This window comes from Pseudomonas sp. 05N433 (assembly GCF_056396925.1).
On the sequence record NZ_JBFTML010000017.1, the window covers coordinates 1 to 115,343 of the forward strand.

The following is a 115,343-nucleotide window of genomic DNA, read 5'->3' on the forward strand; positions in this document are numbered from 1 at the left end:
ACCATGGACGTGCCACGTCAGTGTGTGTTCGTCGGTACTACCAACCAGGACGAGTACCTCAAGGACGCCACCGGCAACCGCCGCTATTGGCCGGTGGCCTGTACCAAGGTCGACGTGGCGTTGCTGCGCGAGATCCGCGACCAGCTCTGGGCCGAAGCGGTGTTCTGCTATGAGGCCGGTGATCTCTGGTGGGTGACCCCGGACGAAGCGCCGATGTTCGCCGAAGCCCAGGACCAGCGTTTTGTCGTGGATGAATGGGAAGGACCGATCCTGACCTGGCTGGAGGAATCGCAGATTGGCGAGACCGCCACCGGCAGTGAGGTGATGAGTCAGGCGCTGAAGCTCGATCCGGGGCACTGGGGTAAACCGGAGCAGATGCGTGTCGGCGCGATCATGCACCGGCTGGGCTGGCGACGGTTCCGTTTGGGCGCTTTGAGCAAGAGCGGTCAACGGCCTTGGGCGTACAAGAAACCCGAGCATTGGGGCAGGGCACCTGCGCTGCAAAGGGACGAGTTCGAGGAGCCTTGCTTCGATGATTAAGGCAATCGATATGGCCCTCAAACAATGGGCGCAGGAGCTGCACAGCGACGAGGTAGCCGCCGGTTACTCGGGCGGCAACATGGTCGCGATGATGATGGAAAGCGGTGGTCAGCTCGTGCGCGGCAGGCGCGGGAGCAGGGTGCCGTTGGAGGCGTCCCTGGACATCGAGCGCATCGTGAAGAAACGCCTCGATCCCGAGCTGATGGCGGTGGTGCAGGTGCATTACTGCCAGCCCGATGCGCCCTTGGCGGCGCGTCTGGCGCGAAGTGGCTGCACCCGCAACGTCTACTACCAGCGCCTGCATGACGCCCACATCGTAGTCGAGCACTTCCTCCTGGGGGAAGCGGCTTGATCGTGGGCCTCCCTCTGGCTTACGCCGTCCCACCGGCCTGCCTCCGTCCCACCGCTTTTTGCGGTGGTGGGACGGGCGCAGGCCGCGTCGTTGTTGGGCTGTCCCACCGTCCCACCTTTTTCATGCCTCCCGCCCGTGTGTGCGTAGCGGGTACAGGTACGCGCGTTTACGCGCACGCGTGCTTTTTAAATTTCTCTCTTTACACGAGAAAGGAGAGATAAAAGTAGGACGGTGGGGCAAAGCCCCATTCTGCGGGGCGTTCAGACGTCCCACCTTGTTTTAAAGAGGTGGGACGCATGGGACGCCACAACAGCAAAAGACAGCCGGGATAGATATTCACCGACATTCGCCAGCCGTTCACCGAGCGTAACCCACACATTCACCGGATGGCATTAAAACGGTCTTGCTGCCACCAGAATCGACCTGTAAAAAGGGGCCATCTTCGATGGGTGCGACCGCAAAGCGCGGCAGGCAACCCACCACCTGACCCGGCCAATGCGCCGGGTCTTTTTGTTTAAGGGGCAGGGCAATGGCGAATGAGCAACAGGCACTGACAGAGATGCCGATCTGGTTGGTGATTGCCCTGTCCCTGGTCGGTGGCGTGTCCGGCGAGATGTGGCGCGCTGACAAGGATGGGGCGCGAGGCTGGGCGTTACTGCGCCGCCTCGCACTTCGCTCCGGCGCCTGCATCGTCTGCGGCGTGTCAGCGATGATGTTGCTGTTCGGCGCAGGCTTGTCGATCTGGACAGCGGGCGCTCTGGGTTGCCTGACTGCGATGGCCGGCGCGGATGTCGCCATCGGCCTGTACGAGCGCTGGGTGGCCAAACGGCTGGACCTGAGCGAGGCCGAGCCGAAGGCATGACCCGGGCAGGTCGGGCGGGGCGCAGATTTTTACGGGTCCTCCCTGAGGGCCGCCCCCTACACGGGTTATCGAACTCGCGGATTCTCTCTAGCTGAAAATTGCACAAGGATGTCCGTCTTTTTTAGGGCGATTCAGACTCGGATCGAGGCCTATCCCCAGTTTTCAATGGGTCCTTCCAGCGATCTGGGGGAATGGGGTAATTCGAACCCCGATCTTTTTGCAGATTCAACCCGCCATAGGGGGTTCCGCTTCCTATTCAGTACCAGGACATGACCATGCCAACGCAATGTGAAATCGCCAACCATCTGGACATGCGCGAGCGCAATGCCCGCGGGGGCGGAGGCGGCCAACTGGAAGAGCCGCGTGCAGGGGAGAGCTGAAAACCGACGGGGACCCTGGAGCTTTTCAACCAACACGGGGTCGGAAACCCGCGGGATCATGTTAGTGGGAGGCCCGCCAGCTTACTGAAATTTCAATCCACTGAAATCTTGAAAGGATTCATTGAAAAGCCGCTGAAAAGGAGGGCTTATGAGCACAGCTACGTACCTGTCAAAGAGCGCCTTCGCTGCGCACATCGGCCGATCACCGAGCTACATCACCTGGCTGAAAGAGAATGGCCGGTTGGTGCTGTCGCCCAATGGCAAGCAGGTCGATGTGCTGGCCACCGAAGCATTGATCCGCGATACCGCTGACCCGAGCAAGACTGCTGTCGCTGCTCGCCACCAACAGGAGCGGCTTCAGCGTGATGTGTACAGCCACGTCGCAGCACAATCTGAGCCGACTATCATGGCTGCGCCGCCGCCCGTTGATCCTGCTCATGGGCAGACTCCAGACTTTCAGAAAGCACGAGCGCATCGCGAGCATTATCTGGCGCGGATGGCTGAGATGGAGTTTCGCAAGGCGCAGGGTGAACTGGTGGAAATCAGCTTTGTGCAAAAGGCCGCTTATGAAACGGCACGCTCACTCAATCACTCGCTGATGAGCCTGTCGCCGCAATTGGCGCCACAACTCGCCGCGCTGTCTGACCCATGGGAGGTGGAGCGGCAACTAACCGCTGCACTACGTCAGCGACTCAACGAAGCGGCTCAAGTGTCCAGCGACGATTTTGGCGTCGTATTGAGCGAGTGCTGAGGATATACCTGGCTTAGGATTTGTTATGGTTTGTGGAAAGTTGTACTTCTGATGTTTGGCCATCTTGAAATGCAGTCATGACCTGGCACCATCAAAATTTCAGCCGTTGAGGTGTTGGGGTGGCCTTTTTTGAAAGTGCGCAACTTCTTGCGCACTTGTTCCGGATATTTCGCTGGATAAATCGCTACAGCCCAAGTAATTCGTGGTCTGTAGCCCAGTGCGCAACTTCTTGCACACCACTGCGCAACTTCTTGCGCACCTCTCAGTGAATTCATACTGAATTCTCACTGTTTCTGCGAAGGAACTCCTCTCAGCCCCCCGATTTACAAGGCTCGAAAAAAGTTGGCATGTTGTTTGATGGCAAATGGCCGCTTCTTAGGTGGTTTCACCTATAACGCACCCACTGATCCAGCAAGGAGAGCATCCCATGGCAACACCAGCGTACATGTCGGTTACCGGCGAAAAACAAGGCCTGATCACTGCCGGCGCCTTCACCGCCGACTCCGTTGGCAACACCTACCAGGAAGGCCACGAAGACCAGGTGATGGTTCAGGCTTTCAGCCACGACGTGATCATCCCGCGTGACCCACAATCCGGCCAGCCAACCGGTCAGCGCGTTCACAAGCCAGTTGTGATCACCAAGGTCTACGACAAGGCTTCGCCTCTGCTGCAAGCCGCTCTGACTTCCGGCGAGCGCATGAGCGAAATCGTTATCCAGTGGTACCGTACTTCGGCTCAAGGTACTCAAGAGCACTACTACACCACCAAACTGGAAGACGCGATCATCGTCGCCATCAACAACAAAATGCACAACTGCCAGGATCCAGGCAACTCGCACTTCACCCACCTGGAAGAAGTGCAGTTCACCTACCGCAAAATCACCTGGACTCACGAAGTATCCGGTACTTCGGGTTCCGATGACTGGCGTGCTCCAGTCGTTTAAACACGGCTGATGGTTGTACCGCCCCGGCCGGGAAGACCGGTCGGGGCGCACTCACCTCTAAAGAATTTTTTGCCAATAGCCCCTTGAGGGCTGTTGCGCGTCGCAGCACTGCGCGAGGAACAAGGGATGTTCTCACCGGCCAACCAGCCTCATTTCAATCTGACCATCGATGGCGCGGACAGCGATTTCCAGGTGCTGTCGTTCACCGGGAAAGAGGCGCTCAATACCCCCTTCGAGTTCGAACTGGAACTGGTCAGTGAGAAGGCCTCGATCAACCTCGAAAGCCTGCTGCACAAACTCGCGTTCCTGCAGCTGTCGCCCAGCGGCACGGGGATTCACGGGCTGATCTACAGCATCGCCCAGGGCGAGGCCGGCAAGCGCCTGACCCGCTACAAAATCTCCCTGCGCCCGCAGCTGTCGTATCTCGCGCATCGAGTCAACCAGCGCATCTTCCAGCAGATGACCGTGCAACAGATCATTAGCAAGGTGTTGGAAGAACACGGCATCCTCGCCAGCGATTACCACTTCCAGCTCAGCGCGATTTATCCCGAGCGCATTTACTGCGTGCAGTACGACGAGTCGGACCTGGATTTCATCCAGCGCCTGTGTGAAGAGGAGGGCATTCATTACCACTTCCAGCACACGTCCAGCGGCCACAAACTGACCTTCGGCGATGACCAAACGCTGTTCCCGAAACTGGCGCCAGTGGCCTATCAGCAGGACTCCGGACTGGTCGCCGACAAACCGGTGGTCAAGCGTTTTGGTTTGCGTCTGGCGACCCGCACCAGTCGCACCACGCGGCGCGACTACGACTTCGTCAAACCGAAAATCGAGCTGGAAAGCGACGCCAAAAGCAGCGCGCAACCGGACCTCGAAGACTACGATTACCCGGGCCGTTTCGTCGATCGCGAGCGTGGTAAACACCTGGCTAATCGCGCATTGGAACGCCATCGCAGCGACTACCGTCTGGCCGAGGGCAACAGCGATCAGCCGATCCTGGTCAGCGGGCATTTCCTCGCCCTGACCGAACACGCCAACCCGACCTGGAACGACCTGTGGCTGCTCACCGAGATCTTCCACGAAGGCAAGCAGCCGCAGGTGCTGGAAGAGTCGGTGACCAGCGACACCACCGACAACAAAAGCGATTTCCACCAGGGCTACCGCAACCGCTTCAGCGCGATCCCGTGGGACGTGCCGTATCGTCCGCCGCTCGACCACCCGAAACCGAAAGTCCTCGGCACACAAAGCGCGGTGGTTTGTGGCCCTGAAGGCGAAGAGATCTACTGCGACCAATACGGCCGGGTGAAGGTGCAGTTCTTCTGGGACCGCGAAGGCAAGCACGACGACATGACCAGTTGCTGGATGCGCGTGGCGTCGAGCTGGGCGGCGGAAACCTTTGGCTCGATCAACATTCCGCGGGTCGGCATGGAGGTGTTGATCACCTTTCTGGAAGGCGATCCCGATCAGCCGCTGATCACCGGTTGCCTGTACCACGGCGCGAACCTGCCGCCGTACAAGCTGCCGGATTTCAAAACCCTGGCCACGGTCAAGAGCAAGGAATACAAGGGCAGCCGCGCCAACGAATTGCGCATCGACGACACCACCAGCGAGATCAGCATTGCGCTGCGCAGTGATCATGGTGCGAGTGCGATCAACCTCGGCTATTTGACGCATCCACGCCCAAGCGGTGGTCAGCCGCGTGGCGAAGGGTTCGAATTGCGCACCGACCGCCACGGCGCAGTGCGTGCCGGTGCCGGTCTGCTGATCACCACCGAGCCGCGTCCGAACGAGTCGAAACATCACAAGGATCTGCCGGAAACCGCCGAACGCCTCGCCACTGCCAGCGACCAGCAGGACGGCTTCGCGGTGCAGGCCAAAGAGCTGCAAGCGCAGGAGGCCGGCGATCAGGACGACGTGGCCAAGGCCTTGCACGCACAGCATCAAGGCGTGCTCGGCAGTGGCCCGGCGAACATGACCGCCAATGAGTTCCCGGAATTCACTGAACCGCATCTGGTACTGGCCAGCCCGGCCGGCATCGCCCTGACCACGCCGCGCTCCAGTCACATCGCCACCGGCGAACACTTGGCGCTGAGCAGCACCGGTCACACCAGTCTCTCCATCGGTAAACGTCTGCTGGCCAGCGCTAGTCGCGGCATGCGCCTGTTCGTGCAGAGCATGGGATGGCGCCTGGTCGCGGCCTCCGGCGACATCGATGTACGTGCGCTCAAGGACAGCATCAACCTGCTGGCCAAACTCAACATCACCGCCAACGCCGACCGCATCACCATCACCGCGAAAACCGAACTGGTGATTCAGGGCGGCGGCAGCGCCACCACCTACAACGCCGGCGGCATCACCCACGCCACCAGCGGCCCGTACACCGCGCACGCGGCGAACTTCGCCTACACCGGGGCGAAAAGTCTCGCTGGGGTGTTCCCGGAACCGCCGAAACCGGGCAAGGGCAATCTGGAATTGTTCAACCAGTACGCTGGGCGTCAGGGCATTAAAGAGGGCGATTACGAAGTCATCGATGCGCTGGGCAAAAGCATCAAGGGCAAGCTCGACGGCAAGGGGTTTGCCAGCGTCGCCGGCGCTGCGCCGGGGCCTGCGCGCGTGCTGTTCGGCAAAGATCCGGCGGACACCTGGAGCGATGGCAGTTACATCGGCAAACCGGAGTGGCCGTTGAATCCGCCGGGGCCTGAAGAGGTGCCGAGTCAGGTGCAGGCTATGGTCGCCAAGGTCTTGCCGAGCAAGAGTTGGGACCTGTTGGAGAAGGGCAAGGACATGGCGCAAACAGGGATGAGTGCGATGCAGAGCGCGCAAGGCGCGATGCAAACAGCACAGCAAGTGAAAGGCGTGGTGCAGGGCGGGGTGGCCGGATTGCCGAAGTTGGCGAGTGCGGCGTTGCCGAGTGCGTCGGGGATTCTGGGGGCGGCGAGCAAGGCGGGCAATTTGCCGAGCCTGCCTGCACCGAGTCTGCCAAAACCTTCCTTGAAAACCCCGGGCCTGTTGGCGGGTGAGATGCTGTCATGACAACGGAAACGATTTCAGTCAAAGGAGTGACGCAATGAAAGACGCTATTCGTTTGGGGGACTCCACCACCCACGGTGGCAAGGTGCTCGAAGCCTTCTCTCAAACCGACCTCAATGGCAAGCCGATTGCCGGGGTCGGTCACAATGTCAGTTGCCCGTTGTGCAAGGGGATTTTCCCGATTGCCGAGGGCAGCAGCACTTACTCCGTCGATGGCACACCTATCGCGCTCGACGGCATGAAAACCGCCTGCGGGGCCGCGCTGATTGCAAGTGGTCCCAAAGGGGCCGTAGTCAGCTGAAGTTCGAATTCACGTTTTGATTCTGTACCTCCAAGAGGCAGGCCTCATACCTGTTTTTGAGAGGTGTTCAACAATTGTGCATAAAGGCTGGGGCTGCTGGCCGGTGAGTTGCTGTCATGACAAATGAAACTGCTGTTGCAAAGAAACGAGAACCGCAGGTTGCGGTCGCTCCTCTCAATACCATCGACATCAAGGATGTCGGTCGCGGGGCGGCGAAGTTTGATGCTTGGCTGCAGTCTCTCAGCGGAGGTGTGGTTACGCTTGAACGGGTCAAAAACGTCGCTGGTGCGTTGCCGGTGGTAGGCAACATCATGGCGTTGGTCGATGCGCTCGGCGACATCGTTACCCTTGCCAAAAGCAAGCAGAGGGAGGTACTGGACTGGGTGAGTCTGGGCATCAACCTGATAGGTGTATTGCCCGCACCGCCTACCATGGCATCGGCGCGGATGACGTTGCGCCCGACGTTATCGCTGGTGCGCCAGGAACTGCGCAATAGCGCAAAGGCGCTATTGGGTGACTCACTGATCGAAGTGCTGATCGGGCATTTGAACGCGACCATCGTTGGCACCATCGACGACTTTGTAAAACAGGCTCAACCCAAGCTTGCGTCAATTCTTGATGATGCCGGAAAGCTTGGACATGACGCTGTCAACGAGATTGCCAAAGGCCTGGAGGCTGTGGTCAATGGCAAGCTCGACGCCAAAGGCGACATGAAGGCTGCAAGTGCAAAAATGAGCGCTGCTGGCAGTCAGTTTCTACATGATCCCAAGGCGTCCATCAGTAATTTTCTTGGCGCTACCTACAGCGCCTACAAGGCTGCGGGAAAGGGTGTGGCCAACAGAGCAGCGAAGAATCTGCTGCCGGAAAATGCCAAGGCATTGGTATTAACCAACACCTCGATGCTGCGCACTTTGGGTGTCGAATTACAAACCCAAATGAAGAAGCTCGGCGATCCTGGCGTCCAGCATTCTATTGGTTGGCTGTTGCAAATGCTTGCCGGCTCCGTGCTTACCTGGCGCAAGCGTCAAGCTCATGGACAAGGTGCAAGTGTCAAACCGGGCACCACCTCCAAAGCTCAGCGCAAGGCGGGTGAAGGGCGTTTGGAAGCAACCAGTCAACAAGCGCCGGCAACCAGTAACTGTAACAGCTGTAAAAACGCGGTTATGCCCGCAACCCAGCACAGCATCAGTTTTGCATTGGGCTCAGAATCACTCAGCCATACCGACTTCAGCTTGCCCGGTTCATTCCCGATAGAGTGGACGCGAACCTACAGTTCACGTCTGGCTGAGTATGACCAAAGTGAACTCGGTGCTCGCTGGATCACAGCGCTGACCACGCGTTTTGATTGCCGTAGTGATGGCGTGACTTTTCACGACGCTGACGGCCGCAGCCATGATTTCCCGCTCCCCAAAATCGGGCTCTCTCACTACGACGCGATTGAAAACATCACGCTGGTAAGGGCCAGCGAGGATCAGTTGGTGCTGTGCCGTGGATTCGAGCGCAAGGAAACTTATCTGTGCCGGGGCCAGCGTTACGTTCTGACGAGCGTTGAGCTGCGCAATGGCGCTGGGATGATGCTGCATTACGAGCATCGTCACGGAAAGGATTCAGTGCTGTCCGACCTGATCACTTACCAGGATGATATTGCAGAGGTTCAGGCCCACCTGGGGACGATGATTGATGGGCAGGGCCGCTTGACCGGACTCTGGGAAATTCGAGACGGTGCGCCTCAACGTCAACTGTGCGCTTATCAATATGGCGACACTGGTGATCTTCTGCTGGCTCAGGATGAGAATGGGGCAAGCCGAGTTTATGAGTATCAGCATCACTTGATTACTCGTTACACGGATCGCACTGGCCGTGGCATGAATCTGCAGTGGCAAGGACAGGATGCAAAGGCTCGCGCTGTGCGCGAGTGGGCGGATGACGGTAGCTTCGACACCCGCCTGGAATGGGACGAAAACATTCGACTGACCTATGTCACCGATGCCCACGGAAACGAAACCTGGCACTACTACGACATCCTTGGCTACACCTATCGCATTCGACATCCGGATGAGCGTTCGGAATGGTTCTTCCGCGATGAGGCCAAGAATCTGATCCGTCATGTTCACGCCAGTGGCAGCGAAGAGCGGTATAGCTACGATGAGCGTGGCAACGTGCTTGAACATATCCGGGCTGATGGCAGCGTAATGCATTACGCCTATGACGATCTGGATCAACTGATCAAAGTCAGTGATGCCGAGGGTGGCCAATGGCAGCGCGCATACGATGATCGTGGCAACCTGATCGAAGCCATCGATCCGCTGGAAAACAAAACCGAATATGCCTACAACTCAGCGGGTTTGGTGACGGGGGTCAAGGACGCCCTTGGCAACGAACAAAAGCTCGATTACAACGATGCCGGCCAATTGGTGGAGTATGTCGACTGCTCAGGGAAAACCAGCTGTTGGGAATACAACGAACGTGGGCAGATGATTTGTTACACGGACGCGGCAGGTAACAGTACCGAGCATGAGTACAAGGCAGGGCACTTGGTGCTCACCAAGCATCCCGACAAAACCGAAGAGCGTTTTCAACACGATGCAGAAGGCCGGCTACTGGCTTATACGGATGGATTGGGTCAGTGCACGAGCTGGAGTTATACCGCGGCCGGTTTAATTGGCGAGCGGGTCGATGCGGGCGAACAGACGTTGCGTTATCACTGGGATCGTTGTGGACGGTTACTGGTGCTGGAAAATGAAAACGAAAAGCGTGCTCAGTTCCAGTATGACTCTCTAGGGCGTTTGTTGCAGGAGACCTGTTTCGATGGGCAAATCACCCGTTATGGCTATGACGCTGTTACCGGGCGACTAGCCAATACCGTCACCGGCAGCAGGCGCATTGCCTGGAGCTTCGATGCCATGGGCCGATTGGCCGAGCGTTCAGCGTCTTTAGGCGATCAAACGCAGCGCGAAAGTTTCGCTTATGACGGCAATGGCAACCTTACCGAAGCCTCCAATGCAGATAGCCGCTTGCAGTGGTTCCATGATGCTGCGGGTAATCTGCTGCGCGAGCACCAACACTATCTGGGGCTGGAGAAGTCGACAATCGCGGTATGGCGACACGAGTACGACGCGTTGAATCAGCGTATCGCCACTATTCGTCCGGACGGGCATAGGGTCAGCTGGTTAACCTATGGGACAGGGCACTTGCTTGGGCTTCGCCTGGACGAGCACGAATTGCTCGGATTTGAGCGTGATGATCTGCACCGGGAAATCGCACGTCATCAAGGCAACCATTTACTTCAAACGCAACAGTGGGATCCGGTTGGGCGACTGCAGCAGCAGATGTTGGGTCGCAGCGATGATAAGACCACTCTGCTAAAACGCGATTATCAATACGACGCGGCCGGCCAGTTGACTGACATCAATGATAGCCGTCGCGGTCCGCTCGCTTATCGTTACGACCCCGTGGGCCGACTGTTGAGTGCTGCCAGCCGACTCGGCACAGAAACGTTCGCATTCGATCCGGCCGGTAATTTGCTGGACAAGGCCAATGAGGAGGATCGGCGTCCGCTGTCTGTAGACGCTCCTCGCAGTAAGCGGCTCGACAATCTTTTGAGAGAGTATGCAGGGACACACTACGAGTACGACGATCGCGGCAATCGGACGCTTCGCTGGCACGAGGGTCGTTACAGTCGAATGCGGTGGGATCTGTTTGACCGTCTAGCGCACTTCGAAGACGGACGTTTGTCCGTTGACTACGCCTATGACGCACTGGGACGGCGTCTGTATAAAAATTCTGTCGCCTATTGTAAACAACGGCCTGAGGCGGGCTCCGAATGGAACCGAAACGAGTATGCACGCAAGCAGCGTGAGCTCGGCTGTGGCTTTACGCTGTATGGTTGGGACGGTGACAACCTTGCGTGGGAAAGCAGTCGTGGTCAGGTCGACGGAGGCCTCGGTCGTACGGTTCACTACATCTATGAACCTGACACTTTTGTTCCCGTTGCTCAGGCGCTTCGACATCAGTTCATTAATCTTTTGACTCAGGTCGAGCACGCTGGCGATTTCAATCTCGAAGAAGATCCGTTGTGGAATTACAGCCCGTCTGCGCAACCTCTGGATGTGTTGGCCTGGTATCAGTGTGACCATCTGGGAACACCTCAGGAGCTGACGGATCAGCAAGGAGATATCGCCTGGAGTGCCCAGTACAAGGCATGGGGTGAAGTTCAAGAAACTCGTTCTCGATTTGCGCAGCAGGTCGGTCTGACCAATCCAATCCGCTTCCAGGGCCAGTATCATGATCCCGAGACCGGGCTGCATTACAATCGTTATCGGTACTACGACCCGCTGATCGGGCGATTTATCGGCAAAGACCCGATCAGTTATGCGGGTGGACTGAATCTTTATGAATATGCGCCAAATCCTGTTAGCTGGGTTGATCCGCTGGGGTTGGCGCGGGACACTGCCAAAAAGGCTGCAGATGCTGCACTGAAAAAGGGTAAGACCACAGGCGCCGCTTCGGAACTACGTACCGGTGGCAAAGTGTTTGTAGGGGTGAGTGGATCGAGATATCCAGTTCATCCCAAGGTCAGGAAAGCCCTAAAAGCTGTGCCGAAGGATCAACGTGAGCCATGGCATGGTAAGTGTGCAGAAATCGAGTGCTTGAGCCGATCCTATGACGCGGGAATGGATCCCGCGGGCGGTACAAGCGAAGCCGTCAATATTGGTACCTCGGGCAAGGGGCATGGAACCGCTAAAAAGGCGTGTCGCTCCTGTAGCTCCGTACTCACAACACTTGGAGTCCACCATGATTAGTCATGAGCAAATCGTTCATTTTTCAGAGCAGTTGAGTAAAGGTAAGGCTGAAGCCGAAGCGGCTCGGAACATAATGAAGTTTATGTGCGCGGGCGTAGGTTTGGTTCTTCAGGACGAAGAAGTGTCCCCAATTGTCAAAAGCGCGTTTGCAGCTGCGCACAAATACTGGTTTGAAGGGGGAAAAAATGAAAAGGAGTTGAATGCTGCCAGAGTTAAATGCTGGGATTTTCTGGAAGCGAAAGGGCGCGATGTCGACATTGAAGATAACGAGGACGCTGCTGTAAGATCTTTATTTTGCGTCATGTATCCTGACAGAGTTTCCGATGAAGATTTCGTGCAAGAGTCTTTTGAGTGGTTTTTTGAGATGATCAACAGGATTGGCGATTTCAGTCAGGCGTTTGAAAAGCTAGCTACGAAAGTAGCCCTCGAGGGAGGAGCCTGACCATAAAAGGCCTAAGCGCTGGCTACCACAACCGAGGTAGCTCAGTAAAAGTGATAGCCATTTACTGGTCTAAAGTCGACATTATCAATCGCATTGGTTTCGCAGGCATAACTGGCTCGTTATTTTTGTCGGTTCTCTACCGTTCACAACGGGCGGGAATCGGCCAAGAGCGGTTAATTGCCAGTGTCTGCTTTGGCCGATAGCGGTCGGTCAAAAGCGGCAACTATCGGCCAAAAGCAGACAAGTCACTCAACACACAGTGCCGCCGTGATCCTTGCTCACAATCATCCTTCTGGAGACACCACCCCAAGTGAACATGACAAAGCGATGACTAATAAATCGAGCGTTCTTTTGGGATATACCGATATGAGGTTTCTGGATCACTTCATCATTGGAAAAGGTGAGCCCTACTCCGTCGTGGAAGCGGGTTTATCCTTTGAAGAGTCAGCTGAAACTGACGAGCAACAAACCTCAAAAGCGCCCATTGGGCGCTTTTCTATTCGTAACCATAGCCATACGGCGGGGAACATTGTCGGTTGCTATAGAAACACAATCATCCAATAGCGAAATGTCTAGAGAGCTATAAATATGCCTCTATAGATTCTGTTAAATCACTTCGCGATTACCTTTATTCCTAAACACCGGATGAGAATGACCGTAGTCTGAGAGTCTATCACTTGTGCAGCGTCAGCAACGGCCGTTCGGTGGTTTGACTATCATTGTTTGCTCCGAGTCAGGTCGCTGCGCCATAACGATCTGACTGGATTTTTCACTGACGGTCGATCCCTTGCACTTCTCAAAAAATGACCTAACGTTAACCAATCAGTAACTGATTGGTGATCAGAAAAAGTAGGAGAGCCTCATGTCTCTAGCATTGACAGACTTTTTAATAGCAGTGTCGGACCCTGCCGAACTGTTAGCTTTTAGAGAAGCGCCTGACAAATACATGTCTAAGGCCGACTTAACTGACGCAGACAAAGAAGCAGTACTAAGCGAGGACAGCAATCGGATCAGATCTCAAGCCAAAACAGCGGATGACTTACTTAACAAAGGTTTAACTAACCGGTTCCCTCACAACCCCGCACTCATTGAGATTGATCCAATGATTGAGGTAACGGTCCATACTCCCCCACAAATAGATCAAACAGCTATTGGGCGCGGAATGTTATTTATCAATGAAAGAGGACAATGGTTTAAAGCTACAAAAATCCTTTAACGAGCAAGGAAAACACAATGTCTAAGGGCTCACTAATTGTTGTTGGAACTGGAATTTCAGTCAGCCATTTGACAATGGAGGCGCGAGGGTGGATATGCTCTTCAGAATGTGTTCTTTATTGTGTTGCAGACGCAGCCACAGAACGTTTGATTTTAAAAATAAATCCCGATGCTGAGTCACTTTATCCTTTCTATGGTGAAGGAAAACCCAGAAAAGAAACCTACAAGCAGATGATCGAACGCACAATGGAATGTGTTCGAAGTGGGAAACAAGTGTGTGTTGCATACTATGGTCATCCTGGAATATTTGTGCATCCCTCACACAAGTCTATCGAAATTGCTCGCAAAGAAGGTTACGCCGCCCGAATGCTACCGGCAGTATCATCTCTTGATTGTCTATTCTGCGATCTCGGATTCGATCCTTCAACAGGATGTCAAGTTTACGAAGCAACAGATCTTTTATTAAGGAAGCGAAAACTGGACATCTTTTCTCATGTAATTGTATGGCAAGTCGCCGCTGTTGGAGATTTAGGCTTTAGTTTTAAAGGGTTTGACTGTAGACATGTCCCTAGCCTGACGGAGTACTTACTTACCCACTACCCAAAAAACCATGAGGTCACGATTTACGAAGCAGCGCAGTTCTCTATATGCAATCCAGTAATCAATACGTTCCGCATTTCCGACCTACCAAATCAAAAGCTTTCAGGTATATCCACCCTCTACATCCCCCCAATAGAAGTAGCACCGATGCATCTCTCGGCACTTGATCAACTTGGACTAAACAACATGCTAGACGGTATACATCTAGTGCCCATAGAGGGCATAACCTCAGCACCCTATCTTATGCCAACGCCAGATATAAATGAAAACCGCTAAATCAAGGTGCCTCACAACAAGACATTCGTATTAAAAACACCTCACTCATCAGCGTTTTAAACCTATTGCGGAGAGGAATGTAAGTTGGATGATATAATTTTTCGACAAGGGCAGCGCGTTCAACTCTGCGCTTTACAATATTTCCTGGCCACATAGAACCGCTATGACAGGTACAATTATAGGTGAAAAAAAATATTGGGGAAATGGCCTGGCGACGGAGGCCAGAATGCTGTTATTGGATTTTGCGTTTAACTCGGTAGATCTATTCTCGGTGATGGCACAGATAATTGCACTCAATAAAGCTAGTATTTCGTCAGTTATGAAATGCGGCTATGAGGAGGTAGGTCGCATACCTGACTGGATTCGCACTAGAAGTGGCACTAGATGCGACGAAGTATTGTTTGTTGTAACACAGAAAAAATGGCGCCCACTTTGGAAGCAGTACATACGAGCCACCGAGCGCGTTTAACCCCACTGACCTCCACGGTGTGGTGTAATCGCAGCACAGCCACCAATGATCATTCAAATTTTATGGACTCTGCAATGCCCAGGGGTTTTTATCACAACGTTGGAATGACTACGTAAAATTTACAAAAGTGTTTACAATACTAACTTGTTAACTAACAAAGGAGCCCGGCAAAGAGACGGCCCTTGCTTGGACGCAAGGTTGTGCCCATCGCAAATACGCTGGAGCGTGAGTCGTTATTTTAGCCCCACCTCCAAATGCGTCACTTAAACCATCAATTGTACCGACTGCTACAAAAAAAGATGCAAAGGCGATAGGCATCAGACTCAAGGCTACTTCCCGGTTGACCGGTTTTTAATTGATAGTGGATCCGTCCGCAAGGCGCACAAACCAAGAAAACGCGAACGCATCAGCTGCAAACTCCAGGCTTTTGGCTTTTAGCTTTCTGAAGGGCCCTGTAGTTTTCGATCGACCCCCAATAGGGCCTGAATTTCCTCTGATTTTGTAGACATAAATGAAAGGCAGCTTGGGGTCGAAAGTAGCCGGTGACAGCTTCATCAATTGACCATACTCCAATCAACCTATTGCAGGTTCCAATTGGGGGCACTGTCGCTGCTATGCTTGAGCTTTCTCGAAAGGAATCGACACCATGCCAAGCGATTATTCACTGTCGGATGTACTGGAAAGGCTGTTCGAAAATCAGCAGGCCTTAGAGGCGGCCATTATGGAGTTGACCCTGCTGATTGAGGAGCAAGGGGTACAGGAAGTGGGCGGAAATGTCCATGGTGCACTGTGGACCATGGGTGAAAACGCCGGTCATATCAAACAAGGCCTGGCTCGATTGAAGAAATTGGACATCGGCTAGGTGCAACACCTTTGCCAAGGCTGCCTGAATCCGACTCCAAAGTGCCTATGGGCACATCGTTCGAGGGTTCTGACGACGATCAGACGCTTGATGCCAAAAAGAGGCGGAGAGTTGATTCTGGCAAGCGATGAGCAGACATTTTTTTGCGATTTACTCTGATACGCTGCTGAAGCACTCGTTTACAGGAGTTGTTCGCATGATTGGCAAGTTAATTTCGACGGGTTTCAGTTTGGCCACCTTGCCCGCCCGCCTGACTTTTCGCAGCGTCCGCGCCTTGGCCATGACGCCTGCCGAAGCCAGCCGCCTGCTGGCGGACATGCGTCAGGCATCGGATCAGGCGGTGCAGGAACTCCAGGGGCTATTGGCCAACGTTGATGCGGACATGACCCACAAAACGGCGCACCTCAGTGCTGCCGACAAGCGCCTGGCAGCCGAACTGGCCCTGCACGCCGCCGAACAACACCTGAACATGGCCGCGATCAACATTCTGCGGGCCGTCTGGCTGACGCTTCACTCGACGCCGAACTTGCCGCCAAGCGAGCTTGATAAGCGGCTTGAACAGACACGTAACGACTAACAGACCGTCCGGCGGATCGGTCGATCCGAGCGAGAAATGGGAGCTCAGCATCCTTGAATCGGCGCTTCATGTGCAGGTGGGGTTTATGGAGCGCTTACAATTCGGTTAGTCAGTCCGGTTCACCTCACTGGCAGCTATTGGCGACAGTTTAGTTGCGACCATCGCAGAGGAATTACACCTCCGTCTGTTCAGCCATTTCTAGGGCATCATCGACCTCGATACCCAGGTATCTGACAGTGCTTTCAAGCTTCGTATGACCAAGCAGGAGTTGCACAGCTCTCAGGTTCTTCGTCCTGCGATAGATCAGTGATGCCTTGGTTCGCCGGAGCGTGTGAGTACCGTACATGGTTGGGTCAAGTCCAATGGTTGTCACCCACGCTTTGACTATTCGAGCGTATTGCCTGGTGGATAGATGGTCTGAGCCGTGCAACCGGGTCGGAAACAAGAAGTCCTCGCTGCGGAGACGGGCCTGATGCATCCAAGCCTCCAGAACTGTTCGGGTTTGCTCTGTGATTTCAAATTGCACTGGGTGCTGGGTTTTCTGCTGCATCACGATGGCCCGTGACGACACATGTTCCCCATGGGCTATGTCTCGGACTCGCAGCTTGGTTAAGTCACAGGCACGCAGCTTGCTGTCGATGGCCAAGTTGAAGAGAGCCAGATCCCGTGTTTTCTCCGCGAGCTGGAGTCTTACCCGAATAGCCCAGATATCTCTGACTCGGAGCGGGGCTTTCTGTCCGACTAGCTTTCCCTTGTTCCAAGGCTGATGACTATATGTAGCGATGATCTTCATGGTTTGTCCTCCACGTTGAGGGAGGACAAGAGTGGATCAGTCACGGTGCGTGGTGGTCGCTAACCGACCCATAGCTGCCGGTCAGCACCGACAGTAAACGGCCAGAAGCAGACAAAACCGTGGCAAATGGATGGCATGGGCCGCTATGCTGAGTCTTTGCAAAGTACTGAGCTTGCCGTCACCAATAAGAATGTCAGTAATCAGGATAGTCACATGCATCACATCATCGGTTTATACACCTCGAAAAAAACAGAGCAATTGTGGCGGCTAGAGTCTCAAGACCAAATTGTTTTCAGATCTGATTGCTTTCATTCCCTTGGTTATTTTTACCTGATAGCTCCTGCTTTTGAACAATATGCTCAAAGAGATGCAAGGGTAAGCATTACGTCAATGAACGTAAGATTTTGCCTCAGAGGTGACGATCTAAATAACGCGGTGGAAATTTTGAATAATTTCGAAATGGCGCTATATCAGCGACCCACAAGCTGGCGGGAATATTTAGGTGAAATTCAGTACCCCAGGCAACCACGGCGGCCAATTCAACCGTTGTTATTCAGGGAGCGACTATCTCGACTCGTCCACAAGCTGCGAGCGTTAGTGCTTAAAGCTCAAGCCCAGGATGCGGGCCTTGTGTATGGGAACGGGGTCTGTTACCGCTCTCTGCGCGGTATAAAATTGCCGTCCGGTACTGTTGTGTATTCTTAGATCCTGGTTAACGGTACAAGCCTTTCTTTTTGCTTGGGACGTGATAGAGCTCGCCCTTCAATCAAACCAGAATATTTACTACGAAAAATTATATGAAAAAGCTAAGTAACGATTTCAGTGGGGCACTCCGAACATTTGCATACTTCATGGCAAGTGGAACCCACTACATGCTAAAAAACGTGGAGTACCTAGACGTTTATGGCTCAGAACCAAGTGCAATTGAGATGGTGTTCGCAATATTTGCGAACGTGATAGAAATGGACAGTGAAGGGAATGTGCTCAATTTCACCCACGCCCAAAAGAGAGCGACTGACTACCTAAGGTCCTACTGCGACTCATCTTTCAAAGTGACGCCACCTCTTGAAGACTGGGAAACCGAACTTTATGGGCCGCCCCCACTCGGACGCTAAGAGCGGGCTTTAATCTGTTGCGAAAAAAACACATATTGGAAATTTCTCCCTCTTTACTGAACGACCGCTTTTGGCCGGAAGCGGTCGGTCATGAGCGCCTGCTTACGGGTGACACCGCTAGCTTTGGGTAGTGAGCAGTCATTCGCTAACGTCTGCTAACCGCCGACCTCCGATCCAGGCAGCGGGAGCGGCGTGCTCACAATTATGTTGAGGGCAAATCTAGGGCCGCAGCAGACCACAAGACGCCAAAGGATTGAATGGAGAGACCGATTAATGTTGGCCTTACGCCTGTAGCGACGAGAGAAGGGGGGCGAAGCAAAATTCTGCCTCGCGATCAATGCGAGACATCTATCGTGTGAAAACAGAAAAGCAACCGTAAGAAAAAGAAATTCATCAAGTCGTTGATGGCCATATAGAGTCACGCGGGAAGCACGCCAATTGCTGAAGCGTCTCGCTGCTTCAATGACGCTGTGCTTGGCTTAAGTGCCGAACAGCATATCGCGAGACAACGCCTCTAAGCGAACGCTCAACCGAAAATCTGCCTCGTTTCATCGAGAGAGTTGGCGCAATTAAATCGGCGGATGCGACTATGCTCGTTGTTCCTGAGGGCGTTGCGTCCGCGCGCGGCGAGCGACGTGATCGAATAACTCTTGGCGCACAGCGGATAGGGGGGGCGACGTGGCGATCAAAGCTATTTTCGTGGGCATCAACAAACACCTCGACGCGGCAATCCCCGAGCTGGGCGGGGCCCGCCGCGATGCGACGGCGTTGTGGGCGCTGTTCACCGACACCGTCGAAGGCCTGGCTGGCCGACTGCTTGTCGATGAGGTCGCCACGCATGCAGAGGTGTCGCAGGCCATCCTCGGAACGCTGTCGGCCGCGGGCCAGGACGACGTGATAGTCATCACATTCGCTGGCCACGGTTCTCCCGATGGAAACCTGGTCCTGTTCGATACCAACGCAGCCGATCTTTCCAGCACAGGCCTGTCGATGGCGGGCTTGGCCGATGCCTTTAAGGCGACGAAGGCGCGTGCGGTGCTGTGCGTGCTTGACTGCTGCTTCAGCGGGCAGGCACCTGCGCGTGTACTGGAGGCTGCAGCGCGACCGCGCAGCGCATTTGCGTTGACTGGGATTTACGGGGAGGGGCGCATTCTGCTTGCCGCCTGTGCAACCAACGAATCTGCCTGGGAGCAGCCGGGCACCGGACACGGATTGCTCACACATGCCGTGATCGAGGCGTTGACGGGGGCGGTCGGCGACTCGGTCAGCTTTCCGGAAATCGCCGGAGAGATCATCCGGTTGGCGCGTGTCGAGGCCGAGCGCATCAGCGTGACACAGACGCCTGTATTCCTGGGCAACGTCCAGGGTGGCCTCGTGTTTCCGGCTCTCAGGCGCGGTGACAACTACGCCGCTGCGTTCCCGGCCAGAGCGGTCCAGCAAATGTCGGGGTCGTTTGCGGAATTTTCTGCGCACGGCTTTCCGCCGGAAATCGTCGAACAGTGGACAACGGACTTCCCGCGAGGCCTCAACGCACTGCAACTTAAGGCAGTCAACGAACACGGCGTACTGGCCGGCAGATCGCTGCTGGTGGTCGCGCCGACTAGTTCGGGTAAGACCATGATCGGCGAACTGGCTGCGATTCAGGCAGTCACTGCCGGCAAGAAAGCCGCGTTTCTGCTGCCGTATCGGGCGCTGGTCAGCGAGAAGTTCGAGGAGTTCAGCGAGCGATACGGAACTGCGGGGCTGCGCGTCGTTCGGTGCAGCGGTGATGCAACGGATGGCATCGGTCCCGTGTTGGGCGGCCGCTATGACCTGGGTTTCTTCACCTATGAAACCTTTCTCAATCTGGCGCTCGGTTCGCCGCGCCTGTTCAACCAGCTCGGCCTCGTCGTACTTGACGAGGGGCAGTTCATCACGGACCCTAATCGAGGTATTACGGTTGAGCTGATCTTCGCGCTCCTGCTACGAGCACGGCAGCGTGGCATTGAACCGCAACTTGTGATCTTGTCGGCGGTGATTGGCAACCTCAACAGCTTCGATCGCTGGCTCGACCTGCCTTTGCTGATGTCCCGCGAGCGGCCTGTGCCCCTGGTCGAGGGCGTGCTTGATCGACACGGGACGTTCCAGTTCGTCGATGCGGACGGCACCACCAAGACCGAATCCCTGTTGCCAGCGCATCGCATCGTGCAGCGTCGCGAAAAGCCCAGCTCGCAGGACGTGATCGTGCCGCTGGTCCAGCAACTGGTCGCACAGGGCGAAAAGTTGCTGGTCTTCCGCAACATGCGTGGTCCGGCGCAGGGCTGCGCCAAATACTTGTCCAAGGAATTGGTACTCGGTCCCGCGACTACCGTTCTGGCCGTGCTTCCGACTCAGGATCTGACTGGCGCCTCGCAGGATCTGCGGGAGTGCCTCGCTGGCGGTACTGCATTCCACAACACCAATCTCTTGCGTGCGGAGCGCGAAGCCGTCGAGAAGGGGTATCGCGATGCTGGCGGCGGCATCCATGCGCTGGTGGCCACGACGACGCTGGCTGCCGGCATCAACACTCCGGCATCTACGGTGATCCTCGCGGAGAACGAATTCGTCGGAGAGGACGGCCGGCCATTCACCGTCGCCGAGTACAAGAACATGGCGGGGCGGGCGGGACGGCTCGGATACAACGAGACCGGCAAGGCCATCATCCTCGCCGACACGCCGATGGAGCGCGCGCAGCTATTCCAGAAATACGTGCTCGGTGTGCCGGAAGATGTGAAGTCATCCTTCCAGCAACGCGACCTGCCAACCTGGACGCTGCGCTTGCTTAGCCAAGTCCGGGGCGTGCGTGCCACCGAAATTCCTGGCCTCTTGGTCAACACGTTCGGTGGCTACTCTGCATCACGTGCGAATCCTCAATGGATCGCGATGGTGGAGCACGAAGTCACCGCTTTGGTTGAGCGCCTGTTGCAGGCTGGGCTGGCCGAGCGCGAGGGCGAGTTGATCCACCTTACCTTGCTCGGACGCGCCTGCGGCGCTTCGTCCTTGTCGTTTGAGTCGAGCCTGCGGCTGGTCGAGTTGATGAAACAACTCAACGCCGCACAGACGTCGCCCACCCAGGTGCTGGCGATGGTGCAGGTCCTCGACGAGATGGATTCGATCTATACACCGGTTATGAAGCGGGGCAGGTCGGAGAGCGTGCGCTCCAATGATGTGGCGCAGCGTTATGGGCATGCGATGACGCAGGCACTGCAGCGATATTGCCGGGACGAGATTGAGTTCTGGTGCCGATGCAAGCGCGCGGCGCTCTTGTACGACTGGATCGAGGGCACCCCCGTCGATGTGTTGGAGAAGCGGTTCTCTACCACGCCCTTCGGAGGCGCTGTCGGATACGGGAACATCATCGGTATCGCCGACGCAACCCGCTTTCACCTGCGCTCGACGCACCAAATCCTGTCGGCACTCTTCCCGGGCCAGCCTACGTTCTTGGCGGGACTCGACGAAATCCTGCAGCGGCTCGAATTCGGCCTTCCAGCCGGTGCGTTGCCGCTCACAAACTTGCCGATTACTCTGACTAGGGGGCAGTACCTCGGGCTCTTCAATGCCGGATGCTTGACGCCGGAAGCCGTGAACGACTTGAGCGTAGAGCGGCTAGAAGCATGCATTGGTCCAACTAGCGCGCCCTTATTGAGGCCACAAGCATGAACACCATCGTACTGCGCAGGGAAATGAATATTTTGGACAGACACGTCGCCACCATCGCGTCGTGGCCGCGAACGGAGTCAACGTGATGAGCGACTACTTCAGCGATCGTCAGAATGGTCCGCGCGCACGCACCGAGCAGGTGATTTCGCCCACGGTCTGGGCGGGCCTGGTGGCAACGGTGCAGGCGTTGATCAATAGCGGCGCATTCGGCCTGCGTTTCCCCGAACGCTGCCCGGACGGACAAGCAACTTGCGGCGGCGATGCGGACGCCTTGGCGGCTTCGGTAAGCGCAGAAATGCCGGGTCTGGCTTGGCCGTTGGAGACCGTCTCCATTGATGGGGAGGGCTACTTTGCCAAGCGCCAGCCGTTCGCGCCGGACACCTTGCTCGTCTTGGACTTCATCGAGTTCGTTCACGCGTCATTGGCAAAACCGATCTCAGGAAAGTATCACGACTACTTCAGTCATCACCACCTGACCTTTGACCAAGAGGCGGGGCAGGAAGACTTCCGCGTGACCGTCAATCGTATATTCGCGCGCAACGGGGTTGCGTTCGAGATGCTGCCCAATGGCCGAATTGAACGAGTGCTCCCGCCGGTGCTTGGCGAAGAACTGAAGCGAACGCTCTTCAATACCGGTGATCGCACGCTCGACAATATGCTCGACGAGTGCCGGGCTAAGTTTTCGGACCGCAATCCATTGGTGCGTCGTGAAGCGCTGGAGCGGCTGTGGGACGCATGGGAACGACTCAAATCACTGGCTGACCCGAGCGACAAGAAGCGCTCAGTCAAGATCATCCTCGACGCGATTACTTCCGTGCCTTCGCTGCGGGAGAGATTGGAGGCAGAAGCGAGAGAACTGAGCTCCATTGGAAACAGTCACCTCATTCGGCATTCGGAGATCAGCCAGGTGCCGGTGATCGATGTGGACCAGGTCGACTACCTGTTCCACCGCCTGTTCGCCATGATTCAACTGATGCTGAGAAAAAAGTAGAAGTTGGGTCGCTCAAGCGTTATGCGGAGTTAGTGACGCCTTAATAAATGGAAAAGATAAATCGGGGAGGGACGCAATGCTTGAATGGTACTTGGAGGTAAATGCTCTATTTCGGGCAATGCGTCAGAAAGCGATCGACGCACAAGGCCTCCTTGCGAGCGACGATAAAACAGGGGCCAAGTTGATCAATGGCTATTTGAAATCCGACTATCAACTGCTACGCAAGCTGTGGACCGGCGCAGGGTTCCCCGAGCAGGACATGGGAAATCTTGGCAGGCATATCGGATTTGGCGACGCGAATGACTACGACGACATCCTTGCGCGCGATCTACCCCAGGTTGAGGTGAGGGCAGAAGCGCACGTGCGCGACGCGACGGGCGCCAAACCGAGCATTGGTTTTGAGGAATTGCTGCATCCGGTAATCTTCGCGCATGCCTTCCAGCACTATATGGACGGACATTACCGCGATGCCGTGTTGAACTCCGTCGTTGCAATCTTTGATCTGATGCGAGAACGCACCGGCCTGGATCTCGACGGCGCAGCATTGGCGACGCAAGTGTTGAGCTTGGAAAGACCGCACCTGATCCTTAGCGAACTCGACACGGAGTCGGGTAGGAATGATCAGAAAGGGTTCATGCAAATTTTGGTCGGCGCTTACCTTGGCATTCGCAATCCCAAGGCTCATTCGCTAAATCATGATCTCGACTCGGAGAAGGCCGCGCAGTATCTGATCTTCACCAGCCTTCTAGCTCGACGGATCTACGAAGCAAAAGACGCTCCGAAGACCTGATTAAGGCAAAACCAGATGGCCTTGAGCTGGCTAAATGCCGTTACCGCCTTTGGAAACTCGCTAATGTTGATCGCCCCCCCAAAAAAAACGACTTCCGAGAGCAAAGACTGGAGTTAGACAGAACATCCGCTTTCGGCCGAAAGCAGCCTACTGCTCAAGTATAAACTCGTCTGTCGCATTAAATCTGGCAATTGAAATTTTCGGTAGGATGGCGTCTGAAAAGCAGGGTTGCGGAAATGCCCGAAAAGATGCGGAAACGATCCATAGAGATAGGAGCAAAATTCCTGAATGCCAGAAACGACAAAGCCCTGAATAATCAGGGCTTTGTCGTATCAGATATGGCGGAGGCGATGGGATTCGAACTCATGGACCTGTTACAGTCGACGGTTTTCAAGACCGTTGCCTTAAACCACTCGGCCACACCTCCGTTTGCGTTGCGGGCGCCATAATACCTGAATGAAACACACTGTCAAACTCTCTGCATGGCTTGTTACAGAGCGTCTGTTATGATCTTTGCGACTGAACGTTTCAAACCAACAGGAGTGTCGCCATGCGCGAACAGGATTACGCAGTTAATAACAGCGTGCAGGCTGAGCAGCTAGAGGTTAGCCGCGTCCTGCGCAACACTTACGGCCTACTCGCTCTCACCCTCGCATTCAGCGGCGTGATGGCGTTTGTCGCACAGCAGATGCGTGTCGGTTACCCGAACGTCTTTGTGGTGCTGATCGGCTTCTACGGCCTTTTCTTCCTCACCAACAAACTCCGTGACTCGGCGTGGGGCCTGGTTTCTGCGTTCGCGCTGACCGGTTTCATGGGTTTCCTGCTCGGCCCGATCCTCAACCGTTACCTGGGCATGCAGGGCGGCGCGGAAGTGGTCAGCTCGGCCTTCGCGATGACCGCGCTGGTGTTCGGCGGCCTGTCGGCTTATGTGCTGATCACCCGTAAGGACATGAGCTTCCTGGGTGGTTTCATCACGGCCGGTTTCTTCGTGTTGCTGGGTGCGACGCTGGCGAGCTTCTTCTTCAAGATCAGCGGTCTGCAACTGGCGATCAGCGCAGGTTTCGTGCTGTTCTCCTCGGTCTGCATTTTGTTCCAGACCAGCGCCATCATTCACGGCGGCGAGCGCAACTACATCATGGCGACCATCAGCCTGTATGTATCGATCTACAACCTGTTCATCAGCTTGCTGCAGCTGTTCGGCATCATGGGCCGCGATGATTGATCGCCAGCCTTGAGTAAAAAACCCGCTTCGGCGGGTTTTTTATCGTCTGGGAATCGGGGTATCCACGTCTTTGCGAACCAAACAGCACTCACGCCACCGGTGGCAGCCGGCGTTTGATCGGGGTTTTCTTGACGATGGCGGTGTTGGTTTCGGCGTGGGTGTTGAGGCGGTCGAGGAGGGTGTCCAGTTGTTCCATCGAGCGCACATGCAGGCGGGCGATGAAGCAGTCGTCACCGGTGACTTTGTCGCACTCGGTGAATTCGGGAATCGCCTGAATCTGCCGCTCCACTTCCTGCAACTGGCCCGGCAACGGGCGGATGCGGACGATGGCCTGGAGTTGATAGCCGAAGCATTTAGGGTCGATTTCGACGGTATAGCCCTTGAGTACGCCGCGTTCTTCGAGGCGGCGCAGGCGCTCGGCAACGCTGGGCGAGGACAGGCCGCTGATCTGTGCCAGGGCTTTGAGCGAGCGGCGGGAGTCTTCCATCAACGCGCTGATCAGCACTTGGTCGATGTCGTCGGTCATGGCGAATCCCCTGTTAGGCAATCGGCTGGATAAGCCTTGATAAAAAAGGCAGATACCGAGTTTAGCCTGCTTTTTGCGCTGGAGAAGCCCCTCGGCGGATTGGCATACTTTGGCCTCAAACACAGGAGGTTGATGATGGACAGAACACTACGTCGCGGCTCATTCGAGATGACCGCCGCCATGCTGATTTCCGGGACCATTGGCTGGTTCGTGCTGGTGTCCGGGCAACCGGTGCTGGACGTGGTGTTCTGGCGCTGCGTGTTCGGTGCCGCCACCTTGTTGCTGATCTGCGCGGCGTTCGGCTTTCTGCGCCCTGGCATTTTGACGTCCACCACTTTCTTGTTGGCCGTACTGAGTGGTGTGGCGATTGTCGGTAACTGGGTGCTGTTGTTCGCGTCCTATTCGCGCGCCTCGATTGCCATCGGCACGGCGGTTTATAACGTCCAGCCGTTCATGTTGGTGGGGCTGGCCGCGCTGTTTCTCGGGGAGAAAATCACCCTGCAAAAACTGTTCTGGCTGGGCATTTCGTTTCTCGGGATGCTGGCGATTGTCAGCGCACATGGCGAGCAAGGCGAGGGTGGCAACGATTACCTGATGGGGATCGCTCTGGCGCTGGGTGCTGCCTTCCTGTACGCGATTGCCGCATTGATCATCAAACGCCTGACCGGCACGCCACCGCATCTGATCGCGTTGATCCAGGTCTGCACCGGCGTGCTGTTGCTCGCGCCCTTTGCGCACTTCTCGGCGATGCCGCAAGCGCCCAGTGCCTGGGCCAGCCTGGTGACCCTGGGTATCGTGCATACCGGCTTGATGTATGTGCTGCTCTACGGAGCAATTCAAAAGCTACCGACCGCCCTGACCGGCGCGTTGTCGTTCATCTATCCGATTGCGGCGATTTTCGTGGATTGGTTTGCCTTCGGTCATCGCCTGGAGCCGCTGCAATGGATCGGTGTCGCCGCGATTCTGCTGGCCGCCGCCGGGATGCAACAGGGTTGGGGCCTGAAGCTTCGGCGGGTGGCTACACAATAAACGGCCTCTCAGATGTTCCAGCGCGGTGCGGTTTTCGCCAGACGCTGGCGCATCTCGCCGATGTTCGCGGCCAATTGTCGGGTCAGCAATCGGTAGCCATCCAGTGGACTGTAGACCGGCATATCAAGCGTAGAGTCCAATAGCGGTTCGGCTGGCCGGCTGAGCCGTTGTGACGCGCCCGATTTCAATGCCCGGGCCATACCGATCAGTTGCACTCGGATCTGTCGGTGCTCGGTTTTCAATGCCGATTGCAGGTGGGCCATTGCCTCAGAGTCATCGGCATTCGGCCGGCTATTGCCGAGGATTTCCAGGATGCTGACGCACATCCGCAGGTTGCGCTGAATCGCATCGAGTTCGGTCATGGAAACCCGCACCTCCTTGGACACCGAGGGCATCAGTGAGCGCAGTTGCACCATGACTGCGTTCAAGCGATTCATGAGCTTCAAGTGCTCGTCAGCGGCGACGGACTCGCCGTTGATGATACGGCCGTAGATTGCCGCGCAGTCGCGCAACGCATCGGCCAGGTTGTAGCGCCAGGAATACACCGCGTACAGCGGCAGGGCAAAGGAGAAAGCCAGTGCCAGGGCGATGCCGATCAGAATATCCACCCCGCGCCACAGGCCATCGGTGACCGGGTTGTCACCGTGCCCGGCAACGATAAACACGGTGATCGCCGACAGCAGCGCCGTATAACCACCCTTGCCGATGGCGTGGTACGAGAAAAACCCGCACACCACCGACATTGCGAAATAGGTCAGCCACGGCATCCCGAGCCAGGCCTGTTGCGCCACCAGCAACAAGCCGACACCGGCCCCGATCAAGGTGCCGATGGCTCGCTCGGCGGCTTTTTTGCCGATGTTACCGTGGTGCTGCAAACCGCCGATCACCACCAGCATGGTCACCGACGCCCATTCGCCATGGGGCAGATGGATGCCGGTGGTCAGCAGAATCGTCGCCAGCAACCCCAAGGAAACCCGCACCGCATGGATCAGTTTGGCGTGGCGGTAGCGCCGGTACGGGTCCAGCAATGGACGCAGTATTCGGCGCAACAGCGGCGGCAGTCGAAGGCCTTTGATGATGCTCAGTCTGGTGTCCTCAGAAAATTTTGGTGTCCTCAGAAAATATAGTCGGTGGTCAGGAAGCTCGAGTTCCGGCCGCTGATGATCTCGCTGAGAAGCTCTTTGCTGCTTTCCTGGAACTTGGTCGCCACCAGGGTCCGGATCGAAAATACCCGCAGCGCATCATGCACCGACAACGTGCCCTCGGCGGAGTTCTTGCGGCCGTTGAACGGGTAGGTGTCCGGGCCGCGTTGGCACTGGGCGTTGAGGTTGATCCGGCCGACCTGGTTGGCGAAGGTGTCCACCAGCCTGCCGACCGCCACCGGGTTGGTGCCGAAGATGCTCAGTTGCTGGCCGAAGTCGGATTCCAGGACGTAATCGATCACGGTGTCCAGATGACGGTAAGGCACGATCGGCACGACCGGGCCAAACTGTTCTTCCTGATAGACGCGCATCTGCGGTGTCACCGGGTACAACACGGCCGGGTAGAAGAACGATGCCCGGGACTCACCACCATTGGGGTTGACCACGGCGGCGCCTTTGCTGACCGAGTCCGCCACCAGCGAATGCAGATAATCGACTTTGCTCGCCTCCGGCAGCGGTGTCAGGGCCACGCCGCTGTCCCACGGCATGCCGGGTTTCAGTGAGGCGAGCCTGGCGTTGAATTTCTCGATGAACGCTTCGACCACGTCTTCATGGACGAAGAGGATTTTCAGCGCGGTGCAGCGCTGACCGTTGAACGACAGGGAGCCGGTGACGGCTTCGCTGACCGCGTTGTCCAGATCCACCTCTGGCAACACGATGCCGGGGTTCTTCGCATCCAGGCCCAGTGCCGCACGCAAGCGGTGAGGCCGCGGGTGAAGCTTTTTCAGGTCGCTGGCAGCCTTGTTGGTGCCGATAAACGCAAAGATATCGATCTTGCCGCTGGCCATCAGTGCGCTGACGGTCTCGCGGCCACTGCCGTAAATGACGTTGATCACCCCGGCCGGGAAGCTGTCGCGAAAGGCTTCCAGCAGCGGACGAATCAACAGCACCCCCAGCTTGGCCGGCTTGAACACCACGGTGTTGCCCATGATCAGCGCCGGAATCAGCGTGGTGAAAGTCTCGTTCAGCGGATAGTTGTAAGGCCCCATGCACAACGCCACGCCCATCGGAACGCGGCGGATCTGGCCGAGGGTGTCCTGTTCCAGTTCGAATCGGCTGGAGCGGCGGTCGAGTTCCTTGAGGGCGTTGATGGTGTCGACGATGTAGTCGCAGGTGCGGTCGAACTCTTTCTCCGAGTCCTTGAGGTTCTTGCCGATCTCCCACATCAGCAACTTGACCACCGCCTCGCGCTGTTCGCGCATACGACCGAGGAAGGTCTCGACATGCTGGATACGCTCGGCCACGCGCATGGTCGGCCACAAACCCTGGCCCCGGTCATAGGCACGGACAGCCGCGTCGAGCGCGGTCAGGGCGGTGTCGGCATCGAGCAGCGGCGTGCTGCCGAGGATCACTTGTTCATCGCCATTCGCGCCGCTCAGGTACACCGGGCTGCGCACCTGGGCGAGGGGGCCGGACCAGGTTTTCAGTTCACCGTCGACCAGGTATTCGCGCTGCTCGGTCTGGCCGTTGAGGCGATACTTTTCCGGGATGCCGTCGGCGGTGGGAAACAGGTTGCCAAGGATCGATGCTGTGGTCATATCGCTACCCCGTCTGGATTGGGTGATGCACTGATGAATCGTTTTAGCAGACCTCGGCCTGGCTTGTCATGGCTCATCTTATGGTTTTTTTGACTCGACGTTGTGGATCGAGAATCTGTCGACCCATCTGCTCATGAAAGCGCCTGTAGCCGTTGCGATCTTTTGCCCTTGAAAACACACAAGTAACGATCCCCCGGTTAAACTTCGCGCTCTTTCTCAAAGGAGTTCATATGAGTTACTACCAGCCGGGCATCCTCGCCACCCCAGTTCCGCCTCAAGCTCGTCATATGTTCTTCGCCCTCGAATCCGCCGAGGCACTGCCGGCAGCGCTGGATAACCTGACGCGCCTGGTGGACGGAAAATCGGCGGTGGTGGGTTTCGGCGAGTCCCTGGTCAAGGCGCTGCACGCGCAGATCGACGGCTTGCGCGCCTTTCCTGCGCTGGTCGGTGTCGGCGTCGACAACCCGTCGACCCAACACGCGCTCTGGTGCTGGTTGCACGGTGTTGACCGTGGCGAATTGCTCAATCGCAGCCACGCGATCGAAGCCGCGCTGGCACCGGCCCTGCGTCTGGTGCAGATGAACGAAACCTTCCGCCACATGACTGGCCATGACCTGACCGGTTACGAAGACGGCACCGAAAACCCTCACGACGAAGCCGCTGTGGCCGCTGCATTGTTGAACGAAGGCGCTGATGGTCTGGTCGGCGGCAGCTTCGCCGCGATCCAGCAATGGCAGCATGACTTGAAAGGCTTCCACGCGATGCCGTCCCACGAGAAGGACAACATCATGGGCCGACGCCTGAGCGACAACGAAGAACTCGACGACGCGCCGATCTCTGCCCACGTCAAACGCACCGCCCAGGAAAGCTTCGCACCGGAAGCCTTCGTGGTCCGTCGCTCGATGCCGTGGATCGAAGGCGATCGCGCCGGGCTGATGTTCCTGGCATTCGGTTTTTCCCTCGATGCGTTCGAAGCCCAACTGCGACGCATGAGCGGTCTGGAGGACGGCATCACCGACGGTTTGTACCGCATCAGCCGACCGATCACTGGTGGCTACTACTGGTGCCCGCCGCTCAAGGACGGTCGCCTCGACCTGCGCGCATTGCGTGTCGGCTAAATAGCGGATCGCGTACACCTGTAGGAGCGAGGCTTGCCCGCGAAGGCGGTGTGTCAGGGAAAACGCTTTAGCGGGCAAGCCTCGCTCCTTACAAAAAACCATCAAAAGGATTTGCTGACACTCGCCACCAGGGTCGCGCTGCACACATCGTCGAACCCCCAGTTACTGATGCATTGGCTTTTCGACAAATCGGTGTCGATGTAACTCAACCCCAGCAGCACCCCGGCCACTTCGCGGGTCAGCTTCGCCTCCCACTCGTGATAAGCCTCCTCGCCATGCCCCGAGGCCGAATACAGGCGCGGGTCTTTGAAGTCCATTTCGCCGTAGCGCAGTTTCAGCCCCAGCCCATAGGGCAACTCGGTTTCGTAGCCAACGTAGCGGTACAACGTGCTCTGTTTGCTGTCGATGCCCGGTGCATCGGCAGAGTAATAGGCCGCGAGTTTCACGCCATAGACGTCGAGAATCCCGTAGACCTCGCTCTGATTGAACTGGCTCTCTTTTGGATACGCGTATTTGAGATAGCCGACATCCAGGCTGATGGCGTCGGTCGCCTGCCACAGCCAACCACCGTAGTAGTCGACTTCCTGGCGGGTTTTCAGGCCACCGCCGAAATCGACGTTCGAACTCCAGGCGCCCAGGTACAGGCCGCTGCTGTGGGCCAGGGTCACACCGGCTTGCACGGCGGGGTCGTTCTGGGTTTGCGAAATCCCGCGAGTGCGATAGTCGCTGGCCAGGGTCAGGTCGACCAGCACGGCGAAGTCGTCATTCAAGGGCAGGGCCTGGCTGCCCAGGGGCAACAGGCTGAAGGATGCGAGGGCGAACAGGGTGAACGCTTTCATGGTGCAGTGCCTTTGTTGTGATTGTTATGGGCAGATTTGAGACAACGCTGCTCCAGACCCCAGCGATGAATGCGGAGTTGGGCAGCGTGTACAGGCGATTTTTCTCAGAGTGTCGGGGCGTAGACTTCGCGACCGGCGAACCAGGTTTGCAGCACTTGGGTGTCGTGCAGGGCTTTCTCATCGACGCTGAACACGTCGCGGTCCAGAACGATGAAATCGGCTTGCTTGCCGGGGCTCAACGAGCCGATTTGCTTCTCTAGACCGATAGTGCGGGCGGCGTTGAGGGTGTAGGCGTAGAACATCGTTTCCCGGTCGATGCGTTCGTCGGCGTTCAACACGCCCAACGGGCCGTTTCGGGTGATCGCCTGGGCCATGGCGTTCCACGGATTGGGCGAAGACACCGGCCAGTCGCTGGCTCCGGCGATCGTCGCGCCCTGTTTGAGCAGCGAGTGCGCTGGGTACTGATAGCGGAAGGCGAGGGCGCTGACGTAAGGCTTGATCATGTCCAGGGTGTAATCGTCGGCGGAGGCCCAGAGCAACTGCATGGAGGCGATGACGTTGAGCGGTTTGAACCGCGCAAACTCTTTCGGGTTGACCATTTGCAAGTGGGTGATCGAGTGAGTCACGCCGCTCTGGCGATCCTTGCGCGCCTGGGCGATGCCGTTCAGGGATTCGCGTACCGCGCGGTCGCCGATGGCGTGGATGTGCACCCGCCAGCCGCGTTGATCGATGGCACTGACCAGTTCGCCGAAGTGCTTCGGATCGATCAGCAACTCGCCCTGTTTTTGCGAGTTGGTGTAAGGATCGATCATCGCCGCGCTCTGGGCCGGGTATTCGATCACGCCGTCGGCAAAGATCTTGATACCGGGCAGGGTCAGGTTGGGGATGCCCTGGAATTGCTGGCGGACCTTGTCCAGCGTGTCGAGATCGGCCGGTACGCTTTTCGGATTGGCCACCAGCAGGGCCGCGACGTGGGCGGTCATGCCACCGCTTTGCGACAGCGCTTTGTACACCGGCAGTACGCCGACGGTTTTCTCCGTGGGTTTAAGGGCAAACACCGGCTCGCCAGGGGCGGCGTTGGCAGCGGGGTCCATCCAGGCCGTAATGCCCAGGCTGTTGTTGTAGCGCACGGCGGTTTGCGCGGCGCGCAGCATGTCGGCGGCACTGGGCGCGGGCATTTTTAACGCAACCCGATCCCAACCGGCGTCCACCAGAAAACCGTTGGGGCTACCGTCGGCAAGCTTGCCTATGGTGTCGAGTTCGGCGGCCGGCAGGTTTTGCAGCAGGATGGCGTCGATGCCCGCGCGTTCGAGCATGACGTTGTTGGCCCAGGCGGTGTGGTGGTCGCTGCCGGTGAACACCACAGGCACCTTGGCCCATTCGCCGCTGTTGAATTTTTTGCCGAGGGCCTCGGCCTGGGCCCAATACGCCGAACTCATGCCGGCCACGCTCAGCACATCGCCGTGTTTCGCCTTGCCGTCATCACGCCATCCGCGCAGGCGTTTTTCCAGCTCATCGAGGTCGACCACCTCATCTTCCATATTGGCCGAGGCCATTTCCAGACCGCCGAAAATCGCGTGGGAATGGCTGTCGATCAGGCCGGGCATCAACGTCTTGCCGCCGAGGTCGATCACTTTCGTTTGCGATTCAATCAAGGCTTTTATCTGTGCATCGCTGCCAACTTGCAGCACTTTGCCGTCCTGCACCGCCAGGGCCTGCACCTTGGGCTGGTTGCGGTCGGCGGTGAATATCTTGCCGTTGAGCAGCACCAGATCGGTCGCTGCCATGGCTTCCATCGAGGCAAAAGCCACAGCGGCCACCAATAGATTCGGGAGGAATCTTTTCATTGAATGTTTCCTTGTTATTGCGTCTGATGGCCAGATTAGTGGCTGCTTATGCTCAACAGAACGCCTCACTCACGAAAAACGTTTTTGCCGGAATGGAAAAAAAATGGACAAGTTGGGTGCGTTGAAAATGTTCGTGGTCACGGCGCAACTGGGCAGTTTCAGCCGCGCCGCCGAGCAACTGGGCAAGACCCCGTCGGCCCTGACCAAAGCGGTCAATCACCTGGAGGCCGAGCTCGGTGCCCGGCTATTCGAGCGCAGCACCCGGCGGATTCTGCTGACGGAAGTGGGGCGGCTCTACCTGGAAACCGCGCGTCAGGTGTTGCAGCGGCTGGACGAGGCCGGTGAGGAAATCGAGCAGTTGCAGCATGGCCTGCGCGGCAATCTGAAAATCACCGCGCCACTGGCCTATGGGCATGCCTTTCTCGATCAGGTGTGTGGCGGTTTTCTGGAGCAGTATCCGCAGATCAATCTGCAAGTGGACCTGTGCGATGAGTTCGTCAATCTGCTGGAAAGCGGCTACGACCTGGCCCTGCGCGAAGGCCATGACGACCTGCCGGGGCTGATCGCCCGCGTCGTTGGCAGCAATCGTCTGGCGTTGTGTGGCAGCCCGGCCTATCTGGCGCGCAAGGCGTTGCCGGTCACTCCGCAAACCCTCGATGAGCACGAATGGTTGCTGTATCGCCATCCCTTGCTCAGCCGCGAATTCTGGTGGGCCGAGCGCGATGGGCAGCGCTTGAGCCTGCCGCAACCCCAGGCGCCACGGCTGCGCAGCGACAATTACGACTTGCTGCTGGCCAATGCGCTGGCCGGACGCGGGTTGTTGCACACGCCGCTATGGAGCGCTGCGCCGTATCTGGCCGACGGTCGACTGGTGCGGGTGATGGCGGACTACGACATCGATCCCGACAGCTTTGGCCCGCACATTCTGGCGGTGTACCCGAGCCATCGGCGAGCGACCGCCAAAGTCGTGGCTTTTATCGATTACATCGCCGGGTTTCTGGCCTCTCGCGGGCTGAGCTGACTGGCGGTCCTTGCCAGGAAAAAGCCGAAAGAGTACAAATGTACTCCATGACGACTTTAACTCCCCGCCGTACCGCCATCCTGACCTTCATCCGCGATCGCATCGCCGAACACGGTCAGCCCCCGAGCCTCGCTGAAATCAGCGAGGCCTTCGGTTTCGCCTCCCGTAGCGTGGCGCGCAAGCACGTGCTGGCGCTGACCGAGGCGGGTTTCATCGAGGTCAATCCGCATCAGGCGCGCGGCATCCGCTTGTTGAACCAGCCGCCGCGGCCCGAGCTGCTGGACGTTCCGGTACTGGGCCGCGTGGCGGCCGGTGCGCCGATCGGTGCCGATGCCGAGGTCCACAGCCGCTTGCTGCTCGATCCGTCGATCTTCTCGCGGGTGCCGGATTACATGCTGCGGGTCCAGGGTGATTCGATGATCGAGGACGGCATTCTCGACGGCGATCTGGTGGGCGTGCGGCGCAATCCTGAAGCGCTCAACGGCCAGATCGTGGTGGCGCGGCTCGACGGCGAAGTCACCATCAAGCGTTTCGAGCGGGTCGGCGATGCCGTTCGCCTGTTGCCGCGCAATCCGGCTTACCAGCCGATCATTGTTCGAGCCGATCAGGAGCTGGCCATCGAAGGCGTGTTCTGTGGTCTGGTGAGGCAAGGGTGATGGGCGCCGTCGTTGCGCTGGATACGCTGTTCAATGGCGGCCAGGTCTGGAAGGGCCGACCTGCGCCACCGGCCGTCAGCCCGCAACCCACAGGGCATGCGGCGCTGGATGCGGCGTTGCCGAGCGGTGGCTGGCCGGAAGCGGCGCTGAGCGAAATCCTCCTGGCCGGGCAGGGCGTGGGTGAGTTGCAACTGGTGTGGCCGACGCTGGCACGGCTGTCGGCGGCGGGCGAGCGCATCGTGCTGGTGGCGCCGCCTTACGTGCCGTATCCCCAGGCCTGGCAGAACGCCGGGGTCGATCTGCGCCAGTTGTCGATCATCCAGGCCAGCGAGCGCGATGCGCTGTGGGCGGCGGAACAATGCCTGCGTTCGGGCAGTTGCGGGGCGGTGTTGTGCTGGCCGCACAAGGCCGATGACCGGGCGTTGCGACGTTTGCAGGTGGCGGCCGAAACCGGGCAGACCCTGGCGTTCGCCTATCGCTCGCTCAGTGAAGCCATCAACCCGTCGCCAGCGGCCCTGCGCATCGCCATCGACGCCAAGCCTGCTCAGTTGCGGGTGCTCAAGTGCCGGGGCGGGCTGGCCCGTTCGGCGCCGATTGCCTTTGCCGTGGGGCATTGAGGTTGCCATGCGCTGGGTGTGCATTGTCTTCCCGCAATTGGCGCTGGACGCGGTACTGCGTCAGCGCCCCGACCCCGATGAGCCGTTGGCGCTGCTGACCGGCCCGGCCCAGCGGCGGGTGCTGCAGGCGGTCAACGGTGCGGCGCGGGCGCTGGGTTTGCGACCCGGTCAGTCGATGACCGCCGCCCAGGCGCTGAGCAAAGGGTTCGTCACCGTCGAATACGATGCCGCCGAAATCGAACATTGGCAGCAGTTCCTGGCCGCCTGGGCCTATCGGTTCAGCTCCCAGGTCAGCGTGCATTACCCGCGTGCCGTGGTGTTTGAAATCGAATCCAGCCTGGGCTTGTTCGGGCCCTGGCCGCAGTTCGAGGCGCGGCTGCGCGCCGAGCTCGCTGAGCTGGGGTTTCGCCATCGGATTGTCGCCGCGCCAAATCCGGTGGCGGCGCGGGTGCTGGCCAACGTTTATGACGGTCTGGTGGTGCCGGACAATCAAGCCTTGCAGCATCACCTCGGGCAACTGCCCGTCGATCGCATTGCCCTGGAGCCCAGCGTTGCTACGGCGTTATCGCGCATGGGGCTGCGCACCTTGAGTCAGGTGCAGGCGCTGCCCCGGCATAGCCTGGCCCGGCGTTTCGAGGCCCAGGTGCTCAAGCATCTGGACAGCCTGTTCGGTGAGCGGCGGCTGGCACTGGCGTTTTACCTGCCGCCGGACCGTTTCGATGTGCGCATCGAACTCAATTTCGATGTGCAATCCCATCAGGCATTGTTGTTTCCTTTAAGACGATTGACCGGCGATCTGTCGGCGTTCCTCTGCGGCCGGGACAGCGGCGTGCAACGTTTCGACTTGCACCTGGAACACGCCGGCTTGCCGGACACCGTGATCAAGGTCGGCCTGCTCAGCGCCGAGCGCGATCCGGCGATGCTGTTCGAACTGGCCCGAGGGCGCCTGGAACAGGTTCATGTCGAGGCCCCGGTGCGCGGTTTTCGTCTGCGCGCCGAAGATCTGCCGGCCTTCGTGCCCCAGCGTCAGGAGCTGTTCGACGACCGTCCGCAGCAGTCCTTGCCCTGGGAGCAACTGCGTGAACGCTTGCGCGCACGGCTGGGGGATGACGCGGTGCAGGGCTTGCGCTTCCAGGCCGATCACCGGCCGGAATGCGCGTGGCAGACCACTGTCGACAGCCAGGCCTGCGAGGGGCTGCCTGCCGTGCAACGTCCAGGCTGGTTGCTGACTGAACCGCAGGCGGTACACGAAAGCTCGACGCGCATCCTCATGGGGCCGGAGCGCATCGAGTCCGGCTGGTGGGACGGCGACGACGTGCGCCGCGATTACTACCTGATCGAAACCCGTTCTGGTCAGCAGGGCTGGGCCTATCGGGCGGTGGGCGAAGACGGTCCGTTGTGGCTGCAAGGCTGGTTCGCATGAGCGTCGACTATGCCGAGCTGCACTGCCTGTCCAACTTCAGTTTCCAGCGCGGTGCCTCCAGTGCGCTTGAGCTTTTTCAACGGGCGAAAAAGCAGGGCTATCAGGCGCTGGCGATCACCGACGAATGCACCCTGGCGGGTATCGTCCGTGCCTGGCAGGCGGCCAAGACCGTGGAGCTGCCGCTGATCATCGGCAGCGAAATACGTATCGAAAATGGCCCGAAACTGGTGCTGCTGGTGGAAAACCTCGAAGGTTATCAAGCCCTGTGCCGACTGATTACCCGCGCCAGACGTCGCACGCAGAAAGGCCAGTATCAGGTGCGGCGGGAGGATTTCAGCGAGCCGTTGCCGGGGCTGTTGGCGTTGTGGGCGCCGGACGCCGTCGATGATTTTGCGCAGGGCCATTGGCTGAAGCAGAGCTTCGCCGAGCGCCTGTGGCTGAGCGTTCAGTTACATCGCGGGCAGGACGACACCCGGCGACTGGCAGCACTGCTGACCCTGGCGCGGGAACTGCGGATCCCGGCGGTGGCCAGCGGCGATGTGCATATGCACGCCCGCGGCCGGCGCGCCTTGCAGGACACCATGACCGCCATCCGCCATCACGTTCCCGTGGCCGAGGCCGGGTTGCGTCTGCACCCCAATGGCGAACGGCATTTGCGCAGCCTCGACGACTTGCGCGATCTCTACCCGCAGGCGTTGCTCGACGAGACGCTGAACATCGCCCGGCGCTGTACTTTCGACCTCGGTCAGTTGCGTTATCAATATCCCCGGGAACTGGTGCCCGAGGGGCACACGGCCACGTCCTGGCTGCGGGTGCTGGCAGAAAAGGGGATTCGCTGGCGCTGGGAAAAAAGCCCCAAGGCCGAGGTGTTGGCGCAGATCGACAAGGAACTGGAGCTGATTGCCGAGCTGGGGTACGAGAGTTATTTCCTCACGGTTCACGACATTGTGAATTTCGCCCGCCAGCAACACATCCTTTGTCAGGGCCGCGGTTCTGCCGCCAACTCGGCGGTGTGCTTCGTGCTGGGGATCACGGAGATCGACCCGGAACGCAGCACGCTGCTGTTCGAGCGTTTTCTCTCCAGGGAACGCAACGAACCGCCGGACATCGACGTGGATTTCGAGCACGAGCGGCGCGAAGAAGTCCTGCAGTATGTGTTTCAGCGTTATGGCCGGGCCCGTGCGGCGCTGACGGCGGTGGTCAGCACTTACCACGGTGCCGGCGCAATCCGCGACGTGGCCAAGGCGTTGGGTTTGCCGCCGGATCAGGTCAACGCCCTGGCCGACTGTTGCGGCCACTGGAGTAATCAGGCGCCGCCCGTCGAGCGTCTGCGTGAAGGTGGTTTCGACCCCGATAGCCCGGTGTTGCGTCGAGTGCTGAGCCTGACCCAGCAACTGATCGGTTTTCCCCGGCACCTGTCCCAGCACCCCGGCGGTTTCGTGATTTCCGAGCAGCCTCTGGACAGCCTGGTGCCGGTGGAAAACGCCGCCATGGCCGAGCGCACCATCATCCAGTGGGATAAGGACGATCTGGATGCGGTCGGGCTGCTCAAGGTCGATATTCTGGCGCTGGGCATGCTCAGCGCGATTCGCCGTTGTTTCGATCTGCTGCGTCGGCACCGGGGCCGCGACCTGAGCCTGGCGACGGTGCCGGCCGAAGACCCGCAAACCTACGAGATGATTGGCCATGCGGACACCATCGGGGTGTTCCAGATCGAGTCCCGGGCACAGATGTCGATGCTGCCCAGGCTCAAGCCCAAGAACTTCTACGATCTGGTGATCGAGGTGGCGATCGTTCGTCCGGGGCCAATTCAGGGCGGGATGGTGCATCCCTACCTGCGGCGACGTAAGGGCGAAGAAGAAGTGAAATACCCGTCGAAAGAACTTGAAGCGGTGCTCAAGCGTACGCTGGGCGTGCCGCTGTTCCAGGAACAGGTGATGCAGATCGCGATTGTCGCCGCCGACTACAGCCCCGGCGAGGCCGATCAATTGCGCCGCTCCATGGCGGCCTGGAAACGCCATGGCGGACTGGAACCGCACAAGGAACGCCTGGCGGACGGAATGAAGAAAAACGGCTACACGGCGGAGTTCGCCGCGCAGATCTTCGAGCAGATCAAAGGCTTCGGCGATTACGGTTTTCCCGAATCCCACGCCGCCAGTTTCGCCTTGCTGACCTACGCCAGTTGCTGGTTGAAATGCCACGAGCCGGCGGCTTTCGCCTGTGCGCTGATCAACAGCTGGCCGATGGGGTTCTACAGCCCGGACCAGATTCTCCAGGACGCCCGCCGCCATCATTTGCAGATTCGCCCGGTGGACGTGCGGGCCAGTGACTGGGATTGCAGCCTGGAACCGATCACCGGTGCGCAGCCGGCCATTCGCATGGGGCTGCGGATGATCAAGGGCTTTCGCGAAGACGATGCCCGGCGTATCGAGACGGCAAGGTCGAAAGGGGCGTTTGCCGACATCGCCGACCTCGGCGAACGGGCACGACTCGATGCCCGCGCCCAGGAACAACTGGCCGATGCCGGTGCACTGCGCGGGCTGGCCGGTGACCGGCATCGGGCGCGCTGGGAGGTGGCGGGGGTGCAGAAGCAGCTCGGTTTGTTTGCCGGTCTGCCGAGTCAGGAAGAGCCGGCGGTGGATCTGCCTAAACCCACCGTGGGCGAGGACCTGCAAGCCGATTACGCCAGTGTTGGCACCACCCTCGGCCCGCATCCGCTGGCGTTGCTGCGGGGGGAACTCAAGGCCCGGCGCTGTCGCAGCTCCAGGGAATTGCTGATGGTCGAGCATGGGCGTCCGGTCAGCGTCGCCGGGCTGGTCACCGGTCGGCAGCGTCCGGGAACCGCCAGCGGTGTGACCTTCGTGACGCTTGAAGACGAATTCGGCAACGTCAACGTGGTGGTCTGGCGCGACCTGGCCGAACGGCAACGGCAGGTATTGGTCGGCTCGCAATTGCTCAAGGTCGACGGGCGCTGGGAACAGGTGGGCGAGGTGCGGCACCTGATTGCCGGACGCTTGAGCGACCTGAGTTCATTGCTCGACGGTATCCATGTGCGCAGTCGGGATTTCCACTGAGCCTTGGCGGTGGATATGTCACCTGCGCAGGAGCAGCTTGTCGCAGGGGCCGGTCGAGAATCAGCTATACCTCAATGAAACCATTGGCGTCGGCAGTGCTCGAAACAAACGGGCAGGCACCGTCTCCTCATGCTGTTGCACTGCCTGAAAACATGTCATTCACAAGACATAGGCCAGTCGATGCAGTTTCTAGACAATAGCCACGGTTGTACCGGTTGGAGCGGCGAAATGGCCGAACGCATTCGTGCGTTCGACTGGAGCCTGACCGAACTCGGACGCATCGACACCTGGCCCGGGAGTCTGTGCAGCGCGGTGCAGTTACTGCTCGCTTCACCGCTGCCGATGGTGATGCTGTGGGGCCGCCCCGGTTACATGATCTATAACGACGCCTACTCAAGATTTGCCGGTGGCCGCCATCCTTACCTGCTGGGCTCCCCGGTGGAGTTGGGCTGGCCGGAGGTCGCCGAATTCAATCGGCATGTGGTGGACACCTGTCTTGCGGGCGGCACCTTGTCTTATCACAACAAAGCCCTGGTATTGCTGCGCGACGGCGTTCCCGAAGACGTCTGGATGGACCTTTACTACAGTCCTGTCTCCAATGATGACGGGTGTCCCGCCGGGGTCATGGCAATGGTGGTTGAAACCACTGACCATGTGATTTCCGAACGCCGACGCCAAGAAGCCGAAAACGCCTATCGTGCCGATAATGAAAGGGTTCGCCTGGCCCTCAATGCCGGGGCTTTGCTCGGCTCGTTTGTCTGGGACATCAAGGCTGATGTGCTATCGGGCGACGAGCGATTCGCCCGCACGTTTTCCTATCCGCCAGGCCAGGACCTGGCCAACTTGCCACCAGCCATCGCCCAAATGCAGATTCATCCCGATGATCGCAGCTGGGCCCGGGAGCGGATGAATCAGTCGGTGGAAACCGGCGTGCCCTATAACGCCGAATATCGGGTCCTGCGTCCCGATGGCAGTTACCTGTGGGTGCTCGCCAGCGGGTGTTGCGAGTTCAATGAGCAAGGTGAAGCGTTGCGCTTTCCAGGGGTGTTGATCGACATCCACGAACGCAAGATTGCCGAAGAGTCCTTGCTCAAGTTCACCCGCAACCTGGAGCAACGAGTCGCTGAAGAAGTCGAGGCGCGGCTGGCGGCCGAAGAGCAACTGCGTCAATCACAGAAGCTCGAAGCCATTGGTGGTCTCACCGGTGGGGTGGCCCATGACTTCAACAACCTGTTGCAGGTGATCGCCGGCAACCTGCACTTGCTGGCGCGTCATGAGCCGGATAACGCCAACGTGCAGCGCCGGGTCGGCGCCTCAATTGCCGCAGTCGAGCGCGGGGCCAAATTGTCTTCGCAATTACTCGCCTTTGCCCGACGTCAGCCGTTGTCACCGGCCGTATGCGACCCACGGCAGATCTTCGAAGACCTCGGGGAATTATTGCAGCGCGCGCTGGGAGAGACGATCCAGATCAAGGTGTCCGCACCTGACGATCCATGGCACTTCTACGTGGACTGCAATCAACTGGAAAACGCCATTCTCAACCTTGCGATCAACGCCCGAGATGCCATGAACGGCGAGGGGACCATTGCCCTCAGCGCAGAGAACATCGTCCTCGACCGCAAGTTTTGCGCCGGCAAGGGCATCGTCGCTGGCGATTATGTCTGCGTGACGGTGGCGGACTCGGGCGTCGGCATGCCGCCGCAAGTGCTTGCACAGGCCTTCGAGCCGTTTTTCACCACCAAGGCTGATGGTCAAGGCACCGGCCTGGGTTTGAGTATGGTGTTCGGGTTCGTCAAACAGAGCGGCGGGCATATCGAGATTTCCAGCGTCGTCGGGCGGGGCACTCGGGTGCAGCTGTATTTCCCTCGCAGCTTGCGCCCGTTGCCTGACGAAACAATGCGCCATGCTCCGCAGCACCGGGGCGGGCATGAAACCATTCTGGTGGTCGAGGACAACGAAGCGGTGCGCAGTTCGGCCGTGGACTTGTTGTGCGAAGAGGGCTATCAGGTCCTGACCGCGGCCAACGGTGACCTGGCGATGCAGATGTTGCTCGACGGCGCGACAGTGGACCTGATCTTCACCGACGTGGTCATGCCCGGCTTGATCAAAAGCTCGGACCTGGCCGCCTGGGCCAAGGTGCAAAACCCTCCGGTGGCGGTGTTGTTTACCTCCGGACACACCCGCGACATCATTTCGCGCGATCACCAACTCAGCTCTGACACTTATTTGCTGAGCAAACCTTATGGTCCCGAGGCGCTGACACGAATGGTTCGTACGGTACTCGGTGGTTGATTCAAGGGGGGCTTTCCAGGCGCTCGGGCAAGGGGGTATCGCGTTTGCGACAGGACGACGAACGGACGCCGCTGGTCTGATAGACGGTCGACAGAACCGGGTAAGCGAGGCCATTCTGATAATTGGCGAACGCCATCGATCACGTTTGCCACCGATTAACAAACGGAGGTGTTCCATGCCGGTGACCCATGACCTTTATCAGGACTTGCGCTGCACGAAGGAAGAGATCCAGCAAAAACGCACCAAGGATCCGTTACTGGATTCACTGCTCAACAAGTACACCCAGGCGGACGCAGAGGTGGTGAAGGCCGAGTCCGCACAATCGGATGCGCCCAGCGATGAGGTACTGAAGAAGCTCAAGGAGAAGCGTGTGCAGGTCAAGGACAAGATCGCTGAGCGACTTAAGACGCCGTCCTGAGGACGCTGTGCAGAATCACCGACGACCGGTGACTGAACAATTGGAACGGGGATCAATACGAGATCTGCGTTGATTCAAAATCAAAAGATCGTCTGAACGCGGTCCGAACCTTCGGGCGATCTTTTGGCTACACCCTCTATTTCAGTGCTGCACTCAATGGCAACCGCGCCATGTGCCGGGCTTTCAGCGACCCCAGATACAACCAGTCCCCATATTCGCGCACGGTGGTGATGGGTGAGTAGTTGCCGCTGCTGGCGTCCTGCAGATTGGCAATCACTTTGCCGTCGAGGTCCAGCCCCAGGACGAAGGCGCGCTTCTCCAGGGGCTTGGGCAGAATAGTCATCGCCCGCACGATCATTTTGCGTACCAGAGGGTAGGGCGCCGTGGTGTCGAGCAGTGCATTGCGCGGTGCATACAGCGCCACCCAGAAACGGTCGCGGCCATTGAATGCCAGGTTGTCCGGCAGCCCCGGCAAATTGTCGATGAACAGATCGTGGGTGCCAGCTTTCGGCCCGGTCAGCCAATAGCGGCTGATGCGATAGGCGCCAGTTTCATTGACCAGCACAAACGCGTCGTCAGGCCCCAGTGTCACGCCGTTGGCGAACTCCAGTTTGTCCAGCAGGACCGCCGTATTGCCTGTCTGGAAGTTATAACGCAGCAAACGGCCGTCGCCACCGTGCTCGATGATCGCCTCGCCGTCCTTGCCGTAGCCCCAACGGCTGGAGGAGTCGCTGAAATAAGCGTAATGCCCGGGCTTGTCGATGGCCACGTCATTGGTAAAACCGAAGGGCAGGTTGTTGGCCGTGGTGGTCAATGGAATCAACCGGCCCTGAGCGTCGAGCGACAGCAAGCCTTTGACCCCGTCGGCGATCACCAACAAACCATTGGGGTGCCGCGCCAGGCCCAGCGGCCGGCCACCGGTATCAGCCAGCACCTGGGTGGTTTTGCCGTCGAGGCTGGTGCGAATCAATCGGCCGTCATGCAGGCCGGTGATAAGGGCGTCTTTCTCCAGCAGCAACGCCTCAGGGCCGTCGATGTCAGCAGCACCGACCCGTTTCACGCCTTTGAGTCGCTGATTGTCGGCGTAGATGCCCTCGACGAGGGAGGGCGCCGTTGGCGGTGTCCAGGCTACCGGTTGAACCTTGGTCGGCAATAGAAACAGCAAGGCACTGATCACGATGATCAGCAGCAGCAACCAATGCCGAAACTTGAGGGGTCTTTTCATGCGCTGACTCCTGCCAGGGCCAGATGTTTTTGCGCCATCTCGCGTAACGCCAGCATCGACTCCGCCGATTCGCGCTCGATGCGCCGCTTGAGCACCAGACGATTGGCAATGCGCATTGCCAGGCCGCTGAAGCTGTATTCCAGAGTGCGGACAAACCGCGTGTCATCGCCCTCAACCTCACACTCGTAAGTCACCATCAACGACAGACCATGACTGCCTCGGGCCCGAGCCCTCCAGCGGCGTCCGGGCAGGTATTCGTCGACTTCCCAGCTCAAATGCCCCTCACGCCCGCCGGCCCGAATGTCTTCCTCGAATCGCTCCCCGGCATACAGCGGGCCGCTCTGGCCGTCGACCTTGAGGGAGGACGGATGCCACTGCGGCCAATGGGTCGCGGTGCTGGCGTAGGCGAGCACAGCCACTGGGTTTCCAGCGATGTCGATCACATGCTGCATACGGGTCATGGACGTTCTCGTCAGGTGCGGGGGCGCTTGCTCCGGTTCCCAGTAGAGGGTGCCGAACAGGTAGTCCATCAGGGGCAACACGATATTGAAATTGCGTTCCTGCATCAGCTCACGACGGTGATGCAGCTCATGCAGACGGCGCATCTGGCGGATCCACGGCAAACGCGTCACCGGGTTGCCGGGCGGTAGATGTTCGCAGGCATGGAACACCTCGTAGGTCAGGTAACCGAGCACCATGCAGCCGCCAAACAGCCCCGCGACGTTGCTATTGAACTGAGCCAGCAACCACCAGGCAGGCCCCGTGATGACAACGGTGTGCAACACGATCAGCCAGGCTGGAAACAGAATCACCCGCCAGTCGCGGGCGCTGTCACAGGTCATGTGGCCGGGGGTGAAAAAGCTGTGATGGTCACCGGCGTGACGGGCGTAGAACATCCGCGCCAGGCTCTTTTTGTGGTGCCCCAGATGCCGATGCACGACGTACACGCCGAAGTTGAAAAACAACAGGGTCAGTGGCACCGCCAGCCATTCCAGCGGTTGCACCTGATGCACCGTGCTCCAGAACCCACCGATGGCCAGCAACCCGAACAGCAACACAAAGGCGCCGTGCAACCAAGGGTTGTAGAGCGGATGAATGTCGGCACGGTAGCGCGCGCGGAACGCTTCGGTGGTCTGCCTCACTGGGTTCACCTGTGGTTATTGTTATAACCAGCAGATTAGCCGATCCCGCCGCACAGGCAGGCCGAACCTTGAGGACACAAGCGCCATGCTCCGGTGCGAGACGCCCGTATGGTGTCAGGTCAGCGGGTTCCAGCGCTGGGACCAGTCGTCGTCCGTCTTGATCACTTCCCGCAGCAGGTCGAACGCCCGTTGCAGGGTCGCCGAATCGCGGTCCCGGGAGTAAACCAGATAGGTCGGGTAGCTGAACTCCGGAGCTTTGGGCACTTGTTCCAGCAAGCCGTTTTCCAGGTAACTCTGGACCACCCGAGTGCGGAAATAGCCGCTGCCGCCGTTTTCCAGGATGTATTGCAAGGCCAGCGGGCCGAGGTTGAAGCTCAGGGCTGCCTTGGCTTTTTCCGGCAGCGCGGCATCGTGCTGACGACGGAAGTCAGGGCCCCAGTCGATATACACGTAAGGATCGGGCCGTCCGGCCAGGCGCACCAGGATCAGTTTTTCTTCCAGCACCTGCTCGACTTGCAGGCGTGGCCAGTACTCGGGCTGATAGACCAGCGCCGCATCCAACACCCCCAATTCCAGTTGGCGCAGCAGGTTTTCGCCATCGCGGATTTCCATGCGCAGGGCGTGGCTGGGAATCTTCTCGCGCAGTTCCCCGGCCCAACTGAGCATCAACGGGTTGCACAGGCTGACCTCGCCACCGATGTGCAGCACGTCGCGGTAGCCCTCGGGCAGCGGCAAGTCCCGGCGTGCGGCTTCCCAGGTCTGCACCAGTTGATTGGCGTAAACCACAAAGGCCTCGCCGTTCGGCGTCAGGCGCGCGCCGGCGCGATTGCGCACAAACAGCGTGCTGCCCAGCTGACTTTCGAGCTTCTGCACCCGGGCAGTGATCGCGGTCTGGGTGACGTGCAGCTTTTCAGCCGCCGCGGCCAGGCTGCCGTGGCGGACAATTTCCAGAAAGGTGCGGGCGAGGTCGATGTCCATGGGCAGGCCGATGTGGGAGGTGCGGGCATTGTAAGAGCAGCCATGGTCTTCCGATACCGTCTGTGGCGAGGGAGCTTGCTCCCGCTGGGGCGCGAAGCGGCCCCAAGCTCCCTCGCCACAGAGTTCACTGTCCGGCCTGATCACCCGTGCCAAACAATCAGTCCGCCAACTCAACCTCCCTCACCACCGCCCAATCGGCCACCAACCGCTGCGGCGTGCCACACGCCTTGCGCTTAAGCACAAAATTTTTGCTCTTCTCGGCGAACTGTTTACGGTTTTGCACCATGTCCTGATGCATTTCTTCCAGCTCGGCATTACGGCAGTGCTGCATCAGTTGAGGATCGAGCTGACTTTTGCGCTCACGTATCGCCTGGTACGCCGGATCACTCAACGCACCATTGGCACGCTGCAATAACCAAAGACCAAACTCATCCGGACAGCGCGGACCGATTTCCTGGACCATGCCTAACTGCAAGGCCTGGAGGGCGCTGATCGGCAGGCAGTCTTCGGTGAGTTTTTCCGCCATCGCCGGGCCGACGGCGCGGGGCAGGCTGTAGGTCCAGTATTCGGAGCCGTACAGGCCCATGGTTTTGTAATGGGGGTTGAGCACGATGTCGGAGCGGGCGAAAACAATATCGGCAGCCAGCGCCAGCATCACGCCACCGGCCCCGGCATTGCCGGTCAGGCCGCTGACCACCAGTTGCCGGGCGCTGAGCAGTTCCTGGCAGACGTCGTCGATCGCCTGAATATTGGCCCAGGCTTCCAGCCCCGGAACTGCTGCGGCCTGGATCACGTTGAGGTGCACGCCGTTGGAGAAACTGCCGCGTCCACCCTTGATCAGCAGCACTTGGGTGTCCCGGGACTTGGCCCAGCGCAGGGCCTCCACCAGTCGTTGGCACTGTTCGGTGCTCATGGCGCCGTTGTAAAACTCGAAGGTCAGCTCGCCGACATGCCCCGACTCGCGATAGCGGATCGGTTGATAGCTTTCGTTGTTAAATGGCTGAGAGGCGATCGACCAATCAAGGGTCGGGACGTGCGCAAGCTGTTCAGCGAGTACATGCCGGGCCGGACGCTTGAAGGTTTCTTCGCCGGGCCGGGGTTTGCGTCGCAGCGAACCGATCCACAGGCTGTGATCACCGGTCGCGACCAGCACCGCATCGTCGTGCACCGCGAGAATCTCTCCCGGCGTGCCGCTGCGCGAATCCAGATGAGCGTCATACAGGTAATACTGACCGCCGGCCAGGCTGGCCAATACGCCGGGCTGACCGTCGGCGGCGTCGATGCTGCGTTTGATGAAGTGTGCGCTGTCGTGCCAGCTGAAGATCCGGTCAGCTTGCTTCATGTTTGGCTGTAAGCGGCCAATCACATGGCGTTGGCTGTAGTCCAAAGGCACTGGCTCGAAACCGTCGATAAACTTTTCCACGACTTCGCGGATACAGGTGATTGCCGCGTCGCTGACGCGCCCGTTGTACAACTCGGATTTGCGCAGACCCTGGGGCAGGTTGAATTCACAAGTGGCCCAGACCGGCCCGGCGTCCATTTCCTCCACTGCTTGCAATGCGGTCACGCCCCAACGGCTGAGTTCACGGGTGATCGCCCAGTCCAGCGCACTGGCGCCACGGTCGCCGACGATACCCGGATGAATGATCACTACAGGACGCTGGAGATTGCTCCACAGTTGTTGTGGCACCCGATCCTTGAGGAACGGGCAGATCACCAGATCGGCGCCGGAATGCTCGATCTGCTCGCACACTGCCTCTTCATCGGTGAACAGCACCACGCTGGGCGAGTGGCCGGCCTGACGCAAGTCCAGCCAGGCCCGCTGGGTCAGGCCGTTGAACGCCGATGCCAGCAGAATGATTTTCAATGACCGCATGATTGACTCTTCCTTGAGAATGATCGGCCGCAGGCTCCCGATGAGCCGTCCTTGGCCTTCGATGGAAGAGCGATAGTAGAGAGTGTGGGGGGGAGGGCAACTGATCGAGATCAAGCTTGTGTCAGCGAGTGTTGCAGAGGCTCAAAATCAAAAGATCGTCCGAACGCGTCCCGCGCCTTCGGACGATCTTTTCTCTTTTCAAAACGCAAAACACGAACAGCCAAACGCCCCCCAGAACCCTTGAAAGTCACTGACCGGTGCCGACGACAATCGCGCTCGTTCATGGCTATGGGCATGCACCGCGCAAGCGCCCACACACTGGTGCACTTGCGCGGTCATTGGCGCCAGGGGTTTCCAGTGCCCCGGCACATTCACCACGGGCGACCACTCAGGCACCACCGGGATTGGCGGTGGCCCCAGTTTTTCAAACTCGACGCTACCGTGGACGATCTTGCCGTCGACAATGGTCAGCACCGACTCGATCCACTTTATGGCTTCGTCTTCGATGTGAAAGTAATCTGCCGACAGCGCAATCAGGTCCGCCAGTTGCCCGACTTTGATCTGACCTTTCTTGCCCTGTTCGGAGGAGAACCAGGCGCTGCCGTGGGTGAACAGTTCCAGTGCGGTATCGCGGCTCAAGCCTTGTGGGTACAGGGCTAATCCGCCGACGGTGCGGCCGCTGACCAGCCAGTACAGCGAGGTCCAGGGGTTGTAGCTGGAGACGCGCGTGGCATCGGTGCCGGCGCCCACTGGAACGCCCTCGGCGAGCATGCGTGCGATCGGTGGCGTAGCTTCGGCCGCTTTGGCGCCGTAACGGTCGACGAAGTATTCGCCCTGGAACGCCATGCGGTCCTGAATCGCGATGCCGCCACCCAGGGCCTTGACCCGTTCGATGTTCCGGGGGGTGATGGTTTCGGCGTGATCGAAGAACCACGGCAAACCGTTGAACGGAATATCCCGGTTGACCTTCTCGAACACGTCGAGCATGCGGCTGATGGATTCGTTGTAGGTGGCGTGCAGGCGGAAGGGCCAGCGCTGTTCCACCAGATGGCGCACCACCGGTTCCAGTTCCTGCTCCATGGTTTGCGGCAGGTCGGGGCGTGGTTCGAGGAAGTCTTCGAAATCCGCTGCCGAGAACACCAGCATCTCGCCGGCGCCGTTGTGCCGCAGGAAGTCATCGCCCTGGCCGTAATGGGAAGTGCTGGTCCAGTTCTTGAAGTCGGTCAGTTCTTCCTTGGGTTTCTGGGTGAACAGGTTGTAGGCAATGCGCACCGTGAGCTGTTGATCTTTGGCCAGTTGCTGGATGACTTGATAGTCGTCCGGGTAATTCTGATAACCGCCGCCGGCATCGATGGCGCTGGTGATGCCCAGTCGATTGAGTTCGCGCATGAACTGGCGGGTCGAGTTGACCTGATACTCCAGCGGCAGCTTCGGCCCTTTGGCCAGGGTTGAGTAGAGGATCATCGCATTCGGGCGGGCGATCAGCATGCCGGTGGGGTCGCCATTGGCATCGCGCTGGATCTCGCCGCCCGGCGGGTTCGGCGTGTCACGGGTGTAGCCGACCACTTTCAGTGCGGCACGGTTGAGCAGGGCGCGGTCGTAGAGGTGCAGGACGAATACCGGAGTGTCCGGCGCGGCTTTGTTCAGATCTTCAAGGGTCGGCATGCGTTTTTCGGCAAACTGGAACTCGTTCCAGCCACCGACCACCCGCACCCATTGCGGGGTAGGGGTGCGGTCGGCCTGATCCTTGAGCATGCGCAACGCATCAGCCAGGGACGGCACGCCTTCCCAGCGCAGTTCGAGGTTGTAATTGAGGCCGCCACGAATCAGGTGCAAGTGGGAGTCGTTGAGGCCGGGAATCACCGTGCGCCCATGCAGGTCAACGATTTGCGTGCCGGGGCCTTGCAGTGCCATGGCCTGGGCATCGCTGCCGACCACCACAAAATGCCCGTCCTTGATCGCGACGGCGCTGGCCTGGGGTTTCTTGCGGTCGACGGTGTGCAGGCGTCCGTTGTACAGAATCAGGTCGGCGGGGGTGTCGGGCATGGTTTTACTCCCTGCGGTTAGCGGACTGATCCAGGCACCGATGGCGCCTGCCGAAAGACCTTGCAGTACACGGCGGCGACTGAAGTCATTGTGCTCGTCAGGTGGGCTCATGGCAGTGCTCTCCACACAGTTCTTCATAAAAGAAGCGAGGGCAAACAGCCGATGTCTGACGCATGCGGCCAGAAGGAATATAGACGGCATATCCACAGATAGCCGTTTTCCGAGGGTGAAAAACGACGAATCCCGCCACGAGGGGCGGGATTCGCATGCAGCCAGAGAGGCTCCCGAGAGCGGGAGCCGTCGTCTTAGCCTGGGAACAGCTCGGACAGTTTCATGGCCAGCATCATGTCGCCTTCAGCGCGCAGCTTGCCGCCCATGAACGCTTGCATGCCGTCGGTCGAACCGTCGACGATGCCTTCCAGGGTTTCGCCGTCCATCACCAGAGTCACCTGGGCGTCCGGGTTTTCGCCTTCTTGCAGCTCGCAGGTGCCGTCTTTGACGATCAACGAGAAGTTCTTGGTGTCGTCGATGCGGAAACCGAATACCAGGTCCAGACCGGCAGCAGCGGCTGGGTTGAACTTGGCTTTCATTGCTTGTACGGCATCAGCTACGGAGGTCATGGTTCGATCCTTTCTTGGGTAATAAGAGCTGGGTGAATACAGCCAGGGTCACAATAGTCCGGAATCAGCGAAACGTGATGAGTTCCGGGGCCTTCAGCAGTTGCAGGTGTGTATGACTGTTGAAGGAAGCCAGGGCCACCTCGCGACCACGAAACTTGAGCAGGTTGAGCGAGGTGTTGACGATTTGCCAGTTCAGCTCAAAGGCCTGCCGGGCAGGCATTTGCGTAATAAGGTGGAGCAGGGCAGTGATGGTGCCGCCGGAGGTGAACACGGCGATTTTCTGGGTGTTGTCGGCATGTTCGAGCAGCCGCTGCAGGCCAGCCTGCACACGATCGACGAAGCCCAGCCAGCTTTCCAGGCCCGGTGTGTCATAGGTACCGGCGAGCCAGCGCTCGATAATCAGGGCGAAGATACGCTGGAACTCGGCACGGTTTTGCGCGGCGTTGCGCAGGATCTCCAGCGCCTCGGGTTCGTCTTCCAGCATGGCGGGCAGCAGGGCGCGGATCACCGCGTCGGCGTCGAACTCGTTGAAGGCCGAATCGATTTCCAGGGGCGGCACCGGCAAACCGACGGTGGCGTACTGTTCCAGCGCGCTGGTGGCCGTGTGTTGCTGACGGCGCAGGTCGCCCGACAGGCAGCGATCGAAGCTCACACCAAGCTCGGCCAGGTGCCGGCCAAGGACTTCTGCCTGGCGAATACCGGTCGGCGACAGAACGTCATAGTCGTCTGCACCAAAGGAGGCCTGGCCATGTCGAATCAAATAGATGCTGCCCACGTCCGCGTCATCCCGGTACGTTGAAGGTTTGGCGAGGTTATGAGGATGACGGTGAGCTGTCAATGAAAAAACATACGCTTGTTTGAAATGCCCGTTACAGGCCTGTTGCTAGTGTCCTGTCTTACAAATACGTTTCTCTTTTGACGAGTGTTGTCGTCAGGCGAGGAGCGGCAATGCAGCATGACGGCAACGGACGCCGTAAAAAGGGAACAGTATTTGTGAGACAGGACACTCGAGGTTTCACGACTGGTCGCCGGGCCGGCTCATGGGTATGCTGAAGGTATCCCGCGCGTGTTCATGCCGCGCATCGTGTTGAAGGAGTCTCTGTGGAGTTTTTGTCCGAGTACGCCAGTTTCCTGGCTAAAACCGTGACACTGGTGATCGCCATTCTGGTGGTCCTGGCCAGTTTTGCGGCGTTGCGCAGCAAAGGTCGGCGCAAGTCGACCGGCCAACTGCAAGTCAGCAAACTCAATGATTTCTACAAAGGGCTGCGCGAACGCCTGGAGCAGACCTTGCTCGACAAGGACCAGCTCAAGGCTTTGCGCAAATCCCAGGCTAAAACCGAGAAAAAGCAAAAGAAGAAGCCCGAGGCCAAGCCGCGGGTGTTCGTGCTGGATTTCGACGGTGACATCAAGGCGTCGGCCACTGAAAGCCTGCGCCACGAAATCACCGCGCTGCTGACCCTCGCCACGCCAAAGGATGAAGTGGTGCTGCGCCTGGAAAGCGGCGGCGGCATGGTTCACAGCTATGGCCTGGCATCTTCGCAACTGGCGCGCATTCGCGAGGCCGGCGTGCCGTTGACCGTGTGCATCGACAAGGTCGCGGCCAGCGGCGGCTACATGATGGCGTGCATCGGCGAGAAAATTATCAGCGCACCGTTCGCGATTCTCGGCTCGATCGGCGTGGTGGCGCAGTTGCCCAACGTCAATCGCCTGCTGAAAAAGCATGACATCGACTTCGAAGTGCTCACGGCCGGTGAGTACAAGCGCACCCTGACAGTGTTTGGCGAAAACACCGAGAAGGGCCGGGAGAAATTCCAGGAAGAGCTGGACATCACCCATCAGCTGTTCAAGAACTTCGTTTCCCGCTATCGCCCGCAACTTGCTATCGACGAAGTGGCCACCGGTGAAATCTGGCTCGGTGTTTCGGCACTCGACAAGCAACTGGTGGACGAGCTCAAGACCAGCGACGAATACCTCGCTGAGCGCGCTAAACAGTCCGAGCTCTATCATTTGCATTACGCCGAACGTAAAACCCTGCAGGAGCGCATCGGCATGGCGGCCAGCGGTTCGATCGATCGCGTATTGCTGAGCTGGTGGAGCCGGTTGACCCAGCAACGCTTCTGGTAACCGTACCAGGCATCACCGTCAGTAAAAAAACCGTGGATTGCCCACGGTTTTTTTTTGACCTTCAGAAGGTGTCCACTCACCCTCAAGAAATAACGAATTTTCCTAATGCCATTGTCGATCGGTCGCGCTTTCGTGTGGAGTCAGGTGGGGTAGGGTGACTGGCCTGAATTGACTGCAATGGATTGCACCATGAATGAGCTCCTTCACCACGTTGCCGCACCTCATCCAGCCCCATCGTTGCGAATGCGCGACGAACTGAAAGCTGCACTGGACATCGCTCTCCCCCAAACCCCCGGCCAGTTGGGCGCACACCTGATCAAGGAAAAATGGGGGCAGGACATCGACCCGCAGACGACCTTGATGGTCACCCTCGATTACCACTACAAGGGCCACCCTGAAGAGAACGGTTTCCAGCAGGGCCAGGTGGCGAACTCGCGGTCGCTGTTGCAAGCGCTGCTTTCAAATTACCAGACGGTTGGGGACGGCCGTTTTGCTGAAACCGCCTTTGGTCTGTACACACCGCCGGACGTCGGCCCGAGGGTGCGGATTGTCGAGCATGTCGATGAGTTCGCTGATTACGGCAGCGGCAATCACGACACCTATGAAGGCATCTATCGGCAAACGACGCCGCAGACTTACGGTCCCGCCTCACAACTGAAGCTGAGGCCGGCCGATTTCAAGAAATGGGTCTGGGAGCTGGACTTCAAGCACGTGTACGAGACCTATCTTGAAAAGGTCTGGCCCGCTGACGAGGTGCTCGCTGCGTCCGGCCCGTACGCCTTGAGGACATCGGTCAAGGCAGCGTTTGTGATGACGGCCTGGTTGCAGTTCAAGGAGCGCTGCCTGTCGAAAAAAGGACTTGAGCTCGCGATGGAGGCGGCTGGCTTGCCGCCCGGTCAGGCATGGGAAACGCTGACCATCGAACAACTGCAAGCGGCGACGCGCACCCCTTTGTCCGTCAGGGCCGGCCGTTTGAAGCTATACCGTTACACCGCAACAGATATCTGGGCGTTCCGTGACACTGCCAGTCCCCGAGTGCTGTTGTACATCCCTGGCAACTCTTCCCCGCTGCACGAATTCACCGATGCCACTCAACTGCACCAATGGGTCGTCGCGCAGGGCAAGCTCAGCGAGACAAAACAGGCATTGGCCGCCCATTTTGCCGAAGATGATCGAGAGGACGGTACGTTTCATGCGGGGGTGCTGACGGCATTGGACGGCATGGCGCAGTACCCCGCGATGCATCGGCTGACCAACAATGCCGGTTTTTTCAATAACGACGGCTATTGGGACCCCGCCGATTACATTGGCTACGACAATCCGCCATCGGCGACCGATCCGTTTGCACAACTGGTGCTGACGATGAAGCAGGCCGCCCACGCCAGTATCGAAAGCATTCGTACCGATGCACAGGTCAATCGTGACAATTTAAGTGCGGTGGTCGAACCGGTGGTGCAATGGATCAACCGGTTCGGGCCATTGGCGTTGTTCGTCCCGGGAGGCGAAGGCATATTGGCGCTGGCCGGGCTTATTGACGCCGGTTACGGTCTTGATCAGGCAGTAAACGGTGAAACACCACGTGAACGGTCGGAGGGCGTGTCGCGCACCGTGTTCGGTTTGCTTAATGCGCTGCCGATCGGCGCACAGGCGGCGCTGAAGGATGAAGCGGCCGTCGAGTCAGTACGTCCGTCTTCGCAAATCGCCGTTGCCCCGACGCCCGAGCCACCGGTTTCCGTGCTGTCCTCCCGCGTGGAGCTGATCCGCGGAATCGGCCCGACTGTGGCGTCTTTCAGCGATGAAGTCCTGGCACAGATCGGCAAGGTCAGTGTGATTGACGATGACATGCTGCGACTGATGCAAACGGGGCGTCCACCAACGCCTTTACTGACGGATACGATCAGTCGCTTCAAGATCGATCAGGATCTGGGGGCAGCCGGCACGCCTGAGCAATTCAACAGGCGTTACGCCGCACTTCAACAGTCGGAACATGAGTGGGTGCGGCTGTTTCAGCAGCAATACCCGATGCTGCCCAAAGGTGCCATCGAACAAATGCTCGACCGCTATGGCGTGGATATCCAGCAAGCCCCCGATGTGACCGAGGTCAGGCAAGTGTTCACGCGTCTGGACAGCAAGGCGCGGCAGTACCAGCAGCATGTGCGGCTCAATCGCGCTTATGAAGGACTTTATCTGCGTTCGGTGGCGAGCCCGGACTCGGACATCCTGGCCTTGCACTCGCTGCAAAACCTGCCGGGCTGGCCGCGGAACCTGCGGATCGATGTCCTTGATCAATCCGTCGCGGGGCGAGTGCTGGACCGCATCGGCGCGCAGGATGCCACGGAGGTCCGGCGCTTGGTCAGAGTCGGACAGCACTATCTGCATCAGGCCTCGCCAACAGACTTTTATACGGCGCTTCTCGGTGTGTTGACGGACGACGACCGTTCAGCGCTGCTCCTGACGTCGCCTGGTTCAGTCGACGAACTACGACTCGCCATCAGCGACCAGGCGTTGCCCCGATCACAGGTGATACTCGGGCTGCGAAGAATGGACGGTGGGTTGCCGTTCGATGCCCACGGGCTCAGCGGCGGCGGTTTTCCGGGAACGCCCCAGGCCGAGGCGCTGACGCACCAGATGATGAGGCTGCAACTCAAAGAGGTCTATCCAGACTTCACCGATGCCCAGGCAGATGCGGTTCTTCAACGCGAAGGTGTAAACGCGCAGGCGCACATTGAGTGGTTGAAGCAACAGCTGCAGCAACTCGACATCGACCTGACCGCCTGGGTAGATCAGGTGGCGGATGACATTCATGACATGGCTATCGATTTCCTGGCCCCGAATGATCCCGAAGCAGCGGGATTGAGCGCTGCACAAATCGAGGCCTATAACGTTCAGTTGGTGCAGACCGAAATGCAACAGGAGCGAGCGATTCGAAATGAGTTGGCCGAGGAGCTGGTCTCCATCTGGCAACGACGCAGGGCGCCGCAGGATCCGTTACTGCCTGCTGATCAGATACGCGGCGTCAGGCTGGATCTCGACTTCGAGAATTATCACCGGTTACCCACGTTGAATGTCCGGTTCAATAATATTCTCGAGTTATCGATGCGCGGCTTTCACCTGACTGAAGAAGAAAGTCTGAACGGATTTCTCGAGTGTTTTCCAAATCTTGAAGTGCTGAACCTGGAAAATGTCGACCTGAGTCACTTCAACCATGGCGGCCTTGCGGAGTGTGCACTGCCTCCTTCGATCAACCAGATGGCGCGTCTCTCTTCGCTGAATCTGAGGTCGACGAATCTGACGTTCAATGAGCGCGCCGCCTCTCAATTGACCGGGTTGACACACTTGCAGACGCTGGACCTGAGCAACAACCCGCTGGGCGTCCCGCCTTTGGTGCTCGGAATGAACGACTTGCGCTGGCTGAACCTGAGCAACACCGGGATCACTGGTTGCCCAGTCGGAATCATGGAGCAGCCCTATCTGACGTCATTGGACCTGCGTAATAACCAGATAACCCGAGTGCCGCCAGCAGTACTGAACCAGGCTATCTCGAGGGACCGTGTGCTGCTGCAGGGCAATCCATTGACGGATGAGGACACCTTGTTGCGCATTGTCGATCATCGGCGGCGAACGGGTATCAACCTGTGGTTAAGTGATCCCGGGGTTAATTACGGGAATGTCATCGAGTGGTTGCGCGAAGGCGATGGGGAGTTGCAAGCGACGCGACGATTGATCTGGCAGAGGCTGGCAGCCAGGCCCCTTGGCGCCCGGTTCTTGAGGGTAATGGATGGACTGAGCCTGACGGCGGACTTCCGGGTCGATTATCTGCCGCTTCAGGCGAGGGTGTGGCGACTGCTCGGTGAAGCCGATGCTTCGCAAGCGCTTTGGGAAAGACTGGTCCAGGATATTGAATCGGCCGAGGTCGATCCTGAAAACCCGTTTGCGCTGTTCACGGCACTTGAGGATCGTGCCCGGTTTTATCGGAACTGGGAGGCCATGGGGCGACCGTTTCCGATAGGCACGCAGTAAGGGAAAAACCTTGAACCCCGCAAGGGGGTTCAAGGTGTGACGATCAACGGCGACGGAACAGCGGCAGCGGTTCGTCGGTGGCGGCCTGATAGGTCACCGAGAAGTCCTTGAGGCCTTCAAGGGCTTCGTAGGGGTCTTTATCGGCGCGAATGGCAAACGCATCGAAACCGCAGCGGTGCATGTAGAACAACTGGTCGCGCAGCACATCGCCGATTGCCCGCAGTTCGCCTTTGAAACCATAGCGGTCACGCAGCAGACGGGCGTTGGAGTAATTGCGACCATCGGTGAAGGCCGGGAAGTTCAGGGCGATGACCTGGAAGTTCGCCACGTCATCACCGATTTCTTCAGCTTCTTCATCGGCATCCAGCCATACACCCAGGCCGCCATCGCGGGCCATGAGCATGCGGCTGTGTTCGCGCCACATGTGCAACGGGACGATCAGGTCGTCGCAGTTGCTGATCTCGTCGATGTTGAAATCTTTCGGCAGCAAGTGCCAGGTTTCGTCGACGACTTCGTTGTTCTTAATTATTCGCTGCATAGACGCGCTCCTTGAAGAGGTCGATGCCGATACGCTGATAAGTGTCGATGAAGCGCTCGTCTTCGGTACGTTGTTCGATGTACACGTCGATCAGCTTCTCGATCACATCAGGCATGGCTTCCTGGGCGAAGGAAGGGCCGAGGATCTTGCCCAGGCTCGCATCGCGGCTGGCGCTGCCACCCAGGGACACCTGATAGAACTCTTCGCCTTTCTTGTCCACTCCGAGAATACCGATGTGGCCGACGTGGTGGTGACCACAGGCGTTCATGCAGCCGGAGATGTTCAGGTCCAGCTCGCCAATGTCGAACAGGTAGTCCAGGTCGTCGAAACGGCGCTGGATCGATTCGGCGATCGGGATCGACTTGGCGTTGGCCAGGGAACAGAAGTCGCCGCCAGGGCAGCAGATGATGTCAGTCAGCAAGCCGATGTTCGGCGTGGCGAAACCTTGCTCGCGCAACTCGCCCCACATGGCGAACAACTGGCTCTGCTCGACATCGGCCAGAATGATGTTCTGCTCGTGGGAGGTGCGCAGCTGACCAAAGCTGTAACGGTCGGCGAGGTCGGCAACGGCATCGAGCTGCTTGTCGGTGATGTCGCCCGGTGCAACGCCGGTCGGTTTCAGGGACAGCGTCACGGCGACGTAACCCGGCTTTTTGTGGGCCAGGGTGTTGCGGGCACGCCAGCGGGCGAAGCCCGGGTGTTGTTTGTCGAGGTCGGCCAGTTCGGCCGTCTGATTGTCCAGGGACTTGTAGTCCGGATCGACAAAGTGCTTGGCCACGCGATGCACTTCGGCCTCGGTCAGCGTGGTCTGGCCACCGCGAAGGTGTTCCATTTCCGCATCGACTTTCTGCGCGAACACTTCAGGCGTCAGGGCCTTGACCAGAATCTTGATCCGCGCCTTGTACTTGTTGTCGCGACGGCCGTAGCGGTTGTAGACCCGCAGAATGGCGTCGAGGTAGCTCAACAGGTCCTGCCACGGCAGGAATTCGTTGATGAACGCGCCCACCACCGGAGTACGGCCCAGGCCGCCACCGACCAGCACACGGAAGCCCAGTTCGCCCGCGGCGTTGTGCACCGGCTCGAGGCCGATGTCATGGACTTCGATGGCCGCACGGTCGGACGTCGAACCGTTGATGGCAATTTTGAATTTACGCGGCAGGTAAGCGAATTCCGGGTGGAACGTGGTCCACTGACGGACGATTTCGCACCATGGCCGCGGGTCGATCAACTCGTCGGCGGCGACACCGGCGAACTGGTCGGTGGTGACGTTGCGCAGGCAGTTGCCGCTGGTCTGGATCGCGTGCATCTGCACGGTCGCCAGCTCAGCCAGGATGTCCGGGATGTCTTCCACGGCCGGCCAGTTGAACTGCACGTTCTGCCGGGTACTGATGTGGGCGTAGCCCTTGTCATAGTCGCGGGCAATCTTGGCCATCATTCGCGTCTGGCGCGAAGTGAGTTGGCCGTAAGGCACCGCCACCCGCAGCATCGGGGCAAAGCGCTGGATATAAAGGCCATTTTGCAGGCGCAGGGGGCGGAATTCTTCTTCGCTCAGCTCGCCTGCCAGATAGCGTCGGGTCTGATCACGGAACTGCTTGACGCGGTCCTCGATGATCCGCTGATCGTACTCGTCGTATACGTACATATAAGTCCTGTTCTCAGGCTTGGGCCGGTCGGATACAGCTGCGTTTTCGCAAGCTTTCATCCGATTCTGCCTCGGCAATTCTGCGCGCACGGCCGCGCACTCCCAACGGAGCCGACGCAAGATACCAGTTTGCAGTTATGCGCAAAAGTGATGTTTGAGTATATGCAAAGAACCAAAACGACTAATGAAAGTCGTTGTGATAAAACCCTCATTTGTCGTGCGGGCAATCATCGTCTTAACTGTGCTCGAGTCTTTATGCAATCACCGATAAAACCGACAAGAGGCGATGCAATGAGCAACCCAACCAAAGCAAGGAAAAGCGATAGCACGGTCGATGCCTGGGCGATTCTGTTCCTGATCATCCTGGTCGTGGGTACGGCGGTATTCTGGGTCAGCCATCAATAAACGACCCCGTCCGGGCCCGGCGCCGACGATTGTCGGACAAAAAGCCGGAATATGCGCCGTTTCCAGGGACTTCGCTGGCTATAATGCGCGGCGGATTTTCGGGGGCTCGGACGATCAATGTTGAAGTTCTTCTATGGTGTAGTGCTGGCGCTTGGCGTGGTCCTGGGGCCGTGTGCCCAGGCGGCGTCCGTATTGTTCCTCAATCCCGGGACCAGCCAAGAGACGTTCTGGGTCAGTTACTCGCAGTTCATGCAGACCGCGGCCAAGAACCTGGGCATGGATTTGCAAATCCAGTATGCCGAGCGAAACGCCGAGACCACACTCAAACAGGCCCGCGAAGCGCTGCAAGGGCCGAGTCGGCCGGACTATCTGGTGTTCTCCAACGAACTGTATGTCGCCCCCGAAATCCTGCGCCTGGCTCAAGGCAGCGGTGTGAAGCTGTTTTTGGTCAACAACGGCCTGACCGCCGACCAGATGCGTCTGCTCGGCGCCCAGCCGGACAAGTATCCCGACTGGCTGGGTAGCCTGGTGCCCAACAATGAGGAGGGCGGCTACCTGATGCTCAAGGAACTGATTCGCCTGCATGGCCCGGTAGCACCCGGTGAGGTCATTGAACTGGTGGCCTTTTCCGGCCTGAAAATCACGCCGGCCGCGCAAGAGCGTGAGCAGGGCATGATGCGGGCATTGGCCGAACACCCCGAAGTGCGGTTGCGCCAGTTGGTGTACGGCGGCTGGACCCGCGAGCGCGCCTATGAACAGGCCAGGTTATTGTTCAAGCGTTACCCGCAAACATCGCTGGTCTGGTCGGCCAACGATGAAATGGCGTTCGGTGCCATGCAGGCATACGCCGAAACGGGAGGCCAGCCGGGCAAGGGTGTGCTGTTCAGTGCCATCAACAATTCACCGGCCGCGTTGCAGGCGCTGTTGGAAGGGCGGCTAAGCGTGTTGTTGGGCGGGCACTTCACTCTGGGCGGCTGGGCTCTTGTGCAGTTGCATGACTACGATCAGGGGGTGGATGTCAGCCAGTACGGCGGGCGCGACCGACAGATCCCCTTATTGCAGTTGATCGACCACGCGCAAGCCCGGCGACTGCTGGGCTTGAGCGCCACTCAGGATTACGACGTGGATTTTCAAAAGCTCTCGGCCAAGGGGCGGCCGACGTCGTACCGCTACCCGTTCAGCCTGCAAACCCTGATGCATTGAGCCGGCTCAGATTCCGGCCAGGTGCAACACCAGTTTGACGATGCCGAACAGCGTCAGGGCGAACACCACCGTGAACAGAATCCCCAGAATCACAAAATGACTGGGCTTGCCATGGGTGAAGTCCCGGGCCCGGTTTTTCCCGCTCTGCACCCCGAACGCCGCCGCCATGACGCTGTGCAGCATCTGCCAGAAGGTCGGCGGCTTGTTGTGATTATTGTTGTCGACTGGATCGTCCATAAATCCCCCGTCACGAATGTGTATGAGGCAAGCATAGACAACAGACTCGAACTCTGTGGGAGCCGTTGTGGCGAGGGAGCTTGCTCCCGTTGGGTCGCGAAGCGGCCCCAAAAAATGGGACTGCTACGCAGTCCAACGGGCCACGGCGAAATACTGCGCCTGTGGGTGAGCGAAGTACCAGCCGCTGACCGCCGCCGCCGGGAACATCGCGTAGTGCTCGGTGAGGAATACGCCGCTGCGGCCGGCCTTGAGCTCTTCCGCTTCCGGGTCCAGCAGCTTGAACAGCGTGGCTTTCTCGGTGTGATCCGGGCACGCCGGGTAGCCCGGAGCAGGGCGGATGCCGGTGTATTGCTCTTTGATCAGCGCCTCGTTGTCCAGCGTCTCGTCCTTGGCGTAGCCCCAGTAGTCTTTACGCACTTGCTGGTGCAGCCACTCGGCGCACGCCTCGGCCAGACGGTCGGCCAACGCCTTGACCATGATCGAGTTGTAGTCGTCGCCCGCTTCCTGATAGGCCTTGGCCACTTCTTCGGCGCCAATCCCGGCGGTGGTGATGAAACCACCCACGTAGTCGGTCACGCCGCTGTCCTTCGGCGCGACGAAGTCGGCCAGGGAGAAGTTCGGCTTACCGTCGGTCTTGATGATCTGCTGGCGCAAGTGATGCAGCTTGGCCAATGGCTTGCCGTCGTCGCCATAGACTTCGATGTCATCGTCGCGCACCTGGTTGGCCGGCCAGAAACCGAACACCGCACGGGCGCTGATCAGCTTCTCGTCGATCAACTTGGCAAGCATTTCCTGGGCATCGGCGTACAGCGCGGTGGCGGCTTCACCGACCACTTCATCCTGCAGGATGCGCGGGAACTTGCCGGCCAGGTCCCAGGAGATGAAGAACGGTGTCCAGTCGATGTATTCGGCCAAAACCTTCAGGTCGATGTTGTCCAGTACCTTGGCGCCGGTGAACGTCGGTTTGACCGGCTCATAATTGGCCCAGTCGAACTGCGGTTTCTTGGCGATGGCTGCCGGGTAGCTCAGGCGCTCGGTGCGGGCGCTGCGGTTGGCGGTGCGCTCGCGAACGTCGATGTATTCCAGGCGGGTCTTCTCGACGAAACCGGCTTTCAGTTCCTTGGACAGCAACTGCGTCGCCACGCCCACGGCGCGGGAGGCGTCGGTGACGTAGATCACCGCGTCGTTGCTGTACTTGGGCTCGATCTTCACCGCCGTGTGCGCCTTGGAGGTGGTCGCGCCACCGATCATCAGCGGCAGATAGAAGTCCTGACGCTGCATTTCGCGGGCCACGTGAACCATTTCGTCCAGCGAAGGCGTGATCAGGCCGGACAGACCGATGATGTCGCATTTCTCGTCTTTGGCGACCTGCAGGATCTTCTCCGCCGGCACCATCACGCCGAGGTCAACGATGTCGTAGCCGTTACAGCCCAGCACCACGCCGACAATGTTCTTGCCGATGTCGTGCACGTCGCCCTTGACCGTGGCCATGAGGATCTTGCCCTTGGCTTCCGGCTTGTCGCCTTTTTCCAGTTCGATGAACGGGATCAGGTGGGCCACGGCCTGCTTCATCACGCGGGCGGACTTCACCACTTGCGGCAGGAACATTTTGCCGGCGCCGAACAGGTCGCCGACGATGTTCATGCCGGCCATCAACGGGCCTTCGATGACTTCGATCGGGCGCGCGAACGACAACCGCGATTCTTCAGTATCTTCAACAATGTGCGTGGTGATGCCCTTGACCAGCGCATGCTCCAGACGCTTGTTGACGTCCCAGTTGCGCCACTCTTCGGTCTCGGCTTCCTTGACGCTGCCGTCGCCCTTGTACTTGTCGGCGATGGCGAGGAGGGCGTCGGTGCCTTCCGGAGTACGGTTGAGGATCACGTCTTCAACGGCGTCGCGCAGCTCCACCGGGATCTGGTCGTAGATCTCCAGTTGGCCGGCGTTGACGATGCCCATGGTCAGGCCGTTGCGGATTGCATACAGCAGGAACACCGAGTGAATCGCCTCGCGCACCGGGTTGTTGCCACGGAACGAGAACGACACGTTGGACACGCCGCCGGAGCTCAGGGCGTACGGCAGTTCGTCGCGGATGTAGGCACAGGCGTTGATGAAGTCCACAGCGTAGTTGTTGTGTTCTTCGATACCGGTGGCCACGGCGAAGATGTTCGGGTCGAAGATGATGTCTTCCGGCGGGAAGCCGACTTCGTTGACCAGAATGTCGTAGGAACGTTTGCAGATTTCTTTCTTGCGCGCTTCGGTGTCGGCCTGGCCGGCTTCATCGAAGGCCATCACCACCACCGCGGCGCCGTAGCGTTTGCACAGTTTGGCGTGATGAATGAACTGCTCGACACCTTCCTTCATGCTGATGGAGTTGACGATGCCCTTGCCCTGGATGCACTTGAGGCCGGCTTCGATCACTTCCCACTTGGAGGAGTCGATCATGATCGGGACGCGGGAGATGTCCGGTTCGCCGGCAATCAGATTGAGGAAGGTCACCATGGCCTTCTTCGAATCGAGCATCCCTTCGTCCATGTTGATGTCGATCACCTGGGCGCCGGCTTCGACCTGCTGCAGGGCGACTTCCAGGGCCTCGGTGTAGTTGTCTTCACGGATCAGGCGGGCGAACTTGGCGGAACCGGTGATGTTGGTCCGCTCGCCGACGTTGACGAACAGTGAACTGCGATCGATGGTGAACGGTTCCAGGCCCGACAGGCGGCAGGCCTTGGGGATGTCCGGAATTTCACGCGGGGCGTAACCGGCGACCGCTTTGGCGATGGCTTCGATGTGGCCCGGTGTGGTGCCGCAGCAACCGCCGACGATGTTGAGGAAGCCACTTTGGGCGAACTCTTCAATGACCTTGGCGGTTTGCGCCGGCAGTTCGTCGTACTCGCCGAATTCGTTCGGCAGGCCGGCGTTCGGGTGCGCCGACACGTGGGTGCTGGCCTTGTTCGACAGCTCTTCCAGGTATGGGCGCAATTCACGGGCGCCGAGGGCGCAGTTCAGGCCGACGGAAATCGGCTTGGCGTGGGCCACGGAGTTCCAGAACGCTTCGGTGGTCTGGCCGGAGAGGGTGCGGCCAGAGGCATCGGTGATGGTGCCGGAAATCATGATCGGCAGCTCGACGCCCAGCTCTTCGTAAACCCCTTGCACGGCGAAGATCGCCGCTTTGGCGTTGAGGGTGTCGAAAATGGTTTCGATCAGGATCAGGTCGGCGCCGCCTTCGATCAGGCCTTTGGTGGCCTCGGTGTAGTTCTCCACCAGTTCATCGAAGGTCACGTTGCGGTAGCCGGGGTTGTTCACGTCGGGCGACAGCGAGCAGGTACGACTTGTAGGGCCGAGCACCCCGGCGACGAAACGCGGCTTGTCCGGGGTTTCCAGGGTCTTGGCGTCCGCCACCTTGCGCGCCAGGCGTGCGCCTTCTACGTTGAGTTCGTACGCCAGGCCTTGCATGCCGTAGTCGGCCTGGGACACCTGGGTGGCGTTGAAGGTGTTGGTTTCCAGAATGTCGGCGCCGGCATCCAGGTAGGCTTTTTCAATAGAGCCGATCACATCCGGGCGGGTCAGCACCAACAGGTCGTTGTTACCTTTGACATCGCTCGGCCAGTCGGCGAAGCGTTTGCCACGGTAATCCTGTTCCTCGAGCTTGTAGCTCTGGATCATTGTCCCCATGCCGCCGTCGAGAATCAGGATGCGCTCTTTGAGGGCGTGCTTGAGAGCTTGAAGGCGAACGCTGCGATCGGACATTTGGACTACTCGGTAAGGCCATGACGAAGGGCCGGGATAATAACAAACCTGTGTGCTTTTGGAGCATATGCCGGTTTTGCATGAATATCGTTCATGTTGGTGCGCGGGTCGGACCGGTAGAATCGCGGCGTTTTCTCATGATCAGGACCAGGGATATGTCGTATCGCGTCGTCACCAGCCTATTGATGCTGTTTTTAAGCGGGGGCGCCGCTGCGCAAGGTCCGGACATTTCCTACGTTCGCGACATTCAACCGATCTTCACCGAAAAGTGCGTGGCCTGCCATGCCTGCTACGACTCCGCCTGTCAGCTCAACCTGGGCAGTGGCGAAGGGGCGTCCCGAGGTGCGACGAAGGCGCCGGTCTATGACGGCGAACGGAGCAAGGCCGCCGCGCCGACCCGGTTGTTTTATGACGCCTTCGGCAAGCGTGCCTGGCAGCAAAAGGGCTTCTATTCAGTGCTCGACGCCCAAGGCAGCCAGGCGGCACTGATGGCGCGGATGCTTGAACTAGGCCATAGAACGCCGTTACAACCCAACGCCAAATTGCCGGAAGAGATCGTCCTGGGCCTGAACCGGGAAACGCTGTGCGCCATGCCGGCGGAGTTCGACGGTTACGCCAGCTCTCATCCGAAGGAGGGCATGCCGCTAGCGGTCACCGGTCTGACCGATCAGCAATACCAGACGCTGCAGCGCTGGCTGGCTTCCGGCGCGCCGATCGATCAGCAGGGCCTGGTGCCCAGCGCCAGGGAAGCCTTGGAAGTGGTGCAGTGGGAAAACCTGCTGAATGCGCCGGGCGCCCGGGAGAGCCTGGTCGGGCGCTGGCTGTTCGAGCACTGGTTCTTGGCCCATATCTATTTCAAGGACGGCGAGCCGGGGCATTTCTTTCAGTGGGTACGTTCGCGCACGCCGACGGGGCAGCCCATCGACCTGATCAACACCCGCCGTCCGAATGATGATCCGGGCACTCAGGTCTATTACCGTCTGTGGCCGGTGCAAGGCGTGATCGTGCACAAGACCCACATCACCTACCCGCTGAGCGCGGCGAAGATGGCGCGGATCAAGAGCCTGTTTTACAACGGTAACTGGCAGGTCAACGCGTTACCGGGCTACGGGCCGGAGCGGCGGGCCAATCCGTTTGCCACGTTCGAAGCGATCCCGGCCCAGGCGCGTTACCAGTTCATGCTCGATAACGCCGAATACTTCGTGCGTACCTTTATTCGCGGCCCGGTCTGCCGGGGCCAGATCGCCACCGACGTGATTCGCGACAACTTCTGGGCACTGTTCCAGGCCCCGGAACATGACCTTTACATCACCGACCCGAAATATCGTGGCAAGGCTACGCCGTTGCTGGCGATGCCGGGGCAGAACGATGACGTCGGCAGTGTCCTGAGCCTGTGGCACGACTACCGCAACAAACGCAACGAATATGAGGCCCTGCGCCGGGACAGCTATGCCGACTTGCCAGCGCCGAGCTGGTCGACCCTGTGGGCCGGTAATGACAATGCGTTGCTGAGTATCTTCCGGCATTTCGACAGCGCCTCGGTGACCAAGGGCTTGATCGGCGATGTGCCGCAGACGATGTGGCTGTTCGATTACCCGTTGCTGGAACGCACGTATTACCAGTTGGCGGTCAACTTCGATGTGTTCGGTAACGTGTCCCATCAGGCCCAGACCCGGCTGTACTTCGACCTGATCCGCAACGGCGCCGAGCAGAACTTCCTGCGCCTGATGCCGGCCAGCTCACGGGACGGCTATCTCGACGATTGGTACCAGAACAGCGGCAAGTTCAAGATGTGGCTGGATTACGAGGACATCGACAACGACAAGCCGACGGCGCTGACGCTGGACGAAAACGACCCGAAACGCGATTTCGCCTTGCAGCTGCTGTCCCGTTACGGCGAACTTAATGCCAGGCCCGATCCGATCAACCGCTGCGACGGCGCTTACTGCTCGCGGCCGAACATCGATCCGGCGTTGCAGAACGCCGAGCAAGCCTTGAGCCGCCTGACGTCGCGCCCGGCCGCCGGTTTGAAAGTCATCGATCAGTTGCCGGAGGCCACGATGTTGCGCATCGAGACCCCAAGCGGCAAGCGCGAGGTCTACAGCCTGCTGCGTAACCGCGCCCACAGCAACGTGGCGTTCCTGCTCGGGGAGTCGCTGCGTTATCAGCCGGGGCTCGACACGTTGACGATCTATCCGGGTGTTCTGAGCAGCTACCCGAACTTCATGTTCAACATTCCGGCCGGGCAGGTGCCGGCGTTTGTCGACGATATGGAAAATGCCAAAGACGCCGCGAGTTTCGAAAAAATCGTCGAACGCTGGGGCATTCGTCGCAGTCATCCGCAATTCTGGCAGTATTTCCATGATCTGAGCCGGTACATCCACGACACCGACCCAGTGGAAGAGGGCGTGCTGGACATGAATCGCTACGAGAATCTCTGAAATGCCTGCAACCCGGTGTGGGAGCCACAGTTCCCGACAAAAATACTAGGACTTTGTGCGGCGCGTCGATTGGCGTAAACTGCGTCCAAGCCTGCGAGGAGTTTCCATGACCGCTATTACCATTACCGACGCCGCCCATGATTACCTGGCCGATCTGCTCTCCAAGCAGAACACCCCGGGTATCGGCATCCGCGTCTTTATCACCCAGCCTGGCACCCAGTACGCCGAAACCTGCATTGCCTACTGCAAGCCGGGCGAAGAAAAACCTGAAGATACAGCGCTGGGGCTCAAAAGCTTCACCGCCTATATCGACTCGTTCAGCGAAGCGTTTCTGGACGATGCGGTAGTCGACTACGCCACCGACCGCATGGGCGGCCAACTGACCATCAAGGCGCCAAACGCCAAAGTCCCGATGGTCAACGCCGACAGCCCGGTCAACGAGCGCATCAACTACTACCTGCAAACCGAGATCAACCCGGGGCTGGCCAGCCACGGCGGTCAGGTCAGCCTGATCGATGTGGTCGAAGACGGCATCGCCGTGCTGAAGTTCGGCGGCGGTTGCCAGGGCTGCGGCCAGGCAGACGTCACCCTGAAGGAAGGCATCGAGCGCACCTTGCTCGAGCGCATTCCCGAGCTCAAGGGTGTACGTGACGTGACTGACCATACGCAGAAAGAAAACGCCTACTACTAAGGTGTTCGCTGCGACATAAAAAAACGGTGCCCGTGAGCACCGTTTTTTTATGGATGATCGATAACCTGTGGCGAGGGAGCTTGCTCCCGCTCGACTGCGAAGCAGTCGCAATCCAGCCGATGCATTTTCCCGTGATGAATGCGTTGGCTGATTTTGGGGCGCCAGCCCGGTCCAGCGGGAGCAAGCTCCCTCGCCACAAGTGCTTCAGGGTCTGTATAGGTGCGCATGCCCCGCGCGATACAGCGACGATTCACTGAAGTGATCGCTGCCCAGCACTCGACCCACCAGAATCAGCGCCGTTCGGCGAAAGCCCTTGGCTTGTACCTTCTGCGCAATGTCTTCAAGCGTTCCCACCACCCAATCCTGATCCGGCCAGGTCGCCCGGTGAATTACCGCGATCGGGCAGTCGGCGCCGTAGTGCGGCAGCAATTCGGCAAGGATCTTCTCTAGATGATTGACCCCCAGGTGGATCGCCATGGTCGCCCCGTGTTGCGCCAGGCTGCCCAGTTCTTCGCCAGCGGGCATGGCGGTCTTGTCGGCGTAACGGGTCAGAATCACGCTCTGTGACACGTCCGGCAGGGTCAGTTCGGCCCCCAAAAGGGCCGCGCAGGCGGCGGTGGCGGTGACGCCTGGAATGATTTCGAAAGGGATGTCGAGTTCACGCAAGTAGCGAATCTGCTCGCCGATCGCGCCGTACAGACTCGGGTCGCCGGAGTGCACCCGGGCCACGTCCTGGCCCTTGGCATGGGCGGTCTTGATCAGCTCGACGATCTGTTCCAGGTGCAGTTCGGCGCTGTTGACCACCTGTTCGGCCCGGTGGCCTTCCAGCACGGCGGCGGGGACCAGGGAGCCGGCATAGATGATGACCGGGCAGCTACGAATCAGCCGCTGGCCTTTGACGGTGATCAGTTCCGGGTCGCCGGGGCCGGCGCCAATGAAGTAGACGGTCATCGTCGTTTCCTGTCAGAAATAGGGCCTGGGCATGCTTCAGATGAAGAATGCTCATGATCGAAGGCGGGGATTATCGGGGATTTTACGCGGCGCTGGCCAATGCCAAGGTGGCCTGGGCGTATTTTTGTCGTGGAATCAGCAACTTTGCCGGTGCCTGGGCCAATTGTTCGGCCAGGGCCAACGCAGCGCTTTCCGCCACGCCGTAGCAACCGGTGCGTTCAAACGCGATGTCCGAGTGGTGGCTCAGTTGTGCTTGATAGGTCGCCAATTGTTCGCTGCTGAAGTACATCAGCGGCAATGCCAGCTGTTCGGCCAGTTCGATCAGGCCAGGTTCATCGCGCTTGAGGTCGATGCTGGCCAGGGCCTTGATCTCACGAAGCTCGATTTGATGGGCCTGTAACGCCTGATCGAGCAGCGCCCGCAGCGTGCTGACGGGGCAGCCGCGCTGGCAGCCCAGGCCGACCACCAGGGTCGGCACTGTGCCGTTTTCAGTCATGCGCTGTAATGGCCATCGCTTTTGCGGCGGAACAACCAGGCGCTGATCAGGCCCAGGGCCAGCCAGAACGCCACGTTGGTCAACTGCGAAGCGATTTTGAATTGCGCTTCCAGGGCTTCCGGCGCCAGCATCGAATGGACTTCCGGTTGTGGTGCGCCAATCACATGCGGCACGGCCAGGATCGCCACGCCGAGCGCTTTCATCAGCCAGTGACGGCTGAACACGATCAACGCGATGCCGACGGCCGTGGACGCGGCAGTGCCGATCCACCAGATTTGCCGTTGCGCCAGATCAGCCGCGGCAGTGCCCGGCAGCTCAGGCGGCAGGCCGAGAGTCGGAGCCAGCACGAACGTCGCATAACCGGCCAGGCCCCAGAGCAGGCCCTGAGAGGTTTTGGTCGGTGCGCGCAGGGTGTAAAGACCGGCGAGCATCAGGGCGAAACCGACGGCTACCACCAGGTTGCCGCCGGTAGTGGACAGCACGCGCTGCCAGCCGTCTTCCGGTTCCCAGGCTTCGGCATCGTGGGTATGAGCGACTGCGCCCGCGGCGTGCTCGTGGATTTCAACAGCAGCCGGCTCGGATTTTTCGTAGGTCTCGGCCTGCAAAATCAGCGGGGAGACCCAGAAGCTTTGCAGCAGGGTCAATAGCAGGGCGGCCAGCAGCCCGGTGAAACCTGCGGTTTGCGCAATACGCTTGATCATCTCAGCAGGTCTCAATGGCACGGAAAGGCGGAGCTGTGACGGGTATCGTGCGCGGCGTTGTGCACCGCTTCGATGTGCGAGAAACCGGCGAAATACACAAGGCTGGCGCCAAGGATCGACGCACACACGGCGGCGGTCAGGCGTTGAGTCAGGGTCGTGGTGGTGCTGGCGATGCTCTTGTCGGTGTTGCTGGCGGTGCTGCTGATGATCGTCATGGCGCTTCCCTCTGGTCTGTCAGCGGGTGAATAGAGCGCATGAAAATCTCCGCACGCCAAGGGCTCGCAGAGATTTCGAACAGCGCCCGCCCACCGCGGGTTTGTTATTCAGTGAACGTAAAAGTCACTTTGTGTTGCGGGCCGGTCTCCGGGCTCGCGAGGGGCTGGGCTTGCGCCTGGACCTGCAAGCATCACCTTCCCATGCCATATGACCGGCACAGTGGATCTGACGCTTCACTCGCTTACCGTTGCGGGGGCAGCACCGGACTGACATGGCTTTAGAGTAAAGCACATGATTCACCGGTTTCCCGTTTCACCCTGTGAAGGGCACCCGTAACAAGGCGTGTAGGAGAGCATGGGCGAGGGCGGGGAGTCAATTGGCAGGGGTTCTCACTAACACCCAATATCTGTGGCGAGGGGGCTTGCTCCCGCTCGAGCGCATAGCGGTCTCATCGGATTCATGCGGTCTGTCTGTAAGATTTGCAGTGCATGGTTTCACGACTGCTTCGCAGCCGAACGGGAGCAAGCTCCCTCGCCACAGGCAAGCCCCCTCGCCACAGGTGATCGCATTCGCCGACAAGACATTGACCCGCCCCCACACGATGCGTAGCCTTGCGCTTTCGAGGTTCTTCGGCGTCTGTCGAAGCTAAGAAGGGAACGCGGTCGATGCCGCGGCTGCCCCCGCAACTGTGAACGGTGATGTTCGCTGCCACGCCACTGCAAACCCTGTGCAACGGGTTCGCGGGAAGGCGCAGCGAATGCCGGGCCAACGCCCGGCGCACCGTCAGCCAGGAGACCTGCCTCGACACAGATTCTCACTTTCAACCGGGCGGGGTGATCCGGTGGCGAACTCTTCAGGCACGCGCGCCCGCGTTGCCGGTTGTCGTCCCGTATGCCCGCCACCTTGCCAAAGGGCATCCGATGAAAACACTGGCCAAACTCCCCGTCACCATCGTTACCGGCTTCCTCGGTTCGGGCAAAACCACCTTGCTGCGGCACATGCTCGACAACGCCCAGGGCCGTCGCATCGCGGTGATCGTCAACGAGTTCGGCGAGCTGGGCATCGACGGCGAGATCCTCAAGCAGTGCTCAATCGGCTGCACCGAAGAAGAGGCCAGCGGCCGCGTCTACGAGTTGGCCAACGGCTGCCTGTGCTGCACCGTTCAGGAAGAATTCTTCCCGGTGATGCGCGAGTTGGTTGCTCGCCGCGGCGACCTCGACCACATCCTCATCGAAACCTCGGGCCTGGCCCTGCCAAAGCCTTTGGTTCAAGCCTTCCAGTGGCCGGAAATCCGCAGCGCCTGCACCGTTGACGCGGTGATCACCGTGGTCGACAGCCCGGCCGTCGCTGCCGGCACTTTCGCTGCATTCCCGGATCAAGTGGACGCCCAGCGCAAACTCGACCCGAACCTGGACCACGAATCGCCGCTGCACGAACTGTTCGCCGACCAACTGGCCAGCGCCGACCTGGTGATTCTCAACAAGGCCGACCTGATCAGCGCCGCAGACCTGGCCCGCGTGCGCCTGGAAGTCGCCGAAGAGCTGCCACCGGCGGTGAAAGTCATCGAAGCCAGCAGCGGTCGCTTGCCACTGGACGTGCTGATCGGCCTCGGTGCCGGTTCCGAAGAACACATCGACAGCCGTCACAGCCATCACGATCATCACCATGAAGGTGAAGACGACCACGATCACGACCATGACGCGTTCGACTCGATCTCGATCGAGCTGCCACAAGCCGACGAAAGCCTGCTGATGGACGCGCTGACGCAACTGGTGGTGCAGCACGGTATTCTGCGGGTCAAGGGTTTCGCGGCGGTGCCGAACAAGCCGATGCGCCTGCTGATTCAGGGCGTGGGCACGCGTTTCGACAAGCACTTTGACCGTCAGTGGGGCGCCGAGGAAGCGCGCACCACCCGTCTGGTGTTGATCGGTCAGGCGCTGGACGCCGTTCAACTCGAAGCGCAATTGCGCGCTGCGCTCAGCGTTTAACCCATGCACCTGCTCAGGACCCAGCCCGGCGGTTTCGTGTCGGATGACAACATTGCCGACCTTGGACAAACCCCCGCCGAGCTGGTGATCCTGTGCAGCGGCGATTCCAGTCTGGCGTTGCTCGCCGAGGCGGCGCAGCAGCTGCCCGACGATTACCCGAGCCTGCGCCTGGCCAACCCGATGCAGGTGCAGAATCACGCCTCGGTCGATCTTTATGTCGACGAAGTGCTGCGCCACGCCAAGGTGATTCTGATCTCGCTGCACGGCGGCATCGCCTATTGGCGTTACGGCATCGAGCGTCTGGTGGAATTGTCCCAGCGCGGTGTGCAGTTGATTCTGGTGCCGGGTGACGATCGCCCGGACCCGGAACTCAGCGATCTGAGCACCGTGGCCCCCGAAGACCGCGACCGGCTCTGGCACTTCCTGCGTCAGGGCGGCATGGCCAATGCGCTCGACCTGTTTCGCTGCCTTGCCAGTCGTTGGCTGGGTCGTGATTATCCATGGTCCGAGCCGCAAACCCTGCCACGCACCGCGATCTACCACCCGCAAAAAAGCCCCGCGCACCTTCAGGATTGGCAAGCCGATTGGCAAGCCGATCAGCCGGTGGCGGCGGTGCTGTTTTACCGCTCGCACTTGCAGGCGGCGAACACCGGTTTCATCGATATTTTCTGCCAGCGTTTGCAGGCGGCAGGGCTCAACCCGTTGCCGATTGCGCTGGCCAGTCTGAAAGAGCCCGGCTGCCTGGCGGTGGTCGAGGACTGGCTGGATGAAGTTGAGGCGGGGGTGATTCTGAACACCACCGGTTTCGCCCAGTCCAGCCCTGAAGCGCCGCACCTGCGGCCGTTTCGTCGCAACATCCCGGTGATCCAGGCGATCTGCGCCCAGGACAACGAGCCCGGCTGGCTTGCCAGCGAGCAAGGCCTCGGTCCCCGTGACTTGGCGATGCACATCGCGCTGCCGGAGCTGGACGGGCGAATCATCAGTCGGCCGATCAGCTTCAAGGATCTGGCGTGGCGCAGCGAGCGCAGTCAGTCCGATGTGGTTTGCTATCGACCACAACCGGAACGCATGGATTTTGTCGCTGAACTGGCGCGGCGCTGGATCGATCTGGCGCGGCTGCCCAACAGCGAAAAACGCATCGCCCTGATCCTCGCCAACTACCCGACTCGCGATGGACGCATCGGTAATGGCGTCGGTCTCGACACCCCGGCCGCGGCGCTGAACATCCTGCGTGCCCTGTACGCCGAAGGTTATCCGTTGCCGGCCGAGTTGCCGGACAGCGGCACCGCGCTGATCCAGCAACTGCTTGGTGGTGTCAGCAATGATCTGGACACTATCGATCAACGTCCGTGCCAGCAAAGCCTGGCGCTGGATGATTACTTTTTGATGTTCAACGCACTGCCCGAAGCCAATCGCGAGGCGGTGCTGCAACGTTGGGGCACGCCCGAAAGCGATCCGATGTTCCGTGGCGGGCGAATGATGATTGCCGGGTTGCGCTTCGGCCTGACCTTCGTCGGCATTCAACCGGCGCGGGGTTATCAGGTTGACCCGAGCGCGGTCTATCACGACCCGGACCTGGTGCCGCCCCACGGTTATCTGGCGTTCTACTTCTGGTTGCGCAACACCTACGGCGCCCACGGCGTGATCCATGTCGGCAAGCACGGTAACCTCGAATGGCTGCCGGGCAAGGGCGTCGGGTTATCTGAAAACTGCTGGCCCGACGCGCTGCTCGGACCGCTGCCGAACATCTATCCGTTCATCGTCAACGACCCGGGCGAGGGTGCCCAAGCCAAGCGCCGCACGCAAGCGGTGATCATCGATCACCTGATGCCACCGCTGACCCGCGCCGAAACCTACGGCCCGCTGCGCAACCTTGAGTTGTTGGCTGACGAATATTACGAAGCGCAGTTGCTCGATCCGCGCCGCGCCCGGGAACTGCAACGCGACATTCTGCAACTGGTGCGCGACACGCACATTGATCGCGAACTGCAGCTGGACGAGAAGCTCGACAGCGATGCCGACGCGGCGATCTGGTTGCCGCGCCTGGACACTTACCTGTGTGACTTGAAGGAATCGCAGATCCGCGATGGCCTGCACGTGTTTGGCGAGTCGCCGACCGGGCGATTGCGCATCGACACTTTATTGGCCTTGCTGCGCATTCCTCGCGGTGACGGTCGTGGCGCGCAATCGAGCGTGCTGCGGGCGCTGGCCAAGGCGTTCGAATTGGGCTTCGATCCACTGGATTGCGTGTTGGCTGATCCTTGGAACGGTCCTCGGCCGGATGCCTTGCAGGCGGTCAGTGATGAGCTGTGGCGCACGGCGGGGGATACCCGTGAGCGTCTGGAACTGTTCGCCGCGCAGTTGATCGAGCAAGCCTTGAGCGCTGAAATTGCTCCGTTGAACCAGCCAGGCTGGTCCGACGTGAGCGCGATCATCGACAGTTTGCGCGAGGTCGTCGCCCCGCGCCTGGACGCCTGCGGCCCGGCGGAAATGCGCGGCCTGCTGGACGCCCTCAGCGGGCGATTCGTCCCGGCCGGGCCGAGTGGTGCGCCCAGCCGTGGACGGCTGGACGTGTTGCCCACCGGGCGCAATTTCTATTCGGTGGACGTGCGCAACCTGCCGACCACCACGGCGTGGCGCATCGGTTTTCAATCCGCGAACCTGATTCTTGAACGGCACTTGCAGGATCATGGCGATCACTTGCGCCAGCTCGGCCTGTCGGTCTGGGGCACCGCGACCATGCGCACCGGCGGCGATGACATTGCCCAGGCCATGGCCTTGATGGGTGTGCGGCCGGTGTGGGCGACGGGCAGTCAGCGGGTCGACGACTTCGAGATTCTGCCGTTGAGCCTGCTGGACCGGCCGCGGGTGGACGTGACCTTGCGCGTCTCCGGATTCTTCCGCGATGCTTTTGCCAACCTGATCCGGCTGTTCGACGCCGCCGTGCAAGCGGTCGCCGCGCTGGATGAACCGGACGATCTCAACCCGTTGGCAGCCAAGGTTCGTGCCGAGCGCGAAGCGCTGCTGACGTCCGGTCTGGATGAAGAAGCGGCCAGGCGACAGGCCGGCTGGCGGATCTTCGGGGCCAAACCGGGTGCTTACGGTGCCGGCGTGCAAGGTGCCATCGACGGTCGTTTGTGGCAGAGCCGCGAAGACCTGGCCGAGGTTTACCTGAACTGGGGCGGCTACGCTTACGGCGGCTCCGATGAAGGCACCGCCGCACGCGAGCAGTTCGCCCAGCGTCTGAGCCAGGTGCAGGCCGTGCTGCAAAATCAGGACAACCGCGAGCACGACTTGCTCGATTCCAACGACTATTACCAGTTCCAGGGCGGCATGCTGGCGGCCGTCGAAAGCCTCGGCGGCGCAGCGGCGGCGAGTTATCACGGCGACCACAGTCAGCCGGACTTGCCGAAGATCCGCACATTGAAGGAAGAGCTGAACCGGGTGATCCGTTCCCGGGCGGCCAATCCGAAATGGATCGACGGGATCAAGCGTCATGGCTATAAAGGCGCGTTCGAACTGGCGGCGACGGTCGATAACCTGTTTGCGTTCGACGCCACCACGCAGTTGATCGACGATCACCAGTATGCGTTGCTGGCGGACGCCTATTTGCTTGATCCGGCGACCCGGGAGTTTGTTCGCGAACACAATCCCCACGCCTTGCGCGACATGACCGAGCGCCTGCTCGAAGCGCAGCAACGGGGGATGTGGCAGGAGCCGGGTGAATACCGCGAGGCGCTGGAGAATTTGTTGCTGGACATAGAAGAAGACAGTTAGCCGGTGAGCAAAGGAAATTTGTGGCGAGGGAGCTTGCTCCCGTTGGGCTGCGCAGCAGCCCCAAAACAAAAAACCAGGCTCTGTCAGGCACACCGCATTTTCAGGTTTTACGACTGCTACGCAGCCGAGCGGGAGCAAGCTCCCTCGCCACAGAGTAATCACCGACCATGACCGAGATTTGAACATGACCGACACCCCCCATTTCCCGCTCTCCGCCGTGGTCGGCGCCGATGACTTGAAGCTCGCCCTGTACCTGACCGCCATCGACCCGAAAATCGGAGGCGTGCTGATCGAAGGCCCGCGCGGCATGGCCAAGTCGACCCTGGCCCGAGGCCTGGCGGACCTGCTGGCCAGCGGTCAATTCGTTACCTTGCCCCTGGGCGCCACCGAAGAACGGCTGGTCGGCACCCTCGATCTCGACGCGGCCTTGAGCGAAGGGCGCGCACAGTTTTCTCCGGGTGTATTGGCCAAGGCCGACGGCGGTGTGCTCTACGTCGATGAAGTGAACTTGCTGCCCGACCATCTCGTGGACCTGCTGCTCGATGTGGCCGCCAGCGGCACCAACCTGATCGAGCGCGACGGGATTTCCCATCGGCATTCGGCGAAGTTTGTGCTGATCGGCACCATGAACCCGGAAGAGGGCGAACTGCGCCCGCAACTGCTCGACCGCTTTGGCCTGAACGTCGCCCTCAGTGGCCATACCGCACCCGCCGAGCGCGGCCAGATCATCCGTCGTCGACTGGATTTCGACAGCGATCCGCAAGGCTTCTGCGCCGAGTGGGAAAGTCAGCAACACGCCCTGCGCGAGCGTTGCCAGAAGGCGCGTGCGGCCCTGGCGAGCATCCCGCTCGACGATGCCGCACTGGCGCAGATCACCGAGCTCTGCTTTGCTGCCGGTGTCGACGGCTTGCGGGCCGATCTGGTCTGGCTGCGCGCGGCGCGGGCACATGCGGCCTGGCGCGGTGCGAACGCCATTGCCGAAGAGGATATCGACGCGGTCGCCGAATTTGCCTTGCGTCATCGTCGTCGGGAGCATTCGACCTCTGCGCCGCAAAACTCCCAAGCGCCACAGCAATCCCCTGCGCAAACCACCAACCCGAACGAAGGTCAGGGCCAGTGGGGCGAAATGCCCGCCCAGGCGCTGCCGGTCGGTGCTCGACGTGAAGTGCCGAGCTGGCCAAAAAAGCCCTAGGCATTCGCCCTCGATCAGACGCGGGGGCGAATGCCAGACCCCGCGCAGGCCGGCTGGATCACGGTAAACAGGGCAAGCGTCACGCCGCCCGTAGCGGATCGGTCAACTGGCCCGGCACCTTGCTCAATGGCCGACCGCGTCAACGCGATGACCTATTGTTCCATCTGCGGACCCGCACCCCGCATGAACTGTGGCTGGTGATCGTCGATGCCTCGACCTCGACCCGGCGCCATCAGGCGTTGAGCGATGCCAAGGGCTTGCTGGCACAACTGTTCGACGATGCCTATCGCCAGCGCGCACGCCTGGCTTTGCTGACCGCCAGCGGTCACTTGCCGAAGTGGCAGGTGCAGGGGTTGAAAGCTTCTGCGGGCTTACGCGATTGGCTCGAGGGATTGGGCGCCGGCGGCGGGACGCCGATGCTGGCGGCGCTGGGCGAGGCGGGGCACTGGCTGGTGGCACGGCAAAAGCGTTTTCCGGCCGAACAGCAGCGGCTGTTGCTAGTGACGGATGGACGGTTGAAGGAATGGTCGACATTGCCGGAGCTGGATTGTCCGGGGTTGCTGATCGACATCGAGCGCGGGCCGATTCGACTCGGGCGGGCAAAGGTGTTGGCAGCGCAGTTACAGGTTGATTATCGACATATCGATGAGCTGATTTCAGGTTGAGTTTTGTGCTGACAGTGCTGGCCCCATCGCATCGCTGCCCTATGCTCTGTAAACAAACCCATCACAGGAGTGACCCATGCGCGTTCTAGCCCGCAACGATCAGGACGATTTCCGCGTCAAAGCCTACGCCGGCACCAACGGTGTGCTGCTGGCCATCGACCTGGCCGAACCCCGCCGCAAAGGCCTGCTGGGGTTTGCCATCGAAAAACAGCAAGGTGACAAACCCTGGTTGTTTCTGTTCAACAGCCTGACCTTTCCCGGCAAGGATCATACGTTCCCCCAGTTTCACGCCACCCCCAGCGATGCCGCGCCTTTGCAGAAGTTTCGCTGGGCCGATTACGCAGTCAATCCGGGTGTGACGATCCATTATCGGGTTCACCTGGCCTATGGCACTGCCGATACGCCACAGTTGGGTGAAAGCCTGGAAGTGACGGTCACCACGGACAATGGCCTGCCCAAGGGGCAGAACGTGATATTCAACCGAGCAGTGGCTGCCAGTCAGGCGTTCCAGCGCAAATTCGCCGACCTCGATGCGCTGCTCAGCGTCAACAAGACACTGCCCATCGAAGAATGGCCCGATGCGCCGCGGCAATGGCTGGAAAATGGTCTGCTCGCACGCCTGCTCGGGTTTATCGAACGTGCCGTGGATGGCCAGTGGGCGCTGGACATCGCGATCTATGAATACCAGTTGCAGGCGATCGTCGATGCGGTGAACGCCGCCTTCGAGCGTGGCGTAAAGGTTCGGGTCCTGTACCACGCCCAACCCGGCGAAGACACCACGGCGCTGAACGAAGCCAGCCTGGAAAAAATCCCGGCGGCGAACAAACGCGGGCGAGTCACCCACAATATCTTTCACGACAAGTTCATGGTCCTGAGCCGGCTCGATGCCGCGGGGCAGCATCAGCCCGAAGCAGTACTCTGCGGCAGCACCAACTTCACTGCCAACGGCGTTTACCGTCAGGCCAATGTCGTGCATGTGCTGGACGACGCTCGGATCGGCGCCACTTACCTGCAAACCTTCGAGCAGGTCTGGGCCACACCGACGGACGTCGGCGCCACACGGGACTGGCTCACCGAACATAATCCGATGCAGCCTGACCAGCCGCTGTTCGCCGGTTTTTCACCGCGCTCGGGCGAGGGCGACTTGAGTGAGTTCATCAAGATCATCAACGCCGCCAAAAAAGACCTGCTGTTTGTCACCGCATTCACCTTGCCGGACAAAATACTCAACGCGCTGCTCGGCCAACCCCACGACGACATCTTGCGTTACGGCCTGCAAAACACGGTCAGCAACATCACCGGTTTCCATGCCGACCGCACCGCCGAGTTCGCCGCCACCGCGCTGCTCAACACCGGCCTTGAAGGCTGGCTCAAGGAAAACATGAAAGGCCAGAAGGGCAACCTGCTGGTGCACACCAAAGCCATCGTCGTCGATTTCACCAGCGATTCACCGACCATCATCAGCGGCAGCCACAACCTCAGTGACGCGGCCAGCAACGGCAATGACGAAAACTACCTGATCATCCGTGGCGACACCGACCTGGCCGATCGTTACGGGCTGGAACTGCTGCGCTTCTACGAACATTACCGGTTCCGCTACTTCGCAAAGAAACTGCAACTCAAGCAGGTCCGGCCGTTGGCGGCGGATGACAGCTGGACCGATGACTATTACCGCGAGGGCGACCTGCGGATGTTGTCGCGGCTGCGTTTTTCCGGACGATAAACACACCGGCGGGCACTTTTTGTAGCAGCTGCCGAGCAGCGCAAGGCTGCTGCTACAGGTCAGTTATCTGCCCATTGCATTACTCATCAAACGTGCATTCAACCGCTCCCGTGCCCGAGGCGCAGTGCATAAAGTGCTGAGGGTTCTCTGCAACCACGGCAAGTCGTGGCGGGGTTTGTGGGCAATCTGTTTGGGCCTGAGCTTGCCGATGTGCTTTTTGAAATGTTCTTCCAGGGTTTCCGGGGTGCCTATGCCCTTGAGCTTCGTCAGCAGCTTCCCCTCCTCGTAGAACAGCAAAGTGGGTGTGCCTTTGACTTCCGGATGCCGAGGGGACTTGCTCGTATCCAGCATATAGATGCACGCATGATCTTTGTACTTCTCGGCAATGGCCTGGAAAACCGGTCCGGCCCCTTCGCAGGCGGGACAGTGGTCGTTGCCGAAATACAGAATCACCGGGCGCCAAGTGTTGAGCGCTTTGCGGTAGGCCGGATCCAATGACTGGGTGGACATCGAACTCATTGAAATCTCCTTTTCAAAGACTATCGAAGGCCCTTTGACGTTAAAGGAGGCGAGCGGGTGGGTCTACTGTCAGAAATTACAGGTGTGCTCTGCTTCTTTTTGACCTGCAATGCACCGCAATGTGACTCAACCACACACAGCCTGTAGCCAACGGTAGCGTTCAGCCAGCTGTCTTTTCGTAACACTTTCTTCGCGCCTGTGCGCATCCATTTGATTCAAAACACTTTTCAAATCCTCCGAGATTCCGGCCACATCCTGTGGCACACTTTCTGCTGTCTATTCCGTTGTTACATACCTTGTTCCGGTATAACGGAATAAACACAGCCCTGGAGTGCTTGCCATGCATCGCCGACCTTCCTTGTTTAAAGCGTGTGTTTTCGTTCTCGCGGCTTCGGCCGCTGCCGTGGGTGTCGCTCAAGCGGCAGACAGCAAGCTCGACAGCGTGCTGGCCCGTGGGAAATTGATTGTGGGCACGGGCAGTACCAATGCGCCGTGGCACTTCCAGGGAGCGGACGGCAAGTTGCAGGGTTTTGATATCGATATCGCGCGGATGGTGGCCAAGGGGTTGTTCAACGACCCGAGCAAGGTCGAGTTCGTGGTGCAGTCGTCCGATGCGCGGATTCCGAATCTGCTGACCGACAAGGTCGACATGAGTTGCCAGTTCATCACCGTGACCGCCAGCCGCGCCCAACAGGTCGCGTTCACGCTGCCGTACTACCGCGAAGGTGTTGGTCTGTTGCTGCCGGCCAACAGCAAGTACAAGGAAATCGAGGACCTCAGGGCCGCCGCCGACGGTGTGACCGTGGCGGTACTGCAGAACGTGTACGCCGAAGAACTGGTGCATCAGGCGCTGCCCAAGGCCAAGGTCGATCAGTACGACAGCGTGGATCTGATGTATCAGGCGGTGAACTCCGGCCGTGCCGACGCGGCGGCCACCGATCAGTCGTCGGTGAAATACCTGATGGTGCAGAACCCAGGCCGTTATCGCAGCCCGACCTACGCCTGGAGCCCGCAGACCTACGCCTGTGCGGTCAAACGCGGCGATCAGGATTGGCTGAACTTCGTCAACACCGTGCTGCATGAAGGCATGACCGGCGTTGAATTCCCGACTTACGCGGCATCGTTCAAGCAGTGGTTCGGTGTCGACCTGCCTACACCTGCAATCGGTTTCCCAGTCGAATTCAAATGATCCCGTGAGAGCGGGGCGGTGATACATCGCCCCGCTCAAGGTACTGCTGACCATGAACTATCAGTTGAATTTTGCCGCCGTGTGGCGCGACTTCGACACCTTGCTGGCGGGGCTCGGTCTGGGTCTTGAGCTGGCGCTGGTGTCGATCGCCATCGGCTGCGTGATCGGCCTGCTGATGGCGTTTGCTTTGCTGTCGAAGCACCGCGCATTGCGGGGGCTGGCGTCGGTGTATGTGACGGTGATCCGTAATACGCCGATTCTGGTGTTGATTCTGTTGATCTACTTCGCGTTGCCGAGCCTGGGTATTCGCCTGGACAAGATCCCGTCGTTCATCATTACCCTGTCGCTGTATGCCGGGGCGTACCTGACTGAAGTGTTTCGTGGCGGGCTGTTGAGCATTCCCAAGGGACTACGTGAAGCCGGGTTGGCGATCGGCTTGGGCGAGTGGCAGGTCAAGGCGTACATCACCGTGCCGGTGATGCTGCGCAATGTGCTGCCGGCGCTGTCGAACAACTTCATTTCGCTGTTCAAGGACACCTCGCTGGCGGCGGCGATTGCCGTGCCGGAGCTGACCTATTACGCGCGCAAGATCAATGTCGAGAGCTACCGGGTGATCGAAACCTGGCTGGTGACCACAGCGCTCTATGTTGCGGCCTGTTACCTCATTGCCATGATGCTGCGTTACCTCGAACAGCGTCTGGCGATTCGCCGTTAGGAGGCCCCATGTACGAATCCCCCAGTTGGTTGCATGAGTTATGGGTGGCCCGGGATGTCCTGTGGCAGGGCTTCCTGACCAGTGTGCAGTGCTCGGGCCTGGCGATTTTGCTGGGCACGCTGGTCGGCATCGTCGCCGGCCTGGTACTCACTTACGGCACGTTCTGGATGCGCGCGCCGTTCCGGTTCTACGTCGACATCATTCGCGGCACGCCGGTGTTTGTATTGGTACTGGCCTGCTTCTACATGGCGCCGGCACTGGGCTGGCAAATCAGCGCCTTCGGGGCAGGCACTTTGGGCCTGACGCTGTTTTGCGGTTCCCATGTCGCCGAGATCGTGCGCGGTGCGTTGCAAGCGCTGCCCAGCGGTCAGATGGAAGCGAGCAAGGCCATCGGCCTGACGTTTTACCAGGCACTGGGTTATGTGTTGTTGCCCCAGGCGTTGCGGCAGATCTTGCCGACCTGGGTCAACTCGTCCACCGAGATCGTCAAGGCGTCGACCTTGTTGTCGGTGATCGGCGTCGCCGAGCTGCTGCTCAGCACTCAACAGATCATCGCCAGGACCTTCATGACCCTGGAGTTCTACCTGTTCGCCGGATTGCTGTTTTTCGTCATCAACTACGCCATCGAATTACTCGGCCGGCACATTGAAAAGCGGGTGGCCTTGCCATGACACAAGCTCAAGTTTCGACCCAGAATCAGGCGCTGCTGGACATCCGCGGCCTGCACAAACAATACGGCCCGCTCGAAGTGCTCAAGGGCGTCGACCTGACCATGCAGCGCGGCAATGTGGTCACGCTGATCGGCTCCAGCGGCTCGGGCAAGACCACGCTGCTGCGCTGCGTGAACATGCTCGAAGAGTTCCAGGGCGGGCAGATTCTGCTCGACGGTGAATCCATCGGCTATGACGAGGTCAACGGCAAGCGCGTGCGCCACCCGGAAAAAGTCATCGCCCGCCATCGCGCCATGACCGGCATGGCCTTCCAGCAATTCAATCTGTTCCCGCACCTCACCGCGTTGCAGAACGTCACCCTCGGGTTGCTCAAGGTGAAAAAACTGCACAAGGATGAAGCCGTGGCGCTGGCGGAGAAATGGCTGGAGCGGGTCGGCCTGCTGGAGCGCCGCGATCATTACCCCGGTCAGTTGTCCGGTGGTCAGCAACAGCGCGTGGCGATTGCCCGGGCGATTGCGATGAACCCGAGTTTGATGCTGTTCGATGAAGTCACCTCGGCCCTCGATCCGGAACTGGTGGGCGAAGTGCTGAACGTGATCAAGGGCCTGGCCGAGGATGGCATGACCATGCTGCTGGTGACCCACGAAATGCGTTTTGCCTTCGAGGTCTCGGACAAGATCGTGTTCATGAATCAGGGGCGGATCGAAGAGCAGGGGCCGCCCAAGGAACTGTTCGAGCGCCCGCAGTCGCCGCGACTGGCGGAATTTCTCAAGAGCACCCGCTTTTAAGCCTTCACTTTTTAATCAGGAGAAACACCCATGAGCATTACTCGTTACGGCACCGGCAGCACCGCCGGTGGCGGCCAGCCCCGTCCTTTTGCCCGCGCCGTCGAAGCCGATGGCTGGCTGCACGTGTCCGGCCAAGTGCCGGCGGTGGATGGTGAAATCATCGTGGGCGGGATTGTCGAGCAGACTCACCAGACCATGAAAAACCTGATCGCGATTCTGCAAGAGGCCGGTTACGGGCTCGAAGACGTGGTGCGCACGGGCGTGTGGCTGGAAGACCCGCGGGACTTCTGGAGTTTCAACAAGGTGTTTTCCGAGTACTTCAAAAGCGAACACGCCCCAGCCCGGGCCTGCGTGCAGGCGAACATGATGGTCGATTGCAAGGTCGAGATTGATTGCATCGCGTACAAGAAAAAGGCCTGAACCGCAGTGAATTCTTCGCGGGCAAGCCTCGCTCCTACAAACGGCGAAATCCTGTAGGAGCGAGGCTTGCCCGCGAAGGCGGCCTTCTGGGTAAACTCCCGGCACTTTGAATGGGACCACTGAAATGACCGAAGACACCATCAAGCGCCGGGCTCGCGGTCTGGACCGGGCGTTCGACATCCTCGATTTCCTCAAGGAAATCGGCCAGCCCCTGCGCCCGAACGAAATCGCCAGCGGCATCGGCAGCCCGAAATCCACGATCTATGAACTGGTAGCGTCCTTATTGGAGCGGCGCATCCTCGAACCCGTGGGCAAGGAAGGTCACGTTTACCTCGGTCGTCAGCTGTACTTCCTCGGGCAGGCGCATTTGCGTCATTTCGACCTGTCCCGCGAGGCCGATCACGCCTTGCAGGAAATCGTCAGCCAGACCCGCGAAACCGCGCAGATGTGCCTGCTCAACGGGCGCAAATACACCGTGGCATTGATGAAAGAGGGGGAGCGGCATTTCCGCATTTCCTCGGACATCGGCGAAAACGCGCCGATCCCCTGGACCGCTTCCGGGCGCCTGCTGCTGGCGCACCTGAGCGATCAGCAAATTGTCGATTTGATCGACCCCGACGACTTCATCCTGCCCGACGGCAAACGCCTGCCACTGGAGCAGTTTCTTGAGGAAATCCGCCAGGCCGCCATCGACGGATTCTTTTCCTTCGACAGCGTCGCCGACACCTTTACCCATTGCTTCGCCGCCCCGGTCAAAGACCCGAGCGGCGTGGCCATCGCGACCCTGTGCATCGTCGCCCCACGGGCCGATGCGAAGAACAATTACAACGACTATCGCCGGGTGCTGATCGACAGCGCCAACAGCCTCGCCCGGCGTATCAACGAATAACAGCGGCTGCCTGCGGCCGTGTGTGAGGAGATCGACCATGTCTACTGCCATCAATACCGCCGCCGTGGAAAAGGGCGCCGCCCAGACCGGCGCCAACCTGGTGCGGGACGTCAGTCTGCCGGCGCTGGTGCTGCACCGCGACGCGCTGGAACACAACATTCGCTGGATGCAGGACTTCGTCAGCCACAGCGGCGCGGAACTGGCACCTCACGGTAAAACCAGCATGACCCCGGCGCTGTTTCGTCGCCAACTGGACGCCGGTGCCTGGGGCATCACCCTGGCCAGCGCCACGCAAACCCGCGCGGCTTACGCCCATGGTGTGCGCCGGGTGCTGATGGCCAATCAACTGGTCGGCACGCCGAACATGGCACTGATCGCCGACCTGCTGACAGACCCGACTTTCGATTTCTATTGCATGGTCGATCACCCGGATAACGTCGCCGACCTCGGCGCGTTTTTCGCCTCGCGGGGCGTGCGCCTGAACGTGATGATCGAGTACGGCGTGGTCGGCGGTCGTTGCGGTTGCCGCACCGAAGCCGAAGTGCTGGCACTGGCCAAGGCTATCAACGCTCAACCGGCGTTGGCGCTGACCGGCATCGAGGGCTACGAAGGGGTGATTCACGGTGATCATGCGGTGAGCGGCATCCGCGAGTTCGCCGCCTCCCTGGTGCGTCTGGCGGTGCAGTTGCAGGACAGTGGCGCGTTCGCGATTGCCAAGCCGATCATCACCGCGTCGGGGTCGGCGTGGTACGACCTGATCGCCGAGTCGTTCGAAGCGCAGAATGCCGGCGGGCGTTTCCTCAGCGTGCTGCGCCCCGGCAGTTACGTGGCCCACGACCATGGCATCTACAAAGAAGCGCAATGTTGCGTGCTCGACCGTCGCAGCGACCTGCACGAAGGTTTGCGCCCGGCGCTGGAAGTCTGGGCGCATGTGCAGTCGTTGCCCGAACCGGGTTTTGCGGTGATCGCCCTGGGCAAGCGCGACGTGGCCTACGACGCCGGTTTGCCGGTGCCGTTGCTGCGTTACAAGGCCGGCGTGGTGCCGGCGACCGGCGATGATGTGAGTGCCTGCAAGGTGACGGCGGTGATGGACCAGCACGCATTCATGACCGTGGCGCCGGGAGTTGAGTTGCGGGTGGGCGATATCATTTCGTTCGGGACTTCGCACCCGTGTTTGACGTTCGACAAGTGGCGTATCGGGTGTCTGGTGGATGAGCAGCTGAATGTCATCGAAACCATGGAAACCTGTTTCTAAGAGCCCCCACAACATGAACAACATCAGCCCTCTGGGCCCCAACATCCCGCGCATCGCCCTGATCGGCGAGTGCATGATCGAACTGCAGCAGCGCGCCGACGGCTCTCTGCAACAGAGCTTCGGCGGCGATACCCTGAACACCGCGGTCTATCTGGCCCGTGAACTGGGCGATGGCGGCACGGTGGATTACGTCACTGCCCTGGGTGATGACAGTTTCAGCGATGCGATGTGCCAGAGCTGGGCCAGCGAACACATCGGCCTGGGCATGGTCCAGCGTTTGCCCGGTCGCTTGCCCGGTCTGTATTGCATCCAGACCGACGCGGCCGGCGAGCGGCGTTTTCTCTACTGGCGCAATGAAGCGGCCGTGCGCGATTGCTTTACCACCCCGGCGGCCGCGCCGATCCTGGCAGCGCTGCCGGATTACGACGTGCTGTATTTCAGCGGCATCACCCTGGCGGTGCTCGGTGAACAGGGCCGGGAGAAACTGCTGGACACCCTGATCGAAGCCCGACAGCGGGATGCGCGGATCGTGTTCGACAACAATTATCGACCACGCCTATGGGCTTCGGTCGAGGACGCACGAGCGGCTTATCGCGAAGTGTTGCCCTATGTCGACCTGGCGTTGCTGACGGTTGATGACGAGCAGGCGCTGTTCCAGTTTTCCGATTGCGCGGCGGTGTTTGCCGCTTACGAGCAGATGGGCACGCCCGAAGTGGTGCTCAAGCGCGGTGCCGAGGCGTGTCTGATTCGCTGTGACGGCGAGTCGTTCGAAGTGCCGGCGCAAGTGGTCGAACGGGTGGTGGACACCACGGCGGCGGGAGATTCGTTCAGCGCGGCGTATCTGGCTTGCCGCCTCAAGGGTGGGAGCCCGGTCGAGGCTGCTGAAGCGGGGCATCGCTTGGCGAGTCGGGTGATTCAAGTGCCGGGGGCACTGATCCCCAAAGATTGAAATGCAATCTTTGGGAATGCTGTGATTTTTTTGGCAAGCCTCACCCTGTACATCGAGCCAACCGATCAGTCCCGGTAAAACACCTGCACCAAGTGATACCCGAACTTGCTCTTGATCGGCCCATGCACCACCCGCAGCGGTTTTTTGAAGATCACCGCATCGATTGCCCCGACCATCTGCCCGGGCCGTACTTCGCCAAGATCCCCGCCGCGTTTGCCGGACGGGCAGGTGGAGTATTTCTTGGCCAGCACATCGAAGGCTTCACCCTTGGCGATGCGTTGTTTGAGCTGCTCGGCTTCTTCCGAGGTTTTCACCAGAATATGGCGGGCTTGGGCTTTCATTGGGCGTACCTTGCAACGGTGGTGGCTATGTTGGTGCCAGCGTGGGGCGCGCGATTATGCCTTAACTCAGCCGGCTTGGCCGATCATCGTGCGAATCTTGTTGGCCAACAGGTCCATGGAAAAGGGTTTGGCCACCATGTCCATGCCTTCCTCCAGGAAGCCCTGGCGTTCGGCGGCTTTCTCGGCATAACCGGTAATGAACAGCACTTTGAGCTCCGGGCGGTGCTGACGAGCGATTTCCGCCAGTTGCCGACCGTTCATGCCCGGCAGCCCGACGTCGGTTACCAGCAGATCGACCCGCAGGTCGGACTCCAGCAAGGGCAGGGCGCTCTGCGCATCTTCGGCTTCATGGGCGTGATAACCCAACTCTTTGAGCAGGTCGAGCACCAGCATGCGCACCGCCGGATCGTCTTCCACCAACACCACGGTTTCACCGGCAACCGCTGGCGGTGCTTCGCCGGTGACCGGCAGCTGCGCGTGTTCCGGCAGGGCGACGTGCAACCGTGGCAAATACAGGCGAACGCTGGTGCCCTGGCCAGGCCGGCTGTGCAGGCTGACGTGCCCGCCCGACTGCTGGGCGAAACCATAGATCATCGACAACCCAAGGCCGGTGCCCTGGCCGATGGGTTTGGTGGTGAAGAACGGATCGAAGGCCTTGGCCAGTACTGATGGGGTCATGCCGGCACCGTTGTCGCTGACGGCAATCATCAGGTAATCCCCGGCCCTGACTGGCTCCAGCGGAGTGACGTCGCTGCCGTCGAGGTGAACATTGGCGGTTTCGATCAACAACTCGCCGCCATCGGGCATCGCATCCCGGGCGTTGATCACGAGGTTGAGCAAGGCGTTTTCCAGTTGGCTGACATCGGTACTGACCGGCCAGACCTCATTGGCCAGCTTCAGTTTGAGCTCGATGTGATCGCCCTTGGTCCGGCTGAGCAAGTCTTCCAGGGAATGCACCAGCTGGTTGGCGTCCAGTGGCCTGCGATCCAGTGACTGACGCCTTGAGAATGCCAGCAACCGATGGGTCAGGGCGGCGGCGCGATGGGCCGAGGACACCGCCGCTTCGGTGAAGCGACCGATCTCGGCCGCGCGCCCATCGGCGATGTAGCGCTGCATCAAATCGAGGCTGCCGATGATCCCGGTGAGCATGTTGTTGAAGTCATGGGCGATGCCGCCGGTGAGCTGGCCGACCGCTTCCATTTTCTGCGCATGGCGCAAGGCGTCTTCGGCACGCTCACGCTCGAACATCTCGTTCTGCAGTCGCTGGTTGGCTTCGGCCAGTTGTTGGGTGCGAGCGCTCACGCGTTCTTCCAGGGTTTCGTTGAGGTTGCGCAGCGCCTCTTCAGTCTGTTTGCGCTCGGTCTCGTCGATCACGAAGATGTAGAAACCATTCACCGCGCCGTCTGCGCCGTGGCGTGGCAGGTAGTTCATCAGGGCCTGGCGGGTGCTGCCATCGCGGTGATCGGCGCTGATGCTGAAACAACAGGTCTTGCCTTTCAGCGCCTCGGCGATGTATTCGGCGCGCAGGGCATAGGCTTCATCGCCGAGCACTTCACGAATGGTGCGGCCGTAAAGCTCCTGGGGCGTGAGGCCATACCATTCCAGATAGGCGGCATTGTTCAGGCGAAAGCGCTCTTCGCGGTCCACATAACTGATCAGGATCGGCATCGCGTTGATGATCAGTTGCAGCTCGGTCTGGCTTTGGCGCAAGGCCTGTTCGATGTGTTTGCGTTCGGTCAGGTCCAGCGCGGCGCCGAGAAAGCGGATCGGCCGGCCATGGTGGTCCTTGTAGCAACGACCCCGGGCAAACACCCAGCGCAACTGGCCATCGGCTTGCAGCAAGCGATATTCCTCGGCGTACTCGCTGCCATGGGTGATGCAGTGCTTGATGCTGCGGGCGATCATGGCGCGGTCTTCCGGGTGCACGCCGTGGAGGTATTCGCTGATCGGCAACTGGCTGGCCATGGCCGGATCGACGCCATGCAATTGCGCGAAGTGCGCATCGGCGATGAAACGGTCTTCGCCAATGTCCCAGTCCCAGGTGCCGACGGCATCGGTGGCGGCCAGTGCCAGTTGCAGGCGCTGCTCGGTTTCTTGCTGGGCCTTGAGGCTGGCGGCAGAGCGTTGTTCCAGTTCGAGGGCGATGCGGCGACGTTCGTTGGTTTCGATGGCCGTGACCAGAATCCCGGCAACCTCGGCGCTTTCGTTGCGAATGGGGCTGTAGGTCAAATCCAGCCAGAAGTCGGAATCCCGACCGTCGCGTTGCAAGGTGAAGCGCTGTTCGCTGTAGGTCCGCACCTGACCCTGTAGGACGGCGCTGTAAATCGGGTCGGTAAAGTCTTTGAGTTCCGGCCAGATCTGGTGCGTCGGTTGTCCGAAAGCGTGAGGGTGTTTGCTGCCGGCGAGGAAGGCGAAGCCGTCGTTGTAGATCTGGGTGAGCTGCGGGCCCCACAGCAATAGCATCGGCATTGGCGAGTGGATCACGATGTCCACCGCGGTGCGCAAGCTCTGCGGCCAGTTTTCGGCGGCGCCCAGCGGGTTGTTTGTCCAGTCCAGTCGGGCAATCAAGGCCTGGGCATCGCTGGCGGTCGGTGGTGCGTTCATCTACATGTCCTGCGCATGAGTCAGTGTGGCGGCGTCTACTATCCTTGCAAGGCGGTAGACGCTGGATGACCCGCATGGGGTCATTTTTTTCATTGAATGCTTCGCGGGTGCTTTTTGCCATGGAAATCGATGCACTGTTGCAGATTCTGGCCAGCCGCCATGGCTCCGATCTTTACCTGTCCACGGGCGCGCCACCCAGCGCGAAATTTGACGGTGTGCTCAAAGCCCTGACCGATCAACCGTTCAAGCCGGGAGAAGTGGCGGCCATTGCCGCGTCCATCATGGACGCCGAACAGCGCCTGGAGTTCGATCGGGACCTGGAAATGAACCTGGCACTTTCCCTGCCCGGGGTCGGGCGTTTCCGGCTCAATATCTTCAAGCAGCGCAATGATGTGTCCATCGTGGCGCGCAACATCAAGCTCGACATTCCACGCTTCGAAGACCTCAACTTGCCACCGGTGCTGCTCGAAACCGTGATGCTCAAACAAGGGCTGATGCTGTTTGTCGGTTCGACCGGCTCGGGCAAGTCGACCTCGCTGGCAGCGCTGATCGATTACCGCAACCGCCACAGCAGCGGTCATATCATCACTATCGAAGACCCGGTCGAGTTTATCCATCGGCACAAGAAGTCGATCGTCAATCAGCGCGAGGTCGGCGTCGATACCCGCAGTTTCCACGCTGCGCTGAAAAACACGTTGCGCCAGGCACCAGACGTGGTGTTGATCGGCGAAATCCGTGACCGCGAGACTATGGAACATGCGCTGGCGTTTGCCGATACCGGTCATCTGGTAATTTCCACGTTGCATGCGCACAACGCCAATCAGGCGCTGGATCGGGTGATCAATTTCTTTCCCGAAGAGCGCCGGGGGCAGTTGCTCAACGACCTGGGCAACAACCTCAAAGCGTTTGTGTCCCAGCGTCTGGTGCGTACCCGCGACGGGCAGCGCCGGGCGGCGGTGGAGGTGATGCTGGGCACACCAACCATCGGCGACCTGATCCGGCGCAATGAGTTTGGCGAACTCAAGGGGATCATGGAGAAGTCTTCAGAGGTGGGGATGCAGACGTTTGACGGGGCGCTGTTCGCGCTGTTTGCCGAGGGCGCAATCGATGAGGCAGAGGCGTTGAAACATGCTGATTCGGTGAACAATCTGCGCTTGCGCCTGAAAATGCACGCCGAGGCCACACCCGGCCCCCATAAGCCGCCGGGTGAATGGGGGCTGATGGACTGAAGGGGCCGACGCTGATCAAAAATGTGGGAGCGGGCTTGCTCCCACAGTAGGTCTAGGCGTCAGTCGTTCAGTTCGGGGCGGTTTCGAAATTGCTCCAGGGCTTCGGGGTTGGCCAGTGCATCGGTGTTCTTCACCTTCTGGCCATGCACCACGTTGCGCACCGCCAGTTCGACCACCTTGCCGCTGATGGTCCGCGGAATGTCCGTCACCGCGACAATCTTCGCCGGCACATGCCGTGGCGTGGTGTTGGCGCGGATGACCTGGCGGATCTGTTGTTGCAGCGTTTCGTCCAGCTCGACGCCTTCGCGCAAGCGCACGAACAGCACCACTCGCACGTCATCCTGCCATTGCTGACCGATGGCGACGCTGTCCAGCACCTGCGGGACTTTCTCCACCTGACGGTAGATTTCCGCCGTGCCGATGCGTACGCCGCCGGGGTTGAGCACTGCGTCGGAGCGGCCGTGGATCAGCATGCCGCCATGGGGCAGTTGCTCGGCGTAATCGCCCTGGGCCCAGACGCCGGGGAACAGGCTGAAATACGAAGCGCGCAGCTTTTCCTGTTGCGGGTCGTTCCACAAGCCGATGGGCATGGCCGGAAAATGTCGGGTGCACACCAGTTCGCCTTTTTCACCGATCACAGGCTTGCCATCGTCGTTCCACACTTCGACCGCCATGCCCAGGCTCTTGCATTGCATCTCACCACGGCGCACCGGCAGGACCGGGTTGCCAATCACAAAGCACGAAACGATATCGGTACCACCGGACATCGAAGACAGGCACAGGTCGGACTTGAACGCGCGGTAGACGTAATCGAAGCTTTGCGGCGACAGCGCCGAGCCGGTGGACAGGATGGTTCTCAGGCTGCTCAGGTCATGACTTTCGCACGGCTTCAAGCCGTTGCTTTCCAGTGCTGTGAGGAATTTCGGGCTGGTGCCGAAGACATTGAGGCGTTCGTCGTCGATCAGGTCGATCAAGCGCTCCGGCCCTGGATGAAACGGCGAGCCGTCATACAGCACCACGGCGCTGCCGACGGCCAACGCCGAGACCAGCCAATTCCACATCATCCAGCCGCAGGTGGTGTAGTAGAACAAACGGTCACCGGCACCGAGGTCGGTGTGCAGGCCATGTTCCTTGACGTGTTGCAGCAGCACGCCGCCGGTGCCGTGCACAATGCACTTCGGTACGCCGGTGGTGCCGCTGGAGTAGAGGATGTACAGCGGATGGGCGAAAGGCACGGGAACGAATTGCGGCTCGCCGCCCGGGTCGTAAAAATCGTCCCACAGCGTCACGTTGGCCTGGCAGCGGAAATCCTCGATGCGCGCTTGAGGACGCGCATAAGGCACAACAATCAATTGCTGCAAGGACGGCAACTGTCCGAGGATTTCATTGACCTTGGTGGTCTGGTCGATCTCTTTGCCGGCGTAGCGGTAGCCGGCGCAGGTGATCAGCACTTTTGGTTCGATCTGGCCGAAGCGATCGATCACCCCGTGGGTGCCGAAATCCGGTGAAGAACAGGACCAGATTGCACCCAGGCTGGTGGTGGCGAGCATGGCCACCAGGGTCTGCCAGGTGTTCGGCATACACGCTGCCACGCGGTCGCCGAGGCCGACACCGGCGGCTTTCAGGCTATTTTGAAAACCGGCGACGTGGCTTGCCAGTTCGGCCCAGGTCAGCTGTTCCCGTTGACCGTTTTCGCCGATGGCGACGACTGCCACGGCATCGTCACGACGGCGCAGCAGGTGTTCGGCGAAGTTCAAGGTAGCGCCGGGGAACCACTGGGCGCTGGGCATTTGCGCGCCTTCGATCAGCACCGCGTCTGGCTGATCGTGAAAACGGATGTCGAAGAAATCGACGATGGCCTGCCAGAAGGCTTCCCGCTGGTCGATGCTCCATTGGTGCAGGGCAGGGTAGTCGGCGATCCCAAGGGTGTGTCGCTGATTGACGAAACGCCGGAAGGCCTCCATGCGGCTCTTGCCGATGCGCTCGGTGCCGGGTTGCCAGAGGATGTCGGACATGGCTTGGCCTCTTCTTGTTTATGCATCACACACAGGCTTTTGTGGCGAGGGAGCTTGCTCCCGCTGGACAGCGCAGCTGTCCCAAAACCTATTTACGACTGCTTCGCAGCCGAACGGGAGCAAGCTCCCTCGCCCGGCGGCAGGCTACTGCGCCAACCACCCACCATCTATATTCCACGCTGCGCCACGCACCTGGCTACCGGCTTCGCTGCATAAAAACAGCACCAACTCACCCAGCTGCGGCGGCGTCACGAATTCCAGGGAGGGCTGTTTCTCGGCCAGCAAATCGTGTTGCGCCTGCTGCGGGTCGATCCCGGTCGCGGCGCGATCATCAATCTGCTTCTGCACCAGCGGCGTCAGCACCCAGCCTGGGCAAATGGCGTTGCAGGTAACGTTGGTGGTGGCGGTTTCCAGGCCGACCACTTTGGTCAGGCCGATCACGCCATGCTTGGCCGCGACATACGCCGCTTTACCCACCGAACCGACCTGGCCGTGCACCGAAGCGATGTTGATGATGCGTCCCCAGCCCTTGGTACGCATGCCCGGCAGGCTCAAGCGGGTGCTGTGGAACACCGACGACAGGTTGATCGCAATAATCGAGTCCCAGCGCTCCACCGGAAAATCTTCCACCGCCGCCACGTGCTGGATGCCGGCGTTGTTGACCAGGATATCTACGCCGCCGAACTCACGCTCGGCGTACTCGATCATATCGGCGATCTGCGCCGGGTCGCTGACGTCGGCCGGGTGATGGCCGACCTTGCCACCGAATTGCTCGACCTCAGCGATTACCGTCGACGCATCGCCGAAACCGTTGAGGATCAGGTTGGCGCCAGCCTTGGCCAGGCTCAGCGCGATCCCCAGACCGATGCCGCTGGTGGAACCGGTGACCAGTGCGGTCTTGCCCGAAAGAGTCGTCATGAATACCTCACACAATGCCAGTGGCGTAGAAAGTACCGATCACCACAAAAACAGCGAGTGTCTTGATCAGCGTAATACAGAAAATGTCTTTGTAGGCCTCGCGGTGGGTCAACCCGGTGACCGCCAGCAAGGTAATCACCGCGCCGTTGTGCGGCAGGGTGTCCATGCCGCCACTGGCCATCGCGGCGACCCGGTGCAGCACTTCCAGGGGAATATTGGCGGCGTGGGCAGCGCTGATGAAACTCTCGGACATCGCCGCCAAAGCGATGCTCATCCCGCCTGACGCCGAGCCGGTGATGCCGGCCAGCAAGGTCACAGTGATCGCTTCATTGACCAACGGGTTGGGAATGCTCTTGAGCCAGTCGGCCAGCACCAGAAAACCTGGCAACGAGGCGATCACCGCCCCGAAACCGTATTCCGACGCAGTGTTCATCGCTGCCAGCAATGCGCCGCTGACCGCACTTTTACTGCCTTCGGCCAACCGGCCGCGAATAGCCTGAAAACCGAACACCAGCACCATGACGATGCCCACCAGCAAGGCTGCCTGGACCGCCCAGATCGCCGTCAGCTTGGCGATGTCGGTGGTCACCGGAACGGCCATGCCCGGCAGCGAGAGGCTGTGGGTCTTGCCGTACCACACAGGAATCCAACGGGTGAACAGCAGGTTCATCAGGCCCACCATCAACAGCGGCGACAGCGCGATCCACGGGTTGGGCAGTTTGATGTCCGGTGCGGTTTCCGGTTCGTTGCGCAGTTCTGAACCGTAACCTTCACCCGTGCGCTGGGCCTTGTTGCGCTGGCGCTGCAGAAACAGCATGCCGGCACTGAACACGAAAATCGTGCCGATCACTCCCAGCCACGGCGCCGCCCAGGCGGTGGTGTTGAAGAAGGTGCTGGGGATGATGTTCTGGATCTGCGGCGTGCCAGGCAGGGCGTCCATGGTGAACGAGAACGCGCCGAGGGCGATGGTCGCCGGGATCAGGCGTTTGGGAATATTGCTCTGGCGGAACATCTCGGCGGCAAATGGGTACACCGCAAACACCACCACAAACAGCGACACACCGCCGTACGTGAGCAGGGCGCAGACCAGCACGATCACCAGCATCGCCTGACGGGTGCCGAGCAAGCGAATCGCCGCCGCGACGATGGAGCGGGAGAATCCCGACAACTCGATCAGCTTGCCGAACACCGCGCCGAGCAGGAACACCGGGAAATACAGTTTGACGAAGCCGACCATCTTTTCCATGAACACCCCGGTGAAGACGGGGGCTACGGCGGAAGGGTCGGTGAACAGGACGGCGCCGAGGGCGGCGATCGGGGCAAAGAGGATAACGCTGTAGCCACGGTAAGCAGCCACCATCAGCAGCGCGAGGGCTGCCAAGGCAATGATCACACTCATGGTGTGTCTCTCCTGGATTGTTATTTTTGTAGGGTGAAGCTTGGTGGAAGGGCTATAGCGGGTTTCGTGCCAGATATCTAAGCTATTGAAATATAAGGAGATTATTTGTTTGTGAAGTGATTTTGGTGATTTTTGTCTCTGTATTGAGATTTTTGGCGATTGTGCTGACGCTTTCGCGGGCAAGCCTCGCTCCTACGGGAGTGTGGTTATCTACGAAATCGCACGACCCGTAGGAGCGAGGCTTGCCCGCGAAGAGGCCCTATCTACCAATAGAGATGCATGTCTCTTTATAGAGACTCGGCAATCCCCAGCGCCGCCATCTTCTTGTACAACGTCGACCGCCCCAGCCCCAACCGCGCCGCCGCTTCGATTACCTTCCCACCGCATTGCGCGAGGGTCGATTCAATCAACTGCCGATCAAACCGTTCGCGAGCCTCACTGAAGGTTTCATGGGTAATCGGCTCAATGGGCAGAGGCGCCGCACGCTCCACCGGGGTAAAGCTGCCAATCGCCGCGCGGATATCCGCCGCGTTCAGCATCAAGTCATCACTGAGCAACGCCGCCCGCTCCAGCACGTTGCGCAGTTCACGAATGTTCCCCGGCCAGGCGTGTTGCCCCAACAAATCCAGGGCTTCGCGGTTCAATTCGTGCTGGCTGCGCAGTTCCTCAAGGATCGCTTCACTGAGGGCCGGAAGGTCGTCGAGGCGATCACGCAGGGGCGGGACCTGGATCGGCAGCACATTGAGGCGGTAATACAGATCGGCGCGAAACTCGCCGCGTTTGATCGCCGCCACCAGATCGGTGGAGGTGGCGGCGATCACTCGCACATCACTCTGAATCACCTCGTTGGAGCCCACCGGTTCGAATTCCTTCTCCTGCAACACCCGCAGCAACTTGCTTTGCAACGGCAGCGGCATGTCGCCGATTTCGTCGAGAAACAGCGTGCCGCCCTGGGCGATTTGCAACTTGCCGGCGCGGCCCTTGCGATCGGCGCCGGTGAACGCGCCGGGCGCGGTGCCGAAGAACTCGGCTTCCAGCAGCGACTCGGGAATCGCTGCGCTGTTGATGCTGACGAAGGCTTTATGCGCCCGGGGTGATGCGCCGTGAATCGCCTGGGCCAGCAGTTCCTTGCCGGTGCCGGTTTCACCGAGCAACAACACCGGCGACTCTGCACTGGCGCTGCGTCGGGCGCGGCGTTTGACTTCGAGGCTGGCGGCGCTGGTGCCGATGAAGTGCGCGAAGTTGTACTTGGTCTGTCGCGCCCGGAGTAGAGAGCGGGTGGACGCCAGTTCTTCCTGCATGCTCAGGTAGCGCTTGAGCATTGGCGACAGGCTGCGCAATTCGTCGAACAGGGCAAAACCGATGGCGCCGATCACCGCGCCGGCATCGTCGTGAATCGGCAGGCGCATCACCACCAGCGGTTCCTTGGGGGTGTCTTGCATGTCCAGCAGGATCGGCCGTCCGGTGCGCACCACCTCACGCAACAGGCTGCCGGGGATCACGCTTTCACAGGCCCTGCCGATGGCACCTGCGGCCGACTCCAGGCCGAACCGCCGGGCATAGCGCTCGTTCATCCAGACGATGTTCGCGTCGCGGTCGACAATCACCGTGCCTTCGCTCGATTGCTCGATGATCTCGAACAGTGAACGGATCGCCAGGGTGCGAACGCGCTGGTAGTCCTTGAGGCTTTCGGTGGTGTTCATCGGAGTGTCCATTTTTGGAAATCAAGATCAAAAGATCGCAGGGATTATGCCAACCCCGGATGCGCCGCCGCCAACAGCTCTTTGGTGTATGGGTGCTGCGGTGATTCGAACACCGTGTGGCTAGCGCCGCTTTCCACCACTTTGCCGTCCTTGATCACGATCATGTCGTGGGCCAGGGCACGCACCACCGCCAGGTCGTGGCTGATGAACAGGTAGGTCAGGCCATATTTCTCCTGAAGCTGGCGGAGCAGGGCGACCACTTGTTTTTGCACCGTGCGATCGAGGGCCGAGGTCGGTTCGTCGAGCAGGATCAGCGCCGGTTTGAGCACCAGCGCGCGGGCAATGGCAATGCGCTGGCGCTGCCCGCCGGAAAATTCGTGCGGGTAGCGATGACGGCTTTGCGGATCGAGGCCGACTTCTTCCAGCACCCGGATTACCTGGGCTTCGCATTGGGCAGGGGTGGACTGGCTATGGACCTCAAGGCCTTCACTGATGATCTGCGCCACGGACATTCGCGGGCTGAGGCTGCCGAACGGGTCCTGGAACACCACCTGCATCTTCTTGCGCCATGGTCGCAGTTGCTTTTGCGTCAGGCCATCCAGCGCCTGCCCCTGAAAGCGAATGCTGCCTTCGGAATCAAGCAAGCGCAGGATCGCCTGGCCGAGCGTGGACTTGCCTGAACCGGACTCACCGACGATGCCCAGGGTCTTGCCGCGCTGAACGTTCAGGCTGATGCCGTCCACCGCTCGCAGGTACGTCTTACGCTGGAACAGCCCGCCACCGAGGGTGAACTGCACTTGCAGATTCTCCACTTCCAGCACGTTTTCACGCTCGTCCCGGGGCAGGGCTTCACCTTCCGGCTCGGCGTTCAGCAGCACGCAGCTGTAAGGGTGTTTCGGCTCGGTGAACAGCGTTTCGCAAGGTGCCTGCTCGACGATTTCCCCGGCGTGCATCACGCACACCCGCTGGGCCATGCTGCGCACCAGATTGAGGTCGTGGCTGATCAGTAGCAGCGACATGCCAAGCTGCTGTTGCAGGGATTTGAGCAGCCGCAGGATCTTGCGCTGCACCGTCACATCCAGCGCGGTGGTCGGCTCGTCGGCGATCAGCAATTCCGGTTCGCAGGCCAGGGCCATGGCGATCATTACCCGTTGTCGCTGGCCGCCGGACAGTTGATGAGGGTAGGCCTTGAGCCGCTCTTCGGGCTTCTGGATGCCCACCAGTTGCAGTAATTCCAGAATCCGCGCTTGCGCCGCTTTGCCACCCAGCCCTTTGTGCAGCAGCAGGGTTTCGCCGATCTGTTTCTCGATGCTGTGCAGCGGATTGAGGGAGGTCATCGGCTCCTGGAATATGATCGCGATCCGGTTACCGCGCAGTTCGCGCAAGACGTTAGCGTCGGCGCCGATCAACTCCTGGCCGCGATAGCGAATGCTGCCGGTGGTTTGCGTACCGTTTTCGGGCAGCAGTTGCAGGATCGAGTGGGCGGTCACCGACTTGCCGGATCCGGACTCGCCGACCAGCGCCAGGCATTCGCCGGGGCGAATGTCCAGAGATAGGTTGCGCACCACGGTCTGGCCACTGAAGGCCACGTTGAGGTCACGGATTTCGATCAGGTTGTCAGTCATTTCACCAGTCCGCTTCAAGAACGAGGGTCAAAGGCATCACGCAACGCCTCGCCAATGAACACCAGCAAAGAAAGAATCAGCGCCAGGGTGAAAAACGCCGTCAGCCCCAGCCACGGCGCTTGCAGGTTCTGTTTGCCTTGGCCAATCAATTCGCCCAGGGACGCACTGCCGGCCGGCATGCCGAAACCGAGGAAATCCAGCGCCGTGAGGGTGGATATCGCCCCGGTCAGGATGAACGGCAGATAACTCAGGGTGGCGTTCATTGCGTTGGGCAGAATGTGTCGCACGATCACCTTGCGGTCGGTCAGGCCCAACGCACGGGCGGCTTTGACGTATTCCAGGTTACGCCCGCGCAGGAACTCGGCGCGCACTACGTCCACCAGCGCCAGCCAGGAAAACAGCGCCATGATCCCCAACAGCCACCAGAAATTCGGCTCGACGAAGCCCGACAGGATGATCAGCAGGTACAGCACCGGCAGCCCCGACCAGACTTCCTGCAAGCGCTGACCAAGCAAGTCGACCCAGCCGCCGTAATAGCCCTGCAATGCACCGGCGGCGATACCGATCAAGGCGCTGATAAACGTCAGCATCAGCGCAAACAGGATCGACACCCGTGCCCCGAAAATCACTCGCGCCAGCACGTCCCGGGCCTGATCGTCGGTGCCCAGCCAGTTGACCTTCGACGGCGGACTTGGCGCCGGTTGATTGAGATCGTAATTGGGCGTGTCGTCGCTGAACGGGATCGGCGCAAACAGCATCCAGCCGTCGCCCTTGTGAATCAGCTTCTGCACGTAATCGCTGCGGAAATCGGCCTGAAACGGCAACTGGCCGCCGAACTCTTGCTCGGTGTGGCGTTTGAACGCCGGGAAGTACAGCGAGCCCTGATAACTGACCACCAGCGGTTGGTCATTGGCGATCAGTTCGCCGCCCAGGGTCAGCAGGAACAAACCGACAAACAACCACAACGACCACCAGCCCCGGCGGTTTTTCTTGAAGCGTTCAAAACGGCGACGGCCCAGCGGCGAGAGTTTGAGCATCAGGCGTTCCTCGCGGCGAAGTCGATACGCGGATCGACCAGGGTGTAGCACAGGTCACCGATGATTTTTATCAGCAGGCCGAACAAGGTGAAGATGAACAGCGAACCGAATACCACCGGATAGTCCCGCGATACCGCCGCTTCGTAACTCATGCGACCCAGGCCATCGAGGGAGAAAATCACTTCGATCAGCAGCGAGCCGGCGAAGAAAACGCTGATAAAGGCCTGGGGAATTCCCGAGACCACCAGCAGCATGGCGTTGCGAAACACATGGCCGTAAAGCACCTGGCGTTCGCTCAAGCCCTTGGCTCGGGCGGTGACCACGTACTGGCGGGTGATTTCATTGAGGAAGGAATTTTTTGTGAGGATGGTCAGGGTCGCGAAGCCGCCGACCACCAACGCCGTTACTGGCAGTACCAGGTGCCAGAAGTAATCGGCGATCTTGCCCACCGTCGACAGCGAATCGAAGTTGTCCGAGACCAGGCCGCGCACCGGAAACCAGTTCAACGAGGTGCCGCCGGCGAAGACCACGATCAGGAACATCGCGAACAGGAACGCCGGCATCGCGTAACCGATGATGATCGCGGTGCTGCTCCAGATATCGAAATGGCTGCCGTGGTGCACGGCCTTGCGGATGCCCAGCGGAATCGACACCAGATAAGTGATCAACGTCGCCCAGAGCCCGAGGGAAATGGTCACCGGCATTTTATCCAGGATCAGGTCGGTGACCGTGGCACCGCGAAAAAAGCTCTTGCCGAAGTCGAGGTGGGCATAGCTCTTGAGCATCAGCCACAAGCGTTCCGGCGCTGGCTTGTCAAAGCCGTATTGCTTTTCGATCTCCTTGATCAGCTGCGGATCGAGCCCGCGGCTGGCCCGAGAGCTGCCGTGCATGGTCTCACTGGAACCGCCGCCGACACTCGCGCCACCGATGCCTTGCAAGTGCGCGATGGCCTGTTCCACCGGGCCACCGGGTGCGGCCTGGACGATGGCGAAGTTGACCAGAAGAATGATCACTAAAGTCGGGATGATCAGCAGCAAGCGCCGCAGTACGTAAGCCCACATCAGTGCGACCCTCCGGATTTGCCGCGCTTGATGAGTTCGGCGGTCATCTGTTCGTTGGTCAGGGGTGTGGAGCTGACTTCCCACCAACTCTCGATGGCTTCGTCATTGCTTGCTTGTACAGAGGGAATGCCGAAGCGGTTCCACCACACGGTCGAACTGCCGGGCGGGTAATAGTTGGGAATCCAATAGAAGTTCCATTGCAGGACACGGTCCAGGGCATGGGCGTAGCGCAGCATGTCGGCCTGGGTGTTGGCGCGGACCAGGCCGTTGATCAACGTATCGACCGCCGGGTTCTTCAGCACCATGTAGTTGTTGGAGCCCGGATCGCTGGCCGCCGCCGAGCCAAAGTAGTTGTACAGCTCGTTACCCGGCGAGTTGGTGACCGGATAGCCGGTGACGATCATGTCGTAGTCCCGGGACATCAGGCGGTTGACGTACTGGGAGGCGTCGATGCGACGAATGTTCAGGTCGATGCCGATTTGTTTCAGGGTGCGCTTGTAAGGCAGCAGCAATCGGTCCATGCCGTTCTGGCTGATCAGGAAGGTGAAGCTCAGCGGTTGGCCTTCGGCGTTGACCAGTTGATCGCCATCGGGTTTCCAGCCGGCCTGTTCGAGCAGGTCCAGGGCTTGCAATTGCTTGTCGCGAATCACGCCGCTGCCATCGGTTTTCGGTGCTTCGAAGACCTGAGTGAAGACTTCGTCGGGGATCTGCCCGCGAAGCGGTTCGAGAATCGCCCGCTCACCCGCGTCGGGCAGTTGTCGGGCGGCGAGGTCGGTGTTGGAAAAGAAGCTCTGCTGGCGGATGTACAGGTCGCGCATCATCTGCCGGTTGCTCCACTCGAAGTCCCAAAGCATGGCCAGCGCCTGGCGCACGCGGCGGTCCTGGAACATCGGGTTTTGCAGGTTGAACACAAAGCCTTGGGACGGTTGTGGTGCCTGCGTTGCCAGGTGGGCTTTTTGCAGACGACCGTCGCGCAAGGCCGGGCTCTCGTAGCCGATGGAGTAGGCGGTGGCGGAGAATTCGCGGTTGTAGTCGTAGGCGCCGCCACGCAGGACCTGACGGGCGACGTCGGTGTCGCCGAAGTACTCGATGCTGAAATGATCGAAGTTGTAGAGGCCGCGACTGACCGGTAAATCCCTGGCCCACCAGTCGGCGTTACGCTCGAAGGTGATGCTGCGCCCGGAGTCGACCTTGCTCACGCGGTACGGCCCGCTGCCCAGCGGCGGCTCGTAACCGCCACCGTTGGCGAAGTCGCGGGTTTTCCACCAGTGTTCGGGAAGCACCGGCAAAGTGGCGATGTCGAGGGGCAGGGTGCGGTTTTCGTTGCTCTTGAAGTCGAACCGAATGGTTTGCGGTGATTCCACTTCGACGCCTTTGACGTCGGCGAATTGCGTGCGATAGCGCAGGCTGCCCTGGGTCATCAGCAGGTCGAAAGTGTAGCGCACGTCTTCGGCGGTGATCGGCTTGCCATCGGCGAAACGGGCCTTCGGGTTCAGGTAGAAACGCAGGGACAGTCCATCGTCGGAACGCTCCATCTGCTGCGCCACCAGGCCGTACACGGTGTAGGGTTCGTCCAGTGAACGCACGGCCAGGGGCGAGTAGATCAAGCCATCGACTTGTGTGACGCCAATCCCTTTGTCGATGTACGGCAGGATGTGGTCGAAATGACCGATTTCCAGCGCCGAGCGACGCATCGTGCCGCCCTTGGGCGCTTGCGGGTTGGTGTAGTCGAAATGACTGAAACCGGCGGGATACTTCGCCGGTTCACCGTACACGGTCAACGCCTGTTGCGGTGCAGCGCTCACACCGGCGGCGCCCAACAGCAGGGCCACGGCAGTGAACAGTAAAGTGGGGAAAGCCAGTCGCATTGTCAGCCTTAGAGCCGGGTGATCGATAAGCACAATTTGTACGCTAGCGGCGCGTCCCTCGCCAGCCGTATCACGTAACGAAAACACAACGGCCCACCAAAAGGCGGGCCGTTGTGGAGAAAACTCAGGGGTTGATCAGTCCTGACGGCTGGTCACTTCCAGCAGGTGGTAACCGAACTGGGTCTTGACCGGGCCTTGCACCACGTTGATTGGCGCGCTGAAAACCACGGTGTCGAATTCCTTGACCATCTGGCCTGGACCGAACGAACCCAGGTCACCGCCCTGGCGGCTTGATGGGCAGCTGGAGTTGGCTTTGGCGACTTCGGCGAAATCGGCGCCGGCTTCGATCTGGGCCTTGAGTTCGTTGCACTTGGCTTCGCTGGAAACCAGGATGTGGCGGGCGGTGGCTTTGGCCATGGGAAAATACTCCATTCAATGTTCAGTAAAGTGCGGAGCCTACCGGATTCAGAGGGCTATTTCTTCTCAAAATGCCGTCCAGCTTAAGGCATTGTCTAAAGCCCGGCATTTCTTAAGCGTTCGGCATGTTGCACATACAGGTCAATGGGGTCGATGCCCTTGCGGACTTGACCTGTGGTCTGGCTGAGGCTGTCCAGATGATCCAGCGGATAGTCGGAACGGATCACTTTACCCAGATGGGAGCTGAACCGGCCGACCATGCCGTCATTCTGCTCGGCTTCGGTGGTGAAGTAGTGGGAGAACGCCCGCAGGAACCCGTGCAGCGGGTTGAGCGCATAGAGCCCTTCGTCGAGGATGTTTCCCTGCAGGGTGCCGCTCCAGGAGTAGTAGCGTACGCCGTTCACCAGTTCGCGACCCTTGCCGCCCCAGGTTTTCGGCAACCCTTGAGGGTACTTGTCGTTGAATGCGCCGACACCTTCGGTGGTCAGCGCGTTGAGTGCGGCGATGGCGTTCTGCGGCAGGTGCCGGTTGCCGCTGAGCAACGACAGGAAGTCGGCGAACAGGGTGGCCACCGCTCCGGCGACCTGTTCTGGCAGGCGCCCGGGCGTCAGCGCCTTGCGCAGGAAGTCGGCCAGTTCTGAGCCGTGGTTCGGCCCGCTGACCGATGTCACTGAAGCGACCATCTGTGGCGCCAGCGCCCCCGCATATCGTGCAGCCAGTGCGCCCTGGCTGTGACCAATCAGGTTGACTTTGCTTGCACCGGTTCCTTGCAGTACCCGTTCGATCTGCACCAGCAACTGTTCGCCACGGGTTTCATTGCTGTGGGTCGCCGACAGGTGCGGGATGAAAACCCTCGCACCGGCGCTTCTCAGGGCCTGTTTGACGTCATGGAACAGTTCGAGTTTGCCGATGCGATCAAAGCCGAAGAGCCCGTGGACCAGCAGGATCGGATAGTCAGTGGTTGCATTCCGTAGCATGTACATTTCCTTTTTCGGAGTAGGTCAGGTGTGTGCTCAAGGGGGCACTCTAAAGCACACCCACCGCTCGGCGATGTATGAAAAAGCCGCTGTAACCTGATGAAAACGGAATAGAAATCGTACGAAAACTCGAATGAGCGTGAGGTCTTGGTCGGAATATCCGGACATCTTTTTAACGATGGCCGAGATATTTCTTTCAATGACCTACCGCTGGTAGGTCATTTTTCCGTGTAAACCGACCCGATCGCCCTGCATCGCGGATCTCGGTGCCACCGCTTACTTTGGCTACTGAGTGCTTCGTTGTGCACGAAGTCGCTCGGCGCCCTGCAACAACAATTGTTCCGTCCCGGTCCAGCCAAGGCAGCCGTCCGTTACCGACACCCCGTACCGCAACGAAGGGCTCAACGGTTGGCAGCCTTCGAACAGATGACTTTCAATCATCATGCCGACCAGCGAGCGATCACCTTGCAGGCGTTGTTCCAGCACGTCGTTGAACACGGCGGGCTGACGTAACGGATCTTTACCGCTGTTGGCGTGGCTGCAGTCGACCATGATCCGCGCCGGAATCTTGAGTCTGGTCAAGTCGCTGTGCACTTTGGCAATGCTGTCGCGGTCGTAGTTCGGCCCGCGATGGCCACCGCGCAATACCAGGTGAGTGTCGGGGTTGCCCGGTGTCTGGATAATCGCAGGATGGCCCTGGCTGTCGACACCGAAATGGCGGTGCGGATGAGCGGCCGAGCGCATGGCGTCGCTGGCGACAGCCACACCACCATCGGTGCCGTTCTTGAACCCTACCGGCATGCTCAGGCCACTGGCCATTTCCCGATGGATCTGCGATTCGGTGGTGCGGGCGCCGATCGCGACCCAGCTCAGCAGGTCGTCAAAGTAACCGGCGGCCATCGGTTGCAGCAGCTCGGTGGCAACGGGCAGGCCCAGTTGGAGCATTTCGCGCATCAATTCGCGGGACAGGGTCAAACCGCCCGCCATGTCATCGCTGCCATCCAGGTGTGGGTCGTAGGCCAGGCCTTTCCAGCCGACCGTGGTGCGGGGTTTTTCGACGTAGGCGCGCATCACCAGCAGCATCTCGTCGCCGACTTGTGCAGACAGACGGGCCAGGTTGGCGGCGTATTCGAGGGCAGAACGTGGGTCGTGAATCGAGCAGGGACCGACGATCACCAGCAGACGGGAGTCTTCACCGTTGAGGATCGCGCGGACGGCCTGGCGGTGGGCGGCGACTTGTTGGGTCAGGGCATTGCTGAGTGGCAGTTGCTGTTTGAGTTGCAATGAGCTGGGCAGACGCAAGGTCAGCGCTTCATTGGCAGGGCTCAAGGTGGACAGCGGCAGAGCAGAGACGGACGAGTTCATATTCAGGCTTCCTGGGCTGGCGGCGGGGTCGTCCCGCGCGCTCGGCCCTAGTGGGGTGTTCGACAATTGGCCGGATTGGCTGCGTGTGTGTGCTTGCCACCTGTGGGTGACCGATCGGAGGCGGCAGGCTGTCCCGAGCGGAAGCTGGTAAATCGCCAGGCGGTAAAAGTGTCGTAACGGTAATAAGTGGCGTAATTCATGTCGTAAATCCTCAAGTTGTCTGGTGTAACGCAAAAAATGTTCAGGGCTGAAAAAACAAAACCCCCGGTCGGGAGGCCGACCGGGGGTTGAGAATTCTCTGGTGGCGACCCGTTTAAAGTGGGCGCCGTGTGGGTATCAGGCGCGCCAGTGGCTAAACCAATACCCAAAATAAAAGCTGACCGAAGCACAAACGTCATTCACCCGGGCAGCCGCAACCGAGCGCGGGACGCTGGTGGTACGAAGCGGTGAGAGGGCGTTGAACATGGTCTGTCTCCGATGAATGAGCCGAGCTTACTAGAGGCCGGTGCGCGGATTCAATCAGAAAATGCTATCGGGCATCACGGGACGTTTCTATCGGTTGGGTACGTCGCGGGTTGTGACACACTTTACGCAACGGGCGGCGTGTAACCGGCGTCCAAACCATCAACGTCACAAGGACGAACCATGACGACACTGACCATCGCCGCCGCACAATCGATCTCCGTCGCTGGTGATCTTGCCGCCAATATTGCCCGGCACCTGCGCTTCATGCAGGTTGCCGCGGAGCGGGGCGTGCAATTTCTGGTGTTTCCAGAACTGTCGCTGACCGGGTACGAGCGTGGTCTGGCAGCGGAGCTGGCCATCGTGCCAGACGCCAGAGTGCTGCAACCACTGCGCGATTTTGCGCGGGAGGTCGGTGTGACCGGTGTCGTCGGGATGCCGATTCGTCTGTCGGACGATTCGCCGGTGTTGATCGGTGCCCTGGTATTGGGGGCCGATGGTTCGCTCGAGATCTACAGCAAGCAGCATTTGCACCCAGGGGAGGAGGTGGCATTTGCCCCGGGAACAGGCGGTTCGACGTTGAAGATCGGTACCGACACCGTCGCGTTGGCGATATGCGCCGATTTTTCTCACGCCAGTCATGCAGCCGCCGCGGCACGGCAGGGCGCTGATCTTTATGCCGCGGGCGTGTTGATTACAGAAAGCGGCTACGCTCCAGATACCGCACTGTTGCAAGGTTATGCCCGCACCCACTCGATGGCGGTACTGATGGCCAACCATGGTGGCGCAACGGGTGGCTGGGAGTCGGCAGGGCGTAGTGCAATCTGGGCGGCGGACGGCTCGTTGGTTGCGGCGGCACCGGGGACGGGGAATCTCATGGTGGTTGCTCGTCGCAATGCTGACGGCTGGAAGGGGCAAATCGTGACTGTCGCGGAGGCTTGAATGGGGTTCGAATTGCGCCCGGCAACGTCTCGTGACCTGGACTTCGCACGTGACCTGACTTGTCGAAATATGCTGCGCTACTACATTCAACATGAACTGTTGTGGCAGGACGAGGCTTTCGATGTTGCTTGGGAGGGACGCGAAAACTGGCTGATTGTGCGTGATGACACACTGATGGGGTATGTCAGCCTGAGCCGTGACGCCAGCGCCTTGTATATCCGCGAATTGCATTTACTTGAAGCGTACCGGGGGCTGGGCGCCGGTTCGTGGGTGATCGATCAGGTATTCGCCATGGCCTGCAAGGAACGGCGCCCGGCATTGCGTCTGACCGTATTTGAAAATAATCCGGCAAAAATACTTTACGAGAGAAAAGGACTGAAGGTGGTCGGCAAGGACCAGTGTTTCCTGAGAATGCAGCGTGATATCAATGGACTGCATCGCTGAAACACACTGCCAGCAAGCCTCGCCAGAAGAATTGACACTTTTTATATGCTGCTTTCCGCTAGGTCTGCCAGTCGCTTTTTGCTAAGGTGTCCGGCAACCCAATAAGACCAAATCGCGAGGTGTCTGCTTGATTAGGGTGCTAGTAGTCGATGACCATGATCTCGTTCGTACAGGCATTACACGAATGCTGGCTGACATCGATGGCCTGCAAGTAGTCGGTCAGGCCGAGTCGGGAGAGGAATCCCTGCTCAAAGCGCGTGAGTTGAAACCCGATGTGGTGCTGATGGACGTCAAGATGCCCGGGATCGGCGGTCTTGAAGCCACGCGCAAATTATTGCGCAGTCATCCCGACATCAAAGTCGTCGCGGTCACCGTGTGCGAAGAAGATCCGTTTCCTACCCGCCTGTTACAGGCAGGTGCCGCGGGCTACCTGACCAAGGGCGCCGGACTGCCGGAAATGGTCCAGGCCATTCGCCTGGTGTTTGCCGGGCAGCGCTATATCAGCCCGCAAATTGCCCAGCAACTGGCGATCAAATCGTTCCAGCCAACCAACGATTCGCCGTTCGACGCCTTGTCTGAGCGGGAAATCCAGATTGCGTTGATGATTGTCGGCTGTCAGAAGGTGCAGATCATCTCCGACAAACTGTGCCTGTCGCCAAAAACAGTGAATACCTACCGTTACCGTATTTTCGAAAAGCTTTCGATCAGCAGCGATGTCGAGTTGACGCTGTTGGCGGTTCGTCACGGCATGGTTGATGCCAGCCTCTGAAAATGACTGAAACCTTCGATCCAAGTGCTTTTCTGTCGACGGTCAGTGGGCGGCCGGGTGTCTATCGCATGTTCGACAGCGATGCCCGTCTGCTTTATGTCGGCAAAGCCAAGAATCTCAAGAAACGTTTGGCGAGTTACTTCCGCAAAACCGGTCTGGCCCCCAAGACCGCCGCGCTGGTAGGCCGTATCGCCCAGGTCGAAACCACCATCACGGCCAACGAAACAGAGGCCTTGCTACTCGAGCAGACGCTGATCAAGGAATGGCGCCCGCCGTACAACATCCTGCTGCGCGACGATAAGTCCTACCCTTATGTCTTTCTCTCGGATGGCCAGTTCCCGCGTTTGAGCATCCATCGCGGAGCGAAAAAGGCCAAGGGCAAGTATTTCGGCCCTTACCCCAGCGCAGGAGCGATCCGCGAAAGCCTGAGCCTGCTGCAAAAGGCTTTTTTTGTACGTCAGTGCGAAGACAGCTATTACAAGAACCGCACGCGACCTTGCCTGCAATACCAGATCAAGCGCTGCAAGGCGCCGTGTGTCGGCCTGGTCGAGCCCGAAGTGTATGCCGAAGATGTTCGCCACTCGGTGATGTTTCTTGAAGGGCGCAGCAACGCGTTGGCGGACGAGTTGTCCGCGGCCATGGAGGAAGCGGCGGTCAATCTGGAGTTCGAACGGGCCGCCGAATTGCGCGACCAGATCTCATTGCTGCGGCGGGTCCAGGACCAGCAGAGCATGGAAGGCGGGACGGGCGATGTCGATGTGATCGCAGCGTTCGTCAATCCGGGTGGCGCCTGTGTGCACTTGATCAGCGTACGCGGCGGTCGGGTGTTGGGGAGCAAGAACTTCTTCCCGCAGGTGGGTATTGAAGAAGACGTTTCCGAAGTCATGGCGGCGTTTCTCGGCCAGTACTTCATCAGCAGTCCCGAACGCGACTTGCCGAGCGAGCTGATCGTCAACGTGGTTCACGAAGACTTTCCGACCCTGATTGCGGCCATTGAAGAGCTGCGCGGTCGTGAACTGACCATCAGTCATCGTGTACGGGGCACCCGCGCGCGCTGGCAGCAATTGGCGGTCACCAATGCCGAACAGGCGCTGGGCGCACGTCTGGCGAACCGGCAACACGTCGCGGCACGTTTCGATGCCCTGGCCGAAGTGCTGAGCCTGGACGAGCCGCCGCAACGTCTCGAGTGCTACGACATCAGTCATTCCAGTGGCGAGGCCACCGTGGCGTCGTGCGTGGTGTTCGGCCCGGAAGGCCCGATCAAGTCCGACTACCGCCGCTACAACATCGAAGGCGTCACGCCAGGCGACGACTATGCCGCGATGCACCAGGCCCTGACCCGACGCTTCAGCAAGTTGAAGGACGGGGAGGGCAAACTGCCGGACATTCTGCTGGTCGACGGTGGTAAAGGTCAGCTGTCGATGGCCCGTGACGTGCTCAATGAGCTGGCCGTGCCCGACCTGATTCTGCTGGGCGTGGCCAAGGGGGCGACGCGCAAGGCCGGTTTCGAAACCTTGTACCTCAACGATGCGGCCCATGAATTCACCTTGCGCGGTGATTCCCCCGCGCTGCATTTGATCCAGCAGATCCGCGACGAAGCTCACCGTTTTGCCATCACCGGGCACCGTGCACGGCGCGGTAAAACCCGCCGCACCTCGACGCTTGAGGGGGTTGCCGGTGTCGGACCGACACGTCGACGGGATTTGTTGAAACATTTTGGTGGATTGCAGGAGCTGTCTCGTGCCAGCATCGAAGAGATCGCCAAAGCACCCGGGATCAGTAAAAAGCTCGCAGAGTTGATTTATGCAAATCTGCACAGCGAGTAGAATGCCCAACTCACCTCGTAGCCAGTTGTGTCGATGAATATCCCTAATCTGATTACCGTTCTACGCGTCCTGCTCATCCCGATCTTCATTTTGCTGTTTTACTTGCCTTACCACTGGAGCTATCTGGCGTCGGCTTCGGTTTTTGCCTTTGCCGCCGCGACCGACTGGCTGGACGGGTATCTGGCCCGACGTCTGGAACAAAGCACACCGTTCGGGGCTTTCCTCGATCCTGTTGCGGACAAGCTGATGGTCGCCGTTGCGCTGGTGCTGCTGGTGCAAGAACACGGCAACCTGTGGCTCACACTGCCGGCCGCCGTCATCATCGGTCGCGAGATCGTCGTATCGGCACTGCGCGAGTGGATGGCCGAACTCGGTGCCCGTGCCCATGTGGCGGTATCGAACCTGGGCAAATGGAAAACCGCCGCGCAAATGCTGGCGCTGGTGATCCTGCTGGCCAATCCGTCGGACTTCAGCTTCTGGGTCCTGATGGGCTACGCTTTGCTGATGGTGTCCGCTGGCCTGACCTTGTGGTCCATGGTCCAGTACTTGCGGGCCGCCTGGCCGCATCTGAAGACGGATGTGGAAAAGAAATAAAACTTTTTTGAATCAAGGGGTTGACGGGGCATCTGGATTCTATAGAATGCGCCTCACCAAGACGCGGGAATAGCTCAGTTGGTAGAGCACGACCTTGCCAAGGTCGGGGTCGCGAGTTCGAGTCTCGTTTCCCGCTCCAATTATTGCGCTGCAGAGTTCCACTGAATTCTGTAAGCGATTGAAATCAGGGCCTTCGGGTCCTTTTTTCGTTCCGGCGGGAACAACTGAAATCCAGCACTATCCGGTGCGTTTAAGTCCAGGATTAAGTCCAGGATTCTGATGCGTACGGAATCGGTTTGTTGCTGGAGCAGTTTACGTAGCGAGATGAGCATCTGGCCCTGACTCTGTTCAGGAGCTCGCGATGGCACTCTCAGAAATGTCTATTCGGCACGCCCGAATCACTGGTATTGACTACACGCTCGGTGACAGTGACGGCCTCACGCTCAATGTGACGGCCAGCGGTGGAAAGATCTGGCTTTTCCGTTACTACTGGACGGGCAAGCAGAAGCGCATGTCCTTGGGTTGTTACCCGCAAATTAGCCTCAAAGAAGCGCGTACCCGTCGTGATGAAGCGCGTGCCTTGGTTGCCCAAGGCATCAATCCCTATGAGCACCGTAAACAGCAGCGCCGTGCTGTTCGTTTTGCGACAGAGCATACCTTCGAGGCCGTGTTCGATCAGTGGGTGGAGTTCCGCAGGCTGAGCCTAAAGGAAGGGCGCCAGAGCACGCTCTCGCAAATCTTGAGAATCTTCAATAAGGACGTCTTGCCCACCCTGGGTGGGCGGTCCATCTACGATATCGGTCGTCACGATCTGCTGGATTTGCTAAGCAGGATCGAACAACGCAAGGCATTAACGACAGCTGAAAAGTGCCGGACCTAGTTCAACCAATTATTCCGCTATGCGCTGGTGAAGATCGAGGGGCTGGAACACAATCCGGCTTCAGACCTCGATGTTGTCGCACTCCCCAAACCTCCGGTGTCACACAATCCGTTTCTTCGTATGGACGAGCTGCCTGCGTTGATGACTGCTCTCCGAAACTATGGTGGAGCGAACCAAACACACCTTGGCCTTCGATTGTTGTTGCTGACCGGTGTCCGCACGGGTGAGCTACGCTTGGCGACACCCGACCAGTTCGATCTGGAGCAGCGGTTATGGATCATACCGGCGGAGGTGGTGAAGCAACTCCAGTTAGCTATGCGGAAGCCAGGTAAGCAGGTCGCTAATATACCGCCCTACATCGTCCCGCTCTCGGTCCAGGCGCTTGAAATAGTGCGCCAGATGCTGAGCCAAGTTGTCCCTGCGCAGCGTTATCTGTTCGCGCACCGGAGCGACCTAAGCAAGCGCATTAGCGAGAACACCTTGAATGGAGCGTTGCGTCGAATGGGGTATGCCGACCAACTGACCGGTCATGGGATGAGGGCTACGATTTCGACGGCGCTTAATGAGATTGGCTACCCCAAGGTATGGGTCGACGCGCAGCTTTCTCATGCCGATCCAGACAAGGTGAGTGCGGCCTACAATCACGCGGAATATGTCGAGCAGCGTCGGACCATGATGCAGGATTGGGCGAATAGATTGGACCTTTGGGGGCAGGGGAAACCGAAAGCAGCAAGTTCTCCGCTGACTATTCGTTTGGAGGGCGCAGCTTCGCTGCCCTTACTGGAAAACGCGAACGCAAATGCCGTTCTATACAGCAGCTTTCCACCGGCTACCGCCCCAGCGACGATGCTGATCAGTAGCGAGAAGGTCCCCATTGGGTCCAACCAATCGCCTGTCGTGCCCGCTCCAATGCAAACTGAAAAACCTCACAAATCTCACGTGTCTGAAATCCAGCGTGAACGGGCCGAAATGTTGGCCACGTTTGAGGCTTCGAGTAGCTTGCCGCTGCTGGTCTTCGCCAGACTGGCAGGTAAATCACGCGATCAGATCAATCGCGATATCAAGTCTCGACGTCTTCTGTCCCTGAGCTTGGGGAATCGTGGTCAACGTATTCCCGATTGGCAGCTTGACCCATTGCGGCACAAGTTGGTGCTTGCCGCGTTAGCGCGATTTCCGGATGTGGATGCATGGACTCTTTATCGGGCTCTCTGTATGCCTCATAAGCGACTGAAAGGTCGTTCGCCAATCGATGGGCTCACTATGGATAATTTCGAGTTTACCGCGCGGATTGTCTGCAGGGTCCTGGGCTCGAACTGATATTCCCGTTGCTCGAACAGATCGATAATCAGCTCTCGCTAACCGAGATGACCCAGAAGGAGGCGAGCTATCGGCTGTTGTCCAGTGACACCGCCGAGCCGGTGTCGTCCATCTATCTGAAACTCTATACGTTTATGATGGCGAGGATGTTCTCTCTCGGTATACCTACCCCGTTTCCTATGAAGGTATGTGTAAGATGTGTATCTCCATTCTCGGAAAGGAGGTAACCCCAAAGTACAGAGCAATAGGTTTCGAGGTCTGAGGTTGCGCCTTTGAATTTCACTACGACTGGCTTCAGCTTTTCTCGAATGACCCCGTCGAGGTCAATCAAATCGCCATGTCCCACAAAACTATTTCCCCAGAGATCTTGAATGGCCTCTGGTATCTGGTAGCGAATGCCGTTTTCACTCGAGCTTGCCGCAGCTAGGGTGTTCCAAGCGTAAGGTCCCGTGCCCTTTGCCGTTGAGCCTTCAAGCTCACTTCGAAAAGCTACTATTCTGCAGCTTTCCTTGAGTGCTGCCTCTCTATTCTCTTCTGGAATCAACGCCGAAATCTTTTCGATAAACCGCCTAATACCGGCAGACGAGCCAAGTAGTCCCTCATCAAACCATGAGGGAGACCCGTCGTAGCTCGTCGAATGATAGTAAGCGGCATGCGTTAGTTCGTATCGAGGAGTTGACTTCAATAGCTGGTTAATTACAGCAGGGAAGTAAGGCGATAAAAGCTCTGTGTCGCTTTTCGCTATTTCGACTATATCGGGGTGAGTAAGGATTCTTTCAATTTCTTTCTCTGTGACGGTGTAGATATTCGCGAGAGATCTGAATGCATCTTCTTTATTATCACAGCTAGGGATAAAGCTCATCTCAAAGGCTCCCGGCCTGCTCGTTGGAGGTGCGGCAGGGAGAATAGCAGGTCGCGTTGTGATTACGGATAGATCCAGGCGACTCGGCCTTTGAGCAGCGACCCGTCATCCAGATCATTCTCTATGAGGCCACCTGAATCTTCCCTAGTTTTGTAGATGCCCTGATCGGACGCTATGGGGCGTGGATTCAACCGGAGGACGGCTAAAGCCGAAATAATACATATTCGAAATTAATCTGTTTGGTAACTATCGGTGTGCTATTCCAAGTGAAGCAAGCCCTGACTCTCCAGAAAGACAATTATCCTTTACTGGAATCAACGCCACTTGACGCTCCGCGCGAATTACTTCGCCATGTACCGCTTCGTGCGAGATGCTTGGATTGAAATACCATGATTTCCGAGGAAAAAGATGGAGCGAGCAGTTGTCCTGATCGGTGTTAGTAAAATCCGGGGCTTGCCGGAACTTTCCGCCGTTGGGGAAGGAATCAGGCAGATGAAACGATGGGCCGAGTCTCAGGGTATCGGCGGAGACTACCTCATAGTGCTATGCGACGAAATCTCTGGCGAGGTGCGGGCCCATCAGGTGAGCGACGCGATCGCGGAGCTGGTCGGGCGTGGCACCGTTGGACAACTCATCGTCTACTTCGCGGGACACGGCATTCATAACCGCGGCGAGCGCTGGCTGCTGTCGCGTGCGCCGATTAGCACGGGAGAGGCGGTCAACGTAGAGGGCAGCATCCAGCTCGCGCGCTATTGCGGCATCCCTCACGTCGTACTCATTTCGGATGCCTGCAGAACGGCGCCGGATGGTATCCAGGCCACGCAGGTAACGGGCACCGAAATTTTCCCGAACGACGTAACCTGCGATTTTGAACAAAAAGTCGATGTTTTTTTCGCGTGTTCGCGTGGCAACGCTGCCTATGAGATACGCAACGTCACCGAGTCCGCCGAACGCTACGGCGCGATCTATTCTGAAGCCCTCGTCGAATGCCTGCGCGGTATGCACGGCGGAATCATCGAACCCGAGACGGACGAGACGTCCCGCACAGGCGTGATCCGCGCGGACCGCTTGCACGAGCAGTTGAAGTGCCTGGTTCCGGCGCGTCTGGAAAAGCGCTTCGGTCCACTTAATCAGCTCAACCAGATTCCGGATGCGCGCATCGTGTCGCGCAAGGAATGGCTGTCGAAAGTGCCTTTGCAACTTCGCATGCGCGGACACGGAGCGTCGCTGTCGCCAAGACCCTCGCCAGCGGATGTGATTGAAAAAATGATTTCCGGGACGGTCACTTCTGAACGAGTTCAAAAGTACTTATTGCCGCCGCCCCTGCCTTGGAGCGTCGAGATGAGTTCGTTCAGGTCTTGCTTTCAGCGTCGGCTCATGGAGCGAGACACGCCCTTTAAGATTCAGGGCTGCAGTTTCGAGGTGTTGGGTGAAGAACTGCGCTCAGTAGCTGTTCCTTCGACCGCGACGGCTACAATGCATCCGTCGAAATTGGCCGCGACCATAAAAACGGACGAGCCCGTCGTGAATGTACTGCTACGGTTCAGTAGCGGCGCCGTTACAGTGCTTCCCACCATCGCCGGGCTACAGACGCGACTTGTATTTGAGCCTGGTCATCCGACCGGGGCAGGAACCAGCTTGCTCGTGGACGTAAGTTACCAACTGGTCGGAGGCCGGGACGCGGGTTGCGAGAAAGCATGGGATTTCGGACTGGACGACCTCAGGTCCGCAATTTCGGCGGCTGCCAACGACGGACAATTGCGCCTTAACGAATCGGTGCTGGATGCGTTGACGGACTACGTCTGCACTCCGTCCAATGAAGATATTGGGCTCGCGCTCTACTGCGCTTACTGCTGTCACGAAGCGCAACGATCCGATCTGATTCGCCGGCTTGCCGGAATGGTCGAGATACGCTTCGGCGCGAGGCTGTTCGACCTGAACCTGCTCGGCTGGGGTGGCGCCCCGTCCGTCCCTTTACGTATCACGCACGGCAGCCCTGGCTTGCCGTTGCTTTCCCAGGGTTGGGCCCTTCTGCCTGCCTTCCGCACTTGCATTCCG

The 115,343-nt window shown here is 59.4% G+C and carries 89 protein-coding genes, 2 tRNA genes, 2 pseudogenes and 2 riboswitches (1 of these 95 running past the window's edge); of the genes and pseudogenes, 56 read left to right on the top strand and 37 right to left on the bottom strand.

Annotation, left to right across the window (positions count from 1 at the left end; translation table 11 throughout):
- The 15 genes from AC1DIS_RS11440 to AC1DIS_RS11510 all read left to right on the top strand — a co-directional run.
- The coding region (locus AC1DIS_RS11440; protein ID WP_477780887.1) for a VapE domain-containing protein at nucleotides 1-540 on the top strand (540 nt) is incomplete at its 5' end.
- The gene (locus AC1DIS_RS11445) at nucleotides 533-892 is read left to right on the top strand and encodes a PA0613 family protein (protein WP_477748783.1); all 360 of its coding nucleotides are present in this window, start codon (nucleotides 533-535) and stop codon (nucleotides 890-892) included. The genes AC1DIS_RS11440 and AC1DIS_RS11445, both read left to right, overlap by 8 nt.
- 529 nt (nucleotides 893-1,421) lie before the next feature.
- Nucleotides 1,422-1,754, top strand: coding sequence for a phage holin family protein (locus AC1DIS_RS11450; RefSeq protein ID WP_477748784.1), 333 nt, complete (start codon nucleotides 1,422-1,424; stop codon nucleotides 1,752-1,754).
- Between the two features lie 528 nt (nucleotides 1,755-2,282).
- Nucleotides 2,283-2,885, top strand: coding sequence for a terminase small subunit (locus tag AC1DIS_RS11455; RefSeq protein WP_477748785.1), 603 nt, complete (start codon nucleotides 2,283-2,285; stop codon nucleotides 2,883-2,885).
- 427 nt (nucleotides 2,886-3,312) lie between these two features.
- A complete protein-coding gene (locus tag AC1DIS_RS11460) occupies nucleotides 3,313-3,828 on the top strand; it encodes an Hcp family type VI secretion system effector (protein WP_047601845.1) in 516 nt (171 codons plus the stop codon).
- A gap of 126 nt (nucleotides 3,829-3,954) precedes the next feature.
- Nucleotides 3,955-6,861, top strand: a complete 2,907-nt coding sequence (locus AC1DIS_RS11465) for a type VI secretion system Vgr family protein (RefSeq protein ID WP_477748786.1) — start codon at nucleotides 3,955-3,957, stop codon at nucleotides 6,859-6,861.
- Between the two features lie 34 nt (nucleotides 6,862-6,895).
- Nucleotides 6,896-7,159: a PAAR domain-containing protein gene (locus AC1DIS_RS11470; protein ID WP_477748787.1), complete on the top strand. Its 264-nt coding sequence runs from the start codon at nucleotides 6,896-6,898 to the stop codon at nucleotides 7,157-7,159.
- A gap of 116 nt (nucleotides 7,160-7,275) precedes the next feature.
- Nucleotides 7,276-11,961 carry an RHS repeat-associated core domain-containing protein gene (locus AC1DIS_RS11475; RefSeq protein ID WP_477748788.1) on the top strand — a complete coding sequence of 1,562 codons (4,686 nt, stop codon included), beginning with the start codon at nucleotides 7,276-7,278 and terminating at the stop codon, nucleotides 11,959-11,961.
- Complete coding sequence (locus AC1DIS_RS11480) at nucleotides 11,954-12,403, top strand: hypothetical protein (protein ID WP_477748789.1); 450 nt, start codon at nucleotides 11,954-11,956, stop codon at nucleotides 12,401-12,403. Before AC1DIS_RS11475 ends, AC1DIS_RS11480 begins: the two co-directional genes overlap by 8 nt.
- 183 nt (nucleotides 12,404-12,586) lie before the next feature.
- On the top strand, nucleotides 12,587-12,967 hold the full coding sequence (locus AC1DIS_RS11485; RefSeq protein ID WP_477748790.1) for a JAB domain-containing protein: 381 nt from the start codon (nucleotides 12,587-12,589) through the stop codon (nucleotides 12,965-12,967).
- 298 nt (nucleotides 12,968-13,265) lie between these two features.
- Nucleotides 13,266-13,619 (top strand): hypothetical protein, encoded by a 354-nt coding sequence (locus AC1DIS_RS11490; RefSeq protein ID WP_477748791.1) that lies wholly within the window; start codon nucleotides 13,266-13,268, stop codon nucleotides 13,617-13,619.
- A gap of 17 nt (nucleotides 13,620-13,636) precedes the next feature.
- A complete protein-coding gene (locus AC1DIS_RS11495) occupies nucleotides 13,637-14,494 on the top strand; it encodes an SAM-dependent methyltransferase (RefSeq protein ID WP_477748792.1) in 858 nt (285 codons plus the stop codon).
- A 139-nt stretch (nucleotides 14,495-14,633) separates the two neighbouring features.
- On the top strand, nucleotides 14,634-14,963 hold the full coding sequence (locus tag AC1DIS_RS11500; protein WP_477780889.1) for a GNAT family N-acetyltransferase: 330 nt from the start codon (nucleotides 14,634-14,636) through the stop codon (nucleotides 14,961-14,963).
- 646 nt (nucleotides 14,964-15,609) lie between these two features.
- Nucleotides 15,610-15,825, top strand: coding sequence for a hypothetical protein (locus tag AC1DIS_RS11505; protein WP_477748794.1), 216 nt, complete (start codon nucleotides 15,610-15,612; stop codon nucleotides 15,823-15,825).
- 196 nt (nucleotides 15,826-16,021) lie between these two features.
- Entirely contained in the window at nucleotides 16,022-16,402 is a 381-nt protein-coding gene (locus tag AC1DIS_RS11510) for a hypothetical protein (protein ID WP_009043509.1), read from the top strand.
- Nucleotides 16,403-16,574: 172 nt separating this feature from the next.
- On the opposite strand, the gene AC1DIS_RS11515 is transcribed toward AC1DIS_RS11510, so the two are convergent.
- Complete coding sequence (locus AC1DIS_RS11515) at nucleotides 16,575-17,195, bottom strand: tyrosine-type recombinase/integrase (RefSeq protein ID WP_201062309.1); 621 nt, start codon at nucleotides 17,193-17,195, stop codon at nucleotides 16,575-16,577.
- A gap of 797 nt (nucleotides 17,196-17,992) precedes the next feature.
- On the opposite strand from AC1DIS_RS11515, the gene AC1DIS_RS11520 reads away from it, so the two are divergent.
- From AC1DIS_RS11520 to AC1DIS_RS11535, 4 genes are all read left to right on the top strand, one after another.
- A complete protein-coding gene (locus tag AC1DIS_RS11520; protein ID WP_073638595.1) occupies nucleotides 17,993-18,310 on the top strand; it encodes a DUF7677 family protein in 318 nt (105 codons plus the stop codon).
- A 678-nt stretch (nucleotides 18,311-18,988) separates the two neighbouring features.
- Entirely contained in the window at nucleotides 18,989-21,988 is a 3,000-nt protein-coding gene (locus AC1DIS_RS11525) for a DEAD/DEAH box helicase (protein ID WP_477748795.1), read from the top strand.
- A gap of 85 nt (nucleotides 21,989-22,073) precedes the next feature.
- Nucleotides 22,074-22,979 (top strand): AbiJ-NTD4 domain-containing protein, encoded by a 906-nt coding sequence (locus AC1DIS_RS11530; protein WP_477748796.1) that lies wholly within the window; start codon nucleotides 22,074-22,076, stop codon nucleotides 22,977-22,979.
- A gap of 76 nt (nucleotides 22,980-23,055) precedes the next feature.
- A complete protein-coding gene (locus tag AC1DIS_RS11535; protein ID WP_477748797.1) occupies nucleotides 23,056-23,769 on the top strand; it encodes a TIGR02391 family protein in 714 nt (237 codons plus the stop codon).
- Between the two features lie 339 nt (nucleotides 23,770-24,108).
- Here the strand turns inward: AC1DIS_RS11535 and AC1DIS_RS11540 are convergent.
- Nucleotides 24,109-24,196: transfer RNA gene (locus AC1DIS_RS11540), tRNA-Ser, on the bottom strand.
- Between the two features lie 123 nt (nucleotides 24,197-24,319).
- Between AC1DIS_RS11540 and AC1DIS_RS11545 the strand changes: the two genes are divergently transcribed.
- Nucleotides 24,320-24,991 (top strand): Bax inhibitor-1/YccA family protein, encoded by a 672-nt coding sequence (locus AC1DIS_RS11545; protein ID WP_018927616.1) that lies wholly within the window; start codon nucleotides 24,320-24,322, stop codon nucleotides 24,989-24,991.
- An 88-nt stretch (nucleotides 24,992-25,079) separates the two neighbouring features.
- Here AC1DIS_RS11545 and AC1DIS_RS11550 read toward each other — a convergent pair whose 3' ends face one another.
- On the bottom strand, nucleotides 25,080-25,517 hold the full coding sequence (locus tag AC1DIS_RS11550; protein WP_477748798.1) for an Lrp/AsnC family transcriptional regulator: 438 nt from the start codon (nucleotides 25,515-25,517) through the stop codon (nucleotides 25,080-25,082).
- 135 nt (nucleotides 25,518-25,652) lie between these two features.
- Here AC1DIS_RS11550 and AC1DIS_RS11555 point away from each other — a divergent pair, with 135 nt between their 5' ends.
- On the top strand, nucleotides 25,653-26,546 hold the full coding sequence (locus AC1DIS_RS11555; protein WP_018927617.1) for a DMT family transporter: 894 nt from the start codon (nucleotides 25,653-25,655) through the stop codon (nucleotides 26,544-26,546).
- Nucleotides 26,547-26,554: 8 nt separating this feature from the next.
- Here the strand turns inward: AC1DIS_RS11555 and AC1DIS_RS11560 are convergent, their stop codons facing one another.
- Together AC1DIS_RS11560 and AC1DIS_RS11565 are read right to left on the bottom strand one after the other, a co-directional pair.
- On the bottom strand, nucleotides 26,555-27,598 hold the full coding sequence (locus AC1DIS_RS11560) for an FUSC family protein (protein WP_477748562.1): 1,044 nt from the start codon (nucleotides 27,596-27,598) through the stop codon (nucleotides 26,555-26,557).
- A gap of 62 nt (nucleotides 27,599-27,660) precedes the next feature.
- Nucleotides 27,661-29,286 carry an NADP-dependent glyceraldehyde-3-phosphate dehydrogenase gene (locus tag AC1DIS_RS11565; RefSeq protein WP_018927619.1) on the bottom strand — a complete coding sequence of 542 codons (1,626 nt, stop codon included), beginning with the start codon at nucleotides 29,284-29,286 and terminating at the stop codon, nucleotides 27,661-27,663.
- A 230-nt stretch (nucleotides 29,287-29,516) separates the two neighbouring features.
- On the opposite strand from AC1DIS_RS11565, the gene AC1DIS_RS11570 reads away from it, so the two are divergent.
- Nucleotides 29,517-30,404 (top strand): Dyp-type peroxidase, encoded by an 888-nt coding sequence (locus AC1DIS_RS11570; RefSeq protein WP_477743941.1) that lies wholly within the window; start codon nucleotides 29,517-29,519, stop codon nucleotides 30,402-30,404.
- A 101-nt stretch (nucleotides 30,405-30,505) separates the two neighbouring features.
- On the opposite strand, the gene AC1DIS_RS11575 is transcribed toward AC1DIS_RS11570, so the two are convergent.
- Together AC1DIS_RS11575 and AC1DIS_RS11580 are read right to left on the bottom strand one after the other, a co-directional pair.
- Entirely contained in the window at nucleotides 30,506-31,243 is a 738-nt protein-coding gene (locus AC1DIS_RS11575) for a TorF family putative porin (protein WP_477743942.1), read from the bottom strand.
- A 104-nt stretch (nucleotides 31,244-31,347) separates the two neighbouring features.
- A complete protein-coding gene (locus AC1DIS_RS11580; RefSeq protein WP_477743943.1) occupies nucleotides 31,348-33,090 on the bottom strand; it encodes an amidohydrolase in 1,743 nt (580 codons plus the stop codon).
- A gap of 103 nt (nucleotides 33,091-33,193) precedes the next feature.
- On the opposite strand from AC1DIS_RS11580, the gene AC1DIS_RS11585 reads away from it, so the two are divergent.
- The 7 genes from AC1DIS_RS11585 (at nucleotide 33,194) to AC1DIS_RS11615 (ending at nucleotide 42,591) form a co-directional block, all read left to right on the top strand.
- Nucleotides 33,194-34,111 (top strand): LysR family transcriptional regulator, encoded by a 918-nt coding sequence (locus AC1DIS_RS11585; protein WP_018927623.1) that lies wholly within the window; start codon nucleotides 33,194-33,196, stop codon nucleotides 34,109-34,111.
- Between the two features lie 38 nt (nucleotides 34,112-34,149).
- Nucleotides 34,150-34,767, top strand: a complete 618-nt coding sequence (gene lexA, locus AC1DIS_RS11590; RefSeq protein ID WP_018927624.1) for a transcriptional repressor LexA — start codon at nucleotides 34,150-34,152, stop codon at nucleotides 34,765-34,767.
- Nucleotides 34,767-35,384 carry a translesion DNA synthesis-associated protein ImuA gene (imuA, locus tag AC1DIS_RS11595; RefSeq protein WP_019578465.1) on the top strand — a complete coding sequence of 206 codons (618 nt, stop codon included), beginning with the start codon at nucleotides 34,767-34,769 and terminating at the stop codon, nucleotides 35,382-35,384. Before lexA ends, imuA begins: the two co-directional genes overlap by 1 nt.
- Nucleotides 35,385-35,391: 7 nt before the next feature.
- Entirely contained in the window at nucleotides 35,392-36,807 is a 1,416-nt protein-coding gene (locus tag AC1DIS_RS11600) for a Y-family DNA polymerase (protein ID WP_477743944.1), read from the top strand.
- The gene (locus tag AC1DIS_RS11605) at nucleotides 36,783-39,881 is read left to right on the top strand and encodes an error-prone DNA polymerase (RefSeq protein ID WP_477743945.1); all 3,099 of its coding nucleotides are present in this window, start codon (nucleotides 36,783-36,785) and stop codon (nucleotides 39,879-39,881) included. Before AC1DIS_RS11600 ends, AC1DIS_RS11605 begins: the two co-directional genes overlap by 25 nt.
- A 180-nt stretch (nucleotides 39,882-40,061) precedes the next feature.
- The gene (locus AC1DIS_RS11610; RefSeq protein WP_258613821.1) at nucleotides 40,062-42,173 is read left to right on the top strand and encodes a hybrid sensor histidine kinase/response regulator; all 2,112 of its coding nucleotides are present in this window, start codon (nucleotides 40,062-40,064) and stop codon (nucleotides 42,171-42,173) included.
- A 175-nt stretch (nucleotides 42,174-42,348) separates the two neighbouring features.
- Nucleotides 42,349-42,591, top strand: coding sequence for a DUF465 domain-containing protein (locus tag AC1DIS_RS11615; protein ID WP_018927630.1), 243 nt, complete (start codon nucleotides 42,349-42,351; stop codon nucleotides 42,589-42,591).
- Nucleotides 42,592-42,727: 136 nt separating this feature from the next.
- Here AC1DIS_RS11615 and AC1DIS_RS11620 read toward each other — a convergent pair whose 3' ends face one another.
- From AC1DIS_RS11620 to AC1DIS_RS11650, 7 genes are all read right to left on the bottom strand, one after another.
- On the bottom strand, nucleotides 42,728-43,816 hold the full coding sequence (locus tag AC1DIS_RS11620; RefSeq protein ID WP_018927631.1) for an SMP-30/gluconolactonase/LRE family protein: 1,089 nt from the start codon (nucleotides 43,814-43,816) through the stop codon (nucleotides 42,728-42,730).
- Entirely contained in the window at nucleotides 43,813-44,958 is a 1,146-nt protein-coding gene (locus tag AC1DIS_RS11625; RefSeq protein ID WP_477743946.1) for an SRPBCC family protein, read from the bottom strand. The genes AC1DIS_RS11620 and AC1DIS_RS11625 overlap by 4 nt, the downstream gene beginning before the upstream one ends.
- 114 nt (nucleotides 44,959-45,072) lie before the next feature.
- Complete coding sequence (locus AC1DIS_RS11630; protein WP_064617081.1) at nucleotides 45,073-45,936, bottom strand: LysR family transcriptional regulator; 864 nt, start codon at nucleotides 45,934-45,936, stop codon at nucleotides 45,073-45,075.
- A 157-nt stretch (nucleotides 45,937-46,093) separates the two neighbouring features.
- Nucleotides 46,094-47,812, bottom strand: coding sequence for a hydrogenase maturation protein (locus AC1DIS_RS11635; RefSeq protein ID WP_258613831.1), 1,719 nt, complete (start codon nucleotides 47,810-47,812; stop codon nucleotides 46,094-46,096).
- Nucleotides 47,813-48,010: 198 nt separating this feature from the next.
- Nucleotides 48,011-49,858: an amidohydrolase gene (locus AC1DIS_RS11640; protein ID WP_064621239.1), complete on the bottom strand. Its 1,848-nt coding sequence runs from the start codon at nucleotides 49,856-49,858 to the stop codon at nucleotides 48,011-48,013.
- Nucleotides 49,859-50,163: 305 nt separating this feature from the next.
- Entirely contained in the window at nucleotides 50,164-50,478 is a 315-nt protein-coding gene (locus tag AC1DIS_RS11645; protein WP_007941766.1) for an SCP2 sterol-binding domain-containing protein, read from the bottom strand.
- A gap of 64 nt (nucleotides 50,479-50,542) precedes the next feature.
- Nucleotides 50,543-51,253 carry a histidine phosphatase family protein gene (locus AC1DIS_RS11650; protein ID WP_018927636.1) on the bottom strand — a complete coding sequence of 237 codons (711 nt, stop codon included), beginning with the start codon at nucleotides 51,251-51,253 and terminating at the stop codon, nucleotides 50,543-50,545.
- Between the two features lie 326 nt (nucleotides 51,254-51,579).
- Here AC1DIS_RS11650 and sohB point away from each other — a divergent pair, with 326 nt between their 5' ends.
- Both sohB and AC1DIS_RS11660 read left to right on the top strand, forming a co-directional pair.
- A complete protein-coding gene (gene sohB / locus AC1DIS_RS11655; protein WP_018927637.1) occupies nucleotides 51,580-52,602 on the top strand; it encodes a protease SohB in 1,023 nt (340 codons plus the stop codon).
- A gap of 189 nt (nucleotides 52,603-52,791) precedes the next feature.
- Entirely contained in the window at nucleotides 52,792-56,622 is a 3,831-nt protein-coding gene (locus AC1DIS_RS11660) for a leucine-rich repeat domain-containing protein (protein ID WP_477743947.1), read from the top strand.
- 43 nt (nucleotides 56,623-56,665) lie between these two features.
- Here the strand turns inward: AC1DIS_RS11660 and AC1DIS_RS11665 are convergent, their stop codons facing one another.
- A complete protein-coding gene (locus tag AC1DIS_RS11665) occupies nucleotides 56,666-57,160 on the bottom strand; it encodes a DUF934 domain-containing protein (RefSeq protein ID WP_018927639.1) in 495 nt (164 codons plus the stop codon).
- On the bottom strand, nucleotides 57,144-58,802 hold the full coding sequence (locus tag AC1DIS_RS11670) for a nitrite/sulfite reductase (RefSeq protein WP_258613836.1): 1,659 nt from the start codon (nucleotides 58,800-58,802) through the stop codon (nucleotides 57,144-57,146). Before AC1DIS_RS11670 ends, AC1DIS_RS11665 begins: the two co-directional genes overlap by 17 nt.
- 522 nt (nucleotides 58,803-59,324) lie before the next feature.
- Here AC1DIS_RS11670 and AC1DIS_RS11675 point away from each other — a divergent pair.
- Nucleotides 59,325-60,410, top strand: coding sequence for an ABC transporter substrate-binding protein (locus AC1DIS_RS11675; protein WP_457327492.1), 1,086 nt, complete (start codon nucleotides 59,325-59,327; stop codon nucleotides 60,408-60,410).
- Between the two features lie 6 nt (nucleotides 60,411-60,416).
- Here the strand turns inward: AC1DIS_RS11675 and AC1DIS_RS11680 are convergent, their stop codons facing one another.
- A complete protein-coding gene (locus tag AC1DIS_RS11680; protein ID WP_018927642.1) occupies nucleotides 60,417-60,647 on the bottom strand; it encodes a DUF2970 domain-containing protein in 231 nt (76 codons plus the stop codon).
- A gap of 135 nt (nucleotides 60,648-60,782) precedes the next feature.
- Nucleotides 60,783-64,394, bottom strand: a pseudogene (gene metH, locus AC1DIS_RS11685) (methionine synthase); the annotation flags it as partial.
- 155 nt (nucleotides 64,395-64,549) lie between these two features.
- On the opposite strand from metH, the gene AC1DIS_RS11690 reads away from it, so the two are divergent.
- Nucleotides 64,550-66,835, top strand: a complete 2,286-nt coding sequence (locus tag AC1DIS_RS11690) for a fatty acid cis/trans isomerase (protein WP_477743948.1) — start codon at nucleotides 64,550-64,552, stop codon at nucleotides 66,833-66,835.
- A gap of 106 nt (nucleotides 66,836-66,941) precedes the next feature.
- Entirely contained in the window at nucleotides 66,942-67,526 is a 585-nt protein-coding gene (gene nfuA / locus AC1DIS_RS11695; RefSeq protein ID WP_007946504.1) for a Fe-S biogenesis protein NfuA, read from the top strand.
- Nucleotides 67,527-67,730: 204 nt separating this feature from the next.
- Here nfuA and cobM read toward each other — a convergent pair whose 3' ends face one another.
- The 4 genes from cobM to AC1DIS_RS11715 form a co-directional block, all read right to left on the bottom strand.
- Nucleotides 67,731-68,477, bottom strand: a complete 747-nt coding sequence (gene cobM, locus AC1DIS_RS11700) for a precorrin-4 C(11)-methyltransferase (RefSeq protein ID WP_477743949.1) — start codon at nucleotides 68,475-68,477, stop codon at nucleotides 67,731-67,733.
- Between the two features lie 82 nt (nucleotides 68,478-68,559).
- Nucleotides 68,560-68,973 (bottom strand): cobalamin biosynthesis protein, encoded by a 414-nt coding sequence (locus AC1DIS_RS11705; protein WP_064617086.1) that lies wholly within the window; start codon nucleotides 68,971-68,973, stop codon nucleotides 68,560-68,562.
- Nucleotides 68,970-69,674, bottom strand: a complete 705-nt coding sequence (locus tag AC1DIS_RS11710; RefSeq protein ID WP_018927646.1) for a CbtA family protein — start codon at nucleotides 69,672-69,674, stop codon at nucleotides 68,970-68,972. The genes AC1DIS_RS11705 and AC1DIS_RS11710 overlap by 4 nt, the downstream gene beginning before the upstream one ends.
- Nucleotides 69,675-69,685: 11 nt before the next feature.
- Nucleotides 69,686-69,889, bottom strand: a complete 204-nt coding sequence (locus tag AC1DIS_RS11715; protein ID WP_018927647.1) for a CbtB domain-containing protein — start codon at nucleotides 69,887-69,889, stop codon at nucleotides 69,686-69,688.
- A gap of 122 nt (nucleotides 69,890-70,011) precedes the next feature.
- Nucleotides 70,012-70,239, bottom strand: a riboswitch (cobalamin riboswitch).
- Between the two features lie 256 nt (nucleotides 70,240-70,495).
- A riboswitch (cobalamin riboswitch) is annotated at nucleotides 70,496-70,708 on the top strand.
- Between the two features lie 102 nt (nucleotides 70,709-70,810).
- Here AC1DIS_RS11715 and cobW point away from each other — a divergent pair.
- From cobW to AC1DIS_RS11740, 5 genes are all read left to right on the top strand, one after another.
- Nucleotides 70,811-71,878 (top strand): cobalamin biosynthesis protein CobW, encoded by a 1,068-nt coding sequence (gene cobW / locus AC1DIS_RS11720; RefSeq protein ID WP_026286539.1) that lies wholly within the window; start codon nucleotides 70,811-70,813, stop codon nucleotides 71,876-71,878.
- Between the two features lie 3 nt (nucleotides 71,879-71,881).
- Entirely contained in the window at nucleotides 71,882-75,655 is a 3,774-nt protein-coding gene (cobN, locus tag AC1DIS_RS11725) for a cobaltochelatase subunit CobN (protein ID WP_192351058.1), read from the top strand.
- Between the two features lie 184 nt (nucleotides 75,656-75,839).
- Entirely contained in the window at nucleotides 75,840-76,847 is a 1,008-nt protein-coding gene (locus AC1DIS_RS11730; protein WP_477743950.1) for a magnesium chelatase ATPase subunit I, read from the top strand.
- Between the two features lie 119 nt (nucleotides 76,848-76,966).
- Entirely contained in the window at nucleotides 76,967-77,512 is a 546-nt protein-coding gene (locus AC1DIS_RS11735) for a vWA domain-containing protein (RefSeq protein WP_477743951.1), read from the top strand.
- A 76-nt stretch (nucleotides 77,513-77,588) separates the two neighbouring features.
- Nucleotides 77,589-79,235, top strand: coding sequence for a phospholipase D-like domain-containing protein (locus AC1DIS_RS11740; RefSeq protein WP_138867275.1), 1,647 nt, complete (start codon nucleotides 77,589-77,591; stop codon nucleotides 79,233-79,235).
- 63 nt (nucleotides 79,236-79,298) lie between these two features.
- Here the strand turns inward: AC1DIS_RS11740 and AC1DIS_RS11745 are convergent, their stop codons facing one another.
- Nucleotides 79,299-79,754, bottom strand: coding sequence for a thioredoxin family protein (locus AC1DIS_RS11745; RefSeq protein ID WP_477743952.1), 456 nt, complete (start codon nucleotides 79,752-79,754; stop codon nucleotides 79,299-79,301).
- Nucleotides 79,755-80,094: 340 nt separating this feature from the next.
- On the opposite strand from AC1DIS_RS11745, the gene AC1DIS_RS11750 reads away from it, so the two are divergent.
- The 8 genes from AC1DIS_RS11750 (at nucleotide 80,095) to AC1DIS_RS11785 (ending at nucleotide 86,630) form a co-directional block, all read left to right on the top strand.
- Complete coding sequence (locus AC1DIS_RS11750; protein ID WP_019578493.1) at nucleotides 80,095-80,943, top strand: transporter substrate-binding domain-containing protein; 849 nt, start codon at nucleotides 80,095-80,097, stop codon at nucleotides 80,941-80,943.
- Nucleotides 80,944-80,995: 52 nt separating this feature from the next.
- Entirely contained in the window at nucleotides 80,996-81,658 is a 663-nt protein-coding gene (locus tag AC1DIS_RS11755) for an amino acid ABC transporter permease (protein ID WP_018927655.1), read from the top strand.
- An 8-nt stretch (nucleotides 81,659-81,666) separates the two neighbouring features.
- Nucleotides 81,667-82,329, top strand: a complete 663-nt coding sequence (locus AC1DIS_RS11760; RefSeq protein WP_018927656.1) for an amino acid ABC transporter permease — start codon at nucleotides 81,667-81,669, stop codon at nucleotides 82,327-82,329.
- Nucleotides 82,326-83,117: an amino acid ABC transporter ATP-binding protein gene (locus tag AC1DIS_RS11765; RefSeq protein ID WP_018927657.1), complete on the top strand. Its 792-nt coding sequence runs from the start codon at nucleotides 82,326-82,328 to the stop codon at nucleotides 83,115-83,117. Before AC1DIS_RS11760 ends, AC1DIS_RS11765 begins: the two co-directional genes overlap by 4 nt.
- Nucleotides 83,118-83,147: 30 nt before the next feature.
- Nucleotides 83,148-83,537, top strand: a complete 390-nt coding sequence (locus AC1DIS_RS11770) for a RidA family protein (protein WP_019649173.1) — start codon at nucleotides 83,148-83,150, stop codon at nucleotides 83,535-83,537.
- 124 nt (nucleotides 83,538-83,661) lie between these two features.
- Nucleotides 83,662-84,426, top strand: a complete 765-nt coding sequence (locus AC1DIS_RS11775) for an IclR family transcriptional regulator (protein ID WP_138867277.1) — start codon at nucleotides 83,662-83,664, stop codon at nucleotides 84,424-84,426.
- 37 nt (nucleotides 84,427-84,463) lie between these two features.
- Complete coding sequence (locus AC1DIS_RS11780; protein WP_064617092.1) at nucleotides 84,464-85,681, top strand: amino acid deaminase; 1,218 nt, start codon at nucleotides 84,464-84,466, stop codon at nucleotides 85,679-85,681.
- A gap of 13 nt (nucleotides 85,682-85,694) precedes the next feature.
- A complete protein-coding gene (locus AC1DIS_RS11785; protein WP_477743953.1) occupies nucleotides 85,695-86,630 on the top strand; it encodes a sugar kinase in 936 nt (311 codons plus the stop codon).
- Nucleotides 86,631-86,695: 65 nt separating this feature from the next.
- On the opposite strand, the gene AC1DIS_RS11790 is transcribed toward AC1DIS_RS11785, so the two are convergent.
- Both AC1DIS_RS11790 and AC1DIS_RS11795 read right to left on the bottom strand, forming a co-directional pair.
- Nucleotides 86,696-86,971 (bottom strand): peptidylprolyl isomerase, encoded by a 276-nt coding sequence (locus AC1DIS_RS11790; RefSeq protein WP_007933743.1) that lies wholly within the window; start codon nucleotides 86,969-86,971, stop codon nucleotides 86,696-86,698.
- 66 nt (nucleotides 86,972-87,037) lie between these two features.
- On the bottom strand, nucleotides 87,038-89,575 hold the full coding sequence (locus AC1DIS_RS11795) for a PAS domain-containing hybrid sensor histidine kinase/response regulator (RefSeq protein ID WP_477743954.1): 2,538 nt from the start codon (nucleotides 89,573-89,575) through the stop codon (nucleotides 87,038-87,040).
- Nucleotides 89,576-89,694: 119 nt separating this feature from the next.
- Between AC1DIS_RS11795 and AC1DIS_RS11800 the strand changes: the two genes are divergently transcribed.
- Nucleotides 89,695-90,804 carry a PilT/PilU family type 4a pilus ATPase gene (locus AC1DIS_RS11800; protein ID WP_477743955.1) on the top strand — a complete coding sequence of 370 codons (1,110 nt, stop codon included), beginning with the start codon at nucleotides 89,695-89,697 and terminating at the stop codon, nucleotides 90,802-90,804.
- A gap of 59 nt (nucleotides 90,805-90,863) precedes the next feature.
- Here the strand turns inward: AC1DIS_RS11800 and AC1DIS_RS11805 are convergent, their stop codons facing one another.
- The 11 genes from AC1DIS_RS11805 to AC1DIS_RS11855 form a co-directional block, all read right to left on the bottom strand.
- Nucleotides 90,864-92,819 (bottom strand): acetoacetate--CoA ligase, encoded by a 1,956-nt coding sequence (locus tag AC1DIS_RS11805; RefSeq protein WP_477743956.1) that lies wholly within the window; start codon nucleotides 92,817-92,819, stop codon nucleotides 90,864-90,866.
- A 144-nt stretch (nucleotides 92,820-92,963) separates the two neighbouring features.
- Nucleotides 92,964-93,737 carry a 3-hydroxybutyrate dehydrogenase gene (hbdH, locus tag AC1DIS_RS11810; RefSeq protein WP_018927665.1) on the bottom strand — a complete coding sequence of 258 codons (774 nt, stop codon included), beginning with the start codon at nucleotides 93,735-93,737 and terminating at the stop codon, nucleotides 92,964-92,966.
- Nucleotides 93,738-93,744: 7 nt separating this feature from the next.
- Nucleotides 93,745-95,136, bottom strand: a complete 1,392-nt coding sequence (locus tag AC1DIS_RS11815; protein WP_457327017.1) for a GntP family permease — start codon at nucleotides 95,134-95,136, stop codon at nucleotides 93,745-93,747.
- A 287-nt stretch (nucleotides 95,137-95,423) separates the two neighbouring features.
- Nucleotides 95,424-96,839 (bottom strand): sigma-54 interaction domain-containing protein, encoded by a 1,416-nt coding sequence (locus AC1DIS_RS11820; RefSeq protein ID WP_064617097.1) that lies wholly within the window; start codon nucleotides 96,837-96,839, stop codon nucleotides 95,424-95,426.
- Nucleotides 96,840-96,883: 44 nt separating this feature from the next.
- Nucleotides 96,884-98,464 (bottom strand): ABC transporter ATP-binding protein, encoded by a 1,581-nt coding sequence (locus AC1DIS_RS11825; RefSeq protein ID WP_018927668.1) that lies wholly within the window; start codon nucleotides 98,462-98,464, stop codon nucleotides 96,884-96,886.
- A 14-nt stretch (nucleotides 98,465-98,478) separates the two neighbouring features.
- A complete protein-coding gene (locus AC1DIS_RS11830; protein ID WP_019578505.1) occupies nucleotides 98,479-99,501 on the bottom strand; it encodes an ABC transporter permease in 1,023 nt (340 codons plus the stop codon).
- Entirely contained in the window at nucleotides 99,501-100,562 is a 1,062-nt protein-coding gene (locus AC1DIS_RS11835) for a microcin C ABC transporter permease YejB (RefSeq protein WP_018927670.1), read from the bottom strand. Before AC1DIS_RS11835 ends, AC1DIS_RS11830 begins: the two co-directional genes overlap by 1 nt.
- Nucleotides 100,562-102,430 carry an extracellular solute-binding protein gene (locus tag AC1DIS_RS11840; protein WP_192351078.1) on the bottom strand — a complete coding sequence of 623 codons (1,869 nt, stop codon included), beginning with the start codon at nucleotides 102,428-102,430 and terminating at the stop codon, nucleotides 100,562-100,564. Before AC1DIS_RS11840 ends, AC1DIS_RS11835 begins: the two co-directional genes overlap by 1 nt.
- A gap of 135 nt (nucleotides 102,431-102,565) precedes the next feature.
- The gene (locus AC1DIS_RS11845; RefSeq protein WP_007933754.1) at nucleotides 102,566-102,847 is read right to left on the bottom strand and encodes a peptidylprolyl isomerase; all 282 of its coding nucleotides are present in this window, start codon (nucleotides 102,845-102,847) and stop codon (nucleotides 102,566-102,568) included.
- A 95-nt stretch (nucleotides 102,848-102,942) separates the two neighbouring features.
- Nucleotides 102,943-103,824, bottom strand: a complete 882-nt coding sequence (locus tag AC1DIS_RS11850; protein WP_018927672.1) for an esterase/lipase family protein — start codon at nucleotides 103,822-103,824, stop codon at nucleotides 102,943-102,945.
- Nucleotides 103,825-104,109: 285 nt separating this feature from the next.
- Complete coding sequence (locus tag AC1DIS_RS11855) at nucleotides 104,110-105,189, bottom strand: 3-deoxy-7-phosphoheptulonate synthase (RefSeq protein ID WP_064617101.1); 1,080 nt, start codon at nucleotides 105,187-105,189, stop codon at nucleotides 104,110-104,112.
- A gap of 645 nt (nucleotides 105,190-105,834) precedes the next feature.
- Between AC1DIS_RS11855 and AC1DIS_RS11860 the strand changes: the two genes are divergently transcribed.
- The 7 genes and pseudogenes from AC1DIS_RS11860 (at nucleotide 105,835) to AC1DIS_RS11890 (ending at nucleotide 112,423) form a co-directional block, all read left to right on the top strand.
- Nucleotides 105,835-106,593, top strand: a complete 759-nt coding sequence (locus AC1DIS_RS11860) for a carbon-nitrogen hydrolase family protein (RefSeq protein WP_477745537.1) — start codon at nucleotides 105,835-105,837, stop codon at nucleotides 106,591-106,593.
- On the top strand, nucleotides 106,594-107,037 hold the full coding sequence (locus AC1DIS_RS11865) for a GNAT family N-acetyltransferase (RefSeq protein ID WP_477743959.1): 444 nt from the start codon (nucleotides 106,594-106,596) through the stop codon (nucleotides 107,035-107,037). It begins immediately after the preceding gene.
- A gap of 127 nt (nucleotides 107,038-107,164) precedes the next feature.
- Complete coding sequence (gene gacA, locus AC1DIS_RS11870) at nucleotides 107,165-107,806, top strand: response regulator transcription factor GacA (protein ID WP_008015884.1); 642 nt, start codon at nucleotides 107,165-107,167, stop codon at nucleotides 107,804-107,806.
- 2 nt (nucleotides 107,807-107,808) lie between these two features.
- Nucleotides 107,809-109,632: an excinuclease ABC subunit UvrC gene (gene uvrC / locus AC1DIS_RS11875; RefSeq protein WP_007933764.1), complete on the top strand. Its 1,824-nt coding sequence runs from the start codon at nucleotides 107,809-107,811 to the stop codon at nucleotides 109,630-109,632.
- Nucleotides 109,633-109,665: 33 nt separating this feature from the next.
- Complete coding sequence (gene pgsA / locus AC1DIS_RS11880; protein ID WP_007933765.1) at nucleotides 109,666-110,226, top strand: CDP-diacylglycerol--glycerol-3-phosphate 3-phosphatidyltransferase; 561 nt, start codon at nucleotides 109,666-109,668, stop codon at nucleotides 110,224-110,226.
- Between the two features lie 63 nt (nucleotides 110,227-110,289).
- Nucleotides 110,290-110,365: transfer RNA gene (locus tag AC1DIS_RS11885), tRNA-Gly, on the top strand.
- A 222-nt stretch (nucleotides 110,366-110,587) separates the two neighbouring features.
- Nucleotides 110,588-112,423, top strand: a pseudogene (locus tag AC1DIS_RS11890) (tyrosine-type recombinase/integrase).
- Between the two features lie 124 nt (nucleotides 112,424-112,547).
- Here the strand turns inward: AC1DIS_RS11890 and AC1DIS_RS11895 are convergent.
- Nucleotides 112,548-113,285, bottom strand: a complete 738-nt coding sequence (locus AC1DIS_RS11895) for a hypothetical protein (protein WP_477748546.1) — start codon at nucleotides 113,283-113,285, stop codon at nucleotides 112,548-112,550.
- A gap of 408 nt (nucleotides 113,286-113,693) precedes the next feature.
- On the opposite strand from AC1DIS_RS11895, the gene AC1DIS_RS11900 reads away from it, so the two are divergent.
- Nucleotides 113,694-115,343: the 5' portion of a caspase family protein gene (locus tag AC1DIS_RS11900; protein WP_477748547.1), read on the top strand. Its footprint extends 111 nt past the window's final position; only the first 1,650 of its 1,761 coding nucleotides appear in the window; its start codon is at nucleotides 113,694-113,696; its stop codon lies beyond the right edge, outside the window.

Coding starts and splice junctions, on each gene's coding strand:
- AC1DIS_RS11730 (WP_477743950.1), top strand. CDS start 75,840: ATGACCGACACCCCCCATTTCCCGCTCTCCGCCGTGGTCGGCGCCGAT.
- AC1DIS_RS11610 (WP_258613821.1), top strand. CDS start 40,062: ATGCAGTTTCTAGACAATAGCCACGGTTGTACCGGTTGGAGCGGCGAA.
- AC1DIS_RS11745 (WP_477743952.1), bottom strand. CDS start 79,754: ATGAGTTCGATGTCCACCCAGTCATTGGATCCGGCCTACCGCAAAGCG.
- AC1DIS_RS11535 (WP_477748797.1), top strand. CDS start 23,056: ATGCTTGAATGGTACTTGGAGGTAAATGCTCTATTTCGGGCAATGCGT.
- AC1DIS_RS11530 (WP_477748796.1), top strand. CDS start 22,074: ATGAGCGACTACTTCAGCGATCGTCAGAATGGTCCGCGCGCACGCACC.
- AC1DIS_RS11615 (WP_018927630.1), top strand. CDS start 42,349: ATGCCGGTGACCCATGACCTTTATCAGGACTTGCGCTGCACGAAGGAA.
- AC1DIS_RS11760 (WP_018927656.1), top strand. CDS start 81,667: ATGTACGAATCCCCCAGTTGGTTGCATGAGTTATGGGTGGCCCGGGAT.
- AC1DIS_RS11475 (WP_477748788.1), top strand. CDS start 7,276: ATGACAAATGAAACTGCTGTTGCAAAGAAACGAGAACCGCAGGTTGCG.
- AC1DIS_RS11510 (WP_009043509.1), top strand. CDS start 16,022: ATGATTGGCAAGTTAATTTCGACGGGTTTCAGTTTGGCCACCTTGCCC.
- AC1DIS_RS11585 (WP_018927623.1), top strand. CDS start 33,194: ATGGACAAGTTGGGTGCGTTGAAAATGTTCGTGGTCACGGCGCAACTG.
- AC1DIS_RS11830 (WP_019578505.1), bottom strand. CDS start 99,501: ATGCTCAAACTCTCGCCGCTGGGCCGTCGCCGTTTTGAACGCTTCAAG.
- AC1DIS_RS11895 (WP_477748546.1), bottom strand. CDS start 113,285: ATGAGCTTTATCCCTAGCTGTGATAATAAAGAAGATGCATTCAGATCT.
- imuA (WP_019578465.1), top strand. CDS start 34,767: ATGGGCGCCGTCGTTGCGCTGGATACGCTGTTCAATGGCGGCCAGGTC.
- AC1DIS_RS11565 (WP_018927619.1), bottom strand. CDS start 29,286: ATGACCACAGCATCGATCCTTGGCAACCTGTTTCCCACCGCCGACGGC.
- AC1DIS_RS11450 (WP_477748784.1), top strand. CDS start 1,422: ATGGCGAATGAGCAACAGGCACTGACAGAGATGCCGATCTGGTTGGTG.
- AC1DIS_RS11795 (WP_477743954.1), bottom strand. CDS start 89,575: ATGAACGCACCACCGACCGCCAGCGATGCCCAGGCCTTGATTGCCCGA.
- AC1DIS_RS11840 (WP_192351078.1), bottom strand. CDS start 102,430: ATGCGACTGGCTTTCCCCACTTTACTGTTCACTGCCGTGGCCCTGCTG.
- AC1DIS_RS11550 (WP_477748798.1), bottom strand. CDS start 25,517: ATGACCGACGACATCGACCAAGTGCTGATCAGCGCGTTGATGGAAGAC.
- AC1DIS_RS11635 (WP_258613831.1), bottom strand. CDS start 47,812: ATGCGGTCATTGAAAATCATTCTGCTGGCATCGGCGTTCAACGGCCTG.
- AC1DIS_RS11455 (WP_477748785.1), top strand. CDS start 2,283: ATGAGCACAGCTACGTACCTGTCAAAGAGCGCCTTCGCTGCGCACATC.
- AC1DIS_RS11800 (WP_477743955.1), top strand. CDS start 89,695: ATGGAAATCGATGCACTGTTGCAGATTCTGGCCAGCCGCCATGGCTCC.
- AC1DIS_RS11520 (WP_073638595.1), top strand. CDS start 17,993: ATGAAAAAGCTAAGTAACGATTTCAGTGGGGCACTCCGAACATTTGCA.
- AC1DIS_RS11815 (WP_457327017.1), bottom strand. CDS start 95,136: ATGAGTGTGATCATTGCCTTGGCAGCCCTCGCGCTGCTGATGGTGGCT.
- AC1DIS_RS11710 (WP_018927646.1), bottom strand. CDS start 69,674: ATGATCAAGCGTATTGCGCAAACCGCAGGTTTCACCGGGCTGCTGGCC.
- lexA (WP_018927624.1), top strand. CDS start 34,150: ATGTACTCCATGACGACTTTAACTCCCCGCCGTACCGCCATCCTGACC.
- AC1DIS_RS11835 (WP_018927670.1), bottom strand. CDS start 100,562: ATGTGGGCTTACGTACTGCGGCGCTTGCTGCTGATCATCCCGACTTTA.
- AC1DIS_RS11480 (WP_477748789.1), top strand. CDS start 11,954: ATGATTAGTCATGAGCAAATCGTTCATTTTTCAGAGCAGTTGAGTAAA.
- AC1DIS_RS11505 (WP_477748794.1), top strand. CDS start 15,610: ATGCCAAGCGATTATTCACTGTCGGATGTACTGGAAAGGCTGTTCGAA.
- AC1DIS_RS11850 (WP_018927672.1), bottom strand. CDS start 103,824: ATGCTACGGAATGCAACCACTGACTATCCGATCCTGCTGGTCCACGGG.
- AC1DIS_RS11640 (WP_064621239.1), bottom strand. CDS start 49,858: ATGCCCGACACCCCCGCCGACCTGATTCTGTACAACGGACGCCTGCAC.
- pgsA (WP_007933765.1), top strand. CDS start 109,666: ATGAATATCCCTAATCTGATTACCGTTCTACGCGTCCTGCTCATCCCG.
- AC1DIS_RS11600 (WP_477743944.1), top strand. CDS start 35,392: ATGCGCTGGGTGTGCATTGTCTTCCCGCAATTGGCGCTGGACGCGGTA.
- AC1DIS_RS11465 (WP_477748786.1), top strand. CDS start 3,955: ATGTTCTCACCGGCCAACCAGCCTCATTTCAATCTGACCATCGATGGC.
- AC1DIS_RS11645 (WP_007941766.1), bottom strand. CDS start 50,478: ATGACCTCCGTAGCTGATGCCGTACAAGCAATGAAAGCCAAGTTCAAC.
- AC1DIS_RS11445 (WP_477748783.1), top strand. CDS start 533: ATGATTAAGGCAATCGATATGGCCCTCAAACAATGGGCGCAGGAGCTG.
- AC1DIS_RS11705 (WP_064617086.1), bottom strand. CDS start 68,973: ATGACTGAAAACGGCACAGTGCCGACCCTGGTGGTCGGCCTGGGCTGC.
- AC1DIS_RS11460 (WP_047601845.1), top strand. CDS start 3,313: ATGGCAACACCAGCGTACATGTCGGTTACCGGCGAAAAACAAGGCCTG.
- AC1DIS_RS11845 (WP_007933754.1), bottom strand. CDS start 102,847: ATGGCCAAAGCCACCGCCCGCCACATCCTGGTTTCCAGCGAAGCCAAG.
- cobM (WP_477743949.1), bottom strand. CDS start 68,477: ATGACCGTCTACTTCATTGGCGCCGGCCCCGGCGACCCGGAACTGATC.
- AC1DIS_RS11555 (WP_018927617.1), top strand. CDS start 25,653: ATGGACAGAACACTACGTCGCGGCTCATTCGAGATGACCGCCGCCATG.
- AC1DIS_RS11575 (WP_477743942.1), bottom strand. CDS start 31,243: ATGAAAGCGTTCACCCTGTTCGCCCTCGCATCCTTCAGCCTGTTGCCC.
- AC1DIS_RS11570 (WP_477743941.1), top strand. CDS start 29,517: ATGAGTTACTACCAGCCGGGCATCCTCGCCACCCCAGTTCCGCCTCAA.
- AC1DIS_RS11825 (WP_018927668.1), bottom strand. CDS start 98,464: ATGACTGACAACCTGATCGAAATCCGTGACCTCAACGTGGCCTTCAGT.
- AC1DIS_RS11755 (WP_018927655.1), top strand. CDS start 80,996: ATGAACTATCAGTTGAATTTTGCCGCCGTGTGGCGCGACTTCGACACC.
- AC1DIS_RS11665 (WP_018927639.1), bottom strand. CDS start 57,160: ATGCAGCGAATAATTAAGAACAACGAAGTCGTCGACGAAACCTGGCAC.
- AC1DIS_RS11715 (WP_018927647.1), bottom strand. CDS start 69,889: ATGACGATCATCAGCAGCACCGCCAGCAACACCGACAAGAGCATCGCC.
- AC1DIS_RS11775 (WP_138867277.1), top strand. CDS start 83,662: ATGACCGAAGACACCATCAAGCGCCGGGCTCGCGGTCTGGACCGGGCG.
- AC1DIS_RS11770 (WP_019649173.1), top strand. CDS start 83,148: ATGAGCATTACTCGTTACGGCACCGGCAGCACCGCCGGTGGCGGCCAG.
- AC1DIS_RS11855 (WP_064617101.1), bottom strand. CDS start 105,189: ATGAACTCGTCCGTCTCTGCTCTGCCGCTGTCCACCTTGAGCCCTGCC.
- AC1DIS_RS11675 (WP_457327492.1), top strand. CDS start 59,325: ATGTTGAAGTTCTTCTATGGTGTAGTGCTGGCGCTTGGCGTGGTCCTG.
- AC1DIS_RS11580 (WP_477743943.1), bottom strand. CDS start 33,090: ATGAAAAGATTCCTCCCGAATCTATTGGTGGCCGCTGTGGCTTTTGCC.
- AC1DIS_RS11765 (WP_018927657.1), top strand. CDS start 82,326: ATGACACAAGCTCAAGTTTCGACCCAGAATCAGGCGCTGCTGGACATC.
- uvrC (WP_007933764.1), top strand. CDS start 107,809: ATGACTGAAACCTTCGATCCAAGTGCTTTTCTGTCGACGGTCAGTGGG.
- AC1DIS_RS11660 (WP_477743947.1), top strand. CDS start 52,792: ATGAATGAGCTCCTTCACCACGTTGCCGCACCTCATCCAGCCCCATCG.
- hbdH (WP_018927665.1), bottom strand. CDS start 93,737: ATGACGACTCTTTCGGGCAAGACCGCACTGGTCACCGGTTCCACCAGC.
- AC1DIS_RS11495 (WP_477748792.1), top strand. CDS start 13,637: ATGTCTAAGGGCTCACTAATTGTTGTTGGAACTGGAATTTCAGTCAGC.
- AC1DIS_RS11470 (WP_477748787.1), top strand. CDS start 6,896: ATGAAAGACGCTATTCGTTTGGGGGACTCCACCACCCACGGTGGCAAG.
- AC1DIS_RS11490 (WP_477748791.1), top strand. CDS start 13,266: ATGTCTCTAGCATTGACAGACTTTTTAATAGCAGTGTCGGACCCTGCC.
- AC1DIS_RS11620 (WP_018927631.1), bottom strand. CDS start 43,816: ATGAAAAGACCCCTCAAGTTTCGGCATTGGTTGCTGCTGCTGATCATC.
- cobN (WP_192351058.1), top strand. CDS start 71,882: ATGCACCTGCTCAGGACCCAGCCCGGCGGTTTCGTGTCGGATGACAAC.
- AC1DIS_RS11750 (WP_019578493.1), top strand. CDS start 80,095: ATGCATCGCCGACCTTCCTTGTTTAAAGCGTGTGTTTTCGTTCTCGCG.
- AC1DIS_RS11780 (WP_064617092.1), top strand. CDS start 84,464: ATGTCTACTGCCATCAATACCGCCGCCGTGGAAAAGGGCGCCGCCCAG.
- AC1DIS_RS11690 (WP_477743948.1), top strand. CDS start 64,550: ATGTCGTATCGCGTCGTCACCAGCCTATTGATGCTGTTTTTAAGCGGG.
- AC1DIS_RS11820 (WP_064617097.1), bottom strand. CDS start 96,839: ATGAACACCACCGAAAGCCTCAAGGACTACCAGCGCGTTCGCACCCTG.
- cobW (WP_026286539.1), top strand. CDS start 70,811: ATGAAAACACTGGCCAAACTCCCCGTCACCATCGTTACCGGCTTCCTC.
- AC1DIS_RS11805 (WP_477743956.1), bottom strand. CDS start 92,819: ATGTCCGACATCCTCTGGCAACCCGGCACCGAGCGCATCGGCAAGAGC.
- AC1DIS_RS11630 (WP_064617081.1), bottom strand. CDS start 45,936: ATGGACATCGACCTCGCCCGCACCTTTCTGGAAATTGTCCGCCACGGC.
- AC1DIS_RS11680 (WP_018927642.1), bottom strand. CDS start 60,647: ATGGACGATCCAGTCGACAACAATAATCACAACAAGCCGCCGACCTTC.
- AC1DIS_RS11790 (WP_007933743.1), bottom strand. CDS start 86,971: ATGAAAGCCCAAGCCCGCCATATTCTGGTGAAAACCTCGGAAGAAGCC.
- AC1DIS_RS11865 (WP_477743959.1), top strand. CDS start 106,594: ATGGGGTTCGAATTGCGCCCGGCAACGTCTCGTGACCTGGACTTCGCA.
- nfuA (WP_007946504.1), top strand. CDS start 66,942: ATGACCGCTATTACCATTACCGACGCCGCCCATGATTACCTGGCCGAT.
- AC1DIS_RS11670 (WP_258613836.1), bottom strand. CDS start 58,802: ATGTACGTATACGACGAGTACGATCAGCGGATCATCGAGGACCGCGTC.
- AC1DIS_RS11515 (WP_201062309.1), bottom strand. CDS start 17,195: ATGAAGATCATCGCTACATATAGTCATCAGCCTTGGAACAAGGGAAAG.
- AC1DIS_RS11860 (WP_477745537.1), top strand. CDS start 105,835: ATGACGACACTGACCATCGCCGCCGCACAATCGATCTCCGTCGCTGGT.
- AC1DIS_RS11785 (WP_477743953.1), top strand. CDS start 85,695: ATGAACAACATCAGCCCTCTGGGCCCCAACATCCCGCGCATCGCCCTG.
- AC1DIS_RS11740 (WP_138867275.1), top strand. CDS start 77,589: ATGCGCGTTCTAGCCCGCAACGATCAGGACGATTTCCGCGTCAAAGCC.
- AC1DIS_RS11545 (WP_018927616.1), top strand. CDS start 24,320: ATGCGCGAACAGGATTACGCAGTTAATAACAGCGTGCAGGCTGAGCAG.